The organism is Pseudoalteromonas distincta (assembly GCF_000814675.1).
In the GTDB taxonomy this organism is placed as follows: domain Bacteria; phylum Pseudomonadota; class Gammaproteobacteria; order Enterobacterales; family Alteromonadaceae; genus Pseudoalteromonas; species Pseudoalteromonas distincta.
In genome coordinates this window covers 57,672-173,014 of sequence record NZ_JWIG01000010.1, presented here as the reverse complement: position 1 = coordinate 173,014, position 115,343 = coordinate 57,672, and the positions used below count along the sequence as shown (strand labels likewise).

General features: G+C 38.5%; 103 protein-coding genes and 1 pseudogene (2 of these 104 cut by a window edge). 44 read left to right on the top strand and 60 right to left on the bottom strand.

Going from position 1 to position 115,343, the window contains the following annotated elements; translation table 11 throughout:
• The 18 genes from QT16_RS07850 to QT16_RS07765 all read right to left on the bottom strand — a co-directional run.
• On the bottom strand, positions 1-1,144 hold the 5' portion of the coding sequence (locus QT16_RS07850) for a putative bifunctional diguanylate cyclase/phosphodiesterase (protein ID WP_238719429.1). The gene continues 746 nt to the left of window position 1, outside the view; 1,144 of the gene's 1,890 nt are visible here — the first part of the coding sequence; its start codon is at positions 1,142-1,144; the stop codon falls past the left edge of the window.
• Positions 1,145-1,482: 338 nt separating this feature from the next.
• Positions 1,483-2,622 (bottom strand): aspartate-semialdehyde dehydrogenase, encoded by a 1,140-nt coding sequence (gene asd / locus QT16_RS07845; RefSeq protein ID WP_004334779.1) that lies wholly within the window; start codon positions 2,620-2,622, stop codon positions 1,483-1,485.
• A 203-nt stretch (positions 2,623-2,825) separates the two neighbouring features.
• Complete coding sequence (locus QT16_RS07840) at positions 2,826-5,522, bottom strand: TonB-dependent receptor domain-containing protein (RefSeq protein ID WP_039487746.1); 2,697 nt, start codon at positions 5,520-5,522, stop codon at positions 2,826-2,828.
• Between the two features lie 64 nt (positions 5,523-5,586).
• A complete protein-coding gene (locus tag QT16_RS07835; protein WP_039487744.1) occupies positions 5,587-9,675 on the bottom strand; it encodes a beta-helix domain-containing protein in 4,089 nt (1,362 codons plus the stop codon).
• 296 nt (positions 9,676-9,971) lie between these two features.
• Positions 9,972-11,300, bottom strand: a complete 1,329-nt coding sequence (locus QT16_RS07830; RefSeq protein ID WP_039487742.1) for a tetratricopeptide repeat protein — start codon at positions 11,298-11,300, stop codon at positions 9,972-9,974.
• A 44-nt stretch (positions 11,301-11,344) separates the two neighbouring features.
• The gene (locus tag QT16_RS07825) at positions 11,345-11,950 is read right to left on the bottom strand and encodes an energy transducer TonB (protein ID WP_200886963.1); all 606 of its coding nucleotides are present in this window, start codon (positions 11,948-11,950) and stop codon (positions 11,345-11,347) included.
• A 12-nt stretch (positions 11,951-11,962) separates the two neighbouring features.
• Positions 11,963-12,376 (bottom strand): ExbD/TolR family protein, encoded by a 414-nt coding sequence (locus tag QT16_RS07820; protein ID WP_004334764.1) that lies wholly within the window; start codon positions 12,374-12,376, stop codon positions 11,963-11,965.
• Between the two features lie 53 nt (positions 12,377-12,429).
• Entirely contained in the window at positions 12,430-12,957 is a 528-nt protein-coding gene (locus QT16_RS07815; protein WP_010552929.1) for a MotA/TolQ/ExbB proton channel family protein, read from the bottom strand.
• Between the two features lie 3 nt (positions 12,958-12,960).
• Entirely contained in the window at positions 12,961-14,328 is a 1,368-nt protein-coding gene (locus QT16_RS07810; RefSeq protein ID WP_039487736.1) for a MotA/TolQ/ExbB proton channel family protein, read from the bottom strand.
• Between the two features lie 10 nt (positions 14,329-14,338).
• On the bottom strand, positions 14,339-15,091 hold the full coding sequence (locus QT16_RS07805; RefSeq protein ID WP_004334751.1) for a DUF3450 domain-containing protein: 753 nt from the start codon (positions 15,089-15,091) through the stop codon (positions 14,339-14,341).
• 251 nt (positions 15,092-15,342) lie between these two features.
• Positions 15,343-15,957 (bottom strand): DsbA family protein, encoded by a 615-nt coding sequence (locus QT16_RS07800; protein WP_039487734.1) that lies wholly within the window; start codon positions 15,955-15,957, stop codon positions 15,343-15,345.
• A 13-nt stretch (positions 15,958-15,970) separates the two neighbouring features.
• Entirely contained in the window at positions 15,971-17,053 is a 1,083-nt protein-coding gene (locus QT16_RS07795) for a GGDEF domain-containing protein (protein WP_039487731.1), read from the bottom strand.
• 5 nt (positions 17,054-17,058) lie between these two features.
• Positions 17,059-18,948, bottom strand: a complete 1,890-nt coding sequence (locus tag QT16_RS07790) for a methyl-accepting chemotaxis protein (protein WP_039487730.1) — start codon at positions 18,946-18,948, stop codon at positions 17,059-17,061.
• A gap of 256 nt (positions 18,949-19,204) precedes the next feature.
• Positions 19,205-20,461, bottom strand: coding sequence for a sugar MFS transporter (locus tag QT16_RS07785; RefSeq protein WP_039487728.1), 1,257 nt, complete (start codon positions 20,459-20,461; stop codon positions 19,205-19,207).
• An 88-nt stretch (positions 20,462-20,549) separates the two neighbouring features.
• The gene (locus QT16_RS07780) at positions 20,550-21,440 is read right to left on the bottom strand and encodes a substrate-binding periplasmic protein (RefSeq protein WP_039487726.1); all 891 of its coding nucleotides are present in this window, start codon (positions 21,438-21,440) and stop codon (positions 20,550-20,552) included.
• 78 nt (positions 21,441-21,518) lie between these two features.
• Positions 21,519-22,031: an RNA methyltransferase gene (locus tag QT16_RS07775; protein ID WP_024595017.1), complete on the bottom strand. Its 513-nt coding sequence runs from the start codon at positions 22,029-22,031 to the stop codon at positions 21,519-21,521.
• On the bottom strand, positions 22,031-22,543 hold the full coding sequence (locus QT16_RS07770; RefSeq protein ID WP_004334734.1) for a YcgN family cysteine cluster protein: 513 nt from the start codon (positions 22,541-22,543) through the stop codon (positions 22,031-22,033). The genes QT16_RS07775 and QT16_RS07770 overlap by 1 nt, the downstream gene beginning before the upstream one ends.
• Before the next feature lie 97 nt (positions 22,544-22,640).
• On the bottom strand, positions 22,641-24,482 hold the full coding sequence (locus tag QT16_RS07765; protein WP_039487724.1) for a DUF885 domain-containing protein: 1,842 nt from the start codon (positions 24,480-24,482) through the stop codon (positions 22,641-22,643).
• 154 nt (positions 24,483-24,636) lie between these two features.
• On the opposite strand from QT16_RS07765, the gene QT16_RS07760 reads away from it, so the two are divergent.
• Both QT16_RS07760 and QT16_RS07755 read left to right on the top strand, forming a co-directional pair.
• The gene (locus tag QT16_RS07760; RefSeq protein ID WP_039487723.1) at positions 24,637-25,914 is read left to right on the top strand and encodes a Xaa-Pro dipeptidase; all 1,278 of its coding nucleotides are present in this window, start codon (positions 24,637-24,639) and stop codon (positions 25,912-25,914) included.
• Between the two features lie 218 nt (positions 25,915-26,132).
• Positions 26,133-28,553, top strand: a complete 2,421-nt coding sequence (locus QT16_RS07755) for a TonB-dependent receptor (RefSeq protein WP_039487722.1) — start codon at positions 26,133-26,135, stop codon at positions 28,551-28,553.
• A gap of 128 nt (positions 28,554-28,681) precedes the next feature.
• Here QT16_RS07755 and adhP read toward each other — a convergent pair whose 3' ends face one another.
• Positions 28,682-29,692: an alcohol dehydrogenase AdhP gene (gene adhP, locus QT16_RS07750; protein WP_039487721.1), complete on the bottom strand. Its 1,011-nt coding sequence runs from the start codon at positions 29,690-29,692 to the stop codon at positions 28,682-28,684.
• Between the two features lie 206 nt (positions 29,693-29,898).
• On the opposite strand from adhP, the gene QT16_RS07745 reads away from it, so the two are divergent.
• Positions 29,899-30,444, top strand: a complete 546-nt coding sequence (locus QT16_RS07745) for a GbsR/MarR family transcriptional regulator (RefSeq protein ID WP_024596846.1) — start codon at positions 29,899-29,901, stop codon at positions 30,442-30,444.
• Between the two features lie 40 nt (positions 30,445-30,484).
• Here QT16_RS07745 and QT16_RS07740 read toward each other — a convergent pair whose 3' ends face one another.
• Positions 30,485-31,501 carry a lytic murein transglycosylase gene (locus tag QT16_RS07740; protein ID WP_004334714.1) on the bottom strand — a complete coding sequence of 339 codons (1,017 nt, stop codon included), beginning with the start codon at positions 31,499-31,501 and terminating at the stop codon, positions 30,485-30,487.
• Positions 31,494-31,781 (bottom strand): YcgL domain-containing protein, encoded by a 288-nt coding sequence (locus QT16_RS07735; RefSeq protein WP_008134235.1) that lies wholly within the window; start codon positions 31,779-31,781, stop codon positions 31,494-31,496. Before QT16_RS07735 ends, QT16_RS07740 begins: the two co-directional genes overlap by 8 nt.
• A gap of 155 nt (positions 31,782-31,936) precedes the next feature.
• Here QT16_RS07735 and minC point away from each other — a divergent pair, with 155 nt between their 5' ends.
• From minC to minE, 3 genes are read left to right on the top strand one after another with little or no spacing between them, the layout of a single operon-like run.
• The gene (gene minC, locus QT16_RS07730) at positions 31,937-32,641 is read left to right on the top strand and encodes a septum site-determining protein MinC (RefSeq protein WP_024596847.1); all 705 of its coding nucleotides are present in this window, start codon (positions 31,937-31,939) and stop codon (positions 32,639-32,641) included.
• Positions 32,642-32,646: 5 nt separating this feature from the next.
• On the top strand, positions 32,647-33,456 hold the full coding sequence (gene minD / locus QT16_RS07725; protein WP_004334708.1) for a septum site-determining protein MinD: 810 nt from the start codon (positions 32,647-32,649) through the stop codon (positions 33,454-33,456).
• A gap of 1 nt (position 33,457) precedes the next feature.
• The gene (minE, locus tag QT16_RS07720) at positions 33,458-33,721 is read left to right on the top strand and encodes a cell division topological specificity factor MinE (protein WP_004334706.1); all 264 of its coding nucleotides are present in this window, start codon (positions 33,458-33,460) and stop codon (positions 33,719-33,721) included.
• 114 nt (positions 33,722-33,835) lie between these two features.
• Here minE and QT16_RS07715 read toward each other — a convergent pair whose 3' ends face one another.
• Positions 33,836-34,669 (bottom strand): outer membrane protein, encoded by an 834-nt coding sequence (locus tag QT16_RS07715; RefSeq protein ID WP_491416449.1) that lies wholly within the window; start codon positions 34,667-34,669, stop codon positions 33,836-33,838.
• A 33-nt stretch (positions 34,670-34,702) separates the two neighbouring features.
• On the opposite strand from QT16_RS07715, the gene QT16_RS07710 reads away from it, so the two are divergent.
• Positions 34,703-35,599, top strand: coding sequence for a LysR family transcriptional regulator (locus QT16_RS07710; protein WP_039487714.1), 897 nt, complete (start codon positions 34,703-34,705; stop codon positions 35,597-35,599).
• A gap of 5 nt (positions 35,600-35,604) precedes the next feature.
• Here QT16_RS07710 and rnd read toward each other — a convergent pair whose 3' ends face one another.
• The 3 genes from rnd to QT16_RS07695 form a co-directional block, all read right to left on the bottom strand.
• Entirely contained in the window at positions 35,605-36,735 is a 1,131-nt protein-coding gene (rnd, locus tag QT16_RS07705) for a ribonuclease D (RefSeq protein WP_039487712.1), read from the bottom strand.
• Positions 36,736-36,786: 51 nt separating this feature from the next.
• Entirely contained in the window at positions 36,787-38,439 is a 1,653-nt protein-coding gene (gene fadD / locus QT16_RS07700; protein ID WP_002960239.1) for a long-chain-fatty-acid--CoA ligase FadD, read from the bottom strand.
• 115 nt (positions 38,440-38,554) lie between these two features.
• Complete coding sequence (locus QT16_RS07695) at positions 38,555-39,406, bottom strand: alpha/beta hydrolase (RefSeq protein WP_039487710.1); 852 nt, start codon at positions 39,404-39,406, stop codon at positions 38,555-38,557.
• 411 nt (positions 39,407-39,817) lie between these two features.
• Between QT16_RS07695 and QT16_RS07690 the strand changes: the two genes are divergently transcribed.
• Entirely contained in the window at positions 39,818-41,107 is a 1,290-nt protein-coding gene (locus tag QT16_RS07690) for an alkaline phosphatase (protein ID WP_039487709.1), read from the top strand.
• Positions 41,108-41,202: 95 nt separating this feature from the next.
• Here QT16_RS07690 and QT16_RS07685 read toward each other — a convergent pair whose 3' ends face one another.
• The 3 genes from QT16_RS07685 to yoaA all read right to left on the bottom strand — a co-directional run bounded on the left by QT16_RS07685 (position 41,203) and on the right by yoaA (position 44,228).
• The gene (locus QT16_RS07685) at positions 41,203-41,532 is read right to left on the bottom strand and encodes a hypothetical protein (protein WP_039487707.1); all 330 of its coding nucleotides are present in this window, start codon (positions 41,530-41,532) and stop codon (positions 41,203-41,205) included.
• Positions 41,533-41,600: 68 nt separating this feature from the next.
• Positions 41,601-42,302: a tRNA (adenosine(37)-N6)-threonylcarbamoyltransferase complex dimerization subunit type 1 TsaB gene (gene tsaB, locus QT16_RS07680; RefSeq protein WP_039487705.1), complete on the bottom strand. Its 702-nt coding sequence runs from the start codon at positions 42,300-42,302 to the stop codon at positions 41,601-41,603.
• A 9-nt stretch (positions 42,303-42,311) separates the two neighbouring features.
• Complete coding sequence (gene yoaA, locus QT16_RS07675) at positions 42,312-44,228, bottom strand: DNA repair helicase YoaA (protein WP_002960248.1); 1,917 nt, start codon at positions 44,226-44,228, stop codon at positions 42,312-42,314.
• Between the two features lie 331 nt (positions 44,229-44,559).
• Here yoaA and QT16_RS07670 point away from each other — a divergent pair, with 331 nt between their 5' ends.
• Both QT16_RS07670 and QT16_RS07665 read left to right on the top strand, forming a co-directional pair.
• A complete protein-coding gene (locus QT16_RS07670) occupies positions 44,560-45,843 on the top strand; it encodes a cation:proton antiporter (RefSeq protein ID WP_024597348.1) in 1,284 nt (427 codons plus the stop codon).
• A gap of 283 nt (positions 45,844-46,126) precedes the next feature.
• The gene (locus QT16_RS07665) at positions 46,127-47,983 is read left to right on the top strand and encodes a cytochrome c/FTR1 family iron permease (protein WP_082007373.1); all 1,857 of its coding nucleotides are present in this window, start codon (positions 46,127-46,129) and stop codon (positions 47,981-47,983) included.
• A 75-nt stretch (positions 47,984-48,058) separates the two neighbouring features.
• Here QT16_RS07665 and QT16_RS07660 read toward each other — a convergent pair whose 3' ends face one another.
• The gene (locus tag QT16_RS07660) at positions 48,059-48,295 is read right to left on the bottom strand and encodes a hypothetical protein (RefSeq protein WP_002960256.1); all 237 of its coding nucleotides are present in this window, start codon (positions 48,293-48,295) and stop codon (positions 48,059-48,061) included.
• A 419-nt stretch (positions 48,296-48,714) separates the two neighbouring features.
• On the opposite strand from QT16_RS07660, the gene hisG reads away from it, so the two are divergent.
• From hisG to QT16_RS07610, 10 genes are all read left to right on the top strand, one after another.
• A complete protein-coding gene (gene hisG / locus QT16_RS07655) occupies positions 48,715-49,614 on the top strand; it encodes an ATP phosphoribosyltransferase (protein ID WP_039487703.1) in 900 nt (299 codons plus the stop codon).
• A 5-nt stretch (positions 49,615-49,619) separates the two neighbouring features.
• Positions 49,620-50,921: a histidinol dehydrogenase gene (gene hisD / locus QT16_RS07650; protein ID WP_024597350.1), complete on the top strand. Its 1,302-nt coding sequence runs from the start codon at positions 49,620-49,622 to the stop codon at positions 50,919-50,921.
• A complete protein-coding gene (hisC, locus tag QT16_RS07645; RefSeq protein ID WP_039487700.1) occupies positions 50,911-52,020 on the top strand; it encodes a histidinol-phosphate transaminase in 1,110 nt (369 codons plus the stop codon). The genes hisD and hisC overlap by 11 nt, the downstream gene beginning before the upstream one ends.
• Positions 52,017-53,078 (top strand): bifunctional histidinol-phosphatase/imidazoleglycerol-phosphate dehydratase HisB, encoded by a 1,062-nt coding sequence (hisB, locus tag QT16_RS07640; protein ID WP_008138596.1) that lies wholly within the window; start codon positions 52,017-52,019, stop codon positions 53,076-53,078. Before hisC ends, hisB begins: the two co-directional genes overlap by 4 nt.
• The gene (gene hisH / locus QT16_RS07635; protein ID WP_002960265.1) at positions 53,075-53,665 is read left to right on the top strand and encodes an imidazole glycerol phosphate synthase subunit HisH; all 591 of its coding nucleotides are present in this window, start codon (positions 53,075-53,077) and stop codon (positions 53,663-53,665) included. The genes hisB and hisH overlap by 4 nt, the downstream gene beginning before the upstream one ends.
• Positions 53,666-53,698: 33 nt before the next feature.
• Complete coding sequence (locus QT16_RS07630) at positions 53,699-54,433, top strand: 1-(5-phosphoribosyl)-5-[(5-phosphoribosylamino)methylideneamino] imidazole-4-carboxamide isomerase (protein WP_002960267.1); 735 nt, start codon at positions 53,699-53,701, stop codon at positions 54,431-54,433.
• Entirely contained in the window at positions 54,415-55,194 is a 780-nt protein-coding gene (hisF, locus tag QT16_RS07625; RefSeq protein WP_002960269.1) for an imidazole glycerol phosphate synthase subunit HisF, read from the top strand. Before QT16_RS07630 ends, hisF begins: the two co-directional genes overlap by 19 nt.
• Positions 55,185-55,799, top strand: coding sequence for a bifunctional phosphoribosyl-AMP cyclohydrolase/phosphoribosyl-ATP diphosphatase HisIE (gene hisIE / locus QT16_RS07620; protein WP_007376299.1), 615 nt, complete (start codon positions 55,185-55,187; stop codon positions 55,797-55,799). The genes hisF and hisIE overlap by 10 nt, the downstream gene beginning before the upstream one ends.
• A 108-nt stretch (positions 55,800-55,907) precedes the next feature.
• Positions 55,908-56,438: a hypothetical protein gene (locus QT16_RS07615; protein ID WP_039487696.1), complete on the top strand. Its 531-nt coding sequence runs from the start codon at positions 55,908-55,910 to the stop codon at positions 56,436-56,438.
• Position 56,439: 1 nt separating this feature from the next.
• The gene (locus tag QT16_RS07610; RefSeq protein WP_039487694.1) at positions 56,440-56,625 is read left to right on the top strand and encodes a DUF1289 domain-containing protein; all 186 of its coding nucleotides are present in this window, start codon (positions 56,440-56,442) and stop codon (positions 56,623-56,625) included.
• A gap of 52 nt (positions 56,626-56,677) precedes the next feature.
• On the opposite strand, the gene QT16_RS07605 is transcribed toward QT16_RS07610, so the two are convergent.
• The 3 genes from QT16_RS07605 to QT16_RS07595 all read right to left on the bottom strand — a co-directional run bounded on the left by QT16_RS07605 (position 56,678) and on the right by QT16_RS07595 (position 60,216).
• On the bottom strand, positions 56,678-58,294 hold the full coding sequence (locus QT16_RS07605; RefSeq protein WP_039487692.1) for a M56 family metallopeptidase: 1,617 nt from the start codon (positions 58,292-58,294) through the stop codon (positions 56,678-56,680).
• Positions 58,295-58,305: 11 nt separating this feature from the next.
• Positions 58,306-58,686, bottom strand: a complete 381-nt coding sequence (locus QT16_RS07600; protein WP_004586391.1) for a BlaI/MecI/CopY family transcriptional regulator — start codon at positions 58,684-58,686, stop codon at positions 58,306-58,308.
• Positions 58,687-58,944: 258 nt separating this feature from the next.
• Positions 58,945-60,216 carry an O-acetylhomoserine aminocarboxypropyltransferase/cysteine synthase family protein gene (locus QT16_RS07595; protein ID WP_039487687.1) on the bottom strand — a complete coding sequence of 424 codons (1,272 nt, stop codon included), beginning with the start codon at positions 60,214-60,216 and terminating at the stop codon, positions 58,945-58,947.
• Positions 60,217-60,554: 338 nt separating this feature from the next.
• Between QT16_RS07595 and QT16_RS07590 the strand changes: the two genes are divergently transcribed.
• From QT16_RS07590 to QT16_RS07580, 3 genes are all read left to right on the top strand, one after another.
• Complete coding sequence (locus QT16_RS07590) at positions 60,555-61,145, top strand: hypothetical protein (protein WP_039487684.1); 591 nt, start codon at positions 60,555-60,557, stop codon at positions 61,143-61,145.
• 254 nt (positions 61,146-61,399) lie between these two features.
• A complete protein-coding gene (locus QT16_RS07585) occupies positions 61,400-62,053 on the top strand; it encodes a hypothetical protein (RefSeq protein WP_039487683.1) in 654 nt (217 codons plus the stop codon).
• A 140-nt stretch (positions 62,054-62,193) separates the two neighbouring features.
• Positions 62,194-62,571, top strand: a complete 378-nt coding sequence (locus QT16_RS07580) for a hypothetical protein (protein WP_052201237.1) — start codon at positions 62,194-62,196, stop codon at positions 62,569-62,571.
• Positions 62,572-62,742: 171 nt separating this feature from the next.
• Here QT16_RS07580 and QT16_RS07575 read toward each other — a convergent pair whose 3' ends face one another.
• The 3 genes from QT16_RS07575 to QT16_RS07565 all read right to left on the bottom strand — a co-directional run bounded on the left by QT16_RS07575 (position 62,743) and on the right by QT16_RS07565 (position 69,070).
• Positions 62,743-64,914, bottom strand: a complete 2,172-nt coding sequence (locus QT16_RS07575) for a S46 family peptidase (RefSeq protein ID WP_039487681.1) — start codon at positions 64,912-64,914, stop codon at positions 62,743-62,745.
• A gap of 98 nt (positions 64,915-65,012) precedes the next feature.
• On the bottom strand, positions 65,013-67,103 hold the full coding sequence (locus QT16_RS07570; RefSeq protein ID WP_039487679.1) for a bifunctional diguanylate cyclase/phosphodiesterase: 2,091 nt from the start codon (positions 67,101-67,103) through the stop codon (positions 65,013-65,015).
• Positions 67,104-67,282: 179 nt separating this feature from the next.
• Positions 67,283-69,070: a M61 family metallopeptidase gene (locus tag QT16_RS07565; RefSeq protein ID WP_039487677.1), complete on the bottom strand. Its 1,788-nt coding sequence runs from the start codon at positions 69,068-69,070 to the stop codon at positions 67,283-67,285.
• A gap of 204 nt (positions 69,071-69,274) precedes the next feature.
• On the opposite strand from QT16_RS07565, the gene QT16_RS07560 reads away from it, so the two are divergent.
• From QT16_RS07560 to QT16_RS07535, 6 genes are all read left to right on the top strand, one after another.
• Positions 69,275-70,810 (top strand): GGDEF domain-containing protein, encoded by a 1,536-nt coding sequence (locus QT16_RS07560; RefSeq protein ID WP_039487675.1) that lies wholly within the window; start codon positions 69,275-69,277, stop codon positions 70,808-70,810.
• 62 nt (positions 70,811-70,872) lie between these two features.
• The gene (gene ppnN, locus QT16_RS07555; RefSeq protein WP_039487673.1) at positions 70,873-72,216 is read left to right on the top strand and encodes a nucleotide 5'-monophosphate nucleosidase PpnN; all 1,344 of its coding nucleotides are present in this window, start codon (positions 70,873-70,875) and stop codon (positions 72,214-72,216) included.
• A gap of 10 nt (positions 72,217-72,226) precedes the next feature.
• The gene (gene xni, locus QT16_RS07550; protein WP_039487670.1) at positions 72,227-73,000 is read left to right on the top strand and encodes a flap endonuclease Xni; all 774 of its coding nucleotides are present in this window, start codon (positions 72,227-72,229) and stop codon (positions 72,998-73,000) included.
• Between the two features lie 69 nt (positions 73,001-73,069).
• Entirely contained in the window at positions 73,070-73,453 is a 384-nt protein-coding gene (locus QT16_RS07545) for a DUF3192 domain-containing protein (RefSeq protein WP_024596929.1), read from the top strand.
• Positions 73,454-73,464: 11 nt separating this feature from the next.
• Positions 73,465-75,153, top strand: coding sequence for a hypothetical protein (locus QT16_RS07540; protein WP_039487668.1), 1,689 nt, complete (start codon positions 73,465-73,467; stop codon positions 75,151-75,153).
• Between the two features lie 206 nt (positions 75,154-75,359).
• Entirely contained in the window at positions 75,360-76,367 is a 1,008-nt protein-coding gene (locus QT16_RS07535; protein ID WP_039487666.1) for an isocitrate dehydrogenase, read from the top strand.
• 70 nt (positions 76,368-76,437) lie between these two features.
• Here QT16_RS07535 and QT16_RS07530 read toward each other — a convergent pair whose 3' ends face one another.
• A complete protein-coding gene (locus QT16_RS07530; RefSeq protein ID WP_039487664.1) occupies positions 76,438-79,452 on the bottom strand; it encodes an immune inhibitor A domain-containing protein in 3,015 nt (1,004 codons plus the stop codon).
• 489 nt (positions 79,453-79,941) lie between these two features.
• Here QT16_RS07530 and QT16_RS07525 point away from each other — a divergent pair, with 489 nt between their 5' ends.
• Together QT16_RS07525 and ilvN are read left to right on the top strand one after the other, a co-directional pair.
• Entirely contained in the window at positions 79,942-81,666 is a 1,725-nt protein-coding gene (locus tag QT16_RS07525) for an acetolactate synthase 3 large subunit (RefSeq protein ID WP_024596926.1), read from the top strand.
• Positions 81,666-82,163, top strand: a complete 498-nt coding sequence (ilvN, locus tag QT16_RS07520) for an acetolactate synthase small subunit (RefSeq protein WP_002960314.1) — start codon at positions 81,666-81,668, stop codon at positions 82,161-82,163. The genes QT16_RS07525 and ilvN overlap by 1 nt, the downstream gene beginning before the upstream one ends.
• Before the next feature lie 93 nt (positions 82,164-82,256).
• Here the strand turns inward: ilvN and QT16_RS07515 are convergent, their stop codons facing one another.
• The 15 genes from QT16_RS07515 to QT16_RS07445 form a co-directional block, all read right to left on the bottom strand.
• Positions 82,257-82,532 carry an HU family DNA-binding protein gene (locus tag QT16_RS07515; protein ID WP_002962474.1) on the bottom strand — a complete coding sequence of 92 codons (276 nt, stop codon included), beginning with the start codon at positions 82,530-82,532 and terminating at the stop codon, positions 82,257-82,259.
• Between the two features lie 210 nt (positions 82,533-82,742).
• Complete coding sequence (locus QT16_RS07510) at positions 82,743-83,282, bottom strand: DUF3833 domain-containing protein (RefSeq protein WP_039487661.1); 540 nt, start codon at positions 83,280-83,282, stop codon at positions 82,743-82,745.
• A gap of 1 nt (position 83,283) precedes the next feature.
• A complete protein-coding gene (locus QT16_RS07505) occupies positions 83,284-83,772 on the bottom strand; it encodes a chalcone isomerase family protein (RefSeq protein ID WP_002962471.1) in 489 nt (162 codons plus the stop codon).
• Between the two features lie 53 nt (positions 83,773-83,825).
• Positions 83,826-84,326 (bottom strand): DUF2878 domain-containing protein, encoded by a 501-nt coding sequence (locus QT16_RS07500; RefSeq protein ID WP_033021926.1) that lies wholly within the window; start codon positions 84,324-84,326, stop codon positions 83,826-83,828.
• Positions 84,304-85,566: an SAM-dependent methyltransferase gene (locus QT16_RS07495; protein ID WP_002962469.1), complete on the bottom strand. Its 1,263-nt coding sequence runs from the start codon at positions 85,564-85,566 to the stop codon at positions 84,304-84,306. The genes QT16_RS07500 and QT16_RS07495 overlap by 23 nt, the downstream gene beginning before the upstream one ends.
• A 37-nt stretch (positions 85,567-85,603) precedes the next feature.
• The gene (locus QT16_RS07490; RefSeq protein WP_039487657.1) at positions 85,604-86,341 is read right to left on the bottom strand and encodes a DUF1365 domain-containing protein; all 738 of its coding nucleotides are present in this window, start codon (positions 86,339-86,341) and stop codon (positions 85,604-85,606) included.
• Positions 86,334-87,590 carry an NAD(P)/FAD-dependent oxidoreductase gene (locus tag QT16_RS07485; RefSeq protein WP_002962467.1) on the bottom strand — a complete coding sequence of 419 codons (1,257 nt, stop codon included), beginning with the start codon at positions 87,588-87,590 and terminating at the stop codon, positions 86,334-86,336. The genes QT16_RS07490 and QT16_RS07485 overlap by 8 nt, the downstream gene beginning before the upstream one ends.
• Positions 87,587-88,297, bottom strand: a complete 711-nt coding sequence (locus QT16_RS07480) for an SDR family NAD(P)-dependent oxidoreductase (RefSeq protein ID WP_002962466.1) — start codon at positions 88,295-88,297, stop codon at positions 87,587-87,589. Before QT16_RS07480 ends, QT16_RS07485 begins: the two co-directional genes overlap by 4 nt.
• A 2-nt stretch (positions 88,298-88,299) precedes the next feature.
• Positions 88,300-88,728, bottom strand: coding sequence for a nuclear transport factor 2 family protein (locus tag QT16_RS07475; RefSeq protein ID WP_039487654.1), 429 nt, complete (start codon positions 88,726-88,728; stop codon positions 88,300-88,302).
• Position 88,729: 1 nt separating this feature from the next.
• Positions 88,730-90,124, bottom strand: a complete 1,395-nt coding sequence (gene phrB / locus QT16_RS07470) for a deoxyribodipyrimidine photo-lyase (protein WP_039487653.1) — start codon at positions 90,122-90,124, stop codon at positions 88,730-88,732.
• Positions 90,124-91,077: a YbgA family protein gene (locus tag QT16_RS07465; protein WP_002962461.1), complete on the bottom strand. Its 954-nt coding sequence runs from the start codon at positions 91,075-91,077 to the stop codon at positions 90,124-90,126. Before QT16_RS07465 ends, phrB begins: the two co-directional genes overlap by 1 nt.
• Before the next feature lie 8 nt (positions 91,078-91,085).
• Positions 91,086-91,766, bottom strand: coding sequence for a ChrR family anti-sigma-E factor (locus QT16_RS07460; protein ID WP_002962459.1), 681 nt, complete (start codon positions 91,764-91,766; stop codon positions 91,086-91,088).
• Entirely contained in the window at positions 91,759-92,382 is a 624-nt protein-coding gene (locus QT16_RS07455; RefSeq protein WP_002962457.1) for a sigma-70 family RNA polymerase sigma factor, read from the bottom strand. Before QT16_RS07455 ends, QT16_RS07460 begins: the two co-directional genes overlap by 8 nt.
• Positions 92,383-92,450: 68 nt before the next feature.
• Positions 92,451-93,029, bottom strand: a complete 579-nt coding sequence (locus QT16_RS07450; protein WP_039487779.1) for an LON peptidase substrate-binding domain-containing protein — start codon at positions 93,027-93,029, stop codon at positions 92,451-92,453.
• Positions 93,030-93,264: 235 nt separating this feature from the next.
• Positions 93,265-93,537 carry a hypothetical protein gene (locus tag QT16_RS07445; RefSeq protein ID WP_002962453.1) on the bottom strand — a complete coding sequence of 91 codons (273 nt, stop codon included), beginning with the start codon at positions 93,535-93,537 and terminating at the stop codon, positions 93,265-93,267.
• Between the two features lie 298 nt (positions 93,538-93,835).
• Between QT16_RS07445 and QT16_RS07440 the strand changes: the two genes are divergently transcribed.
• On the top strand, positions 93,836-95,527 hold the full coding sequence (locus tag QT16_RS07440; RefSeq protein ID WP_039487652.1) for an alkaline phosphatase D family protein: 1,692 nt from the start codon (positions 93,836-93,838) through the stop codon (positions 95,525-95,527).
• A gap of 60 nt (positions 95,528-95,587) precedes the next feature.
• Here QT16_RS07440 and QT16_RS07435 read toward each other — a convergent pair whose 3' ends face one another.
• The 3 genes and pseudogenes from QT16_RS07435 to QT16_RS07425 all read right to left on the bottom strand — a co-directional run bounded on the left by QT16_RS07435 (position 95,588) and on the right by QT16_RS07425 (position 100,256).
• On the bottom strand, positions 95,588-97,066 hold the full coding sequence (locus tag QT16_RS07435; protein WP_039487650.1) for a cellulase family glycosylhydrolase: 1,479 nt from the start codon (positions 97,064-97,066) through the stop codon (positions 95,588-95,590).
• A gap of 400 nt (positions 97,067-97,466) precedes the next feature.
• Complete coding sequence (locus QT16_RS07430) at positions 97,467-97,817, bottom strand: hypothetical protein (RefSeq protein WP_002962450.1); 351 nt, start codon at positions 97,815-97,817, stop codon at positions 97,467-97,469.
• Positions 97,818-97,905: 88 nt separating this feature from the next.
• Positions 97,906-100,256 (bottom strand): annotated as a pseudogene (locus QT16_RS07425) (TonB-dependent receptor).
• Between the two features lie 219 nt (positions 100,257-100,475).
• Here QT16_RS07425 and trhA point away from each other — a divergent pair.
• The 7 genes from trhA (at position 100,476) to QT16_RS07390 (ending at position 104,914) form a co-directional block, all read left to right on the top strand.
• Complete coding sequence (gene trhA, locus QT16_RS07420; RefSeq protein WP_039487648.1) at positions 100,476-101,105, top strand: PAQR family membrane homeostasis protein TrhA; 630 nt, start codon at positions 100,476-100,478, stop codon at positions 101,103-101,105.
• A gap of 259 nt (positions 101,106-101,364) precedes the next feature.
• Positions 101,365-101,559, top strand: coding sequence for a hypothetical protein (locus QT16_RS07415; protein ID WP_039487643.1), 195 nt, complete (start codon positions 101,365-101,367; stop codon positions 101,557-101,559).
• Positions 101,560-101,646: 87 nt separating this feature from the next.
• Positions 101,647-102,156 (top strand): zinc ribbon domain-containing protein, encoded by a 510-nt coding sequence (locus QT16_RS07410; protein ID WP_039487641.1) that lies wholly within the window; start codon positions 101,647-101,649, stop codon positions 102,154-102,156.
• Between the two features lie 184 nt (positions 102,157-102,340).
• Complete coding sequence (locus QT16_RS07405) at positions 102,341-102,796, top strand: hypothetical protein (RefSeq protein WP_039487639.1); 456 nt, start codon at positions 102,341-102,343, stop codon at positions 102,794-102,796.
• 167 nt (positions 102,797-102,963) lie between these two features.
• Positions 102,964-103,224 carry a hypothetical protein gene (locus QT16_RS07400; protein ID WP_039487637.1) on the top strand — a complete coding sequence of 87 codons (261 nt, stop codon included), beginning with the start codon at positions 102,964-102,966 and terminating at the stop codon, positions 103,222-103,224.
• 335 nt (positions 103,225-103,559) lie between these two features.
• The gene (locus QT16_RS07395) at positions 103,560-104,069 is read left to right on the top strand and encodes a hypothetical protein (protein WP_039487636.1); all 510 of its coding nucleotides are present in this window, start codon (positions 103,560-103,562) and stop codon (positions 104,067-104,069) included.
• A 266-nt stretch (positions 104,070-104,335) separates the two neighbouring features.
• Positions 104,336-104,914 carry a DJ-1/PfpI family protein gene (locus QT16_RS07390; RefSeq protein ID WP_039487634.1) on the top strand — a complete coding sequence of 193 codons (579 nt, stop codon included), beginning with the start codon at positions 104,336-104,338 and terminating at the stop codon, positions 104,912-104,914.
• A 59-nt stretch (positions 104,915-104,973) separates the two neighbouring features.
• Here the strand turns inward: QT16_RS07390 and QT16_RS07385 are convergent, their stop codons facing one another.
• A complete protein-coding gene (locus QT16_RS07385; RefSeq protein WP_039487632.1) occupies positions 104,974-105,282 on the bottom strand; it encodes an MGMT family protein in 309 nt (102 codons plus the stop codon).
• Positions 105,272-106,168, bottom strand: a complete 897-nt coding sequence (locus tag QT16_RS07380) for a LysR family transcriptional regulator (RefSeq protein ID WP_002958590.1) — start codon at positions 106,166-106,168, stop codon at positions 105,272-105,274. Before QT16_RS07380 ends, QT16_RS07385 begins: the two co-directional genes overlap by 11 nt.
• A gap of 122 nt (positions 106,169-106,290) precedes the next feature.
• Here QT16_RS07380 and QT16_RS07375 point away from each other — a divergent pair, with 122 nt between their 5' ends.
• Together QT16_RS07375 and QT16_RS07370 are read left to right on the top strand one after the other, a co-directional pair.
• Positions 106,291-107,373: an efflux RND transporter periplasmic adaptor subunit gene (locus QT16_RS07375; RefSeq protein WP_039487629.1), complete on the top strand. Its 1,083-nt coding sequence runs from the start codon at positions 106,291-106,293 to the stop codon at positions 107,371-107,373.
• A 2-nt stretch (positions 107,374-107,375) separates the two neighbouring features.
• Complete coding sequence (locus QT16_RS07370; protein ID WP_039487627.1) at positions 107,376-110,456, top strand: efflux RND transporter permease subunit; 3,081 nt, start codon at positions 107,376-107,378, stop codon at positions 110,454-110,456.
• Positions 110,457-110,565: 109 nt separating this feature from the next.
• Here QT16_RS07370 and QT16_RS07365 read toward each other — a convergent pair whose 3' ends face one another.
• Positions 110,566-110,898: a PBPRA1643 family SWIM/SEC-C metal-binding motif protein gene (locus QT16_RS07365; protein ID WP_039487625.1), complete on the bottom strand. Its 333-nt coding sequence runs from the start codon at positions 110,896-110,898 to the stop codon at positions 110,566-110,568.
• 344 nt (positions 110,899-111,242) lie between these two features.
• Here QT16_RS07365 and QT16_RS07360 point away from each other — a divergent pair, with 344 nt between their 5' ends.
• The 3 genes from QT16_RS07360 to QT16_RS07350 all read left to right on the top strand — a co-directional run bounded on the left by QT16_RS07360 (position 111,243) and on the right by QT16_RS07350 (position 112,929).
• A complete protein-coding gene (locus tag QT16_RS07360; RefSeq protein WP_039487623.1) occupies positions 111,243-111,983 on the top strand; it encodes a putative quinol monooxygenase in 741 nt (246 codons plus the stop codon).
• 92 nt (positions 111,984-112,075) lie between these two features.
• Positions 112,076-112,333: a hypothetical protein gene (locus QT16_RS07355; RefSeq protein WP_039487621.1), complete on the top strand. Its 258-nt coding sequence runs from the start codon at positions 112,076-112,078 to the stop codon at positions 112,331-112,333.
• An 11-nt stretch (positions 112,334-112,344) separates the two neighbouring features.
• On the top strand, positions 112,345-112,929 hold the full coding sequence (locus QT16_RS07350; RefSeq protein ID WP_039487619.1) for a hypothetical protein: 585 nt from the start codon (positions 112,345-112,347) through the stop codon (positions 112,927-112,929).
• A gap of 22 nt (positions 112,930-112,951) precedes the next feature.
• Here the strand turns inward: QT16_RS07350 and rluF are convergent, their stop codons facing one another.
• The 3 genes from rluF to QT16_RS07335 all read right to left on the bottom strand — a co-directional run.
• Complete coding sequence (gene rluF, locus QT16_RS07345; RefSeq protein WP_039487777.1) at positions 112,952-113,977, bottom strand: 23S rRNA pseudouridine(2604) synthase RluF; 1,026 nt, start codon at positions 113,975-113,977, stop codon at positions 112,952-112,954.
• Positions 113,978-114,063: 86 nt separating this feature from the next.
• Complete coding sequence (locus QT16_RS07340; protein ID WP_502527562.1) at positions 114,064-115,149, bottom strand: DUF418 domain-containing protein; 1,086 nt, start codon at positions 115,147-115,149, stop codon at positions 114,064-114,066.
• A 15-nt stretch (positions 115,150-115,164) separates the two neighbouring features.
• Positions 115,165-115,343 carry the 3' portion of an EAL and HDOD domain-containing protein gene (locus QT16_RS07335; RefSeq protein ID WP_039487615.1) on the bottom strand. 1,036 nt of this gene lie beyond the right edge of the window, so the window shows 179 of its 1,215 coding nt (coding positions 1,037-1,215); its start codon lies off the right edge, out of view; its stop codon occupies positions 115,165-115,167.

The following is a 115,343-nucleotide window of genomic DNA, read 5'->3' as shown; positions in this document are numbered from 1 at the left end:
CTTCTTCTCTTTTAAGCGATTCATGCATTCGCTCGTCAAATACCGATATTTCATTACGGCTTTTCTTACCTTCATACATAGCTACATCAGCGTATTTAATCGCCTCTGCAAGATTAAAGTTCTCGCGCGTAAAATACAGCCCAACCTTAAAAGAGGGATTTACTTGATAGCTGTTCATGCTTACTGTTTTCGTTAAGGTTTTAACTAATCTAAAAACACAGTCAAAAAGTTCGTCTTCGGTGTTAGTGCGAGAATAAAAAATAAACTCATCACCTCCCCATCGACAAGCAATAAAGTCGCCTTGGGTTTGTGTTTCAACTAATCGTTTACCTGTTTGAGCCAGCACAAAATCACCAAAATCGTGACCGTATTTATCGTTGATGATTTTAAAGTCATCCATATCTAAAAATAAAACAGCTTTAATATCATCATTTTGATTGGCTAAATCAAGTTCAACATTAGAAACAAAGCTCCCCCTGTTAAACAATTTAGTTAGGTTGTCTTTTTGCTCTAAAGAAATTATTTGTTCGGTACGAAGTTGCACTTCGTTTTCTAAGTTTTCAATAAATTGATCTAACTTAAGTTCGTTATTAATTGATGATTTTACATCTTTTGCACTACGTGAAGCCGTTATAAAACACAAAATAAACCATAAAACGAGCCCTAAAACACCTAGTACATTCTCATCTTCAATAGGCTGTAAAAGTAATAAAATACTAAAAGGAACCAGTAAACAGGTTATATACGACAAGGAGGAACGAATATCAGAAGCTAAAACGTTTACACCGCCACCAGCGAGGGAGCTAAAAACAACCAATGATACAAATTTTTCCTGCATTTGCATGTTTTCATAAAACAAAATAGGAAAAGCAGCCCATGTTAATGCCGTTAATAATAAACCTATAAAATACAGGTGATATTTAAAAGCATGGGTGTTGTTAACAAATACATGGCTTGCTATTCGAAGTAATGAAATAAATGATAACGTAAAAAGCCAGTAAAGCTTTTCTTGCGAGGCGCTGTGGTTAATACTGCTAAAAATAAGAAAACAAGAAACAACCGTGTTTATAGCAATTGCAGAACTAAAATAGGAGCTAACAAATGCTAATCGCTTATTGGCAAAGTTATTTGTGTGAGAGGTCATTAATGTTACTTGAATAGGCTGTTGCACAATGTAAACAGTTTACTTAAGTTCAATAATAAACAAAAGTGAACATTCATAAAAAAGTATTGTTTTAGCCTCTTAAGCGGTTTTATAAGCCATTAAACTAAAAAGGGCTGGCAAATTGCCAACCCCTTTTGTTAATACTGATTATATATTATACCAATTCGCTTAATTAAGTGATCTATTTAGAGGGAAGAAAATCGTGTCGATAACAAGGCAAAAATTTCGTTATTTAGTTGTTCTATATCAAAAATATTTAACGTAGTTAACGTCAGATTTAACCCCTCAAATTAATTAAGTATTATTGCGAATTGGTATTACTCACCATCAACAATTATGCGTAACATACGACGAAGTGGCTCTGCCGCGCCCCATAAAAGCTGATCGCCTACTGTAAATGCGCTAATGTATTTTGGTCCCATCGCTAATTTACGAATACGCCCAACAGGAATGCTTAAAGTGCCCGTTACTTTAACCGGTGTTAAATCTGTGGCACTAATTTCACGCTCGTTTGGAATTACCTTAACCCACTCATTATGAGACGCTAAAATTTCTTCAATTTTTTCTACGCTAATATCTTCACGTAATTTAATGGTCATCGCTTGTGAATGACAACGCATAGCGCCAATACGTACACATAAACCATCAATAGGTACTGGTTGCTTAGAAGAGCCTAAAATTTTATTCGCTTCTACTTGCGCTTTCCATTCTTCTTTAGACTGACCGCTTGGCATAGGTACGTCAATCCACGGGATTAAACTGCCCGCTAATGGCACACCAAATTGATCTTGTGGTAAGTCTTTAGACGCCATTGTTTCACTGACTATTTTATCAATTTCTAAAATAGCAGAGCTTGGGTTATCTAATTGCTCAGCAACACTTGCATGAATAGCGCCCATTTGTGCAATAAGCTCTTTCATATTTCGTGCACCAGCACCAGAGGCTGCTTGGTAAGTCATTGGGCTTACCCATTCAATTAGGTCTTGCTCAAATAAACCGCCTAATGCAAGTAGCATTAGCGATACTGTACAGTTACCACCAACAAACGTTTTAACGCCTTGCTCTAAGCCTTGTTCAATAACATCTTTGTTTACGGGATCTAGCACTATTATGCTGTCCTCACTCATACGCAGTGCTGAAGCTGCATCAATCCAGTAACCATCCCAACCCGACTCTCGAAGTTTTGGATATACAGCATTGGTGTAGTCACCGCCTTGGCAAGTAACAATAATATCCATTTTAGCAAGTTCGCTAATGTCACTTGCATCTAGCAATGGTTTTGCGTCGCCTGCAATATCAGGGCCGAGTTGCCCCGCTTGTGAGGTGGTGAAAAAGGTGGTGTCGATATGGGCAAAATCACTTTGCTGCTGCATACGTTCTAATAACACAGAGCCAACCATGCCACGCCAACCGACTAATCCTACTTTTTTCATTGTTTGTTCCACTGTTTGATTCATAAAAGATGCCTTAATACATTAAAAATTAAATTCATTGCGTGAGATTTAATTTTCATTAACGTCAAAATAACACCACCAGCGCGCTAAAACTAGTGAATAAAGTAGAACTTAAATATTTTTCATAGTCATAAAAAAGCCCTGTATTAAATACAGGGCTAATAGGTAATTAGGTTTTATTATATCCCCCTTCCTTGGGTAGAAAATTAAAACTCGTAGCTAAAGCTTAAACTAAACTCAGTGCCTTCTTCTTGACGCCAAAGTGTTAAGTTTTCTTGTTCAATTTCTTTTTCTTGGCCAAGTATATTTTTAACTTTAAAATTAACTTTAGTATTAAAGTTAGGGAAGTAAGAATAAACTAAATCAAGAGAATGAAATGACTTTTCTTCTGCGTCTTCGTTACCACGCGTACCTGGTACGATTATGCGCGGCCCAAACACGTTATAAACAACTGAGGTAGAATGAAAACCATCAGCAGAGTCATAACCCATTTGTAAGTTTGCTACCCATTCAGAATGACCAACTAAACGACGTTTATTATTAGTAACAATGTTAGAAACAGAGTCTGCTTCCAGCGCCTCTTTTAGTTGTTGTTCAAATAATGAATCAACCCCATCAGCATCGTTTATGCCAAGCTCAACACTTGAATCCGATAGAGTAACGTTACCTGATAAAAATATGGCAGATAAATCATTATGAATAAAACTAAAGTCAGTTAAAAAGTCTACCTCAATACCTGTTAGTTCACCCGACTGCGCATTTGCTGTTAGTAATTGCGGAGCGGCTCCACCAACACCCGCTAACTCAACCATTTCAATTGGGTTTTCAATATCTTTATAAAACAAAGCAACTGATAGATTGTTTCCTGAAGGCATGTACCACTCAAACCTAAAGTCAGCATTTTTTAGCTTAGAGCTTTGAAGTGTAGGCGAGCCTCGCACTAAAAACTCTGTTAGTGGGTCAACATAATAAGTTGAGCTTACATCACGCATATCTGGGCGAATCGTCGTTTCACTTAAGTTTAAGCGAAACTGCATTTCTTCATCCATAATATAAGTAATTGCTAAAGAAGGAAAAAAGTTATCTTCTTTTATTGCAACTTCGCTCACTTCTTCAATTGTTCCATCAAAGAAATTAGTATGAGCCTGAAAAGGCACTGATATTTGAGAAAAGTCTTCCCAACGAATACCACCGGTTATACGCCATGTGTTTTCGTAGAAAAAGTCGGCCATAAAATAATAAGCGTCTAACTTATGTGCAGCGCTGTACTTATCACCATCTGCGGTACCATCATCAAAAATACCAGAGCCTGTAATACTTGTATAAAACTCACTATTAGCTAAATTTTCGTCAGAAAAAATTTGGTCTATGTTTGAGCCAAATGTATATTCATCTGTTATACCACGGTGCGTAATACCAAATTGAATATTACTTGCATCACGTTTTTTTTCAGAAAAATCGCCACCCACCTTAAGCTCTAACTCATAGCCATCACCATAAAACGGGATGCCCATATTCCAACCATATGTATCTACGTCATCATGCAAAGTTTGATAATCACGTGTTACGTTTGTTGCAGCAACATCTTGTAACTGCTCTGATTCAAATACACCATCATTTAAGTTAGTTTGAAAAACAACATCCAATGCGCCAGGAGCATCTCTGTTGGCGCGGCTTGTACCGGCATACCAATCAAAAAATAAATTTTCTAATTCAGGAAAGTTATGCGTCCCTTTGAGCTGCGTAGAGAACATTTCACGCTCTTCATACATAACGTCAACACGGCGTAACTCAGTTACACCTTCTTCAGACTCGTTAGCATCGAAAAAGTCACGATTACGCACTCTGTCACTCATATCATGAAGCGCTATATTCGTTAGTTCAAATTTATGGTTATTATTAAATTCATAACCTAAATTTAATGTGCCACTCCAACGAACGGTTTGTTCAGTAGATATGCCATCATAAGTTTGTGCAAAACATTTATCTTCGCAGCCCAAACTACCTAAATTTGTACCGCTTTGCTCTTTAACTACTTCCCATTCATTGTCATAGGAAACCGCTGCAAGAACGCCAAAAGTACCTACTTCAGACTCAAACCTATCACCTAGTGCTACTGAAAAGTTCATGCCTGGATCAACGTCTTTCTCAGTAGGTCCAACTTGCCAATCTAGAGATTGTAGGAGCGCTTGACGCTGCTCAAGCGTAGTACTGCTGTCACCTTCAAGTCCTGCATCACTTTTGAGCGCTGTAGAAATTGATGAAGGTAAAGCACGTGTACCATCATCGCGCCCCATCCAATCATCATCACCACCACTGTAAAAATAACCGGTGTCACTGTTAGAGGTGTTATATGAAGTACCTAACTGTATTTTAAACAAAAAATCAGAAGGAATAGATTTGGTGCGTATATTTACATTACCACCACCAAAGTGCGCTGGCATATCAGGAGAAAACGATTTCTGCACACTTAAGCTTTCAATAATATCCGATGGAAATAAATCCAGTGGGACAACTGATCGAGTGGGATCTGGGCTTGGAACATACATGCTATTAAGTTGGGTACTTGAATAACGTTCACCCAAACCACGAACATAAATATATTTACCATCGACTAAGGTTAAACCTGTCACACGACGAAGCGCTGAAGCTGCATCGCCATCACCTGTGCGTGATATTTGATCAGCACCCATAATATCAGCAACAAATGCCTGATTTTGACGCTCTTGTAGTACTGCGCCTGCACTACCTTTTAGTCGCTGGCCAACAGCAACTACTTCTTCTATTTCTTGCTCTTCGGCTTCGGCTGCTATAGCTGTGTTTACTGATAGCCCCATAATTGCAGCCATAACTGCGCAATTTAGTTTACATAGAACAAGAGAAGAGGGTTTAAAAGATTTCATTTTTATACTCCGAAACAAAACAAGACATTAGCCGAGCTTTCGCTCGGCTATAATGTGGTTTGGATTAAAGGCCTACCTTAACCCAACCTGCTGTCCAGTCTGTTTGTGCATCCATTGCACCAATGTAATCTACTGAATCAAAGTAACTATCTAGGCTTGAAGAATCAAAACCATTACCTAACAGTAATGACTCAGCCGAAGGCATATATCCGTTATCTGCTAAACCAAGGTCTGTGGCTGCTTGCACAGAGTTACCTGTTTGGCCTAAGAACCAAGACTCAACATTACCAGTACCAATAGCTTGTGTACCAAAGTTATTTGCCGTTTCACATGCAACAACTGAGTGAGTAACAGTTAATGTACCATCCTCTGCGCGAGGAGCTGAATCTGAACCTACACGTAAACAATTTGAATAATCTGCCCCGCCTGTCACAACCACGTTTTTAAGCATACCCGCAGTGCCTGCACGTAGACGTATACCGTTAACCCCAACATTACCAATAATAGTAACATTAGAAATTGTAGGCATTGTGAGTGGAGTTGCACTTGAATCAAACTCAGAGTTATCCGCCTCAATTGCATTATCACCTGTTGAGTCAGCTTGCTTGATAAGTACGTATTGCGCTTTACCCGTCCAACCAAATGACCAATCTAGTGAGTCATCACCAATATTAGTTAAAACCAGGTGACTGATGTTTGCAGTACCACCGAAAAATTCAACACCATCGTCCAGATTTTCATGAACGTGAATGTAATCAAGCTCTGTTTGACTACCAACACCAGCAAGCGTAATGCCGTTTAACTCATCTCCGTTGCCAAGCGTTTTACCTGCTTGTTTAACTGCCACGTATTTTAAAGTACCTGAGTTATCTTCTGGGTCATTACCACCAAATTGACCAGCGTCACCTTCAGCAGACACACCACAGTTTGCAAGCTCATCAGCGGTAGCTTCGCCTTCTTGATCGCCACATGAGTTAGCCGGTGCATTACCTAAAAGCACTAAACCGCCCCATTGACCAATAGTCGTTTCGCCACCAGTAACATCTTCAATAGACGTCATAGTAATTGGCTGAGTTGCACTGCCCACAGCCTCTATTTTAGAACCACGGCGAACAACTAAAAAGTCATCACCCGACTCGCCAATAAGCGTAGTACCAAATTGAACATATAAAGTCGTTTCATCAGCGCGGTCATTACCTACGGCTGTACGGCCTTTTAGAATCCAATGTGCATCGTTAGTTAATGTTACGTCTGAAGTGAATACAACATCAGAAGTTAACTGATAAACTGGCTTGTCTGTGATTTCAGGAAAGCTTGCTGATACATCAGTAGCAAAACCCTGCTCTAAGGCGTTTTGAATATCATCAGGAAAACTTGGCGTTATAGCAACTGTCCAACCATCCATCCAGTTATTATCGCCATCAAACGCACCAATATAATCTGTTTTAGTAAAGAACGAATCAAGGTCTGACGAATCAACACCCGAACCTAATAATGGTGAGCTAGATTTAGGTGTAAAGCCATCGGTTGCTAAACTAAGGCCAGCAGCTGTCAGCGTTTGGTTACCTGTTTGGCCTTCAAACCAAGATTGAACGTTACCACCACCAATTGCTTCACTACCAAAGTTATTATCTTCACTACATGCCACTACTGAGTTTTCAATAGAAAGCTCTCCAGATTCTGCATTTGCTACAGAGTCAGAACCCACACGTAAACAGTTTGAGTAACCTTCAGGCCCTGTAATTACTACATTACGTAGTACGCCCGCTGTACCTGCACGTAAACGAACACCGTTAGTACCATCAGCACCCACAATTGTTACGTTAGAAATTAGTGGTTTTGTTAAAGGTGTAGCATTTGAATCAAATTCTGAGTTATCCGCTTCAATAGCGTTATCACCACCAACAGCACTTTGTTGAATATAAATATTTTGCGCACGACCTGTCCAACCAAACGACCAATCAAATGCATCATCACCAATGTCAGTAAGTACTATGTTACGAACATTTACAGTACCACCAAAAAACTCAACGCCATCATCAAGATTTTGATGAACTTGGATATATTCTACTTTTGTTGCAGAGCCTACACCCGCAAATGAAATACCATTAAGCTCATCACCGTTACCAAGAGTTTTACCTGCGTGCTTAACGACAATATAACGAAGAACACCTGAGTTATCATCGCTAATATCGCCACCAAACTGACCAGCGTCACCTTCTGCAGATACACCACAGTTAGCAAGTTCTTCAGCTGTCGTTTCGCCAGTTTGATCGCCACACGAGTTAGCAGGAGCATTACCTAAAAGTACTAAACCGCCCCATTGACCAATTGTTGTTTCAGCGCCTGTTACATCTTCAATAGATGTCATTGTAATAGGTGCAGTTGCATTACCATTTGCGTTAATTTGCGAACCACGACGAACAACTAAAAAGTCATCACCTGATTCACCAATTAATGTCGTGCCGGCTTGAACATAAAGTGTTGTAGCGTCTGCACGGTCATTACCTACTGCAGTACGGCCATTTAAAATCCAATGTGCGTCATTTGTAAGTGTTACATCCGCTGTAAACGTTGTATCTTCAGCTAAGCGATATACTGGCTTATCTGTAATTTCCGGAAATTCGCTAGAAACATCTGATGCTAAACCTTGTGATAGCGCATTATCAATATCAGTAGGGAAGCCACCATTGATACCAACAGTCCAACCTTCCATCCAATTAGTTGAGCCATCAAAAGCACCAATTTGAGTATTTGCAATAAGTGGCGAGCCAGCAAGAGGTGTATAACCGTTGTCATCTAGCATTAAATCAGCTGGGGTAAGTGTTTGGTTAGCGTCTTGGCCTTCAAACCAAGATTGTACATCGCCACCGTTAATAACTTCGCTGCCAAAGTTATTCGCTGCAGTTTGACAAGCAACTATAGAGTTTGTAATCGTAAGTGTGCCATCCTCTGCACGAGGTACTGAATCAGAGCCTACACGTAAGCAGTTTTCATAAGTAGCTGGGCCCGTTACAAATACATTTTTAAGAACCCCAGCAGTACCCGCACGTAAACGAATGCCGTTATTGCCCTCAGCACCCACAATTGTAACGTTTGAAATAGTAGGTAGTGTTAATGGTGTTGCACTTGAATCAAATTCAGAGTTATCAGCTTCGATAGCGTTATCGCCTACGTTAGCCGCTTGCTGAATATAAACGTTTGTAGCTGAGCCCGTCCAACCAAAAGACCAATCTAGCGAATCGTCGCCAATATTTGTAAGTACAACATTGCTTACATTAACTGTGCCACCAAAGAACTCGATACCATCATCAAGATTTTCATGTACTTGAATATAATCAACCGTAGTTGCAGAGCCAACACCGGCAAACGTAATACCATTTAACTCATCACCATTACCTAACGTTTTACCGGCTTGCTTTACAAGTACATACTTTAAAGTACCTGAATTATCATCACTGATATCGCCACCAAACTGACCTGCATCACCTTCAGCCGACACACCACAATTAGCAAGTTCATCAGCTGTAGCTTCACCTTCTTGGTCGCCGCAAGAATTTGCTGGCGCGTTACCTAATAATACTAAACCGCCCCACTGACCAATCGTTGTTTCTTGGGCTGTAACATCTTGAATTGAGGTCATTGTAATGGGCTGACTTACAGTCCCTACCGATTCAATTTGTGAACCGCGACGAACAACTAGGAAGTCATCTCCTGTTTCGCCAATAATCGTTGTACCTTGCTGAATATAAAGTTTGGCGTTATCTGTGCGATCATTACCAACCGCAGTACGGCCATTTAAGATCCAGTGTGCGTCGTTCGTTAACGATACATCAGTAGTAAACACAGCATCTGCAGCTAAGCGATAAACGGGCTTATCTGTAATAGATGTAAACTCACTAGAAACATCAGTCGCTAAACCCTGAGTTAGTGCATTATCAATATCAGTAGGAAAGCCAGTGGTAGCATTTTGTGAATCATCACGTGATGACGTTTCACCACTTGTATCGTCACCGCCTTCAATAACGTTAGTTACTGTATCACCTTCATTAATAGTTGTGTCGCCTTCAGATACTACTAAGTCTCCACCACAACCAGCTAAAGATACTGCAGTTGCAATCAAACTTACTTTGAATAAGTCAGATAATTTCATTGTTCACTCCGTTAAAGTATTTAATTATTTTTTAGGTGCTCAAATAAACTCAAGTCACCATAAAACACTTAAATAATGCTTTAAGGTCACTTGAGTTTAGCTGCGGTTACAATACGGGAGACTTATGACAAAGTAGTTACAGTTTAATAACCATAAGATGACAAAAGTAACTTATTTAAAATCAAACAATTGGATGCTTTTAGAGACGATAAAAACCGCCCTGAGGCGGTTTTAGTATTGCGATTATGAACTGGTTTTACACGCGTTACTTGTTAATTAGCAAAGCGCTTTAAAATTTACAGTAAAGCTGTTCTAAGTGTTTCTGCATGCACTTTTTCGCGCTTTACATATTTGATCCACTGCTGTGCTAAACGCTGAGATTTTTTATGTTTTTCTGCCTGCTCAAACGCTAAAATTGATGCATCAAAATTTTGCATGTTGTACTGCGCCATACCCAGTGCAACAAATGCATTTGATTCAAAATCAAGACCACCTTTATCAAGTGCTTTACGCGCTGCATCGGCGGCTTCTTCATATTGCTCTGTATTAACAAATACTTCGGCTAAACGTTGATCGTATTTACCGTGCTCAGATAAATCAGCAGCTTTTGCAAAGTAGGTAATAGATTTTTCATCTTCTTTAGCTTGGATCATCGCCTCTGCTACAAAAGCGTAGTTTTTTGCTGTTTTTTCAGCAATATCTTTATCAATGGCATCGCTCATCACTTTTGCAGCTTTAAACGCTAAACCATTGTATAAATACACTTGCGCTAATTGGCGTAAATCAGATTTAGAGGTTAAAAATCCTTGCTGGTAAGCGGCTTCAATTACCGCCAACTGTTGTTTTTCCCTACCTGTTTCACCATACATACCCGATAACTGCACCCAATACTCAGGCTTATTATAAAGCTTTACCATGCGCTCAAGCACTTCAACAACTTTGTCAGTTTGATTAAGCGAGTAATACATTGCACGCTGTAGTACTAACCAGTTTTCTTTAGGTGTTTCGCCTTCGCTGTCGCTTAAAGCAATCACTTGAGATATGTACTCAAGCCCTTTTTTATAATCTTTTAACTGATAGTATGTTTGAGCCCTTAGCAAGTAGTAGCCTTCTGTTTTAGGCTGGGTGTTAATACTGTCCCAGTCATCTAAAAAAGAGATAACTTTAGTGTAATCACTATTAGCCATAGCCAGTTGAGCCAAGCTAAATGTAGTGCTTAAACGAAGTGACTCAGGAATGGCTTCCTCTGCTACCACTTTTTCAAACGAGGCAATCGCTTTTGGTAAGTCGTTTTCGTTGTAATAAATAAACCCGTAAAAGTTATGCATCATTGCCACTTCGTACGAGTTCATGCTTGCAGCTCGCTCTTGAATGCTATCAAGCGCTTCAAGGCCTGCTTTAACATCACCATCGTCTGCAAGCTTTTGGGCACGAGCAAGCTGGCTATAAACCTTTTCACGCAGTGCTGGTACACGTTTCGTTTTTTGTTCTTGCTCTGCATGTGCCGTAGCTACATGTAGCCCTGGAATTAGGCTTAGAGCACTTGGTGCAACAATACTTGTACTGATCGCAGCGGTACAAAATAGTGTTAACTTTAAAAGTTTAGCTGTAGGTAGTAATTTCATAATCGCCTCGCATTTCTGTCCGTTTACTCGTGGTTAATTACTAATTAACCGCTAATTTGGAAAGATATTTTGTTCTGAACACCCGCAACTTCAACGGCTTCACCGTTTACTACGCGCGGTTTATATTTAAATTTAAGGGCTGCATCCATCGCGGCTCTATCAAAGAGTGACTCAGGCTCTGCTTTTACTACTTGTGGGTCGCGTACAGTACCTTGTTTTGTTACTGTAAATTCAACAATAACGTAGCCTTCTATGCCACGTGATAACGCACGGCGCGGATAAACAGGGGCCACCTTAACAATCGGTAAGTATTCACCATCACTTGTTTCAAGTGCTAACCCGCCGGCTAAATTTACATCCGCTTCTACATTGGCACCAAAGTCAAAGTTGTTAGCATTTGCTGTAGCATCACTATTTTGCATTTGCGGTGATTCCATTGGTGGTGGCGGCTCTTTTGGTGTTGGTGGCTTTTGTGGCTTACGCTCTTTTTTTTGTACGGTTTCTTCTTTTTTCAAGCGAACAAAATCAAGTACGTTACCCTTTACCGGATCCGTCATAGCGCCTTCACCGCCAGTGATCAGTGCCTGCATGCCTAAAAACAACATAAAGGTCACTACACCGGCTATCACTAATGCAACTAAATATCGCAACATAACTAGCCCTTAAGACGCATCTTGTGCGGCAATTGATACATCAAATGCGCCCGCCGCGCGCGAGGCATCCATCACCTTAATTAACATTTCGGTAGTGGCTTTTTTATCTGCTTGAATCACAACGCTACCTTGTGGATTTTCTGCTTTTAAACGCTCGATATTGGCTTGTACCGCGCGTACATCAATTTGACGTTTATTAATCCAAATCTCGCCTGTATCAGAAATAGCCACTAAAATATTAGCGCGCTCTTTTTTAACCGCTGTTGCTGCTTCTGGGCGGTTTACATCAATACCGGCTTCTTTAACAAAAGAGGCAGTTACAATAAAGAAAATAAGCATGATAAATACAACGTCTAGCATTGGGGTCATGTTTATTTCTTCAGCTTCGTCTTCTTGAAATAGGTTTCCTAACGGGGCTCTCATTTTTATTCTCCTAGGATGAGCGGCTTTATAAGAGCCGCTCATCAAAATTTTGCTTAATGGTCTAAAACCATGCTGTCTTGTAGTAGTTCTACTTCGCGCTTAGCTTTTCGTTGTAAGTACGTTGAGGCAAATACCCCAGATAACGCACCTACCATGCCTGCCATTGTCGGGATAGTTGCTTTAGATACCCCCGATGCCATTGAACGCGCACTCCCTGTGCCGGTAATTGCCATTACATCAAACACTTCTATCATACCCGTCACCGTGCCTAACAAACCAAGTAGTGGACACAAAGCAACCATCACGTTAATTAAAGAAAGATTGGTGTTTAAGCGCATACCAGCTCGCGATATCATCGCTTCGCGTATTTGCTCTGCATTCCAGCTATCTCGTTCTGCACGGTTAATCCAATTGGCTTTAAGAGCGTGTTTATAGCTTCTAAAACCATTAAAAAAGTAAATAAATCGCTCGAGTATCAATAACCACATCGCGAAGATTAACACCCCGATGACCAAGAGAACTTGGCCACCGGTGTCGAGAAAATCACGGATAGCATTGATTGAGTCAATCAATAGCACCATGGTTTATGCTCCCTTCTCGCTTCGCTCTGCAATAATACCGGCGCTCTGCTCTTGAATAGTTAACAAGATATTTTTAGCGCGCGTATTAAGTAAGGTGTATAAAAATACCGTTGGTATGGCGACCACTAAGCCCAATACCGTTGTTACTAGCGCTTGAGAAATACCACCCGCCATAAGCTTAGGATCCCCAGTACCAAATAAGGTGATTGCTTGGAATGTATTGATCATGCCGGTTACCGTACCTAGTAAACCTAACAGCGGCGCAACAACAGAGATGATTTTGATAAGTGTTAAATTACGCGTCACTTTTGGCATTTCACGTAAAATAGCTTCACTTAATTTAAGCTCCAGTGTGTCGTGTGAAACACTTGGAAATTGATCTTTTACTTTCATTACGCGTCCAAGCGGATTGTCATCACGTGCAACTGTATCTTTAAGCTGACGACGAATTTTACCGCCCATAATCAATAGTGAGAAAAAACGCTCAAGTGATATAAGAAGTGCAATAACACCTACGCCTAAAATCACATAACCCACTGTGCCACCTTGGTGAACACGCTCTTGGGTATCCGGTGCTTGTACTAATAAACCAAGTATAGAGCCACCTGTTGGGTCAAGTGCAAATTGCACCACGCCACTTTTAGTGCTTTGTAGCTCTTCTGCTGTTGCAGTAAAGCGCGATACAGGTTGGCGAGTTAATTCACTCAAAGAATTAGTCGAAGGATTAAACTCTAAATACTTACCGTTTGATATAAGGTTAAATGCGCCCACTCGCACAACTTCTTGCTGTGCTTTAGTACCGCCTTCAACAATAACACTTGCGTTAAAACGACTTACTTTACCTTGCTCGGTCATTTCGCGTTGTAATTCAAACCATACTTTTTCAATATCTTCTATTGAAGCAAGTTTTGAAGTTGAGCCCATCTTTTGAGCTAGGTCATCCATAAACGTACTGCGCCCAGCAATCTGAGCAGATACTATTGATGTCGCAAATTTATTACTAGAATCCCCTGCAACTTGCTGAAGAACGCCAAACAACTCTTTAAGCGAACCCATTCGTTTAGAAAGCGTGTCTGTTAAGTTAGCAAGTTTTACTTCGTTTTCTTCAAATTGCGTTTCTAGACGTTCAGATTCCACCAGCATTTGATTGCGCTTTGCTTGGGTATTTTTAAGCATTTGTACTTGCTCACTTTGGCGAGCAGCAAACTCTTGTTCACGTTGTTTATTTTGCTCGCTTTGAGCTGATTTACCATTTTCAAGCGTTTTAAGTAATGAATCTAAGTTCATTGGCTCTGCCGCTATACTTGCACCAGTAATGCTTAGGCTTGCAGCAAAAAGAGCTATTTTTGTCATTTGAGTAAACAATTTCATTTTCAACCTCTTATTCTGCTGCATGTACTGGCAGAGTTAACATATCTGGGGCAAGTTGTTTACGCGCAATGCGTAAACCTTTATTAATTTGGCTTATTGTAGAGTCTGGTAATGCTTCAAATGACTTTGTATCTGCATTCCAACTACCTGCTTTTTTGCCATCGCGTGTTAAGTAAATAAGCTCTAAACGGCCAATGCGTAAAAAATCAACTTCACGCTCTTTGTCATCCACATTTAAAAGTGCGGTATAAGCTTCAATAGTGCGCCCGTAGTCAACTTCTACTTGATACGCTTCAAGTACACGGCGGAATTTTTCACTTGAGTTAATATCAGCACGATTCATCATTTCTTTTAAAGACGTAACGCGCTTAGTGCGCTCATCAGCTAAAAATGGAATATCTAAAGATACAAACTGCTCAAGACCTTCAATCATTCTAAGCATTAGCGGCGTAATTTGACGTTCAATAATAGAAACCTGATCCATTGACAGGTTTAAAGATTCCATCTCTTCTATTTGATTATTTAATTGTTTAGTTAGCTGGGCGTTGTATACAGCTAAACCATCAATCTCTTTATTGAGGGTTTTAAATTGCTGTAAACGTCCTTGCATTGAATCTGCAATCTTGTCTATTTTTGTTTGTGATTGCGCAGCTGATTTATTAATTTCACTGCTTTTATCAATAACCTTATCTAAATCGTTTGCGTGTACTGCTGCACTTGCGGCCACAATACCAGCTAAGATTAATGGTTTAACGCCTTTCATCGCATACACCTTTACTCGTTAGTTAGCGGATTTGCTAGTTTGTTTTTTTAGGTCATAAACTTTGTTATATAAATAATTTATGACTTAATAATTCAATGAGCAGGAGTTTATAGATGAAACATGACAAGGATGTTGCGCAAAAAAGTCGCTTTTATGACAATGGTAACAATTAAGACTTACGAGGAGGTTTTAACGCGAATAAGGGTACTTGCTGGCCAAATACCCCCTATTAAGAAGATGCAAGAAGGTGGTTAATCCAAAATTGAATTAATTTGATTAAGGCAATAGTGCCAATCGGTATAATTTATTTCGATAGGGTAAGCTTTATTATCTTTAATAAGCACTAGTGAGGGAAAACCTTGAATTGGTAAAGTGCGAACAAAGGATAACTCCGCTTTGAGCTCCTCATTAAGCTCGCTTGATGTTAGCTGCTCAGAAAACTCATCTTTATTTAAGCCAATTTTTTCAGCCAAACTAATTAATGTACTTTCATCAGACGGGTTTTGTGCGTTTAGGTAATAAGCGTGTTGAATAGCAGCCACCATTTGAGCTTCTTTACCCGCTTTACGCGCTATAAGAGCGGCTCTACATGCGGGATACGTTGAACGCCTTGGCTGGCAATTGCGCCAAAAATCATAATTAAATTGCGTACCTAACTGAGCTGAAATTTTATGCCAAGTCCCCTCAAGCATCTCTTTCATATTTTGTGGCATTGGGTCTTGGCTATCGGGTGCTAGGCCACCTACTTTATATTCTATTGCCACTTTACCAGCAAGCTCTGATTTTAGCTTAAGCCAGGTTGGTGAGTAACCCCAACACCAACTACACATTGGGTCATGGACATATATTAACTTACTTTGAGACATATTAATCCTTCAACTAGTTTGAGACGACTCTATTGCGACCAGCAGCCTTTGCACTATAAAGAGCTTCATCAGCTTGCTTTAATGAATCATCATAATCATTTACTTTATTTACTTGGGAAATACCAATGCTACAGGTGATTGAAATACGCTGCTTGTCATCAGTAAATATAACATGACCTGCCACGGCTTCTCGAAATTTGTTCGCAATTACAGTGGCTGTAGAGGCAGTGAGCTGCGGTAAAATAACAACAAATTCCTCACCGCCATAACGGGCCTTTAACGCAGTTGCCAAAAACTGAGACTCAAGAAGTTTCGTAAATTCTATCAATACCGTATCACCAAAATCGTGGCCATGCGTATCGTTTAAAGATTTAAAATTATCTAAATCAATTAATAAAATTGAAAAAGGTAAGTACTGCTCTGGGCGTGTTTGAGCAAGCTTTAAAAAATGAGAGGTAATAAAACGCCTATTTGCTATGCCAGTAAGGGGGTCAGTATAAGCATCTTGTTTTTGCTCTAGCGTAATATCGGCAATAGCCATGTGGCTTTTATGCCTAAAATACTCACCAATAAATGAGAATAAAAACACCATAGAAAAGGACGCTATAAAACGTGTTTTTTCTACGTTGCCATAGCTAACTTGACCAAAGTCAGGGCCGTATAAAATAACAATACAAGAAAACAGTAAGGTACAGCCTAACCAAGCACCTAATCTAACCCCTAAAGATGCAAACGTTACGACAGGATAAAACATTAGCCAATATAGCGCGGTATTATCTTTACCGCCGGTATAAACAAGTGCAATAAACATCATGCACACAATGCTCATACTTATTAATGCCACAACTTGCAGATTACCCGTTTTTATAAAATAGATAGAACAGCTTATATTTGTAATGTTAACGATAATTAATGAAGCGGTCAGTAGTGGCGAATAAAGCTTATAATTAAAAAACACTAATACTGCGATCACCACAATTGAAATCCCAATCATGGTAAATAAAGAAAACGCTTTGCGTTGCATGTCTGAGCTATAAACACTGTCGATATTTATTAGACTGAGCCAATTTGGTTTATTCACATTTTTTTTAGTCATTAATTTTATACTTTAAACTTTTGAACCATATTTTCTAAAGCACTAAACTGTTGTTTTAGTTTGGTACATTCGTCAAGCGTGTCATTTAAGTTAGCCTTGCCTTGTATACAAAGCGAATTAATTGTTTGAATATCTGTATCTAATAACTTAACAACTTGGTTTTGTTCGTCTGTTGCAGTGGCCACAGAGTGATTTGCATCGTTAATTTGTTGAATCGCTTGTATAACATGGCTCATTAAATTACCAACAGCATCGGCTTGTTGCACGCTTTTTTCACTGCCTTCAAGGCTTGTTTTCATAAGCTCTACCGCAAGGTTTGAGCCTTTTTGCAACTGACTAACCGTGTCTTCAATCTCTTGCGTTGACTGTTGAGTGCGGTGCGCTAATTGGCGAACTTCATCTGCTACAACGGCAAAACCGCGTCCCGCCTCTCCTGCTCTAGCGGCCTCAATTGCGGCATTAAGTGCCAATAAATTAGTCTGCTCGCTTACACCTTTAATAACTTCAAGCACTTGGCCAATACTGGCTGTATGCGTATTTAAACTGTTTATAGTTTGCTGAGCTTTTTCCATATTACCCGAGAGCTGGTGGATAGTTGCAACACTGTGGCTTAATGCTTCTTGGTTTTGTGTTGAATGTTCATCTGCATTTTTAGCAAGCTGCGATGCACTCTCTGCATTACTTGAAATATCCATTGATGTGGCAGAAAACTGGTTGATAGCCGCTGCAACACTATCGGTTCGTTTACTTTGATCATCATACATAGACAGCGAAGAATGTGTTTGTGATACCAAGCTCTCAATAGCTGTATCTAATTGCTTTGTAGACTCTTTTACTTGCTCTATTGAATGCTGAATTTTTTCGATGAAAATATTAAATGAATAGCTTAAATCGCCAAATTCATCGTCGTTTTCAACGGTTAAACGCCTTGTTAAATCGCCCTCACCTTGTGCTATATCTTTAATAGCATCGTTTAAACGATTCATTGGCTGCATTAAATAGCGTAATAAAAGCTGCATCATAATTATAATAGTGATAATTCCTATCACCATAAAAACAGCTGCGGTTTGGCCAAAATTAGAGACACTGGCATACGCTTTATCTTTGTCTATAACAACACCTAGGTACCAATCTACGTTTTCAATACCACTAATTTTTGTAAACGAAATAAGCTTAGACTCTCCGTTTATCTCGTACTGGGTAAACTCACTTTGTAAAGGTGTGTTGGTTCCAAAGATGCCTGATGTATTTTTTAAGTTTAACTGAGCATTTGGATGGCTTAACACTTGCCCTTTGTTATCGAGTAAAAAACCATAACCGAGTCCTAAAAAGTCAATATCGTTGATAATTTTTGTCACGGTCTGCATATCAATATCGGCACCTGCAACGCCGCTAAACTGACCATTTTGGAGTATGGGTACTACCGCTGAAATTGTAAGCTCGTTAGTGGTTACATCAATATAAGGAGTTGTAAACGCGGTATTTGATTTGTTTTCGACTAATTTATACCAAGGGCGAGAAGTCGCATCAAAATCTGGAGGTAAAACGACTGATTGATCGTTTAATATAAACGTGCCGCTGGATTTACCTATATACGTATTTTTAAAGCTTCCAGCAAGCTCTGCTGTATTTAATTGTGAAAGGGTGAGTGCTTTAGAATCATTAGCTTTATGGGTTTTAGCAATTGATATAACAATCGCCAACTTTGCATTTAACCAACTCGCTATATTTTGTGAAACAGATTCGGAATTTTGTTGCAATACCAGGCTTAACTGCTGCTCGGTTTGCTTGCGCATCGCAATGTAGTTATTAAAAGTAAATAACCCTAGCACCAAAACCAAAATTAAGGAGGCTGCAATAGTCACTTTGGAAGTAAATTTCAACGAGTTAAGCATATACATCCTTTTTATTATTTATCGTTATTAGCCTTACTGTTTTAGCAAAAATTTAGCTAAATGTCCTAGTAAAAGAGACTTACAGTTAGGTTATTGATGAAAAATAAGAATAAAGGATTGTAAAACAAAAGGCTTTTGTGGGTAACTGGCTAATATTAAAATAATAAATGACTAGATTTATTTTTTATGGAACGTTCCCATTAAATGTAGCTTTATAAGTGACTGAATACGTATTCAGTCACTCTTGTATAGTCTGTTATTTCCACTTATTTGCTAAGCGAACAACATTTAAACCGTACCATGCAATAAATACATAACATAACATTGGAACAAAAAAGCTTTGCTGTATATTTACTGTATCAGCTATAAAGCCTTGCAGTAATGGTACAAGTGCACCACCAACAATTGCTAAACATAACCAGCCAGAACCTTTGCTCGTCAATGATCCTAGTCGCTCGATTGCAACTGAAAATATAGTCGGGAACATAATTGAGTTAAATAAACCAATTGCCAATACTGAGTATAAAGCTACGTCACCTTGAGTAAAAATAGTGATCAGTAATAGCACAATAATACTAAATGCATTAAACGCTATAGCTTTAGAAGGTGCAATCTTTTGTAATAATACAGAGCCAATAAAACGTCCTACCATTGCCCCGCCCCAGTAATAACTAATAAGTGCGGCCGCAGTATGCTCTTCAAGCCCTGCTATGTGCGCCTCACCAAAGTAGTTAACTAAAAAGCTGCCAATGGCAACTTCCCCACCTACGTAGCAAAATATAGCAAGTACACCCATAGTTAAGTGCGGTGCTTGCATTAACGAACGAGATTCAATTGCTGTATTATTTTCCTCTTTGTGGGCTTCAATTTCTGGAAGCTTTATAAAGGCAAATACAATAGCGATAAGTAATAAAGCGCCAGCAAGCATTAAATAAGGCACTTTTACAGATTCTGCAGTTGCTGCCGATGCGGCTAAACTACCTGCCGTACCGAAAAATAATAAACCACCAACATAAGGTCCAACGGTAGTACCAAGCGCATTAAGTGCTTGTGCTAAATTTAGACGAGAAGAAGCTGTTTTTTCGCTGCCAAGAGCAGCAACATAAGGGTTAGCAGAAACTTGAAGTACTGTTACGCCTGCAGCAAGTACAAATAAAGCGCCTAAAAATAGCCAATATTCATGTACTACAACAGCAGGGTAAAACAACATACACCCCATTGAAGCCACAATTAAACCAGTTAAAATCCCTTTTTTGTAACCAAATTGCTTAACTAAAAGCCCCGCAGGAATAGAAACAATAAAGTAAGCCCCAAAAAAGCAAAACTGTACTAGCATCGCTTCAAAAAAGCTTAAATCAAATACGCCTTTTAAGCGTGGTATTAGTACATCGTTTAAAACAGTAATAAAACCCCATAAAAAAAATAGGGTCGTCATTGCAGTCAGTGGAAACAGATAATTTTTATTTGGCTGTTCGTTGACCGCGAATGATTGGTTTGTATTTATTTCACTCACGTCGTTTTCACTCCATTAACAAATTGAAAACGATTTTACATGTTTAAATATAAATTAGTCAGCGCACTTATGGAACGTTCCGATATCGTTATTCACATAATGTATTGGTCGAACGAATAATTCGATCTATTTCGCCACTGTTATGAAACTGATAAAGCCCTTCGTTTATATCCTCTAATACTAAAAGCCAATTAGGTGTTCGCTTACTAATGGCAAAATATAAAGAGTTATATTGCAAAGGAATGCTTTCTTGCTCAATGGAAGAAAGCAAAGATTGTTTTTCAGGTTTAGTTAAAGAGGAGTAAGCCACAGATGATTTCAATGCTTGAGGGTCGCCTATAATCAAATCAACACGTTTAGCAGTCAGTAGCTTAACAAGCTGTAAATCATCAACAGAGGTGATAACTTCAAACTCGCCATTGTCCATCATGGCATCAAACTCTGGCGTATTTTGATACCCTCGAACAACACCAATCTTTTGCCCTTTAAGTGATTTTAAGTTTCCTGTGAAACGGTCTGTATCGCCTTTCCTTTTTAAAAAAGCAATTTCGCCACCCTTAAACGAATTAGATAAACCGAGCAATTCTCGACGTGTTTTACCATCAACATAATCGGAGGGAGCTGTATCTTCTATAAAGTATTCAGGCATTAGTATGTCAGCCCTGCCTAGTTCTACATTTCGTACCGCTCTTGCCCAAGGCAAAAATTCAATATATACGCTGTAGCCCTTACTATTTAACAAGGCAATTGAAAATTGATAAACCCAGCCTTTATTACATAAATTTTTACCAATATAGGGAGGCCAATCGAGTGTGGCTAGATGAAGTGTTTGTTTGGAGTTTTTAGCTTCATAGAGCACCCCCGATTTATGGGAATGCCCAGTTAAGGTGTGTTGAGTACCATTTTGAAAATACTCAACCGATGTTTCAGCAAAACTATTACTAGTTGTTAGCAATGATATAAAATAAAACCAGCGCATTTTAGTATCTATTTGTGATTAATAGTGTTTTTAAGTTTAGCTACTACTATCACTTTTGCACAAATAAACCTTAACTAATCAGCTTTTTTGCCACCTCATTTTATTGTTTGTATCACGAGAGCTAATAATAGTATCGTCACTACTCTCAACGCCGCCTAATTTAGCCAAGCGGTCATACAAAACTACATTACAGGTAGCCGCTAAGTTCATACAGCCAATAGTTGGAATATAAACAACCTCATCGCACCACTTTAAGACGTCTTTTGATACAGAACCATCTTCGGGGCCAAATACATAAAATGCATTTTCAGGATGTTTAAACTCAGGTAAAGGTGTTGCACCTTCAATAAGCTCAATAACCACAACCGTTGCGCCTTGTGGCTTTATTGCTTCTAAGTTATCTGTTTCGGTTAAAGGAATACGCTCCACTACATTTTTTGTATCTGTATGGAATTTTTTGGCATTTAAGTAGCGATTGCCTGTAAAAAAAACTTGTTTAGCGTCATAACAGCCAGCTGCTCGCAATACACCGCCAACATTAGTCGGGCTTTTAGGATTGATTAAACCAATTACGGCTTGTTGTTTACTCATTAATCTACGTCCTTTGTTGGCCATTCTGCAATGTACAAATCAAAGTCGTCGAGCTTTACATCGCAATCTTTTACTGTTTTGTCTTTTACAGAAATACCTAGCTCATGCATCTTTGTTTTATCACCATTATTTAATAACGGATGCCAAGAAGCCAAACCACGACCTTCATGTAAACGACGGTAACTGCAGCTTTGTGGCATAAAAAAGATGTCTTTAAGGTTTTCTTTTGTGAGTTTTACACAAGAAGGAACAAGCGTTTGGCGGTTTTCATATTCGCTACAACCACAGGTGTTGTTATCAAGATACTGACATACAATATTAGTAAATATTAATTGCTCACCTTCGCGTAACTGATCGGTGGCGGTAAATTCGTCTTCATCTTCGCTATCAATAAACGTATTTAAACAACATTTTCCGCATCCATCACAAATGGCTTCCCATTCGTTTTGACTCATGTCGCTTAAGCTTTTTTTAAGCCAAAATTGTGTATTTGCTAATTGTTGATCAAACATAGTTTACTCGTGCCCCCTAAAGAGCGCGCATTCTACCGTATTGCTGTAAATGGCGCAAAGCCAATACCCTTTCAAAGTACTGGCTTTGCGCTACAAATTAGCTTTGAGATTTTACCCAACGCTTAATTTTTTCCTCTAGAATTGGCATTGGCAATGCGCCATCAATTAATATTTGCGTGTGAAACGCTTTAATATCAAATTTATCACCCAGTTGTTTTTTAGAAAAATCACGTAATTCTTGAATTTTAAATTGCCCTAACTTGTAAGAAAGCGCTTGTCCTGGCCATGCAATATATCGCTCAACCTCTGCAATTACATCACTCTTGGCCATAGATGAATTTGCAAGCATGTAATCTATACCTTGCTGACGCGTCCACCCTTTTGCATGAAAACCGGTATCAAGCACTAAACGCATTGCGCGTAATTGCTCATCCGATAAACGTCCATACCACATATAAGGGTCGGTAAATAAGCCTAGCTCTTTGCCTAAGCTTTCTGCGTAAAGCGCCCAACCTTCTGCAAACACGGTATAACCACCAAATTTACGAAAATCAGGTAAGCCCTCAATTTCTTGCTGAAGTGCTATTTGAAAGTGATGACCCGGGGCTGCTTCGTGAATCGATAAAGTTTCGAGTAAAAATTTAGGCTGCGCTTTTAAGTTATAAGCATTGATATAAAAAATACCAGGACGAGAGCCATCAGGCGCCGGAGATGCATAGGATGCACCTGCTGCCGACTGCGCTCTGTAGGCTTCAACTGCTTTTACAACGTAAGGTGCTTTGGGTGCTATGTTAAAAAGTAGAGGCAAACGCGCATCTATTTTTTTCTTAACGTTTTCATATGCCGCAATTAACTCCTCAGGCGTGTCGTAGTAAAATTCATCTGAATCACGTAAATGATCAAAAAATTCAGATAGCTCACCTTTAAAGCCTACGGTTTCTTTTACTTTTTTCATTTCGCTTAAAATGCGCGACACTTCACTTAAACCAATGTCATGAATTTCGTCTGCAGATAAGCTAAGCGTTGTGTTTTTCTTAATTTGGTATTCGTACCACTCTTTACCGTTTGGTAAGTCACTGTAACCTACGCTTTCTCGACTATTTGCAATATACTGATTAGCTAAAAAGTCACTCATGCTTTTATAAGCTGGTACTAAGTGCTGCAAAATCAATTGACGATACTGCGCTGTAATTTTTTGCTTTTGCTGTGCGCTGAACGATTCTGGTAATTTTTTAATTGGCCCCCAAAATAGTGAATCTTCGGCATTTTTAACTACATGAGCTGCAAATTGTGGCTGTAATTTTTCAGCAAGTGGTTTTGGTAACGTAATACCTAGTTTAATGCCTTGCGCCATTGAACGCTCTACACTGGCAAGCCACTTTACAAAACCTTCGCTACGCGAGATAAAAGCGGTGTAATCTTCAACGGTATTGAACGGCTGAGCACTTTGACCTGAACCAAAACCTGCAAAGGTGTTATGCGCACCCGCCATTTGATTTATTGGTAGTAAATAATCAGGAAACTGCATGCCTTCTAATTTAAGTGCAAGGTCGCGCTCTAATATTTCAAAGCTTAAAAGCGATTGCCCTGTTAACTGTGCTTTATCTATAAAGTTTAATCGCTGTTGATATTTTTTATAAAAAGCGGCTTTTTTTGCTCTATTTTCTTCTGAAATCACAGGCGTGAATTGATCGTTAAACTCATTACGACCATTGTACGTTGCGCTGATGGGGCTATATATGAGCGATTCATCGTAATACTGTGCAACAAGTACATCGAGTTGTTGCTCTGTTGAAAGCTCTGAAACAATACCTGCTGATGCGTTAACTGTGTTTAACTGTGTACTGGTATTAGTCTGTGTACTAAGCTCAGTATTCATACAGCCACTTAAAGCAAACATAACGCCACTGGCAACTAATGCTAATTTAATTGATTTCATGATAATCCTTTTTAATATCGTTTTTTAATTATGCGCATTAAACCGTGCTTAATAAAGAAATTACGATAGATTGCATTCATCGTATTAAATTTGCACTTTTATCTGAACTTGTTACATTTCTATTAATTAAAATATGATTTAAAAGAAAAATAAAATGAAAAAACAACTACTCAGCACCTCTATTGCCTTACTTTGCTTAACCGCTTTTAATACCCATGCAGTTACATACCTATCGGCTAAAGCCATGGTTGATGTTAAAGATGGCAAGCTCATTAAATCACCCTTAATTACTATTGATGATGGCGTAATTACAAACATTGAACAAAATAAAAAACCAACGCTGACTAAAGATGATAAACACATTCAACTCCCTGATTTAACCCTTATGCCAGGTTTAATGGATATGCATGTGCATTTAACGAGTGACCCTACGGTGCCGCGCAGTGAACGTTTAGGCCAGTCAGTTCCTAGAATGGCGATTAAAGCGGCTCATTTTGCTAAAAAAACCCTAGAAGCTGGATTTACAACAGTACGTAATGTTGGTGCAGAAGGTTACAGCGTCATAGCCGTGCGTGACGGCATAAATGCGGGTGACATAGTTGGCCCTCGTATTTGGGCTGCAGGCCCATCACTCGGCATTACTGGCGGGCACTGTGATAACAACCGATTACCTCCTGAGCTTAAATATACTTCAAGTGGCGTCGCAGACGGTCCATGGGCTGCGCGTATAAAAGTACGCGAAAATATTAAATACGGGGCAAATGCTATTAAGTTTTGCGCCACAGGTGGAGTATTTTCAAAAGGGACTAAAGTAGGTGCACAGCAGTATTCTTTTGAAGAAATGAAAGCCATTGTTGATGAAGCCCATATGCGAGATTTACCAGTAGCTGCTCACGCACACGGTACAAGCGGTATAAAAACAGCCATTAAAGCAGGTGTTGATAGCGTAGAGCATGCGAGCTTTTTAGATGACGAAGCGATAGCGCTTGCCAAAGAGCATGGAACTTGGCTTTCTATGGATATTTATAACACCGAATACACACTCACTTATGGCGAGCAAAACGGCGTAGACGAAGAAAACCTTAATAAAGAGCGCCAAGTTTCTAAAAGGCAACGTGATAGCTTTAGCCGTGCTGTAAAAGCGGGTGTTAAAATGGTGTTCGGTACCGATGCAGCAATTTACCCGCACGGAGATAATGCAAAACAGTTTAGCCGCATGGTTGAATTTGGCATGACAGAACTACAAGCCATTCAAGCATCAACTATTAATAGCGCTAAGTTATTAAAAATGGATACTCAGTTAGGACAAATTAAAACCGGATTTGCAGCTGATATAATTGCGGTAAAAGCAAATCCTCTTAAAAGTATTAAAACCTTAGAGGCAGTACCTTTTGTAATGAAAGCAGGTGTTGTTTATAAAAACCAGTTGTAAATACACACTATTAAGGCTGAGTTTACTCAGCCTTAATAAAACTCTCACCTATCTTGAATATGCCATAAAAGGGACACCGTCCCCCTATTAGACTCGCTTTTGTCTATTAATTATCCGAACAGTTTTATTTAATCAAATAAAATGAACTTTCTATTCACTTTAAAAACAATAACCATTATCATTCGCGCAAACTCAATAACGCGAATAGTTATCACTCTATGAAAACGTTTAAGTACTCTCTTATTACTCTTGCTTGTTTAAATGCAAATATGGCATTTGCCCAAAATACACAAGTTGATGCTGATATTGAACGCATCAGCGTATACGAAAAGCAAAACCGCGTGGTGATGAGCTCTGGTCTTGCTACTAAATCAGACATGTCTTTAATGGAAACACCTGCACCGGTTGTAATTATTGACCGAGAACTGATTGAATCTCAAGGTGTAGATAGCTTACAAGATTTAGTTAGAAACGTAAGTGGCTTAACACAAGCAGGTAATAATTACGGTATTGGTGATAACTTAGTAATTCGTGGTTTAGATGCAAACTACACCTACGATGGTATGTATGGTGGTGCAGGCCTGGGTAATACATTTAACCCAACTCGTTCACTTACAAATGTTGAATCTGTTGAGGTTTTAAAAGGCCCTGCAACAGGTTTATATGGCATTGGTAGCGCAGGTGGCGTAATAAACCTAATTGAAAAAAAGCCAGAGTTTGAAGAAAAACACAAAGTATCGGCTGAGCTTGGCCAGTGGGATAGCTATTCATTATCGTTTGATAGCACTAACGCTATAACAGATGATTTAGCTTATCGTGTTATGGCTAAAACAGCGTCAAGTGACGGATTTCGCGATTTAAAAGAAGATCGCGACGAAATTTATACCTCGCTTAAATACGTGCTTAATGACAGACAAAACATCATGCTTTCTGCAGCCTATATAAAAGATGAAATAGCGGTTGATTCTATTGGTCACCCTATTCGTATTTACAATGCAGAAACTGCAAATGGTTTAAGCGCGGGTGAAGTAACCGGTGCCGATTTAGTAAACGATCCAACAGGAAGCGGCGTACAGTTAAGTGATGCACAACGCGACCAACTTGCTAATTCATTATCTGCATCTGAAGGCTTAACACCTTATAGCTTTGGCACAAATGGTATTATTTCACCAATGGCTGATGCTAACGAAGGTGAAGAGTTGCGTTTTAAATTAACGCATAACTATTACATTACTGACGATTTGTTTTTAAACCAGCAGCTACAGTACCGTAACTACACATCAAGTTTTGCGCGCCAAACAGGTGCATATAACTACGTCTATTCAACACGCGATGGAATAATTAATAACGACCCTCGTGCTCCATTAGTTGAAGACGGTGTACTATACCCGTATGCAGCACGCCGCCAAGAATACCGCCAAGTAGAAGCAGATGAGAAATCGTGGCAGTACTTCTTAGATTTACGTTATGACTTTATGTTAGGCGACGTAGATAACGAATTACTAGTTAACGCCAACTACGAAGATAGAGATATTCGTTTTAAACAATTCTCAATATGGGATCAAGATTACGTACTCACAAACAATGATGGTGATGTAACGTACCAAGGTTCTTTGCCGTATATTTACGATATAAGAGAACCAAATTGGCCAACCGGTAACTTTGAAGATTACGATCCGCTTAAAACAAGTGACTACAATAAAAAAGTACAAGCATGGGGCTTAGGCATTCAACATGTTGGTTACATAACTGAAGAACTTACAACGCGTATTGGTGTGGCATATAACCGAATTGAACAAACTTACGAGCACTTTGGTGTTGATGAGCGTTACAGTTCTAGCCGTGCAGAGCCAACACCTGAAGCGAGTACATCAGATTCTGGCTTAACGTATAACCTGGGGGCAACGTATCAGCCATCTGAAGATTTATCTGTATTTGTAAATCATTCAAAAGGTCGTACAGCGTATAGTGTATTAGGCTCTGTGGCAGGTAATGAAGCTGACCGAGAAGATTCAGAGTCTATAAGTAACGACCTAGGCTTTAGATTTAAAGCATTTGATGACCAACTACTCGCATCTGTTGTTATATTTGAAAGCTCTCGTACTAACTTAGAATATGCAAACCCGCTTTATGACGCTTTAACATCAAGCTCAGATGTACCTGAAAGCTATTATGATGGTAAAGAGCAAACAAAAGGTGTTGAGCTTGATTTAAATGCTTACTTGAACGATAAATGGAAAGTAAACGTAAATGGTATTTATCAAGATGCACGTGACAAAAGTAATCCTAACAGCAGTAGTTACGACACACGCCAAAAAGGTGTGCCTTACGTAACAGCAAGTACGTGGGTAACCTACTACGCAGATATGTTTAATTTACCTGAAGCTGTAAATATAAGTGGTGGTATTACATTTGTAGATAACAGAAGTACTAATTCAAGTTCATTCTCGATTCCTGATGGTTATGTACCAAGTTATACGACTTACGATACAGCTGTATCGTATACAACTGATAAATGGCATATGCAGTTAAACTTAAATAACTTGTTCAACAAAAAGTATTATTCAAAAGCGATGTTTTTAGGTGGTATGCCAGGGGAAGAGCGTAATGCAAAACTAAGTTTTAGTTACACTCTTTAACTTGTTAACCTGAACTTTGGATAATAAATCTATCTCAAGCAGAGCTCAGGTTAGTTAAATACTTAAAAAGCACGGTTTTCTAATTTAGAAGCCGTGCTTTTTTGTGTTTTATAAACGCTTAATCTAAATTAAATAGTAACCACTATGCGACCGTTAATTTCACCTTTGAGCATATCATCAAAAATTTCGTTAATGTCCTCTAAACGCTTTTCTTCAATAATTGCTTTTACTTTACCTTGAGCGGCAAATTCCAAGCATTCTTGCAAATCTTTACGTGTACCAACAATAGAGCCAACTACTGACACACCATTAAGGACAGTATCAAAAATAGGAAGTGGCATATCCTCTGCAGGTAATCCCACTAATACGCATTTACCGCCACGGCGTACACTTTTATAGGCTTGTTCAAACCCCGCTTTAGACACCGCAGTACACACAACACCATGCGCGCCACCTACTTGTTCAAAAATAGCTTCGCTTGGAACCACCTCTTTAAAATCGAGTGTTATATCTGCGCCTAGCTCTTTAGCAAGCGCGAGTTTTTCTTTACCTGTATCAACAGCTATTACATTAAAACCCATTGCTTTAGCGTACTGTACTGCTAAATGACCAAGCCCGCCCACACCAACAATAGCAACCCACTGCCCTGGTTTAGCACCGGATACTTTTAATGCTTTATAGGTTGTAACACCTGCACAAAATAATGGAGCAGCCTCAGAAAAGCCTAATCCCTCAGGTATTTTTACAACGTAGTCGCCATGCGCTAAACAATATTCTGCATAACTACCGTCAATAGAATAGCCAGTATTGTGCTGCGATAAACACAGTGTTTCTTTGCCATCTAGGCAAAACTCACAGTGCCCACATGCACTATAGAGCCAAGGAATACCCACTCTATCGCCAACTTCTAAGTGTTTTATATTGCTTCCGACTTTTTCGATAACACCGACACCTTCATGCCCTGGTACTAATGGCATTTTTGGTTTTACTGGCCAATCCCCATGACAGGCATGTAAATCTGTATGGCAAACACCACAGGCCGCTATTTTTACTAAAACATCGTTTATTCCCACCTCAGGAATTGGTAGGTCTGTTATTTCTAATTTACCTTTGTATTGAGTATTAATTGCAGCTTTCATAGTCATTCCATCGTATGTGAAAAAAAATTAAAAATAAGGATTTATTTACGTATTGTTGTGTACAACATATCCCAATATAGATGTATAAATATTAATCTAAATCATATTTTAGTCATTTAAATTAACCTATAAGCCTGCTAAGAACTTGCTATCCATAATGAGCGTGCTAGCATTTACTTTCTGAAATTACTGAAAGTTACTAAGCTATGAGTTTATCCGAAAAGAATTTTGCCTTTGTAATGCATTGTGGTGAGATGGGCAGCCGCTGGGGATTCAATCGTACGATCGGACAAATGTGTGGTTTGCTGATTATTACTAAAAACCCAATGACAGCTAATGAGATTGCAGATGCGCTTAGTATTTCTCGCGGTAATGTAAGTATGGGCATTAAAGAGCTGCAATCGTGGCAGTTAATTAAAGTACAGCATATTCCTGGCGATCGTAAAGAGTACTACGCCCCTGCTGGCGATATTTGGGATATGGCAAATCGCGTATTTGAAGAACGTAAAAAACGCGAAATTGAGCCCACCTTAACGCTACTACGCGATAACTTATTAGACGAAGCCAGTAACGACGATGAACTTTACGCACAAAAACAAATGGGTGAGATTCACAACCTACTTGAAACCGTCACTAAATGGTCATCAGAACTACAGCGTTTAACGCCAGAGCAACTTAATAAGCTAATGAAACTAGGTTCTGGAATTGGTAAAGTTATTGACCTAAAAGAAAAGATATTCAAAAAAGAATAAAGCCGCAATTGCGGCTTTATTTATAGGTATATTTTAAAAATTAGATTTTTGGGTAACCAATTCTATCCGACAAATAACCTACACTAGTAGCAAAGTAATACGAGCGATTCCAATGCATAAACACTTTGTAGTTATCGTACGCTAAGTACATACGGCCATTTATATCATCAGGCATAACCAGCGCAGCACGTACGTCTACATTAGGTAAATCAGAACCATCAGCTTTACGAACACCCAGTGCTTGCCAATCAGCTAATGAGCGCTCTGAGTCATTCCAATATTCTAACCACTGCTTGCGAGTTTTTGTACCACGCACTAACACGTATTTACTATCAAAGTTTTCAGGTAACTGAACTTGGCGACCCCACGTAAGAGAGTCGTTCCAGCCTTCCTGCTTTAGATAATTAGCAATTGAGGCAAAAGCATCTTCTTTTGTAGTCCAAATATCTTTACGACCATCGTTATTGTAATCAACCGCATAAGCATTAAAAGAGGTAGGCATAAATTGCGTTTGCCCCATTGCGCCTGCCCAAGAGCCTTTAAATTTATCAAGCGTTATGTGGCCCGACTTTAAAATATCCAGTGCAGCCCAAAGTTGGCGCTTATAAAGTGCTTCTCGGCGTCCATCAAAAGCAAGTGTCACTAATGATGAAATAACGTTATGACCGCCTTGAATTGTACCAAAGTTACTTTCAAGTCCCCAAAGCGCGACTATAAAGCGTGCTTGTACGCCAAACTCTTTCGCTACTTTTTCAAGTACCTCTTTGTTTTCTGCGTAAAGCTTACGTGCGCGGTCAATTTTCCATTGTGGTACACGTTTTGGTAAATATGTTTCAAGGGTTTCTTTTACTTCTGGCTGGTTTTTGTCAGCCGAAACCACTTTTTCTTTATACGTTGCTGTTGCAAACGCATCGTCAATAAGTTTGGCTTCGTAACCTTTTGCGATAGCTTCTTGCTTTAAATTCGCTAAATAATCTTGAAATTCAGCCTGAGTTTTTGCCATAACAGGTGAGCTTAAGCATACACCACATAATATAACGATAAGTTTTTTAATCACTATCAACTCCATTGTCTTTTCGTAATTGGCTTAGCAAATTTTGCTCAGGTGGTGGAATTTGTAAGTAGTAGCCTTTATCAGGGTTTGATAACGCTGCCTTTACAGTTTCTAAATCTGCCCCACCTAAATGCTCACGTTTTGCTAAATTGATGATCATCACATAAACAGGTTGACCAAACATGGTCATCAAAGGTTCCGGAACTTTACTAAAATCATCTCTTTTTTCAACAAATAAGAACGTATCCGCTTTTTTCTTACTTTTATATACTGCAGTGAGCATTATGGCCCTATAAATTCTTGCTTAACAATGCCGCACACTATAACATGAGAGTAATAATAAGTTAGAAAAATTAGATTAGAAATTTCAATAAAGGCCCTATTCAGCCTACGTTTATCTAAAATTAATTTCTAATCAGACAAATCAATTGAGCGTGTATGTCGGACCAAATTTTTGAGTTAAAAGGGAATCTTTTTACGTTATCAGTTTTGCATCTTTATAGTACTGATATAAACCTTTTAGCAGAACAACTGTATGTAAAAATAGCCCAGGCCCCTAAGTTTTTTGAGGGTGCGCCTATTGTCGTTAATTTAATAGAAATTAAAAACAGTTCACTTGATTTTGTTCACTTAAAATCATTAATCGAGCGAATGAGTTTTAATGCGGTTGGTGTGTGTAATGGCTCAGATGAGCAACATACTCAAGCAAAGGCCGCTGGCTTATCTGTTTTAAATTATTCACAAGACGTTAAGAGCGAACCTGTTAAACAAGAGCCCAATACATCGATTGTAGAAAAAACGGTGCATTTACCAGCGCAAATTATCAGCGGTACAGTTCGCTCTGGACAACAAGTTTATGCAAAAGATAGAGATTTGATAGTACTTGGCGCAGTTAGTCATGGTGCGGAAGTCATTGCCGATGGGAATGTGCATATTTATGGCACGCTACGCGGTCGCGCTATTGCAGGCGCAAAAGGTTTTAAAGAAGCACACATTTTTTGCCAAAAACTTGAAGCCGAGCTGGTTTCAATAGATGGTAACTACTGGATCAGTGATTCGCTACAAGGTGAACATTGGGGAAATGCAGTGCAAATACAACAAAAAGACGAATCATTAGAAATTTCAGCTTTGGTTAAAGGATAAATCTCATGGCAAAAGTAATTGTCGTTACCTCAGGTAAAGGCGGTGTTGGTAAAACAACATCAAGTGCTGCAATTGGCACAGGCTTAGCGTTAAAAGGCTATAAAACAGTTATTATCGACTTTGATATTGGTTTACGTAACTTAGATTTAATTATGGGTTGTGAACGCCGCGTTGTTTATGACTTTGTAAATGTAATTAATGGTGAGGCAAACCTTAACCAAGCGCTTATTAAAGATAAACGTGTAGATAAATTATTTTTACTACCTGCTTCACAAACACGTGATAAAGATGCTTTAACACGTGAAGGTGTTGAACGCGTACTAAATGAACTAAAAGAAGACTTTGATTACATAGTATGTGATTCACCAGCAGGTATCGAAGCTGGCGCTATGATGGCAATGTACTTTGCTGATGAAGCAATTGTTACAACAAACCCAGAAGTGTCGTCAGTTCGAGATTCAGATCGTATTTTAGGTATTTTACACAGCAAATCAAAACGTGCTGAAGAAGGCCTAGAAAATATTAAAGAACACTTACTATTAACACGCTATAACCCTGGTCGTGTTGAAAAAGGTGAAATGCTATCGGTAGAAGATGTGCAAGATATTCTGTCAATCCCATTATTAGGGGTTATTCCTGAATCGCAAGCGGTATTAAGTGCTTCAAACTCAGGCCAACCTGTTATATTGGATACAGAATCTGATGCAGGCCAAGCTTATTCTGATGCAATTAACCGCTTACTAGGTGAAACCGTCGATTTTCGCTTCTTAGACGTTGAGAAAAAAGGCTTATTTAAACGGATTTTTGGAGGTTAACGTGTCTTTACTTGACTACTTCCGCTCAGAAAAGAAAAACAGTGCGTCACTAGCAAAAGAGCGATTGCAGATCATTGTCGCGCACGAGCGTTCTCAACGAGGAACGCCGGATTACTTACCACAATTAAAACAAGATATTTTAGATGTGATCCGTAAATACGTGAACGTAAGTACCGATGCAGTTCAGGTTCAGTTTGATCAAAACGAAGACGATTTAGCCGTACTTGAGCTAAACGTTACACTACCTGATGAAGAAAAGAAGTAATTGAAGAAAGGGCGCTTTATAAGCGCCCTCTTTATTTTCCAAATCTCTTCTTTTAACCAAAGCAGCTGTTTATAAAGTATAAGTAAGCTTGTTTATAAAAATAATTTTTATAAATTATAGTTTTACTTTCACACCCAGCATAAACTCATGACTTGCTGCACTATCTATTTTAAAACCATCGGTAAAATCATCTTGCCCTGTTTTAACGTCACCAAACTCAATATATTGGTATTCAGTATAAACAGATACTGTTTTGTTAATTTCATAGTTAACACCAGCACCCACGTTCCATGTAAAATCTGTAGAGTTATCATCTGCGTAATTATCATAATAACCATCTACTGCACCATCAAAAGCATCGAAACCTGCAATACCAGCGCCACCAAGTTTAGCGGAATAACTATTATCAGCTAACCCTAAGCCTAATTTTATATAAGGAGTGAATGCTGTTGTATTAGTAAAGTCATAAAAGCCTTCTATCGTATAAGTCGTGCTTTGTAAGTCGCCATTTAATGAGTACTGCTCACCATCTCGAGCGCCAGATCCTATTTTTGATTCATTAAAATCACTATCGTGGTAACCAATGCGAGCCTCTAATCTAAATTGTTGATTAAATTTATAACCTAAACCAATAATTGCAACACTCCCGTTTCCTGCATCAAACTCTGAAGGAAAGTCTTCATCTACTGCTATATTATTACCGATTGCCTTTGAATCATTTGCCTGTGTGCTGTAACCAAGTTGTGCCGTACCATAAAAACCTTCAGCCTGTGCTAATAAAGGAGTTACAGAGGTAATTGCAAGTGCTAAAAAGATGCTTTTGTTAATTTTTTTCATTGTAGTTCCTGAAGTATTAATACTGCCAATTACGACTTTGTTAATGGCAAATTGAGTGTTGATTAATTCGGAAGTAATATAACTTTTAGTTATTATGATGAATATATACAATAAACATACTTAACAGTTTAAATAAACAGAACAATGATAAATCATTTACGCCATATGGCCGTTTTTACAAAAGTTGTTGATTTAGGATCTTTTAGATTAACGGCGAAAGAATTAGGACTTGCTCCCTCTCGTGTAAGCCAGACTATTTCTGATCTAGAAAGTTTTTTAGGAGTAACTCTACTTCATAGAACGACCCGAAAGCTTTCACTCACAAAAGAGGGCAACACATTTTATAAACATGTTTGTCAGATATCTAAAAGTGCAGAAGCTGGCCTTAACGATATAAGTTCATTGGCAGCAGAGCCTAAGGGGACTTTAAAAATATCTCTTCCAGCTTTTTTGGCTTCTTCTCATATGTCTTCTGCCATTGCAGAGTTTGCGAAGAAATTTCCTAAAATAACCCTGAACTTAATTTATTCAGATCATATTATGAATATCATGGATGAAGGGTTGGATTTGAGCATCCGTGTAGGTTGGCTAGAAGATAGCTCTATGGTTGCAAGAAAAATTAGCGAAAGTAGTAGGTTATTAGTTGCTGGAAAAGAGTTTATAAATAGATATAAAACACCTGTTCACCCTCATGACTTGAAAAATTGGGACTGGATACATTTTAGCATGCGGTCAAATACAATTGAGTTTACTTCCGCGACAAACGAAACTGTTAGCATTATAGAGAACTCACGTATTAACGTTAACAGCGCCTGGGCAATGAGCTATTTTGCTACAAAAAACCTTGGCCTTGCTATTTTGCCCGAGCATCTGGCACTGGAGCATATTGCAACCGGTAAACTCGTGCATGTATTACCTAATTGGACTTTAAAACCTCTTGGGTATTATGCAGTTTGGCCAAATAACTCGCGAAGAGAAAACCTAACTTTAATGTTAGTTAGGTTTTTAGCTGAACGAGGATTGTCATCTGACACCTTTTAAAGGGTTTAGTTATCCCACTCTTTTAAAGCGTCTTTAACGTAGGTATAGCGCCAAGAGCTTAATAAATCAGGCTTAATATGGCTTTGTTTTTGCTCATTAGTTAACTTCCAATTCCAACTAATCAATTGATTAATTTGCTTTTTAGAGGCCATAACGTCTTCTGGTATATTGTGCTCTTTAGCGACTTTAGTGATCTTTTGTTTAATATCTTTGGCTACTTTTTTATAGGTAGGAAAATCAATTAAGCGCTTAAGTACATCAGGATGCTCAGCATCTGGTATTGCTTTGGCAACTTCAATACACTTGATTATATCTACACCAGAGCGATTAACTTCAATAGCTTCAACTCCTGGAGTTTGACGTAGAGCATTTAAACTTGAAGGACCACGTTTGGCAATTTCAGTCATGTTATGTTCTTTTAACACAAAATTTAGCGCTAAATTTTTCTTAATGGCTTTGTTTCTGCGCCATACAGCAAGTTCTTTTAAAACCGCGAGTTCGTGCGGTTTGAGTTGCCATGCATTCTTAATATCTTTATATAAAAGCTCGTCTGGTGTTTGAAATGCACGTTTTTTAGCTATCAGCTCACTCTCGTTTATTACAATGTCAAAGAACCCAGCGGCATTAATACGCTCTATAATCAGCTCGAAACACGGCAATAAGTAAAAAGTATCTGCAGCAGCATAATCTAACTGTTTTTTAGTTAACGGACGTTGCAGCCAGTTAGTACGTGACTCACTTTTATCTATTTCAATACCTTGCAACTCTTTTACCATAAGGGCAAAGCCCATACAGTTACCTTCCCCAAGTAACTGCAACGCAAATTGTGTATCAAAAAGTGGGGATGGAACAAAGCCTGCGTATTTTTGAAAAACCTCAATATCTTCTGAAGGAGAATGCAGTACTTTTAAAACACTAGGATCTTTTAGTATTTCCCAAAAATCGAATAATGAGAGCTCAGCTAACGGATCGATAAGCGCTAAATGCTCACCATCAAAAACTTGGATAAGTGCAACTTCTGGATACAAAGTGCGACGACGCATAAACTCAGTATCAATAGCTAAAATAGGCTTATTTTTTATTTGTTCAACAAAAGTGTTCAGTTGATTTTGGGTTTCGATCAATTGGTATTGCACTTAATCTCCTACAATAAAAAAGCCGACATATGTCGGCTTTTTTATAGGTTGCTAATCTTTCAAGGCTCTTCGGAGTATTTTACCTACGTTAGTTTTAGGTAACTCATCCCTAAACTCTACCAGTTTTGGGACCTTGTAATTAGTTAAATTATCACGACAGTGACTTATTATATCTTTTTCAGTTAAAGAAGGGTCTTTTTTAACAACAAAAACTTTAACTTGTTCACCACTTACATCGTGAGGAATACCAATAGCAGCAACTTCAAGCACACCTTCGTGCATAGCCACTACCTCTTCTATCTCATTAGGGAAAACATTAAAGCCAGATACAATGATCATGTCTTTTTTGCGATCTACAATAAAGAAGAAACCTTCATCGTCATAAGTTGCAATATCACCTGTTGCAAACCAGCCATCTTTTAAACATTCAGCTGTTGCATCTGGTCGCTTGTAATAGCCCACCATAACCTGCGGGCCTTTCACACACATTTCACCCGGTTCACCTTTAGCGGCTTCTTCACCGTTATCAAGTATTAGCTTAATCTCAGTATTAGGCGCAGGCAAACCAATTGAGCCGTTATATGCTTCTAAATCATAAGGACTAATAGTAACTAATGGAGAACATTCTGTAAGGCCATAGCCTTCCATTAATTTTGAGCCAGTCACTTTTTGCCATTTTTCAGCAACAGGACGTTGCACGGCCATACCGCCACCAAGTGACATTTTTAAATGACTGAAATCAAGCTCAGCAAAACCTGGTGTGTTTAATAAACCATTGAATAACGTATTAACACCAGTAATAGCTGTAAATTTATGCTGACCTAGCTCTTTAACAAACCCAGGCATATCTCGTGGATTTGTGATTAATATATTTAAACCACCGTACTTCATAAACGTCAGGCAGTTAGCTGTTAAAGCAAATATATGATAAAGCGGTAAAGCAGTAACAACAACTTCTGTACCACGATTTAACACTTTGTCTAAACAGCCTGAAACTTGCTCAAGGTTACCAACCATATTGCCATGGCTCAGCATTGCCCCTTTTGATACACCTGTTGTACCACCTGTGTACTGTAAAAAAGCAAGATCGGACAAGCTCATTTCAGGACGTGTATATTTAGTTTCGTCTGCAGCTAAAACGTCTGAAAAGTTAATTGTGTTTGGTAAGTTGAACTTTGGCACCATTTTTTTAATGTGCTTCACAACAAAGTTAACTATGTGCTTTTTAAGCCCACCAACCATGTCGCCTACTTGCGTTACTACAATGTGTTTAACATCAGTGTGTGCAAGTGACTTTTCAAGTGTGTCAGCAAAGTTTGCTAAAATGAAAATAGCGGTAGTGTCAGAATCCTTTAGCTGATGCTCTAACTCACGCACAGTGTAAAGTGGGTTAACATTTACAACCACACAACCTGCACGTAAAATACCTAAAATGGTGACTGGTGTTTGTAGTAAGTTAGGCATCATTACGGCAACTTTGTCGCCTTTTTTAAGACCTAAATCATTTTGAATGTAGGAAGCAACTTTTTTTGTTGCTGTATCTATTTCGCTATAAGACAGCGTTTTACCCATATTAGTAAATGCAGGTAAATCGGTGTAGTCAGTAAAACTTTTTTCGAACACTTCGAGTAACGAGTTGTAATGCTCAGGATCGATTGTTTCAGGCATACCCTCTGGGTAGCGCTTAAGCCAGATTTTTTCCACTCTTAGCCCCTGTTTATAATTATATTTTTATTAACCTTAATCTAAGTAAGGCGCTTTAACAATTGAGCAAATACTCTAATGGAGGAATAATCCCACATTTTACGTAAACTTACAATTAACATGCACCATTTTGCAGCATAAAGTCTTGAATATGCTTAAAACAGTGTTCACTACTTTGCATATGACAGTGGTGCCCACCATCTACATTAATTACCTTTAAGCTATTGTAATAACTAATATACTTTGCCAGATTTTGTTTTACAAACGAATAACCTTCGTTACCTAAAATTAATTGACACGGTGCAACTAAATCTTTTATTGCACCAATACATTGCGCCTCATCAAACCTAAAACCTGAGTGATTTTTAAGCTTTGGATCAGTTGTTAATGTATAACCATCTAAAACCGATTTTATATTTCGCTGCATTAAAAGAGCAATAAGCTCATTATTCAAATCGGTTGTTTGAGCACGTGCTTCATAAATAAGCTCTTTCGATTTATAAACTCTCTGCTTCTTATTTTTTAAACGCGCTCTATTTAATACTGCACTTTTTAGCTGTTCACATACGCCTTCGCTAGGAGTTGTAACACACCCAATCCCCTCAATAAAGGTAACAGATTTTACATAATCACCAAAGCAACTAGCAAAAAGCCCTGCAACCATGGCTCCCATCGAATGTCCCACTAAATGAACTTTTTTAACACCAAGCGCATTAATAAGTTGGTACACATCATCAATATAATCAACAAAATAATAATGTGCATCATCACTTCGCCAAGATGATAAACCATGCCCCACAAAATCAATACAGTACCAAGAGTGCTTTGGCTTATCTTTACTTAACATTGGTATAAAACTGTGGCAGTTATCTAACCAACCATGCAACGCTATTACTATTTCATCCCCAGTACCTACTTTTAAGCCATGAATATTCAAGTTATTGGTTTCAATATTAAATGGCTGCACGGCAAGTCCTTTATTAATTTAGAGCATCATTATTTATAGCATACAAGCTGTCAGACCACTAACCGAGAAAATGGTGTAAAATTCGCTATTTAATTATCTTGATGATCTAAAGAAAGCAAAAAATATAAAATAAAATTTAAACAATATCATAAGTTTAATTACAAAAAAAATAAGCTGATCTTTTTAAATATGTTTGCTTTGTATACCTTTTAAACAATTAAAACGTGATAGCATTATATGTAGTTAAGCTATAACCAGTATAATTTAAATAAATAGAACTAACAGCGTTAACTACAATTCTATTCATATAACCCTAAATTATAAATATCTTAGATATTCATTTATTTATCATACTATCTGTATACAATATCAGCGGCTATTAAATAAGGTACACTCATAAGGTACACAACCATGAAAAAACAGATCAGCTTATTAGCGCTTTTATGCACCGCTTCTGGTGCTTACGCAGAATCAGCACCTAAAAATGTAATTTATATGATTGGTGACGGCATGGGTCCGGCTTACACCACGGCTTATCGCTATTTTAAAGACGACCCTGCAACAAAAGAAGTAGAAGGCACGGTTTTTGACACTATTTTAAAGGGTATGGCTCGTACCTACCCTGATGACCATACTTATGTGACAGACAGCGCAGCAGGTGCTACAGCACTCAGTAGCGGTCATAAAAGTTACAATGGCGCAATTGCAGTAGATACAGACAAAAAATCAGTTAAAACCATGCTTGAAATAGCAAAAGAGCGCGGTATGACAACAGCGCTTGTAGCAACTTCACAAATTAACCACGCAACTCCAGCAAGTTTTGCGGCGCATAATGAATCACGTAATAATTATAATGACATTGCCAATGATTACATCGACAACAAAATTGCGGGTAAATTACCGGTTGATTTAATGCTTGGTGGCGGTACTAAATACTTCATTCGTGATGACCGTAATTTAGTTGATGAATTTAAAGCCGCTGGTTATCAATATGGCGACGACATTAAAAACCTAGGGCAAATTACACAAATACCTGCAATTGGTTTATACGCATCTAAAGGCTTACCTTTTGCATTAGATGAAAACCCAACTCGTCTTACTCAGTTAACGTCTAAAGCACTTGGTTTATTAGATAATCAAAACAAAGAAGGCTTTTTTGTGATGATTGAGGGCAGCCAAATTGATTGGTGTGGTCACTCTAACGATATAGCCTGTGCAATGGCTGAGATGGATGATTTTGCTAAATCAATCGAAAAAGCAAAAGCCTATGTTGATAAAAATAAAGATACTATATTAGTCATAACGGCCGATCATTCAACAGGCGGGTTAACCCTTGGCGCACATGGTCAATACAAATGGGAAACTGATGTAGTAAAAGGTGTTAAAGCAACTGCTGGTAAATTAACTCAACTTTTACTGGATTCTGATGATTTAGAATCAGTATGGACTGCTAACACCAATATTGAATTTACAACTGAAAACCAAATAAAACTTGAGCAAGCTAAAAAAATGGGTGAAAAAGCGCTTAATTTAGCTGTTAAGAGTATTATTAGCGATGCAAGCTTTACTGGCTGGACAACAGGCGGACATACTGCTGTAGACGTGCAGGTATTTGCCTATGGTAAAGGCAGTGAACAATTTATTGGTTCACAAAATAATACTGATATAGCAGATAAGCTGATTGGCTTTATTAAGCAGTAAGCTTTACGTACTTTTGAACACAAAAAGCCCGAACAAATGTTCGGGCTTTTTATTAAATTTTATAGCTGTATTTATCTAAAGCGCTTAAATAAGCGTTAAGCGTATATATCAACGCCTATTAAATTTTGTACTTCTGCTCTGCGTTCTAAATTAGCAAATTCAGTATAAGTAGAAATCGCTTTGCTTACTTGAGCTGTCGGTTGGTCGTAAATTGTTTGGCTGTATTCATTGCTTTTAGCACTGCTTTTAAACAGCTGATTAGCCAGTTCAACACCCTCAACACTGTTTTTTACGTAATCGGTATTTGTTTTTTTAGCAGCCGGTTGGTCTAATAAACTCTGTGGTTTATTAGTAACAACTTGAGTAGAGCTAACCCTACCCGGAATATCTCCGGTAAAAAAACCTGAACCAATAGGCAGCGTCATTACGCGTCTCCAACCTTAATAATGCATAAAATTATGATTTAAAAACAACCAATTTGCAAATAATATGATTACTCACGTCCTGGTAGCTTTTTCCACGTTACCGTATCGCGCACATATTTAGGTTGAGCGTCACTCGCTTTTACAACGTCACCCGCTAAAAACGCGGCTTCAACATGCGCTAACATATAACGTGCATCAGGCAATGTAATATCAGTATTAATTGTCACGTTTTCAAAGTCATTAATCGCATCAGGATAGGTTTTAAAACCTGTGCCCACTGCTACAGATGGCTCAGTGGTTGCTATATACTCATTGTTTAGTAAATCAGGTTTTATAACGCATTCTTGGTTAACTAAAAGCATTAGATTATTTTGCGCTTGGTAATGTGCAAAGTATATCTCCCCCATACGCGCATCTATACTTGGATAAACACTCAGGCTGCCGTGTTGTTCAAATGTTTGTTGAGCCATAGTAGCCAGTGTAGACACACCAACAAGCGGCAAATTAGTTGAATACGCTAAACCTTGCGCTATAGCAACACTAATACGTACACCGGTGAAACTACCTGGCCCCTGGCCAAAACCAATTACGTCTAAATCTTTTAATTTACAGTTTGCTTTAGTTAACAGTTCATCCACAAGTGGAAGTATTTTTTGGCTGTGCTGCTGCGGACACTCTTCAAAATGATGAAACGTTTGGCCCTGGTAATGTAAAACAATTGAAAGTGCTTCAGTTGAAGCATCAAGGGCAAGGATATTACTTTTGATCATTTTAGTACTCTAATTAATTTGTTTTAAAAATGTATTGGCATCTTCTAAGCTTCGCGTGCGGCGCATCGGTGGTAAGCTTTTCAAAAATACTTGGCCATATTGGCGTGTAACTAAGCGATTATCGCATATTACAAGTACGCCTTTGTCTTTACTATCTCGAATTAAACGCCCTACACCTTGTTTTAGCGCAATAACAGCCTGCGGTAATTGTATGTGTGAAAAAGGGTCTTTTCCCTGCATTTGGCAATCTTGCATTTTAGCTTGTAGCAATGGATCGTCAGGGGCTGCAAATGGCAATTTGTCTATAATAACACAGCTTAGTGTACTGCCGCGTACATCAACGCCTTCCCAAAAAGAAGCCGTGCCGAGTAATACCGCATTACCATGGCGGGTAAATTTCTCTAAAATAATACGCTTAGACATTTGCCCTTGCATATAAACTGGGTAGTCTATTTGTGTAGTTAGTCCTTCGGCCACTAAGTGCATCATTCGATAGCTAGTAAATAGCACAAAACAACGCCCTTGTGCTGATTTTATAAGCTCAAGCGTTAGTTTTACGATTGCATGGGGCATATTATCAGCGTGCGATTCGGGTAAGTAACGAGGTAAACACAGCAGCGCCTGATTAGGGTAGTCAAACGGGCTATCTACCATCATGCTTTGTTTTGGCTTTAAACCTAGGCTTGCATTAAAATGCTCTAGTTTGTTATCAACCGAAAGTGTTGCAGAAGTGAATACAAATCCTGCGCCCGTGTCTTGCATCATTTGAGCAAACTTAGCTGATACATTCAATGGCGTTATATTAATTGTTAAATAACGGCGCGTTGTTTCATACCAATAACTAAAACCGGTTTGGGCTGTATCAAAAACCCGCTCTAACTGACCTTTAAACGCAAGTGCACGTTCAAATGGATGCTCAATTTTGTCGCTTCTATCTAGGCAAAGTTTAAGTACTTGGTAAACAAAATCTAAATCACTAATCACACGATGGAGCGCCGCGCAAATTTGTTTATCGCTTAGTTTTTCTCGCCAATCGCCACGGCTGCCATCAACACCAAATTGTAATCGTAAATCAGCAACGCTTGTCTCAAGCTTGTTTAAGCTTTTACCAAGTTGCAGCATATCGGGAATTTCAGCTCTATAAATAGCACGTAAATCATTAATTAAATCTACCAACTTTTTAGTGCTTACACTTTCACCAAAGTAATCACTAGCAATTTCGCTTAACTGATGGGCTTCATCAAATATATAAGCATCAGCTTTTGGCATGAGTTCAGCAAAGCCACTTTCTTTTACAGCCATATCAGCAAAAAACAAATGGTGATTAATCACAACCACATCGGCATCGGCCGCAGTTAAACGTGCTTTGCGTATATAACAGCTTTGAAAATCTGGACACTCTTTACCTAAACAATTATCGGCTGTTGAATTTACATAAGGCAGTACTTTGGCATCATCTTCTATACCTATACAATCGGCCAAATCGCCCGATTGTGTTTCGCTTGCAAACTTAGCTACCATAGCTAGTTGATGCATTACGTCAGAGTCGTCAGTAGGTACATGTGCAACATGTTGATTAAGTCGGTAGGTGCATAGGTAATTGGCGCGCCCTTTTAATAAGGCAGTTTTTTTTGAAGCACTTAAAGCTTTAACTAGTTGCGGTAAATCTCGGTGATAAAGCTGCTCTTGTAGAGCTTTAGAACCTGTTGATATTATCGTGCGCCCTTTTGACTTAAGTGCAGGGGCTAAATATGCAAATGTTTTACCCGTACCCGTGCCTGCTTCAACAACTAATTGCGAACTGTTTTTTAATGCATCCGCAACAGCTACTGCCATATCAATTTGTGGTTGGCGAGGCGTATACCCATCTAAAGATAACGCTAAAGGCCCGGTTGCACTAAACAGCTGTTTGATAATACCAATCACTTTAAAATAAATAATAGCGGGATTTTACGTAAGCAAAGCATTAAGGGCAAGTAATTACAAAACCCACTTTTACTTTACGAATTAATACGCACTTTAATAGTGAGATTAATCATTCGATTTTACAATACACTGTGTATTTATAACGTGCATTTAATTTAATAATGACAATATTTACAAAGCCTAATTTTCTATTAACTCTTACTAAAAATAATCCGTATTAAAAGCTATATTTAGGCATAAAAACTGTGACTCTGAAATATTACAGGAGTACCATACGCGGGTTTATAATCCTCTTTTTCGTGTGTCGTTAAAAAAATAGTAAGGTTAGCCAATGAATGCTTGGTATCTCATTTGTTTTCTCTCTGCCATTGCAATTTTTATTGCTTTTGCAAACCAATATATCCTCAAAATGCAAACTACAATTGCCATTACTACAGGCTCAGTTGTTATTTCTTTATTATTGATTATTGCCGTTAAATTATTAGGCGATCAAAATGCGTTAGCCATGACCCAAATTGTTTCCAGTATTAACTTTAACGAGTTATTACTCAAAGGTATGCTCGGATTTTTACTTTATGCTGGCGCATTGGAAATTAACCTTATGGCGCTTCGTAAACAGCGCTGGGAAATAACCGCACTAGTGCTATTTTCTACTATTGCTTCCACTTTTATAGTCGGTTATTTAAGTTTTTATCTATTTGCCTTATTTGGCTTTGATGTACCGTTTATATACTGTTTATTATTTGGCGCGCTTATTAGCCCAACCGACCCTATTGCTGTACTTGCTATTATTAAACAAATGCGAGCGCCAGAAGGAATCTCAGTTCAAGTAGAAGGTGAGTCGCTATTTAACGACGGTATTGGTTTAGTAATATTTACGACCATTTTTTCGGTTGCTTTTTATGGCACCGATGCACAATTTGGCGATATAGCAGAACTCTTTTTTGTAGACGCCCTAGGCGGCATTGCGTTTGGTTTGGTTATCGCTTTGGTTGGCCACTTTTTAATTATTAACAGCCGCGATGTAAACATTCGCTTATTGATAACCTTAACTATTCCTACCGCAGGTTTTGCTGCTGCAAATATTTGGGAAATATCAGGCGCACTTGCCATGGTTACGAGTGGCATATTGATGGGTAACATTACTCGTACTAAAGCAACTGAGCGCACGGGGCCTGAAGACACTCGTTACGTAAAAGATTTTTGGCATGCAACCGATAGCTTTTTAAATGCCCTACTGTTTTTAATAATAGGTATGCTAATAGTGACGATGCCAATCACGCTTGGTGAAATTGGCTTAGGCTTACTAATGGTACCTGCAGTATTACTAGCACGCTTTATTAGCGTAGGCGCACCCTTTGTTATCTTTAAACGCTTTAGAAGTTACGATAAACACAGCGTTAAAATTTTAACCTGGGGTGGGCTACGCGGTGGTCTTGCACTGGCAATGGCGGCAGCAATTCCACGCGAGCAAGTTTTTGTAGGCGGCTCTGACCTACACAACCTTATTGTTATTGTTACTTACGTTGTAGTTATATTTTCTATTATTGTACAAGGCTTAACTATTTCGCCGCTTATTCAAAGCAGCATTAAGTCAGCTGAGCAAGCAAAGTAATAAATGCTTTGTGAGCAATCAACTCAGTAACCAAGTTATTATACAAATCACTTGGTTACTGTTACTCACGTGTTACAAAAACACTTTAAAGTTCTATAAATTGTTATCCTTTTTATTTATCTTCTTTGTTTAAATTAATCCGCTTGAAATGCAAATGAAAACAATTATAATTTTGGCTTTTCCTCTGTAGGGCTTTTCAATGTCCAAAAATAATTCTCACGTGTTTTTTAATTTGGTATCTCTGGGCAAACGACAATTTCATTGTTTTTTTGTGCTTTTTATAATGGCTATGGCAAGCTTTAATGTGTCGGCCTCACCTAATGAGCAAACAAAAATAAAACAAATTGCACAGCTTGCAGAGTATGTAGGTGTAGATTACGTGGCAGCTGTTGGAAATGGTGAAATACTAGACCCCGACGAATATCAAGAAATGACTGAATTTTCGCACGTTATTATTGAGCAAGCTGGACAGCTATCAAGCCAAACCAATGAGTTTGATACAGTAAAGGCACAAGCTAAAGCACTGCATACAGCGATTGCTAATAAAGCGAGTGTTGCCGATGTACGTGCAGCAAGCTCAGCGCTTCGTGAGTCGCTGCTTACCTTTATGCCACAACTATCATTACCTACATCGCTGCTTCCGGTTGAGCAAACTAAAGCGCTTTTTGCTACTAACTGCTCAATGTGTCACGGCCCTAGTGGTCAAGGCGACGGTCCGCTTGCAAAAAATTTATCGCCAGAGCCTACCAACTTTACCGATGAAGAACGCGCAACTAACCGCTCATTAATGGGGTTATTTGACGCTGTAAGTAACGGCATTGACGACACGCCTATGGTTGCTTTTACCCAATTTAATGAACAACAACGATGGTCTTTAGCTTTTTATGTAGGTAGCTTGGCATTTAAAGATGTTCAAAAACCACAAAATGTAGAACAAAACATTACCGCTTCACAGATTGTAAACCTAAACCCTGCACAATTATCGGCAGGTCAAAGTGAAGCACAAGCACATTACGTTAAATGGCTTCGTGGTAATCCAGAGCAATTATTTAGCGCTAACAAAAATCCGATAACAGTTACTCGCACGCAATTACTTGCAGCGCAAGCCGCGCATGCTAAAGGCAATTACTCACAAGCAAGTGATTTATCAATTAGCGCATACTTAGATGGCTTTGAGCTTGTTGAAAACAACTTAAATGCCTACGACGAAACACTGCGTAAAAACATCGAAGTACAACTGATGAACCTGCGCCAAACATTCAAAAACGAAAAAGATACAGCCGTCGTTGCCGAAAAAGTAAGTGCAGCACTAACACAACTCGCTAAAGCAGATAGCATGCTAAACGAAACCAAGCTAACTGATGGCGCCCTACTTTCAGCGAGTTTAATAATATTACTGCGAGAAGGCTTAGAGGCACTCTTAGTTATAATTGCCCTTATGACTGTGCTTATTAAAACGAAACGTCAAGATGCGCTTAAATACGTACATATTGGCTGGGTAACAGCACTTATTGCCGGTGGCTTAACATGGGCTGCTGCGCAAACATTAATAGAAATAAGTGGTGCAAGTCGCGAAGTTATGGAAGGTGCTGGGGCATTGTTTGCCGCTGTAATTTTACTGTATGTTGGCGTATGGATGCACAGTAAAACAAGTGCGCAACAATGGCAAAAATATATAAAAGACAATATAGATAAGCGTCTTGAGTCGGGAACACTTTGGGGATTAGCGGGGCTTTCTTTTATTGCCGTATACCGTGAAGTATTCGAAACCGTATTGTTTTATCAGTCTTTATTAACGCAAAGCTCGCCTGCTCAATATTCATCTATTGCATCGGGTTTTGCGATAGCTGTAGCAATACTGGCTATTATTACGTGGGTATTAATTAAGTACTCAATTAAATTACCGGTTGCTAAGTTTTTTGCAATTACCACTTACCTATTATTTGCACTCTCGTTTGTGCTTATGGGCAAAGCCATTATTGCATTACAAGAGGCCGATATAATAGGTATTGCGCCGCTACCAATGAGCTTTGATATAGCATGGCTTGGTATTAAGTCGACATGGCAAGGTATTGTGGCTCAGGTATGTGTGTTCGCTATATTTAGCTTTTATATATTAAAAAGTAAAAGTCAGAACTAATTAGTTCAACAGAAAAAGGGAAGTCTATTTATAGGCTTCCCTTTTATAATTCTAGCAATATACAGTAACTGTAACCTATGCCCATGTATCTAAATGGGGGTTTTCGTCATCGTCTACGTTAGACTTTTTTTTACTATTTTGGTCGTCAAGCATATTGAGCTTTTTCTTTTTTTGTAGCTCACGCCTTTTTTTATTCTCTAGCTCAACTTTTTCAGCGGCCGATCCACTTTGCACACCCGCAATATGAAAAGCACTTTTTGACTCAACTTCTAGTCTGGTTATTCTTCCTAAATAAGGAATCATGATATCCATACACACTTCCTTAGTTTACTGTTAAATTATCTAAACGCTTGGTTTGGCTAATAAACAAACAAATATATGCAAAAATTGCACTTTCCTTCTTAATATTATCGACAGTTATAAGATATGCTTTAATTAAGCTAAAAAAAACTTGCCATAATATGGCTGTTTATGTTTTTATGAATGCGAAATTTATTTAAACAGATAACAACTGAACGTTACTATAACAACGAGCAGTTAAATAGGATAAAAAATGCGCTTAAACCTGACAACAGTACATCATCACCACCATTCACCGGAATAACCTGTCAGGTCTTTCGCTGAGAGGTTATTCCTAAAAGGAACCTCTGGCGATTCAAAAAACATTGATTCATTTTCGCCCTGAGGTTCCCCTCGGGGTTTTTAGTTTTTAAATTAAAGGAAAATGAATAATGAGTAACTCAAATCGTCTACGTATCGCCATCCAAAAAGGCGGCCGCCTATCTAAAGATTGTCAAGATCTGTTAAAACAGTTAGGTGTTAAACTTAACCTTCGTGAACAACGCTTAATTGCACACTCAACTAATATGCCAATTGACGTACTACGTGTGCGCGATGACGATATTCCTGGTTTAGTAATGGACGGTGTATGTGATTTAGGTATTGTTGGCGAAAACGTACTAGTAGAAGTTCAAGCAGAACGTGAACGCCAAGGTGTTCCAAGCGAAGTAAACAAACTTTCAAAACTAGATTTTGGTTACTGTCGTCTTGCACTTGCATGGCCACAAGAGCTAGGCGCTCGCGATAAGAGCTGGTTTGAAGGCAAACGTATTGCAACTACCTACCCAGAAATTTTAACTCAGTGGTTAAAGCGCGAAGGCATCAACGCAAGTACAGTAATGCTTACTGGCTCTGTTGAAGTAGCACCACGTGCAGGTTTATCTGATGCAATTTGTGATTTAGTATCTACTGGCGCAACACTTGAAGCTAACGGCTTAATTCAAGGTGATACAATTTTAGAATCAAACGCATGTTTAATTCAAAATAAAGATCTGCAAGACGCTGACAAACTAGCACTAATCAATAAGCTTATGCCGCGCCTACGTGGTGTTAGACAAGCTAAAGAAAGCAAATACATCATGCTACACGCACCAAAAAACAAACTTGATGAAATTTGTGAAATTTTACCTGGTTCTGGTCAACCGACTCTACTTGCCCTTGCGGGTAATGAAGAATACGTAGCACTGCACATGGTAAGCAGCGAAACATTATTTTGGGAAACAATGGAGCAGTTAAAAGCCCTAGGCGCTAACTCTATTTTAGTTATGCCAATTGAAAAAATGATGGAGTAAGTACCATGCTTCGTTGGAATGAGGAATCTTCACAAGTACAAGCAGCGGCGCTAATGCGCCCTGCAGTTTCTGTAAGCGCAAAGGTTGAAGCAATATGCAAAACTATTTTAGCTAATGTAAAAGAGCAAGGCGATGAGGCCTTACTTAGCATGGCCAAAGAGTTTGATAATAGAGCTAACCCACGTTTGCGCGTACCGCTAGATGAAATTAACGCATCTGAGCAAGCACTAAGTGCTGAGCTTAAATACGCAATTGACACCGCTTATGCAAATGTTAAACGTTTTCACGAAGCGCAGTTGCCAAAAGATATTAAATTATCAACCCAACCAGGCGTTGTATGTGAACTGAAATATCAAGCCATCGAAGCAGTCGGTATTTATGTACCCGGTGGCAGTGCACCACTGCCATCGTCGGTTATTATGCAAGGTGTATTAGCACAGTTAAGCGGCGCTAAAACCGTTGTACTAGCTACGCCGGTACAAGGTGATAAAGCAATTAACCCTGCTATTTTATATGCAGCTAAGTTATGTGGCATTACTACTTTGATAGAAAGTGGTGGCGCAGGCGCAATTGCAGCAATGGCTTATGGCACCGAATCGGTTCCTAAAGTAAACAAAATTTTTGGCCCAGGTAATAGCTTCGTAACAATGGCTAAACAGCTCGTTGCTCAAACTATCCCAGGTATGGCAATTGACATGCCAGCAGGTCCTTCTGAAGTATTAGTTATTGCAGATGAACGTGCAAACCCAGAATTTATAGCCGCCGATTTACTCTCACAAGCAGAGCACGGCGCAGACTCGCAAGTTATTTTATTATGTAACAGCGAAAGTATTATAGAACAAACTCAGCAGGCACTTACACGCCAGTTAGCTAATTTGAGCCGTAAAGAAACAGCCGAGCAAGCGCTCGCTAATTCTTCACTTATTTTGGTTGATTCAGTTGAGCAAGCATTTGATGTATCGGCGCAATACGGCCCAGAGCACTTAATTTTACAGCTAGGCGATGCAACACCTTACCTAGATAAAGTTAAAAATGCAGGCTCAGTATTTGTAGGTGACTACACACCAGAATCTGCAGGCGATTACGCATCGGGTACTAACCACGTGTTACCAACATATGGTTACAGTGCAACTTACTCGAGTTTAAACTTGCTTGATTTTTTCCGTACATACACAGTGCAAACAATTACTAAAAGTGGTTTAACGCAGCTTTCAAAAGCAATTTTACCACTTGCAGATGCAGAAGGCCTTGATGCCCACGCTAATGCGGTTTCAATTCGTTTAGAGGCAATTAAAAATGAGCAATGAGAGCGCACAAGCGTCTAGCTTATTACCTAAGAATATTGCAGCCCTTGCTGCATACAGCTCTGCAAAAAGTGAAAAGCTAACCGGTACTACGTGGCTAAATGCTAACGAAAGCCCGTATGCTAAAAATCTTGAACTGAGTATTGAGGATTTAAATCGCTACCCTGATCCACAACCGCAACTGGTTATTGACCGTTACGCCGCTTATACAGAGCTTGAAAGCGAAAATGTATTAATGACGCGCGGCGCAGATGAAGGCATTGAGCTTTTAGTGCGCACATACTGTGAGCCAGCTAAAGATAGTATTGCGCTATTTTTACCAACCTACGGTATGTACAAAGTTACCGCCGATACACACAATGTTAGTATTAACGCGCTTACCCAAGAATTATTATTAAATGGCAGTGCTGACGAAATAGTTGCAGCTGTTGGCAGCTCAAAACTGGTATTTATTTGTAACCCAAATAATCCAACGGGCAGCCTAACACCACTTGATAAAGTAAAAGCGATTGCAACAGCACTTATGGGTAAAGCACTGGTTATTGTTGACGAAGCCTATATAGAGTTTTGCCCAGAGCAAAGCGCCACAAAACTTATTAATGAGTTTAGTAATGTAGTGGTTCTGCGCACGCTTTCTAAAGCCTTTGCGCTAGCAGGGCTCAGAACGGGCTTTACGCTTGCACAAGTGAGCGTACTAGCGCCAATTCGTAAAGTCATTGCGCCATATCCGGTATCAGGTGTTGTAGCAAGTATTGCAGCGCAAGCAATTGCACCCGATGCAATTACATCAATGCGCCGCCAAGTTACTATTTTAAATAGCTTAAAAGCTAAGTTGGTAGATTGGCTAAACGCCTCCCCTGCTGCATTAAAAATTCTCACTGGTGAAGGTAACTTTGTTACTTTAAAATTAGCCGATAAAAACTACTTTAAAATTGCACTTGAGCAAGGTTTGGTTATGCGCGCTTTTACACTATACGGTGAAGACGACTGGCTACGAATTTCAATTGGCAGTGAACAAGAACTTGAACAAGTAAAAATTTGGTTAGATGGCTTACAAACGCCGGCTACCGCAGCATCTTTAGCAGGAAACGAAGTATCATGAGTAACCCCTATTTATTTATAGACCGCGACGGCACTATTATTGAAGAGCCAATTACCGACAAACAGGTGGATAGCCTTGAAAAGCTAGCATTTTTACCTGGTGTTATTCCTGCGTTATTACAATTACAAGCCGCAGGTTACCGTTTAGTAATGGTGTCTAACCAAGATGGTTTAGGCACAGATAGCTTTCCTACTGCTGATTTTGATATAGCACAAGACAAAATGATGGACATAATGCAAAGCCAAGGCATTAGCTTTGACGAAGTATTAATTTGCCCACACTTTGATGAGCAAAACTGTGATTGCCGTAAACCTAAAACGGGCTTACTTACCGAGCTTATGCGCTCAGGCAAAGTAGACTTAGCGCGCTCTTTTGTTATTGGCGATCGCCAGACCGATATTGGCCTTGCTCAAAACTTATGTTGTGAAGGTATTTTATACGACGGCGATTGGAGTGCGATAGTGACAAAATTGACTACCGCAAACCGCGAAGGTCGTGTTACACGCAACACTAAAGAAACCCAAATTGATGTAGCCATAAACTTAGATCAAACTAAAAATGGCAGCATAGACACCGGCCTTGGCTTTTTTGATCACATGCTTGATCAAATTCGCACCCACGCAAACATTGGCTTAAACATTAAAGCCAAAGGCGATTTACACATAGATGAGCACCACCTTGTTGAAGACATTGGTATTGCTCTTGGTGTCGCACTTAAACAAGCGCTTGGCACTAAATCGCAAATTGCACGCTATGGTTTTGCGCTTCCTATGGACGAGTGTAAAGCTGAAGCACAAATTGATTTATCGGGCCGTGCATCATTTGTATTAAACGCTAACTTTAGCCGCGAAAAAGCCGGTGATTTAGATGTACAAATGGTTGAGCACTTTTTCAAAAGCTTAAGTGATAACGCCGCTATTAGCCTTATTTTATCGGTAAGCGACGGTAACTGTCATCACCAAGTAGAAGGCTTATTTAAAGCGTTTTCACGTGCTCTTCGTATGGCTGTAGCACAAGACACGACCCAACAAACAGCCAGCTCTAAGGGATGTTTATGATTGCCATAATTAATACCGGTTGTGCCAATATAAATTCAGTGCGCTTTGCGTTTGAACGCTTAGGCCAAACGCCAACAGTTATTACTTCACCAGAGCAATTAGCGGGTTTTGAGCGCGCTATATTGCCAGGTGTAGGTCACGCGTCGGTTGCTATGAAACGCCTAGTAGATAACGGCTGGCAACAAGCTATAAATGAATACCAGCGCCCGCTTATGGGCATTTGTTTAGGTATGCAGTTACTGTGCGAAAGCACCGAAGAAGGTAACGTACAGTGCCTAGGTAAAATACCAGGGCAAGTAAAAGCGCTTGATGTAGGCAATTTAACGTCGCCGCATATGGGTTGGAATAACTTAAGCGTTAACAAAGAGCATGCATTAACTAAAGGGCTAACGCTTGATGAGCAAGTGTATTTTGTTCATAGCTTTGCGCACACCGTAAACGACGCCACATTAGTGAGCGGCGAATATGGTCAAACCTTTTCAGCCATTGTTGCTAAAGACAATTACGCAGGCATGCAATTTCACCCAGAGCGCAGCGCAAAAGTTGGCGCACGTTTATTACAAAATTTTGTTGATTGGCAGTTGTAAGCTGCCCATTAACTAACAAAAAAGAGATTATTTGTGATTATTCCAGCATTAGACGTATTACAAAATCAAATTGTGCGCTTGTACCAAGGTAAATACGACACAGCACAGTTTTACCCTTTCGAACTTGGCGCGCGTTTAAAAGAATACGCCGACAGCGGCGCAGGTAAACTACACCTTGTTGATTTAGAAGGTGCACGCGATCCAAGTAAAAAGCAGTGGAAACATATCCAAGCTGCGACCAAAGCACTTAACGTACCGTATCAAGTGGGCGGCGGTATTCGCTCAGAGCAAGATGTAAGTGATTGGCTTAAAGCCGGTGCAAACCAAGTAGTTATTGGTTCAATGGCAGTAGAAAAACGCGAACAAGTAAAAGCCTGGATTGAGCAATTTGGCGCAGAGCATTTTGTAATTGCTCTTGATGTAAATAAAACAGCCACGGGCTGGGCACCTGCTACGCACGGTTGGTTAAGTGAATCTGAATTTGGTTTACTTGAGCTGGTAGATTTTTATGTGAGCTTAGGTGTTATTGATTTTTTATGCACGGACATCAGTAAAGATGGCACCATGACGGGCCCATCGTTTGAATTATATGAAGATTTAACTCGCCACAACAGCACAATTAAAGTGCAAGCCTCAGGTGGCGTAAGCTCACTAGATGACATTAAAAAGCTTAAAGAACTTGGTGTGGGCGGCGTTATTTTAGGTAAGTCATTGCTTGATGGCGCATTTAGCGTTGAGGAGGCACTGGCATGTTATCAAAACGCATAATCCCGTGTTTAGACGTTAAAGACGGCCAAGTAGTTAAAGGCGTTAAGTTTAAAGGCCATGAAATAGTTGGCGATATTTTAACAATGGCTAAAGCCTACAGCGAAGCTGGCGCCGATGAACTGGTTTTTTACGAAATCAGTGCAAGCGTTGAAAAACGCCTACTCGACGTGAATTGGGTAGAGAGCATTGCACGTAATATCGATATTCCATTTTGTGTAGCGGGCGGTATTAAATCAGTGGCTGATGCAGCGCGTGTACTTGAGCGCGGCGCAGACAAAATAAGTATTAACAGCCCTGCTATTGCGCGTCCTGAACTTATTAAAGAATTACACGATGAGTTTGGTAAGCAATGTGTTGTAGTCGGCATTGACAGCTTTTTTGATGAAATTACCGGCGAGTATTTAGTGTATCAATTAACCGGCGATCCTAACGCATCAAGCCGTACGCGCTATAAAACACAAGAATGGGTTAAACGCGTACAAGACCTAGGCGCAGGCGAAATTGTATTAAACTGTATGAACCAAGATGGCGTTCGTAACGGTTACGACAACGAGCAACTAAGTAAAATTCGCGAGCTGTGTGACATTCCTTTAATCGCCTCTGGCGGTGCGGGTAGTATGCAAGATTTTGTTGATGTATTTAAACAAAGCAAAGTAGATGGTGCATTAGCCGCCAGCGTTTTTCATAAAAATGTGATTAACATTGGCGAACTAAAACAATTTTTAACAGATAACCAAGTGGCAGCAAGATTATGCAAGTAACACAACAAAACCAAGCTCAGGTCGATTTCGCTAAAAGTGACATGATCCCTGCTATTATTCAAGATGCCCGCTCTGGTGTTATTTTAATGCAAGGCTTTATGAACAGCGAAGCACTCGCTGTCACGCTTGATACCAATAAGGTAACGTTTTACTCACGTTCAAAATCGCGTTTATGGACTAAAGGCGAGTCATCAGAAAACTACTTAAACGTAGTATCTGTACATACCGATTGTGACTACGATTCAATTTTAGTACTTGCCAACCCAGAAGGCCCAACGTGCCACTTAGGCACACAAAGCTGTTTTGGTGATGAAGCAAAACCAAGTTTAAGCTTTTTAGCACAGTTAGAAGATGTGATTGTTGCGCGTAAAAACGACGACCCTGAAAAAAGCTACACAGCGTCATTATTTGCAAAAGACTTAAGCCGTAGTTGTCAAAAAGTAGGTGAAGAAGGCGTTGAAGTTGCCCTTGCCGCTATGAAACACGATAACGATGAGCTAACAAACGAATCTGCTGATTTAATTTATCACCTTACAGTATTGCTACAACGCCAAGGCTTAGCCCTTGAAGATGTAGTTAAATGCTTGCAAGGTCGCCATAAATAGCATTAGTTGTGACTAACAAAGAGGCTCATATTTATATGGGCCTTTTTATTTTTACAGTAAATCACGTGTGATATAGTGCGTGGCTAAATTAATCGGTTACTGTGAACTATGAAAAACTATATTATTCCTTCTATTGTCGCATTTATTTTAGCAGGCTGTACCAGCAAAACTAATCAGACTACAACAACCACTACTACAAAGAATCAGTCTGTAAAAACCACAGTAACACCCGATGAATGCAGCACCATAAATAACCTTATAAGCAGTTATGATTCTGGTTTTAATTCAATCAAAACAGATAAAGTAAATAACCAGTTTACTAATCAATGGCGTACTAATACTCATATAATTGGAGCAAACTGTACGGTTACTTTAAATAAGTCAGAGCAAGCAAGCTACCAATGCCAAACACCTGTTAAAACACAAACGCAAACAATAAAGTCTCATCAAAAACTGGCTAAGCAATTACGCCAATGCTTAACCAAAACAGGTTGGTTGGAAAGCCAAAAAGAAACAGCAAGTTCAATTTACAGCACCTTTGTCCTTGATACTAAAACCCCAGTCATTACACTTGCTACTAATCAAGAAGGTATTGGGTTTTCTACTCGCTTTGAAATTGCACCACCGTTAGGACTTTAATATGCGCCAATTAAATCAAAACAAAAAACAATCTAAATTTAAAACTGATTGCCTAGGAATATGCGAAAGGCGCAGCGGTTACTGCACCGGTTGTGGGCGTACTAACGAAGAAATTTTTGATTGGATAATATTATCTGAAGATGAAAAAAAAGCGATTTTAGAAACACCACGAGCAGATTTAAAGTAGTAACTAATTGTTAAATAGAGGCTCAAAAACTGAGCCTCATTACAGCGTGTATTTATAGCAATCTCAACAATTGCGAACCAGGTAGGCCGCTTTGTGGTAATAACGCGGGGGTAACTGCAAATGCTTCTGGTATTTTACTTTTAATTTCATCCATCTTTTTACGGTTATTTTGTTTATCATAAACATAATATTTAAGGATATTTCCGTATACATCGTCTTTTGCATCAACCTGCTCTAGGGTTTTCAACGCTTTATCGTAATCATCAAGGTAAATGTATGCCAGTGCTAAGTTATCAGCAGAGCCAACATGTAGCTTACCTTCAAGCTGTTTTGATAAATCTTCAAGCTCTGCAACAGCAAGCTCATAACGCCCTAACTGTATATAGGCCGTTGCTAGTGAATTTTTTAAAAAGTAAGGTGGGTTACTGCCCGGCTCGTACCATTTTTCGTAAGCACTCAATATGTCTTCATATTGCTCAAGTTTAGAGTAAACGTGATTTAGCAACCTAAAGCTTTGTAGCTTGATTTCAGCTTCTTCAAACCCCGTAAGTTTGTCTCTATTCAAGTGCCAATCTTGAATGCCTTGCGCAGCTTGGTTTAACAGTTCAGGGGTATCACTTTTTGCCCCAGCAGCACTTTTTAGAAGCTGTGCAAGTTGTTGTTTATATTCTTCACTTTTAACAGGAGCCTGAGACGTATTATTACTTGGCTGCTTGTTATCTGAACTACCATCTACAATTTGCGCTGCAGCTAAAGCACTAAAAGACATTGCCGCCGCAACCATAACCAAATATTTACTTTTCATTGTTTTTTCCTTGTTTAACATTTTGATCCTCTGAATATTAAAACTCTTAGAATGAGCAATATTCAAAAGTGGGGGGGTAAAAAAGTTAGGCGAGCTTTTAGCACTTTGCTCTTGTAGCAATAAACTGGCTAAATCCAATTGGTATTTACCTTTTAGCTTCTGCATACACAACTCATCACAGCTAAGTTCGAGTTGCTCTTTTGCTAAACCTGTTAACTTTAAGCAAATAGGATTCCACCAAAAAACGCTTTCTATAAAACAAATAAGCCACGTCCAATAAATATCACCTTGTTGTAAATGAGTTACCTCGTGTTGAATGACTGAATCTAATTCTTCACGATTTACCATCGTCGACTCTAGCCAAATAACAGGCTTTATTAACCCGGTAGCAAAAGCAGGCTCTGTATGGGTTGTTAGTCTAATTGGATACTGATTGTTAATGTGTTTAAGTTCAGGACTTGGCTTTGAGTTAATGTATAAGTTTTTTATAAGCTTTACATAAAGGCTCATGCGTAATGAAAACAATCCAAAACCAGCTAAAACTAAAACCATAAAAACATTACTAAGTGATGGCAATAAGTCCCATATACCAATATCGCTTTGTAATTCGTCCTTAGTTGCTACTTGTTCAGCATTTGGTATTAATGCTTTAACATCGGGAATCAATTGCGCCACGTTGAATGTGTAACGATTTGCCCCTTCAAATAAGGATAACTGGGAAAAATATTGCCAAGGGACAAACCAACATGCCAAGGCAGTCATTAAAATGTAAAAGTTTAATCGTGCTGGGGCATTTTTTAGCCCTTTTACTGTAAGCAAAATACATAAGCTAATAAGTGTGCAAGTTAGTAAATAATCCGTCATTACCCTCTCCTTTAATCTAACTTTTTATTTTTTAAAAGCGTTTGTAAATATTCTATATCTTCATCATTTAGCTTTTCTTCTTTGATAAAGTGGGCGATTAAACTACGAGAATTACCTTTAAAAAATCGTTGCATAAAACTAGGCATAGCTTGCCCCGATAATGTGTCTTGAGTCACGATTGTTCTAAAAACAATAGCTCGCCCTTCATGTCCACAGCGCTCAATCGCCCCTTTGTGTTCTAACCTATCTACAATAGTTTTAACTGTTGTATAGGCTACTTTTTTATCTTTTTGCTTATCAGCTAAAAGCACTTTATGTAGTTGACTCGCGGTACAGGGTTCTTCCTGCCAGAGCAGCTGCATAATATCCATTTCAAAATCACTAAGTTTCATTGTCGCTCCTATTACTACACTTGTAGTGGTACTGTTACAAATGTAGTAGTAAGTAATCTTAGTGTCAATACAAAATTGACATTTGAATGAAAAACAAACGATAGAAATATAAAATTCTTAGGGAGGTTTTATAAAAAATGTATATAAAATAAGGGTGTATAGTTGTTAATTGGTTTTAGAAAAGCATAAAAAACGATAGTTTATTTTCAACTAACGCTTTTTTATGCTTTAAAGTTTTTATGAAAGGTAGTGAGGTAACTATGCTTTATCGAGCGCTTGGCTTACATCGGCAATTATGTCAGCAATGTTTTCAATACCAACCGATAAACGGATTAAATCGCGACTTACACCCGCATTAGCAAGCTCTTCATCATTTAATTGGCGGTGTGTGGTTGACGCAGGATGGCACGCAAGCGACTTGGCATCGCCAATATTAACTAAGCGTAAAATCATGTTTAGCGCATCAATAAAACGAGTACCCGCTTCTAGGCCACCAGCAATACCAAAACTTAAAATACCCGATGCTTTACCACTGGTAATTTTTTGACTCATTTCGTTATACGGGCTTGATTTAAGCCCTGCGTAATTAACCCAAAGCACTTTTGGATGATTTTCTAAATACTCAGCTAGCTGCTGTGCATTTTCGCAGTGGCGATCCATTCTTAAGCCTAAGGTTTCAAGGCCGATTAAAATGTCAGATGCGTTTTTAGGCGCAAGCGCTGCGCCAGTATTTCTAAGTGGCACTACTCTACAACGTCCAATAAATGCAGCTTCAGCAAAAGCTTCGGTATAAACCACGTTGTGATACGACGGATCGGGCTCGTTCATCATTGCAAAACGTGTAGCATTCGCTTTCCAATCAAATTTTCCTGAGTCGACAATCATGCCGCCAATGGCAGTACCGTGCCCGTTTATATACTTTGTAAGTGAGTGAACCACTATGTCGGCGCCCAGCTCAAATGGGCGGCATAAATACGGCGTAGCCACGGTATTATCAACAATAAGCGGCACACCTTTGCTGTGTGCAATACGTGCTAAACGTTCAATATCAACAATATTACCTGCCGGGTTACCAATAGATTCACAAAAAACAGCGCGAGTGTTGTCGTCAATTGCATTCTCGAACGCGGTAAAGTCATCGGCTTTAATCATGCGCGCTTCAATACCTTGCCTAGGTAGTGTATGAGCAAATAAGTTATACGTCCCACCATATACTTGGCTGGTGCTTACAATATTAGTACCGACTTCACACAAACATTGAATAGCATACGTAATAGCGGCCATTCCAGAGGCAACAGCAAGCCCACCAATGCCCCCTTCCATCGCGGCAATACGTTGTTCAAGTACGGCATTAGTTGGGTTCATTATGCGGGTGTAAATATTTCCAGGTACTTTTAAATCGAATAAATCAGCACCATGCTGCGTGTTATCAAATGTATAAGAAGAAGTGTGATAAATAGGCACGGCTGCCGATTTGGTCGTAGCCTCAGATTCGTAACCGTGGTGCAGTGTTAATGACTCTAATTTCATAATTATTTCCTTCAATTAATTTACCACTAAGCTAGCACTTCTTGGTTATAAAATGCACATGAAATATATTAAAAGATGTTGAGGTGATTTGATTTAAGTTAAAGGCGGATAAGAGCGAAAACCGGTCGTTCAAGTGAATCGTCATTAACTTAGTCAGAATAAGAGGAAACTTTCTCCTTTTTCACATAGTAAAATAACCTTTCCTAAGCTTAATATTTATAGATGGCAATAACTTACACTATTTGCTATTAATAGAAACTCATACAATAAGGATGTTTTCGCGCTAAAATAGGTAAAGTGTCCTCTGATAAAGCTGTTAAATTGCAATAGGAGTTCATATGTTATCAAATCTCATGAGAGACAAGGTCACTGTCCTTAAACAGAACGGTGGAAAATACGAAGATATTCAAGCTAGTGTTCAATCAAAAAAAACGGTTATCCAGCGTAGTGATATTCTGATTGAAACTGGTGATCTCATTCAACGTAAAATGTCGAATGGTGGCATTGAAACGTATGAAGTTATAGATCCTGGCTTCCATGAAGGAGGCTCAGTTATTCCTGCAGGTTACTATATTAAGCATAAAAATCTTGGGTTACCTGAAGCTGAGAAAGCAGTTCAAAGTATCACTTACAATTTGAATGGTCCTAACTCTCGTGTAAACAACCATTCAACTGATAACTCAACAAATGTAGTTAACGAAAATTCAGCTGTTGCTGAACATATCGAATTACTACGCTCCGAGATTAATCGCTTAGTGCAGTCCACTCAGGAAAAGCAGGATGCTCTGGAGGTGGTTGACACTATCGAGGAACAGTTTTCATCAAGTAAACCAAGTAAAGCTGTTGTAAATACGCTCATTTCATCCTTACCACATGCAGGTAGCATTGCGTCTATTGGATCTTTTTTAGTATCAGCTTTGGGTAGCTAGCAATTTAACGAACGTTTAAAGCGCGATTCGTAAATACGTACCATTTTCGCTTCACAACAATTTTTTGCACACATTCATTCACGCCTTAAGCGTACGTTGAGACTGTAATTACTCTTTTTTAAGAAAAATATCCTGTTTTATGGGTTCCAAATGCATTACCCAATGCTTTGAAAACGCTTAGCGTTAATTGCAGGATTTCGTTTTTTTATTAATTTTGGTTGTTGAAGTTATTCTACAGCCTCGCTAGAGCAACTATGAAAAAATCTAAAGGTTTAACTGAAAAAATTTGGTCTTCCATTGATGAAGATAAAAAAATTAAATGGAGGTTCTTTTCTGTAGTGACAGCTGTAATTGGAGTTCTATTAATAGAGAAATCTGGAAACGAATACTTTGATTGGTTCTTAAAGTTACTAACCACGATTTTTTTATTCGCGGTAATTCATACTCAACGTAGCTACAGTAAGATAACTCCAAAGCTTCGTAAATTTAACACAAAAGTAGCAATCATTTTGGGGACTTGGGCAATAGTAGTGTTTGGCTTAGCGATATACTTGCAGGTAATTATTGTGGTATCCGCACAGGTATTTTTACACGAAACTGAAAATATGATGAATCAAGGTCTTTCACAATATTATCAAATCACGTTGTTAATTGTTTTTTTAGTAGTCATACCTATTGCTACCATAAATACTTATAAATCGCTAAAAATAAATGATTTAATATTTCATTTACCAAAAGCTGGTTTATTTAAACTTTTAGCGCGTCGAGAACCCAAAGCTTCAACATTTATTGAATTTGCATATTTAGAGTTGGCAGCAATAATTTTATGTTTAATATATTTTTCCTCTATTGCAGTCGTGGCTCGCTCTTTTATAGATTTAATCATATTGTTAATGTCGCTGTTCTAACAAGAGGCTATTGTGCCACCGTCTGATTGTGGCACTTTTGAAAAGTAAGCGACTAAACTTTACATAGCAGTGTTCTAAAACGAACAAAGATGCGCCAGCATATAAGTTCTGTGATAAATAATAGGTTATGGAGAAATTAATTGATTAAATACTCATGTATATTACTAGGGATTATTTTTATTGTAGGGTGCAAAAGCACTGGTGTAGTACCTCTAGGGCAAAATAGTTATTACGTTGGTAAAAAAGACGGTTCGCCTGGTCTTGGAGTTTCCCTTGAAAATAAAGCTGCTGTTTATAAAGAGGCTAGACAGTTTTGCGCTGAACAAAATTTAGAAATCAAAGTTTTAAAAGAGACTGTCACTCCTGCTGCACCAGCTAAGCTTGGTTCCACTGAACTAGAGTTTTCTTGCATTCCGTTAGGCACTCTTGCAACACCAACAGAGCAGAACCTAACCGAATCATTGAAAAGCGGGAAATATAATATAAAGAACAACATACGCATTAAAATGGACGTTTAAAGCTTGGCTGGCGACTTCTCTTCCTGATTTTAGCCAAGCATTTTGACCTCATTAGCGAGGCGTTACTAATATCCGATCATGGCACTTAGCAGTCATAAATAAGCGAATCAAATACCAACAAAAAAGGCGCTTCCTTTACAGTAAGCGCCCTTCTGTTATCTCACTAATTACTTATTTTACGATTGTCATTTCGTCTAACAAGTTTTGTGCATTATCTACTTTATCCATTACCCACAGCATGTAGCGCGAATCAACGTGGATTGAGCGATTGAGCTCAGGGTTGTAATCCCAGTCACCAATAATACTTTCGTAAACACCGTCAAACAGTAAACCAACAAGCTCTGCTTTACCGTTAAGTGTTGGCGAACCTGAATTACCACCGGTAGTGTCTACATTTGATAAAAAGTTAACGGGTACTGTATTCATGCCACCCGTGTAATCACCGTAAAGCTTGGCTTTAATTTGCTCTTGTAACTTTTTAGGTGCATTAAATGGTTCAACATCGGTGTTTTTAGCGAGTAACCCTTCAAGCGAGGTAAAAGGTGTTGCTACCAAGCCATCTTGAGGTGAGTAGCCACCTACGGTGCCATAGGTTACTCGTAATGTGCTGTTGGCATCGGCGTATACAGGTTTGTTTTTAGCTTTGTTAAACGCAATTATTGCGCTCATTAGCTCAGGGCGAGCTGCTTGTAATTTACCTGCAAGTGCTTTTGATTTATCTTCCTGTGCTTTCATTACTTTAAATATTGCTTTAGCGTATTGCACAAATGGGTCTTGGCTTTGATTTAGCTGGCTAAACGATTGTTCAAATAATGAATTGCGAACAGTGGCATTATCGAGTCTTGACTGCTCATACATGCTATCAAGTAACGCGCTTTGGGTTGCTTTATCAAACCCATTTTGTACTTTAAATACGTTATCAACCTCGCTGAAACGCTCTTCTTTTGGAAGTGCTGCATACAGCTCTAAAAAGTGCAGTAAAATAGCTTTATCTACTTTGCTATCATAACGGCGCGTCATGCGCTCAAGCCCTGCTTTAATGCGAGGTAAGTCACGTTCTTGATAACCAGATTCACGTTCGCTATTTGGCTTTTGTTTTTCGTAAGCTAGGCGGTATAAACGTCGTGCTGTGCTGATCATCTGTGAGCGATGTACATAACCTAACATTCGGTCGCGTTCACTGTGCTCTTGTGATTGTGCAATTAGCTCAGATAGCTCACCTAATACGCTTCCGTATTGCTCTTTACGCTCACCATCACTATTGATCCATTGTGTTAACTCTTGCTCAAACTGTTTTTTGCGCTCAAGCATAGTGCCTTTTTTGAAGCTTTCGATCATCGAACCATAGTTTTTAATATAGTTGTTATAACCTGCAATGGTGCTTTCGTAAGCAATACGCGCTTTACTGCCGTCTTCTGAGTTTTCTTCAATAAGCGACACGTATTTTGAGTTATGAACACGTGCTTTAGGGTAGCTGTCGTTAAATACGTTATCTACCTCTGTTGCTATACGGTAGCGATTAGTACGCCCTGGGTAGCCTGTAACCATTACAAAGTCGCCTTCTTGCACGCCTTTAGCACTTACTTTTAGGTAAGAGTCAGGTACGTAAGGTACGTTGTCTTCGCTGTATTCTGCTGGTTTTCCATCTTTGCCTACATAAGCGCGGTAAAAACCAAAGTCGCCTGTGTGGCGCGGCCACATCCAGTTATCTATATCGCCACCGTATTTACCTACGCCCATAGCTGGTGCGTAAGATAAACGTACGTCTTTAATTTCAAGTGACTTAATTAGGTAAAACTCTAAACCACCATGAAACGAATACACGTTACAACGGTAGCTTTCGTCGGCTTCACACTGGGCTACTAGCGCTTTTTCGTTTTTTACTATTGCGTCGTAGCGTGCTTTACCGCTTAGTTCTTCAATACCTTTACTAACTTTGTCAGTCACATTAGTAACTGTTTCTGTGACGTATACGCGTGAACCCGGCGCTGCTGGTAAGTCCTCAGCAGGGCTTTTAGCTAAAAAGCCATTTTCTAAAATGTTGTTTTCAGGTGTTGAATTGTATTGCACCGAGCCATAAACACAGTGATGGTTTGACACAACTAAACCCTTAGGCGATACAAACGATGCTGTACAGCCACCTAGGCTAATTACCGCATTCATTGGGAATTCGGTTAATTTAGAAATAGATTCAACATCAATTTCAAGCCCTTTGGCTTTTAAAATTGATTCTAACTCTGGAAGTTGGTGTGGTTGCCACATGCCTTCGTCGGCTATGGCACTACTTGCAAGTGATAAAGAAAATGTGGCTGCTAATGTAGCTACAAGAGGTTTTAAACGCATTATAGAATCCTTTTTATTTGTTTCTATAACAGGTTACTCGTCAGTAGCTAATGAGGTCAATAGCCGTGCAATGAATTGTTACAATCAAGTGTTTAATCTTACTTATTATCAAAATTCATCGAAAAATCAAGAAACTGTTTTGCTGGTATGGGTTTACTAAAATAGAAGCCTTGCATAAAATCACAGCCTAATTCGTTCAATAAAGTAAGCTGCTCTTTTGTTTCTACGCCTTCGGCTACCACTGTCAGCCCTAAACTGTGCGACATGGCAATAATTGCCTTTACGAGATTACAATCTTCATTGTTTAGTACAATACCGTCAATAAAACTTCTATCTATTTTGAGTACATTAAAAGGGTATTCTCTCAAATAACTTAACGATGAATAACCTGTACCAAAGTCATCCATTGATAAGTTAATGCCTAATGCTGTTATTTCAGTCAGTATATCAACAACATTAGTGTGGCAACTCATCAGCACTCCCTCAGTTATTTCAAGCTCTAAATTTTCGGGATTTACGTTTGCTTCACTCAATGAGTTTTGAATAAAACTGAGCAGCCCTACGTCCCTAAATTGGCGAGGAGATAAGTTAACAGCCATGGTGTATTGCTGTGTGCGTTTACAAGTACTTTGCCATGTGTTTAAAAAATCTAATGCTTGGCTAATTACAAACTTGCCAATGGGTACAATTAATCCTGTATTTTCGGCAATAGGTATAAACTCATCGGGAGTTACATTACCTAGCACAGGGTTATGCCAGCGTAATAACGCTTCTGCACCAATGATGTGTTTATTTTTGGCGTCAAATTGGGGCTGGTAGAATAACTCGAATTCATTACGTTCAAGGGCGCCACGCATCTGCTCTTCTATTACGAGTCGGCGCTGAATAATTACATTCATCTTTTTAGTAAAAAATGAATAAGTATTACGACCATATGATTTTGCTTGATACATTGCAGTGTCAGCATTTCGTAATAAATCAGCAACGGTTGTACCATTTTCTGGGTATATGGCTACACCAATACTCGCTGTTAGTATGTGTTCCCGGCCCTCTATTTTAAAAGGGGCTCTAAAGTTATTGACCAGTTTTTCAGTAATTTTTAGCGCTGCATGGTGATCAGTTATACCTCGCAGTAATACGATAAACTCATCTCCACCTAGGCGCCCTACCGTGTCGTCTTTACGCAATGCCTCTTGCAGCCTTTGCGCTGATTCAATTAAAAGTTTGTCTCCTGTTTCATGGCCTAAGGAATCATTTATTTTTTTAAAGTCATCTAAATCCAAAAACAGTACCGCTGCTTTTTCGTTATTTCTTTGTGCTTCAATAAGTAATTGCGACAAACGATCAAGTGCTAAAAAACGATTTGGAAGTAAAGTTAGACTATCGTAATACGCTTGATGTCTAATTAGTTCATCTGATTTATGCTGTTCGGTAATATCTCGAATAATAACCATTAACTGGTTATGTTCTGTTATTTTATTTATTCTTGCTTCAAAAAAAACGAGCCCATGGGGCAAAGCTAGCTCGTATTTAAAGCTCATCATCTGCTCTTTTTCTAATACAAGGCTGATATAGGTTTCAAATTTTTCGGCTACATCGCGCGGGAGTACATCTCCCATTTTTTTACCAATAAATTGCTTGGGCTTGGTATAGAGATCTGTTTCATTACTGGCATGATACTCAATAATAGTTCCATCATTTTCCATCAAGAAAAATAAGTCAGGAATTGCCTCAAAAATAGTTTTTAGCATATCCTCATTAAATGATGCATCTGCTTGTGCCTTTTTAACCTCAGATAAGTCAATATCAATGCAATACATTTGTTTTGTATTATATTGATTTGTAAGCATAACATGGCTAGAAAAAACAGATACACTTTCGCCATCTTTACCTTTTAGGGTAATTTCGGATGCTGGAATTTCTATGTCTTTTTCTACCCAATCACTGTGTGCGTCAATTACAAATTCACACATCGGCTCTGGAATTATAAGGTCTTCTATTTTTTGCCCTATGGCTTCTTCTTTTGTGTATCCGTAAAGTCGCTCACTGCCTTCATTCCAATAAATAACACGACGTTCATTGTCATAACCTTGAACAGAAATTACATTTACCGCATCAAATAACTGATGCAAATAGTCGTTAATTACAAATTGGTTGGTTAAGTCTGAAGCAACGTCGTCTAATTTCATTTTGAGGCTATATCCATAAGTAATTTTATTTAGTAATAAAAAACACCAAATAATAATTAAATTTAATTTTAATATTAAATTTCCATGTACATTATATACGCCATTATACAAAACAAAAAAAGAGCCGAAGCTCTTTTTTAATAATTGTTAACTGTATTTAAACGCTATAAAAACTAAATTTATTTTTTTGTCACATCATTTGGATGTTCCACGCCAATCCATGCTTTGAAAAGCGCTTTTTGCTGTGGCGTTGCCTCTTTATCAGCAACTACTTTTTTAGGCTTATCAAAATCTTCTGATAATACTAATGTTAAGCTTTCAAGTGCATCGCGACGAAGATAGTCAACGGTTACTTTGTCGCCTGCCTTAAACGTTTCTAGGCTGGTTTTTAAATCTTTACCTACGTGATGTTTGTTTATAGCGACAATTTTATCATCGGTAGTTAAACCCGCTTTCCACGCACTGCCACCACGGCGTACATAACTTAACGTCAGTAATTCACCCGTGTTTTTAGCGGTAGCATCAATACTTGCAAGTGCTTTTGCTTTTTCAGGACGCTCAAACTTTAAACCTACTTTAGTAAGTAAATCGTCAAAGTTAATACTTGCAGGCGACTCTACATTTTCTTGCCACCAGCTTGAATAATCACGTCCTGTTAAATCTTTTAAGATATTAAGTACATCTGTATCTGTAAATCCAGCGGGCATTTTATGATTGTTATAAAGTGCTTTGTGTACGTCTCGGTAGCTTATTTTACCTTGGCTTTTTTCTAGTAAGTCGATATCTAAAGCAAGTGAAAGTAACGAACCTTCTGAATAAATATTGGTGCTGTAGTTACGTGCATGATCGCCACCTTGATTAATCCATTTATCAAAGCTTGTTTCGCTTGCGCTTTGCACTTCACGGCCCGGTGTTTGTAAATGACGATTAATGGTTTTACTCATCACTTTAAAAAATTCATCCGTTGTTTGAATGCCTGAGCGCACTAATAAATGATCTTCAAAGTAACTTGTTGAACCTTCTGCAATCCACAGCAGTTTAGAGTAATTCATATTAGTGTAATCGTATGGCACTAAACCTTGAGGGCGGTATGCTTTAACATTCCATGTATGAACAAACTCATGCGCAGCGGTGCTAATAAAACCTAGGTAATCTTCGCGGCTACCAAATCTATCGCGTGGACGTTGAATAATTGTTGAGTTTAAATGCTCTGTTGCACCACCCGCACCTGATGTTGCATGCACCATAAATACATAACGCTCATACGGATAGCCATCCCAAATTACATTACCCGTGGCAACTAATTTTTTAAGATCGGTAAGCATTAGATCTACATCGTAGTTACCATCGCCCCATATAACTAACTCGTATTCACGCCCTTCTACTTCAAATGTGTGTAGTTGGTTAATACCCGTTTCGATTGGTGAATCAACAAGTACATCGTAATCGGCTGCTTTAAATGAATTTTTGCCTTTTAAATTATTCATACCCGATACAGAACGCCACTTTTTAGGCACGTCTAAATTAACGGTTACAGGCTCTTGGCGAAACGAGTCACTAAACATAAAAAAGCCTGACGCATCTATAAATGCATGGCTGTCGTCAATGTGGCGAGCACGCTTACCAAGCTCATTTGCATACACCTGGTAGTCAACATTTACTTCTGTAGGTTCATTAAGATGTACACGCCATGTACTGTGATCTATTTTTTCCCATTTTAGTTCTTTGCCATCTTCATCTTTGGCTTTGAAGTAGCGAATGCCATTTGCAAGGTTTAACATTTCGTAGCGACCCGTGCGCCACGCAGGAAGTTTTATATCAAGGTGTGCTTGCGCTGTTTTTGGAAATTCAACACTTACATCACCTAAATGATGCTGTGGTTGCGAGATTTCTAAAGAATAATTTACATCGGCAAATACAGGCGCTGAACATGCAGCTAAAATTGAAAGGGCTAATAACTTTTTCATAGAGACTCTTAGTGGAAACTTAATTGCTTACAAGACTAACAAGCCCCTATTTAAAAGTGAATTAAATACGATAAATGACCCTATATACGAGTTTATAAGTAGTAGCTTATTAAAATTTCTAAGTTTTTTACTAGATTACTACACATAATAAAAATTTGTTGTAAACTGAAGATAATGAAATTAATTTGATGGCGGTATGCTTAGGTGTCACAAAGATCTAACGCAACAGATAAAAAGCTAAAACAAGCAATTGATGCGCGTATGGCTGTTGAGAGTGCTCGTAAACATCAAGTAGATGTTCTATGTGACTTTACAGCTAAACTATCGTTGAGCTGTAAAGGACTAGATATCGAGTTAGATAATCGCCTCGCCAAATTTAGAAGTGCGCTTAATAAAGGCATGAGTTTTGAAAACCTTGCTCCCCTTATTAGTGAAACTTTAGTCCTACTTAAAAAGCAAGAATCGATTCAACAAGCTCAGCAACGTAATTTATACAACAGTGTGCAAAGTGCCGGTAAACAATTACAAAAAACCAAAGGTTTACCTGACGATACTCGTAGGACTCTAAGAAATTTACTCGATCACGAGATTAATAACGTTCATTCAACTCATGGTTACATTCCGCTACTTGATCAACTTATTAGCTTTTATCATGAAGCGTTGCTTACCAAGCAAGACCCTCAAGTTGATCAGCAGCGCCCTGTAAAACAGGCGCGTGCAAAAAAACTGCTTGAGCTCGCAAATGAACTTATACTTGAAGAAGAAGCTACGCTACAAATTAATAATATAAAAAATAATATTACAGAAAGTGACTCAATCGATTCATTACTCGATGTTGCAATTAGTATTATTGATGTAGTGGTAAAAAATATAAGTAAAGAGCGTAAATCCGCGCAAAGCTTTTTAGTTTCATTAAATCAAACCCTCGAAGATCTTCATAACTCTATCGTCTCAACTAGCAAGCACTCTGAGTCTATGGAAGTTGAGTTTGACTCACTTAATAAAAGCATTGAACTAAAAATAAAAAATCTTAATGAGCAAACGCAAAAAGCTACATCAATCTCATCTTTAAAAGAACTCGTAGATAACGAATTAAAATCAATAAGCGAAGATTTTATAGCAAAAGAAAAGTTAGAACGAAAAGACAGAGAAATGCTTAGCGCAAGCTTTGGTCAAATAAATAATCGGATTGGTACTTTAGAAGGTAAGTTAACAACTTATAAAAAACGCTTAAATGAACAGCGCTTTAAAAGCTTACTAGATGGGCTTACAAAACTGCCTAACCGAGCTGCATTTGATGAACGTTACAGTCACGAAATGCATTTGTTTAATGTGCAGCCATCAGATGTTACGCTTGCAGTTATTGATGTTGACCACTTTAAATCTATCAATGATAGATTTGGCCACACCGCAGGTGATATTACCTTACAAGTTATATCAAAAGCGTTGCAAAAATCGGTAAGAAAGTCTGATTTTATAGCGCGTTATGGCGGTGAAGAATTTGTGCTATTAATGCCAGGTGTGTCGCTAGAAAACGCAACATTACCCCTGGATAAAGTAAGAAAGGTAATTAAAAATATACCTTTTAAATTTAGAGAAAAACAAATTGAGATCACTATTTCGGTAGGTGCAACTCAATTTAAAAAAGGCGATACCCTATTAAAGGCATTTGATAGAGCTGATGATGCACTTTACGAAGCCAAAAATTCAGGGCGAGATAGACTTTGTACCAGTAAATAATGTCATAGCTATTATAACTTTTATGACAAGTAGTTTTACGATTTAGTAGTAGGAGCACGTCTATGTTAATACAGTTAAACCCAACTGGTGTTTTAGATTTACTGTCGCAATTAGAAGTTGATTTATTAGAGCAATCGTCTGCTAGTGAGCGTTATAAATTATTTAGAAACTGCGTACTTGCAGTCCTCAATGTAGGTAGCCATACCGACGACAGTAACGATATATACGACAAATACAAAGATTTTGATATTCGTTTAGTAAGCCGCGAGCGAGGTATTAAAATTGAGCTTGAAAACCCACCCGAAACCGCATTTGTTGATGGCGAAATAATTACCGGTATTCACGAACATATATTTTCTGTTATTCGTGATATTTTATTTATTTGTCAAAAATACGAAAAAGATTTAAAAGAGCAAAAAGCCATAACCCATATGGTGTTCGATATGCTCAGAAATGCAGGTGCGCTGCGTGTTAAAAGCGAGCCTAACATGGTTGTTTGCTGGGGCGGACATTCAATAAACGAGGTTGAATATAAGTACACAAAACAAGTAGGTTACGAACTTGGTTTACGTGGATTAAATATTTGTACCGGTTGTGGTCCTGGTGCTATGAAAGGCCCAATGAAAGGCGCAACTATTGGCCACGCAAAGCAACGTAACACCGATAATCGCTACTTAGGTTTAACAGAGCCAAGCATTATTGCTGCCGAGCCACCAAATCCTATTGTAAACGAACTCGTTATTTTACCTGATATTGAAAAACGCCTTGAAGCTTTTATTAGAACAGCTCACGCAATTATCATTTTTCCTGGTGGCGCAGGTACTGCTGAAGAGTTGTTATATTTATTAGGCATATTGTTGCACCCAGATAATACTAAACAATGTTTACCTGTTATTTTAACTGGCCCCAAACAAAGCGAGGCGTACTTTAAAGAGCTATGCGAGTTCGTTGAAATGACCCTTGGTAAGGAAGCGTTGGATAAGTTTGAAGTAATTATTGATAATTCTGAATTAGTCGGTCAAAAACTAAAGTCATCGATGGCTAATGTTCGTGATTACCGTAAAAGTGAAGGTGATGCCTACTACTTTAACTGGACATTAAAAATAGATAACGACTTTCAACAACCTTTTGCACCAACACATGAAAATATGGCAAGTCTAGATTTACACCTTGATCAGCCTAAACAGCTACTCGCGGCTAATTTGCGTAGAGCTTTCTCTGGTATTGTTGCTGGTAATGTAAAAGACGAAGGCGTTAAAGCCATTAAACAAAACGGTCCATACATTTTAAGTGGCGAACCTGCCCTTATGACAAATATGGATAAATTATTACAGGCATTTGTTCTTCAAGGTCGCATGAAGCTCCCTGGTAGTAAATATGTTCCATGTTACAAAATAAAAGCATGAGTTTTATAGTTTGAAACCCCATTTACTTCTTATTGATGCGCTTAATTTAATTAGGCGCATTTACGCCGTTGACGCGAATCAAAAACATCATAGCGACGAGCAAATGATACAAACGTGCTGTGCACGTGTAGCCCACGCCTGTAAAAAGCTTTTAGATACAAGTAATGCAACCCATGCTATTGCTGTGTTCGATGGTGACAAAAGCTGGCGTTATCATTTTTATAAAGACTACAAACACTCACGCGCGCCAATGCCCCAAGTATTAAAAGATGCTCTATTGCATTTTAAAGCCGCAATTGAAGAAACAGGTATTGTAGTATTTGAGCCTATTAACGATGAAGCTGATGATATTATTGCAACGCTTGCCTTTAAGGCATCAAATAATCAAATAACGAGCACTGTTGTTTCTACTGATAAAGGCTTTTTACCTTATATTGGCCCTTACATTACAGTTTACGATTACTTTAAAAAGCTCTATCTAGATGAGACAAGTATAAAAGAGCGTTTTGGTGTTGAGCAAAATAAACTCGTTGATTTTTGGGCATTAGCGGGCGATAAAACAAATGATATTCCGGGAGTTAAAGGAATAGGTACTAAGTCTGCGCAGCAAATAGTTAATAACTATAATTCAATTGAACAAGCAGCCGTAGATGAGTCTCTAAGCTCGAGTATTAAAGCAAAGTTAGCCGCTAATATGGATATGTACGTAATTTCAAAGCACTTGGTTAGTTTACGCACCGATATAAATTTAGGTTTTAGTTTAAAGCAGTTAAGACTTAATTAGTCGCAAGTTAATAGCCTCTAAACATTACAAAACGTATACTGATATTAGTTACCGGAGTCAGAGTAAGCCATATTGAAAAAATTTATCCGATATTTAATTTTAGGTTTAGGGCTATATGCACTGATAGCTGCATTGGTGATTACCTTTTATAAAGACGATCCTCAAGCTATGATTTGGCAAGACCGAGAGGCTTTCAATAAACGTTACATTGAAAAACTATCACTTGAACAACCAACAACACTAAATAGTGTTCTTGATTACTTAGGCAGTCCCGATCTTACTTATGCCAAACGAGATGGTGAACAAGTATTTCAGATAGTTTTTTATCGTACACAACATAAAACATCTGACGGTATTACCACTATGGATGAATGTACTGGCCTATTATTTAAAAATGGGCAGCTGTTTTTATGGGGCCCGAGTGCATACAATAAATACCAAGAACAAAATTAGGTGAAGGTTTAATGGATGAAGCTGTTTCAACTACCTTAGAGCAGCTGCTTAATAATACGCAGCTGTTTTTAAGCTATTATAACAATAAACAAAAATGGACAGCTCTATATCCAATGGCAAGTAAGCTAGCTGAGCAATATAGAGTGCTCTACAGCAAACAGCCATTCGCATTACAATCCCGATTGACGCTTTATAACCCAAGTTATTCTTATGCAACAAATTTAGTTGTTAGTCAGAGCGTCATAACTGCTGCCCTGTGTAAATCTCAAAATTATAATAGTGCCTTAAGTGAGCTATACATAGCCGCTACTCTCATTGAGCATTTATGTGTTGGAGCGCAATTAAACAAGCTTTGCGAGCAAACACCTTTTCAAGATTCTGATAAAAAAATTTGGAAAATGCGTCATCAGTTAGCAGCAAAAGTAATGTTAGCTAGTGGTGATTCAGCCAAACCTGTTACGCAGTTACTAGCTAAATTAAATAAGTATAAACAAGCATTGGTAAGTGCTCCTAAAATAATGCTTTACGATGGAGGCATAACGCTAATTGCTTTAGCAAATATTATTAGCATGAACATTACGAGCAACACGGCTAATAAACATATTAGCTTATATAAAGCACTTACCGATTTGTACATTCGCACACCTAACTTGTTCGCACTGCAATTAATTAAATCACTAATAGCGCATTTAGGGCCATTATTACCGGGAAGCCGCGTTTTATACGCTGAGCAAACCATGATTTATTTAGCAACTGATGCACAACAACGGCATGTTTTAATTAGTACAGCAAATCCAAATAAATTAACTTGGTACAGAGTAAAAGCAACGCTTAACGATAATCCAAAACAATGGCATTGCACTGATAAAACCATTAGCTTTAAAGTATTTAACAGTGAACATGTAAAACCACAAAGTGAGCTTGAGGTTGATAAGGCACAATCTTTACTTGAGCTAATAAGTAATATTAAGTTACAGCACGAATACAGCTATAAAGGATTAAGCCTGCTGATGGTGCCTCACCCTCTCGTAATTGCTAATTTATGTGAGGCTGTAAAACCATATAATAAAGAACATCAGCCCGCAAAAGACTTAAAACATAGTTTATCGATGGTCGGTTATTATAATGCACCTGCAATAATTCAACGGGTTGTTTTTGAACAATTAGTTAATGTTACCCCACATCCATTGCAAGCCTACGTGACTAACAGATTAAATGGATTAGTAAAAATAATGGCTTTATTGGTTAGCAAAAATGATCACGACCAGTTTGAGCACATTACTTTACCTTTATACGCTTACGCCCATTTTTTATTAACGCAATGCAGTACACAACTTTCTCGTAAAACACTGATTGACGACACACCAAATAAAACATTGAGTGCCCCTATCTGCTCCTATTTTGGGGTAAATTCAATTAACACTGAACAACTAACACAACAGCTTACTCATTTATTGAGTGACAACCCATGGACTGCAGCACTCTTAGAGGCAGAGCAAACACCTAAAAAGCACTTAACTGAGGCCCATAAACTTTGGATCACACTTAAGATTGTTGCTCAAAATGTGTTTAAACCTGAACTTTCGCTAACTCCGTGGCAGCAGCAAACGTTAAATGAACAGCTTAAAATACTCAAGTGGCATAACCAAGCTGATTTTTATCAACAATTAGAATCTCTTGAGTTGTTTAATAGTATTTAGTTTATTAGAAGCTATTTTATGTCTTTATACCCATTATAACTTTCGTGTATACCCAGTATTTTTTGTATAAACTAGCAAAATGGGTGATAAATTGGTATAAATGCGCCCTTAAATTTTCAAGCACGTTCACATAAATGTTCTAACAAGCGGTTACTCTCTCAGAGTAATAATTTATGTGCAAATCAAACTCTTTAAAGGAAAAGTCAATGGCCAAACAAACCATCACAGTGATCAAAGGCGACGGCATCGGTCCGAGCATTATCGACTCAGCACTTGAAATATTAAAAGCCGCAGGTTGCGACTTTGATTATGAATTTGTTGATGCTGGCCTAGCTGCACTTGAAAAAACAGGTGAGTTATTACCGCAAGAAACAGTTGATACAATTGCTAAAAACAAAATCACTCTTAAAGGCCCATTAACTACGCCTGTAGGTGAAGGTTTTACATCTATTAACGTAACACTTCGTAAGCAATTTGGTTTATATGCTAACGTACGTCCAGTTAAATCATTTGTTGGTACTAAAGCGCGTTACGACGATATTGATATCATTACTATTCGTGAAAATACACAAGGTATGTACTCAGGTGCTGGCCAAGTAGTAAGTGAAGACGGTAATGAAGCAGAAGCAAAATCGATAATTACGCGTGAAGGCGCAGAAAAAATCGTAACTTTTGCATACGAGCTAGCGGTACGCGAAGGTCGTAAAAAAGTAACTGCAGTTCATAAAGCTAACATTTTAAAATCAACATCTGGTTTGTTTTTAAAAGTAGCACGTGAAGTAGCTGAGCGTTACCCACAAATTGAATCAAATGAAATGATTGTTGATGCAACATGTATGAAACTGGTAATGACACCTGAAGAGTTTGACGTAATTGTTACGACTAACTTATTTGGTGATATTTTATCTGACCTTTGTGCTGGTTTAGTTGGCGGTTTAGGTATGGCACCTGGTGCTAACATTGGTGAAGACGCAGCAATTTTTGAAGCTGTACACGGTAGTGCACCAGATATTGCTGGCAAAAACCTTGCTAACCCAACATCTGTAATTTTAGCGTCTATTCAAATGCTTGAGCATTTAAATATGGGCGATACTGCAGAGCGTATTCGTAGTGCTGTTGCTGATGTAATTAAATCAGGCGACCGTACAACTCGCGATTTAGGTGGCAGCCACGGTACAACTGATTTCACTCAATCAGTAATTGACCGTTTATAATTAATATTTGTTATTAATTTAAATAGCCCGCTAATTTAGCGGGCTTTTTTGTGTTTGCTAACTGCGTTTACTACCTAATGTATTTATGCAGGTTAGTATTAAACCTAAATAAACTTAACAGTAGTAATCCTAATAACCCCGCCAGTGATCCGCCACTTGAACCCGAACTACTTTGTTGTTTTTGTACAGTAGCAGATAACTCTTGAGTAAAAGTATCATTGGTTTGAGTATCAGTAACATTCAACGTTACGTTATAAGTCCCGTCAGCTTGATAAGTATGCCTTGGGTTTTGTAAATTTGATAACGCACTGCCATCACCAAAATCCCAACTATAAGTGTAACTATTAAAGCCGCCGGTTACTTGGGCATTAAATTGTGCGCTTAAATCACTAACTATAGCGTTTGCGTTTATGTTAAGCGGAACATTAGCAGTTACATCAATCGCTTTTGATTGCTCAGTGCCTTCGTTATCTGTCACTGTAAGCGTTACTTGGTAATCACCAGAGTACAAATAATTATAAGTAAGCGATTGAGTCGCTAAAGTACTTCCATCCCCTAGCTGCCAATTATAAGTATACGGAGCTACTCCACCTGTAAGCGATGCCTCAGCGGTTAAAGTTCCTTGGTTTATCTCATATTCAATTTCATTTAGAGTTAATGGTTCAACTAATGTAACTTGTGCTACAGCTACTTGCTGTGAAGTGCCATTATCTGCCATAAACTCAACGTTATAAGTGCCATAGTCTTGGTATTCATGAGTAGGCGTTAACTCTGTGCTGGAGCTCCCGTCGTCAAAACTCCACGTAAATTTGTCCGCAGGAGTAAGTGCAAAACCTTCTACATTAAAATTAACGGTTAAACCGTTTTTAGTAAAATTAATTCCCTTAGTAACATCGTAAGCAAGCTCTACTTCTATATCTTCACTGTCTGCTGACTGGCTTATAATACTAAACCCAAAACCAACCTGTGGAAGCACAACACCCGATGGTTTTTGCGCTGCAAAGCTATAATCGGTTTTATCAGTAAACCCGGTGATAGCTGATAAATCATCATCACCTAACCCTGCCCTTTGTTGATATAGGCTAAAAGCAGCATCACGTATTTGAATTGCTGAAGCAGCCGGAGTTTGCGTACTGCCTTTATTTATCGAGCGCTGATCAGCATCTACCACTAATGCAAAACCACTGCCTGGATGCTCGGTAGTGTTATTATCTGCTTGAGATTCATTGCTGTACCACAATAATAACCCCGGTGAGTACTGCTCTGCTTGCAAACTACTGTCAACGCCTGTGTATGAACGCAGTTGTAAATAGTAATGTGATGGCGATGCATATGTGTAACTACCTACTTTTTCAAAGCCATTAAACTCAGTGTTAACTTGATCTTGTGCATTATTTTGCCAAATTAAAGTATCACTTTGCTCAATGCGCATATCATCAACAACAAAACCATAATAATGTGTGTTCGCATCTGTTATGTATTCAATTTTTAAATCAATTGTTTGCCCAGCATAAGCTGATAAATCAAACTTATGGGTCAAATAGCCGTTAGGTTGCTTAGCATCACTATTAAGAAATGAATCACCTGAGATATACGGACCAATATCACCGTAGTATGGATTAAGCGCTTGCGTATAATTACTCGCGATTGGCTCGCCATCTACTTTTACTTGAACTAAATCGTAATCGCGCTCAATACTGTAATAAGCAATAAAGCTTAAAGTAAGTGTCTCAGTTGTGCTTGGTAGCGCTATTGTATTAGCTAAGCTGTTGCTAATATTGTCGCCCGTATTTGAATAGTATTGAAAATCACCTTCTACTGGAGCCCTAAATTTTTCGAGCCTTGGTGGTAGTGATATTTTTATTTGATTTTGCTGTTGTGAAGTACTCGCAGTATTAATTAATGTTTGCTGTGAGTTAGCCTCTATCTCATCCATATCAAGCGTAAGCTGGTTAACCCAGTTACCCTGGTACCGCTTTTGTAAATATTCAAGCGCATAAGGGCTAAACATAACTGGCTCTGAGCCTCTTGGCGAACCAGCCCAACTTCCTGTCGACATAACTGACCAAGACGCGACAGGCTCACCTACCGTGTTAGATTGTAAGTCGTATTCATCTAATAATCCTAAATCATGCCCAAACTCATGCACAACCACACCAATCCCGGCATCAATAGGGTTAATGGTATAACCAAATAGCTTAATGTTACTGCCTGCAATCTCGCTCGGCCCGCTATTTTCATCAAATACATAGTAGCGGTGCGACCAAATAGCATCGGTGCTTAGGTAACCGCCACCCGCTTCTTCGCCAATACTTGAATGAAATACCATTACATGGTCAATAATGCCATTAGGTTCATTAAGGATGCCGTCGCCATCAATATCATCTAAATCAGTTAAATCGTAATCCGCTAAATTAATATTAAACTTTGCAACCGCCTTCTCCACTGCCTCTTTAATTAAAGCAGGTGCATTTATATCCCGTGTACTGCCTTGGCGCTCACCATATATTTTTGCATTGCTATTAGCGGTTACCCAGCCATATACCTGCCCGCTAAAGTTTAAGCTGTTCCCCGAAGCCGCTTTATAATAATCAGCAGCCGTTTTTAAGCTTTGTCCATCAGGGCCTGTATAACCTTGAGTATTAAAAAGCATTTGCTGATAGTGCTCAGTTGAATAATCAGCATAAAACATGTCGGTGTCTTGCTCTACAAGTTGATTGTCGTCATGTTTAAGATCAGGAAAATCAATTAAGATAGCTAACACTTTTACATCATTAACGCTTTGATCTGGCACTAGCGACGTTGAAAAAGCGACCTGTTTTTTATTTGTGTTTGAAAAAACGTTGGAAGAGGATTTAAATTGCCTAAAACCATTTTTAATTGAGTGATTGGCAACGTCTTTGTTACTCATATATGACTTAAATGAACTATCTAACTCACTTGAAGGTATTTGGTCTCTTTTTTTAAGCCAATATAAAATACGCTCTTCGTTAGTTATACCAATATCATGCGGACTTAAGTTATTAGCCGCCACTATAGGGCTTAATAGCGTAGTTAAAAGCGCAATTAACGTCACTTTTTTCACTGTGTTTTCCTCAAACATAATTATGTAGCAATAATACCTAATAATAGAAATTTAAACATGCGATAAAAACATATAGTTAACATATGCAATTAAAGCTAATGGTCTCTCACACTCTTTTATATCTAAAATCGAACTTACAACCTAAAATGCATAATTTCTGCCAGTAAACTCAATTAAACATAGTTTTTCTGCAGGTTTAAATTAAAAAAAGCCACAAAACGAATTTAAAATGCAAAAAACAGCTTTCAAGGTTGACATGAAGGCTCAAAACCCTTAAAAATAAACCTATACAAAATCTTTAATTTAAAAGCAGTGTTTTGCTAAGTAGAGTAAAAACTATGAACACACACATTAATCTTTTAGTCGTACTCGTACTGGTCTTAGTTATAAGCCCAGCGGGGATGTATTAAAAGGTGATACTGCTTTTTAAAAACCCTCGCACTACGCGGGGGTTTTTTTATGCATAAAAAAGCGCACAGAGGAATGAGGATGAGCAAACAAGAATATAATGGTTCTGAACTAGTAGTTCAGGCATTAAAAGAGTTAAAGGTAAAATACATATTTGGCTATCCCGGTGGTTCGGTTTTAGACTTATATGATGCACTTTTTCAGCAAGATGACATTGAACATATATTAGTACGTCACGAACAAGCTGCAACACATATGGCTGACGGCTATGCCCGCGCTACTGGAGACGTTGGTGTTGTACTTGCAACCTCAGGCCCTGGCGCTACAAACTGTATTACAGGTATTGCAACGGCCTACATGGATTCAATTCCTATGGTTGTGTTATCAGGCCAAGTGCCTACAAATTTGATTGGCGACGATGCATTCCAAGAAACCGATATTGTGGGTTGTTCTCGCCCTGTAGTTAAACACAGTTTTAACTGTAGAAGTGCTAAAGACATCCCTACAATCTTAGCTAAAGCTTTTTATATTGCTAGCACTGGTCGCCCAGGTCCTGTCGTTGTTGAGCTTCCAAAAGATATGCTTAACCCTGCTATTAAGTTTGAATACGAATTTCCTAAAACCACCGAGCTGAGAACGTACAGCCCTAATACTAAAGGGCACTCAAAACAAATTCGCAAAGCCGTAACAGCTATTTTAGAGGCCAAAAAACTGGTTATCTACTCTGGTGGTGGTATTGTTATTTCAAATACATCAGAGCAATTAACGCATTTAGTTGAATCATTAAATGCCCCCATTACAAATACACTAATGGGATTGGGTGGTATTTCAGGTGTGCATCCAAACTTTGTAGGTATGTTAGGCATGCACGGCACGCTTGAGGCAAACAAAGCAATGGCTAACGCCGATGTAATTTTAGCGCTTGGTGCCCGATTTGATGACAGGGTAACTAATAATGTTCAAAAGTTTTGCCCTAATGCCACTATTGTTCATGTTGATGTTGACCCTACTTCAATTTCTAAAACAATTAAAGCACACATACCAGTTGTAGGTTGTTTAGCAACCGTACTTGAACAACTACAAGCGGGTATTGATAAAAGCCCAATTAAAATAGACCGCAGCGCGCAAGAAGATTGGTGGCGACAAATTATCAGCTGGCGCGAACAAAAGTGCTTAAGCTACAACACTGATGGCGACAAAATTAAGCCACAAGCTGTAATTGAAGCGGTGTATAAAGCCACTAATGGCGATGCTTACGTAAGTTCAGACGTTGGTCAGCATCAAATGTTTGCAGCGCAATATTATCCATTTAAGCATCCTCGTCAATGGATCAACTCAGGCGGCCTAGGCACCATGGGCTTTGGTTTACCTGCTGCAATGGGCGTAAAGCTAGCTTTTCCTGATAAAGAGTCTGTGTGTATTACGGGTGATGGCTCTATTCAAATGAATATTCAAGAACTATCAACCTGTTTACAGTACAACCTAGCGGTAAAGGTTGTATCACTTAATAACCGCTCTTTAGGTATGGTACGCCAATGGCAAGACATGGTTTACGGTGGACGTCATTCATCATCTTATATGGATTCACTACCTGATTTTGTTAAGTTAGTTGAAAGCTACGGCCATGTAGGCATACAAGTAAACACACTAGATGAGTTACAACCTGCTATCGATAAAGCAATGTCAATTAACGACCGATTAGTCTTTTTAGATATAAACGTTGATGAAAAAGAACATGTATACCCAATGCAAATTAAGTTAGGCGGCATTGATGAGATGTGGTTACGTAAAGGAGTAAAAGCATAATGCGTCGTATTTTATCTATTTTATTAGAAAACGAACCAGGTGCCCTATCACGTATTGTTGGGCTTTTTTCACAACGTGCATATAACATCGACAGCCTAACTGTGGGCACAACTGACGATCAATCACTATCGCGTATTACTATTACCACAATGGGTGATGACAGAGTTGTAGAGCAAATTACAAAGCAGGTTAACAAATTAGTCGACGTGCTTAAAATTATCGATTTAACAGAAATGAGTCACATTGAACGTGAGCTATTGCTTGTTAAGGTATTTGCTCAAGACGAGACGACTCGTGCAGCGGTTACGCGAGTAGTTGATGTGTTCCAAGGTGCTATTTTAGATATGGGCCGACAAAGCTATAGTCTACAACTAGTGAGCAGTACAGACAAAATAGAGTCGTTTTTAGACACACTTCGTCATGAAACCGATATTATCGAAGTTGTACGTTCTGGCGCTGTTGGCATTGGTCGAGGCGATAAAGCCTTAAAAGCGTAAATTTATAATATAAAGGCATCAATTGATGTCTTTATTAAACATAAAAAAAAAAGAGCTAAATAGCTCTTTTTTTAATTTAATTCGTTAAACCTATTAAGGGTTTACTTGGTCTTTAAGACCTTTACCTGCTTTAAAGCTTGGGATAGTTGCCGCTGCGATTTGGATCTCAGCACCCGTTTGTGGGTTACGGCCAGTGCGAGCTGCACGTTCTTTTACTGAGAAAGTACCAAAACCAACTAATGCTACTGAATCACCTTCTTTTAAAGAAGAAGTTACAGCGCCTGTAAACGCGTCAAGAGCACGAGTAGCAGCGGCTTTAGAGATTTCTGCATCAGTAGCAATTTTTTCAACTAATTGAGCTTTATTCATTGTTAGATTCCTATTCGTTATTATTTTGCCTTCGCAAAACCTATCTTTATGCATTTTTAAAGAGTTAGCAACAGCAAATTGCATTTTTTGCTTAAATTCTTAAAAAATGAGTAAAATTTAAATAATTCTCTGTAAAATACAGCGTGTTGGGTTAACAAAGACTTAATTTGAGTACAATTTTGGCGCAAGTTAAGCAACTGGGTAAATAAGCTATATTTTTTCGATCACTAAGGTCACTTCCCCGACCTCGACTCCAAACTTAACAATAGATGTGCGGTTTATCAAGCGCGATTGTGTAACCAGGTACATCCAATCATCAAAATTCACTTTTAAAGTACTGCCATCGTATGGAAGCTCTACATCGTAATTCCAATGAAATACGCTGCCATCACTTCTACCTTTTGCTGTACCTATAACATCATCTGCCACACCCGTTAAACTATTGTCTTCATTTAACGTTATTTTCCAAATACGCTTTTGAGTTTCGCCATCGTCATAAACAAAGTCTTCTTCAATAACGCCCTGGTTACCTTCCCAGCTCGCATTCATATCTACGACAAGCTTGCGGGTCAATTCACCCTTAAAGTCTTGTACAACACCGTAGGCTTTCAAATTTCCACTAAAAAATGTTTTAAAGTCAAAGTTTGGCGATGTATTTTTATAATGCTCTACATTTGGTGCCGAACAGCTTATCAGCAACAAAGCAGATAAGCTTACAAGAGCTGTTTTAAACGCGTTAAATACATTCATATTAATTCCCTAATAGTTGCTTTCGTAGTTTCGGCTCAGACGTTTTTTCATCCAGCCAAATGGCTAAAAAATCACTCGAAAATTGAGGTTCATTTATTTCGCCAATTTTTTCATCATTATGATAAAAAGTACTCATACCCTGCTCATTTGTGACTAACGTTAGCGAATCACCTTGTCTAATATCAGGCCAAATAGACAATAATTTACTGTCGTATTTGTCTGCTAGCTCTTTTTTTCCAATATGCTCCCACTGCTCATTTGTTGCTTTTACGATTTCTTTAGCTTCAAAGTCACGTAAATAGGTAAGTTTAAATTTAATAGGATGCGTTCCTGCGCTGTAATTACCTGAAGGGGTAAATAAAACCGCGTCATATACATCCCAAAATAAATACTCCATTCGTGCTTCGCCTACTTTATTAAATTGTGTGTCAGCTAAAACAATTGAAGTTGTAAGCAAATAAAAAGTAACTGCCTTTAGTAAAAATTTCAAAATAAGCTCCCTCGAGTCAATGGGTAATGTTACGAAATGGGAATTGTGGGCGATCAGCGATTGATGAATAACTTGATTTTTTGGTTTATAAAAAGAATAACAGTAAACACTGTAGACCAAAGCGCACCGTAAACGAGCCAAAACTGCCATAAAGGTAAGCCTAAGCTTATTACTTCAAAGCGCGCCCCAGCCCAATAACTTGCTGGCGCAAAAGCCATGCATACTAAAAAGGCCTGCCAAAGCTTTAATTTACTCAAAAAAACCATAGAAGTATTTAAAGAAAGTAATAACGCAGCCCATAAAAAGACGAGCCATAGAGGGAAGGGATAAACTTTAAATTCTAACAAGCCTGACTTTACTGCTATGAATTCTAACAATAGTGCTAAAGGTAGGGCTTTAATTAGAAGTAAGGTGTCTTGTTTTTTTTGTTTTGACAACCAAAACATTAAAACAATAATCAATCCGCTAAAAAGTAGCGAATCAGCTTCAAGCAGCAATGATAAAAACCACACTGCTTGAAATAAAACAAAATTAGTAACCGAGCGCAATATCATCGTTATCGCTAACAAAACGTGGTTTACGCGCCATTAAATGCACCGTACTTGTTGCTCTAGCTCTAAACGCGCCTTCGCAGTAAGCAAAATAAAACAACCATAAACGATAAAAACGTTCATCAAATTTTGAGCGGTCCAAATCAGGCCAGCTTTTTATAAAACGGCTTCGCCAGTCTGCTAATGTTCTTGCGTAGTGAGCACCAATATCATTAACAGTATGAATTACCATGTCGGTATTATTTTTAATCTGCTCACTCATCTCATTAAGTGATGGCAAACACCCGCCTGGAAAAATATACTGCTGGATAAAGTCAGAGTTTTTTAAGTAGTGCTTATAACGCTGATCGCCAATAGTTATAGCTTGTATGAGCATTGCACCGTCGTCTTTTAACAATTCACCACATTGGGTAAAAAAGCTAGGTAAGTACTCATGGCCCACCGCTTCTATCATTTCGATAGAAACAAGCTTGTCGTACTTTCCTTTCAATTGTCTGTAATCAAGCTTAAGTAATGTAATTTTACTTTCAAGACCAAGCTCTGAAATTTTATTAGCGACATAATCATGTTGCTCATCAGATATGGTTGTTGTTGTTACATGGCAATCGTAATGTGTGGCTGCATATATAGCAAAAGCCCCCCACCCTGTACCAATTTCAATTACTGAATCATTTTTTTGAAGCTCAACTTGCTCACAAATGCGTTTAAGCTTGTATTGTTGAGCCTCTTCAAGTGTGGCTTCTTTTGTAGGATATACAGCACTTGAATAAAGCATTTCTTTACTCAAAAATGATTCGTACAAATCATTACCTAAGTCGTAATGAGCAACGATATTTTTCTTAGAGCCCGATTCAGAATTTTTGTTTTTTATGTGATTAAACCGGTGCGCGATATTACTAAAAAATGCGAATTTCTTCTCAAACTCATCAAGTTGCTTCTCATTTATAGCAAATATCTCAATGAAAGAAGTTAAGTTGTCACAAGACCAATGCCCCAAAATATAGGCTTCACCAGCGCCAACGCTCCCAGATAATGCAAATGCCTTATACATAGCTTTATCGTTTACTATAATCGTTGCTTTTAGCACTGAAGATGGGTCACCAAAAACTGTACGCTCGTTTGCATCTACTAAAACAACTTGGCCTGTTTCAATTGACGAAAAGGCTTTAGTCACTAATTTTTTATATATGTTAGTTAACCAGTTTGTGCTTTGTTCGCAATTTAAGCTCGACACTTTATCCATTGAAATACCTATTAATTGTCCTGACTATCTATGTGCTTTATGGCTTGCCTGAGTGACCTAAAAAAGGAACTCGTTTTATAAACAACTTTAACGCTTGATAATAAATACCTTTGAAAATAGACCATGTCATGGCCGGAAAACGTTTAAATAACTTATTAACTTCTTCTTTAGTAAGCTCTTTACGTTTTAAGCGAAGTGTAGCATCAAATAATAGCTCTTCATTTCGCTTATTTTCAATGTGTATCAATGTTTTATCAAGCGATTGCTTAACTTGCCAATGATAGTTCATATCTAGATTCATAAAAGGTGATACGGAAAAAACCTTTTTAAAGTTCACTTTTTTTTCTAAAGGTACTAAATAATAATGACGTTCGTTCCACGGTGTATTACTTACTTCAGCAATCATGTATTTAAAACGGTTGTCGTTATGACCAAAAAAGTAAAAATTAACAGGACTAAAATACACACCAAAACAACGAAGTTGCCCAAGCATGTAAATATGAGAAAAGGTTTCAGTAATACCTAAATTGGCAAGTTGTTCGTGTGCACGCTCAATAAGAGGACGTTTAGCAAGCTGTGAGGTGCCTGTAAGATAATCAGCTTCATTAAACTTTAACGCCTTTAAGCCTGACGTACCTATGTGTTTATGCACACCATTTAGTTGTTGAGGATTATTTAAATCTACCCACATCATATATAAAGGGTAACTAAAGCGATGTTCTTTAACAGCAAAACGGCGATGTTTAACATCGCCTAAATACACTGCACTAGTCAAATTCGACCCCAAGTTGCTTGGCTACATCTACACCACTGTGTACGCCATCTTCATGAAAACCATTGTACCAATAAGCACCGCAAAAATAACTATTGTTGTGTCCATCAATACTGTGTTTAAGTTTTTGAGCTGCAATAGACTCTTGGTTAAATACAGGGTGGTGATAAGTAAACTCGCGCAAAATTTTACTTTGGCTTATTCCTTCAAGATGGTTAAGCGTTACACAAAACTGTGTATCTGATTGTATACCTTGCAAAATATTCATTTGGTAAGTAACAACAGCGGCTTTATCCGTGTTGTTGTTAAGTAAGTAGTTCCAGCTTGCCCATGCCGCTTTTCTATCTGGTAAAAGGTTTGTATCGGTGTGCAGCACCACTGAGTTCTCAGTGTAAGCTATTGCACCCAATACTGACTTTTCTTGCTCAGTAGCATCACCCAGTAGTGCAAGCGCCTGATCTGAATGACAAGCAAATATTACTTTATCAAATTTACTTTGCTCACCATTGGCAAACTCTATTGTTACTTCATCATTTTGACGCGTAACTGATTTAATATTTGTATTGAGGTTAATTTTGTCGGCAAAACCTCTGATCAGCGGCTTAATATACTGACGAGAGCCCCCTGGTACTACATACCACTGTGGTCTATTGGTTACATCTAAAAGCCCATGATTAAAGAAAAACTTAACAAAAAACTCAACGCCTACGTTTTCCATTTCTTTAATACTGGTAGACCAAATAGCTGCGCCCATAGGAAGAATATAATGGTATTTAAAAAAGTCATTAAACTGGTTATCGTTAAGCAATTGCCCTAATGATTGATCAGATTGGTAATCACCTTTTTCATGCATTGCTTTGCACAGTTTGTTAAACCTAACAATGTCGTACAATAATCGCCAAAACTTAGGTCTAAAAATATTACGACGCTGTGCAAATAAGCTTGTAAACGTATGTCCATTGTATTCAAAACCAGTGGCTTCGTTGTGCACACTAAAGCTCATCTGGGTTGTTTGTTTATCAATACCAATGCGCGAAAGTAGCTTTTCAAAATATGGGTAAGTTCGGTCATTAAATACAATAAAGCCAGTGTCTATTGCGTATTTGATGCCACACACATCAACATCAACCGTTGCTGTGTGTCCACCTATGTAATCATTTTTTTCAAATACGGTTACATCGTAATGTTTGTGAAGCAAATGCCCACATGTTAAACCAGATACACCAGTTCCTATTATTGCTATTTTTTTCAACGGGCTAATCCTTTTGCGATTTTAAGCCAAATCGGCAGTGGTAAAATGCGTAAAGCTTTTAATATAAGTGTAAAACGATAAGGGAAATGAACGTCTTTGCGGCGTTTTTGAATACCCTTAATCATGTAGTCAGCTGCTTTTTCAGCAGTAACGGCCATAGGCATCGGGAAATCATTTTTATTAGTAAGTGGCGTTTTTACAAAGCCAGGGTGAACTAAAGTCACATCAACATCATTTAAATCAACCGCTAAGCTTTTTGCTAAGTAACTTACACCCGCTTTTGATGCGCCATAAGCTTCTGAACGAGGTAGCGCAAGGTAAGTAACACTTGAGCTGACCAAAACAAGTTGGCCGCCTGGATTTATTTTAGGAAGTAATGCCTCAAGGCAATACCCCATAGAAAGTAGGTTAACGTTTATTACACGCTCAAACAACGCGCTATCAAAGTTGCGCGCATCATCTATATATTCACAATTACCAGCGTTTAAAATAACACGGTCAAAATGAGGAAAGCCAATAGTAGACTCTTTTATATCTTGCAGGTTAGTTGCATCAAACTTACATGCTTGGATATTGTCGTATTTAGCAAGCTCGGCGAGCTTATCACTATTACGGCCGCAAGCTATAACAGTGTCTCCTAGCTGTGCATATTTAATTGCTAGCTGCTCGCCAATACCTGATGTAGCACCCGTTATAAGTGTGATCATAATTAACCTGCCCTTTTATCAATTAGCTTTATAACGCTACCAAGTAAAGGAATGTGTTTGTATAACAACTCGCCCACATTAAAGTAGTCTCTGTGCTTAATAATTTTGCCATCTTTAAAAATAAGCTTGCTATGACCGTCTACCGAGATAGTTTTACCTGATGAGAGCTTTGGATGTGCATAATGCATAGTCCAATAAATAAAAGCATTGTTACCGCTATTAAACGAATCACTAATATCAAACTGGCAATGCTTAACATTGCTGTATAAGTTAGCAAAGTACCTGCGCAATTCTACAATGCCGTTAATTTCATGCATCGGGTCTATAAACTGTATGTTGTCACAGTAAATATCACTCAATAAATCAAGATTAGTACTATCAAGCTGTTGGTATATTTCAACAAATTTATCTACTGGTAACTGGTTATTCATATCACACCTTAAATGCAGCAAGTGCACGTTCTCGTGCCGCTTTATGATCAACTATTGCTGGCCAGTAACATTCCTTATCTTTGCCTGTTGCGGCTAAATAAGTGTGTGGAAAATGAATGTGTTTATCTGGCACGTTTTCAAGCTCTGGCAAATACTTACGGATAAACTTGCCCGTTGGATCAAAGCGCTCGCTTTGTCTGATTGGATTAAAAACTCTAAAATAAGGCTGAGCATCACAGCCCGTACTTGCAGCCCACTGCCAACCACCATTATTTGAGGCTAAATCGCCATCAATTAAGTGCTGCATAAAAAAGCGTTCACCTTCACGCCAGTCTATTAATAAATGCTTAGTTAAAAAGCTTGCAACAACCATTCGTAAACGATTATGCATCCAACCGGTTTGCTTAAGTTGTAGCATTGCTGCATCCACTAATGGGTAACCTGTACGCCCTTCGCACCATGCTTTAAAATCGCTTTCGCTTTTACGCCACACTACAGCATTATACTTTTCGTTAAAGTTATCGCCGCGCGAAAGCTTCGGAAATTCAGCAATTAAATGTCTGTAAAATTCGCGCCAAACAAGCTCGTTAATCCACGTAAACGTTTTACTTTTTGATGTAGTTAAAATATCAGGATAACGCTGCTGAATATTAATAAGCAGTTGCTTTGTGCTTACAATACCTAGTGCTAAATACGGGCTTAAACCCGATGTGCCTTTTACACTGGGAATATCACGCTGGTCGTCGTAACTTGTCAGTTTGTCGCATATAAAATTATCAACTACGGTAGAGAGTGTTTCGTCGTCAACCGGCCACTTATCTGAGCACCCATCACTTTTTAGTAAATCACTCTCGTCAAACTCAATAGGGTCAGAAGTTAAAGGCCATTGTGGCAAACTGAAGTGTGTATCTTGATACTGCTTTAACCATGCACGTTTAAATGGAGTAAACACTTTATACATTTCATTACTTTGATTTTTAACCGTTCCAACAGGTGCAATTAAATCACCTTCGTACAAAGTAAAAGTAATAGAAAGCTCATCGCATTCGTGCAAAATTGCTTTATCGCGGTTTACTTCATTAAGCTCATATTCTGTATTAGCAATTACGTGTTTTACATCGTTTGCTTTACAAAAGTTAATAAGCTCGCGCGTACAATCACAAAAGCTAGGCGCTTCAATAATATGTAAAGTAATACCGTAATCAGCAAGTTGTGATTGAAGATAAGTAACTCGGCGCTTGAGTAAGTCAATCTGAATAGGCGCAGCTTGGTGTTGTTGCCACTGCTTTTCAGACACAAAAAAAATGGCGTGTTTAGCGCCATTATTTAGCGCTTGAATTAACGCTTCGTTAGAAAAAAGGCGCAAATCGCGCCTAAACCAAAATAATGTATCCATTAAATACCAAATCGTAGTTTTAAATCGTGAGGGTATGGGTTAAAAAACACTTGTTTTTCAAGATACTCATTCGGATGAACTTTCAAATGGTGTTTTAACAAGGTAAGTGGTACATACAATGGCACCAATCCTTCGCGGTATTCATCTATCGCATCACGAAGTTCTTGTTTTTCAACCTTCGATAAATCATTTTTAAAGTAGCCTTGTAAATGCATTAGGGTGTTGCAATTATTTCTTCGAGAAGCAGGCTTTTTCAGACCTGTCATCAAACCTAAAATATATTCATCCGCAACTGCATTTATGTCGTCACCTACGAACGTTCCAAGCAGATTACCCAAATCTCGATAAGCTTGGTAATTGTGAGCCATCAACAAGTACTTATACTGAGAATGAAATTGAGTAAGCTTATGAACCGTTAGTGGTTCTTGTACTAACTTTTGCCAATTTTTAAATACGTAAATTCTCATTACAAAGTTTTCACGTAAATGCATGTCGTTTAAGCGACCGTTTTCTTCACATGGCAATAATGGGTTGTGCTTCATTATTTGCTCAGCAAAAAAACCAATGCCTTCAGAGGTATTACCCGTGCCTGCTTCGTTGTATATTTTAATGCGCTCCATGCCGCAGCTTGGACTTTTTGCGCAAAATACAAACCCGCTCAACTCTTTAGCTTGTTCTGTTGCAACTTTTTTACCATACTCGGTAAGTTGTTGACCTACGTCTCCAGTACCATCTGGGCGACATACTTTAATGGTATCTCCCACTTTAACTTGGCGAATAGTTGGTCGAGGTATTGGTAAACCTACCGCTACCTCCGGACAAAACCGTGTATATTCAACGTGTTTACCTAACTCATCCATACAGAAATTTGACTTTTTATGACCTGTGTCAAATCTAACTTTTTCGCCCGCTAAGCAGGCGCTTATACCTATTTTTATTATATCTGTGTGCATAAATTCTCTTAGTAAATCAAATTACCTATTGGATTTAGTAACTTGCTGAAGCCCTTATTAAAATGTAGCGCACTACTGACAACTGTAAAGCACAAACAACCATCTTTTGTTAAAGGAGTATGTTGGTGGCTACCATCTTGCCATATAAAGTCACCTGGGACATATTTTCCTTCTTCATCACTAAACTCGCCATCTAGGAGTAAAGTAACTTCAAAGCCGGTGTGCGTGTGTTCTGGTATTTCACCACCAGCATCAATATGTAACAAGCTAGAGCGTAACGGACCATCATCAAGTGCAATACGCGATCTCGCAAGCTTACCCACTTGGGTAAATTTACTGTGAGAAATACGCGTTAGCGCACGTGGAAGCTGATAGTTATGCTCATTAACTTTAATAGAAACAGGCTCTACTTCATAAACTTCGTCAATAGAATCATCAGACGTGATCATATCAAGCACATTCAATTCAAATTCTTCAAGTAACTCAGGTTGCTCAGCTTGAGGTTTCTCATATTGCGCTGGCTCTTCGCTAAATAATGCGTTTGCATTGCTTGCCTCAATTTTAGCTACTTTCGCTTGGCACACAGGGCACATATCTACATGTATAGAAACGGCTAAACTCAATGATGTAGCAAGTGATGCATCGCAATACTGTGTCAGTAAAGTTTCACTCGGGTGATGTTTAATCATGCTGATCTCCCATTTCATTACGTAATTTTTGCAAGGCCAAACGTAATCGTGATTTTACCGTGCCTACTGGAATATTAAGTTGATGTGCAAGTTGCTCTTGCGACATGTCTTGAAAATAAACGCCCCTTACCACTTCGCGTTGAGCAATAGGTAATTTATCTAAATAACGTTTAATTTGTTTATCTTCTAAATGATCACTGTATTCGTGATGTGTATCTTGTGATTCGTTTAATAACGGCCAAATATCTTCGCTTATATTTTCTTCTTTATTGCTTTTCATTTTACGAAGCATATCGAATGAAGCGTTACGCATAACGGTATAAACCCACGTAGTAGCCGCACCTTTATCACTGTGATACAAATGTGCTTTACGCCAAACAGATGTTAACGTCTCTTGCACAAGCTCCATTGCTTGAGCTTCAACACCAAATTGCTTAATTCCAAAGCGTTTAATTTTTGGCGCAAAGTATTCAAATAAATAGGAAAATGCTTTTTTATCGCGTGACTGTGCAACATCTATAAGCGCTTGCATGAGTTCTTTACTCGGCGTTTCTGGCATGGCAGTGTACTTACCTGTATTAGGTTCACAACGTGGTGATTGTTGTTGACTTACCATAATAATTTATCCCGTTATTGCTTTTGTATTAAGTAATACGGGCAATAATTAATTTAGGATCATAAAATTTAGGCAAATTCGTTATTAATCACAGTATGGAGGAAATTCAGTAAGTTATCAAAGTTCGTTTCAAACGCAAGTTGCTGTTTTTTCTCAATAGAAATAGGTAGGAGCTCAAGCCAACGAGCTGCAATCCAAGGAAGTTTGTCAAAGTGAGTTTTTTTGTACAGTAAATTAAGTTCCGGATTACTTTTAAACACGTTTAAAAGCGCATCATGCAATAAGTCATGTTCGCCAACTGAGTTGTTAGAATCCTTATACCAATATGGCGTATTACAAGGAGATACCAAACCATGTCGCAGTTCGTCCTCGTCTTGATAAACATCATTTATTTGAACACTTTGAGAAGCAAACACATCGATTAATAATACATCGTTGTCGTCTTGGTCAAAATCAATAATATCAACAAGGCAACCTTGCGCGCTTATATTAAATGGCGTGTCGTGCTCAAATGTACAAAGCACAAACCCTGTATTGTTTTTTAATGCGGTTTTAACCATATTTAAATAGCGAGGCTCAAATATGCGTAATCGCGTATAGCCTTCTGGTAACATAAAAATGGGTAATGGAAAAATCGCACGTTTCATAAAGTCTACTTCTTTCAAACACTCTGCCTTTATTTACGTGCGCTTTTGCTAAGTCGATCAGCTTTGTATGAATCGAATTAATTACCAGCTATATAATTGGCTAAAGATTAAACCAACCTCCCATAGCTTTAAACACTTGAACCGAGTAATAAGCGCTAATCATACTGACTACGGGTGCTAACATTAATGCAAATAATCCAAGTTCACTGCTCATCGTTTTAATCCTTTAAATAATTTATTTTGCGTTTTTAATACTAGTGTCAGTATTTTTAGGCGTTGTGCTATGTGTTAAAACGGGCTCATCTAATAAACCCTCTAAAACAGTTTTAGCATCAAAATAAAGCGTTTCCTTTAGTGATTTTTCAAGCTCGATTGTGGTTTGCTTTACGTAGCTTGCTACACTTTGAGTTAATATATCAGTTACATCTAGGTCCACTTCTGTTGCGTGTACTTGCGCAGAACCTAATACTAATAAACTTGCCATAGCGATTTTAATTGAATGTTTCATAATGGTATTCCTTGTTTGTGTATTGTTTAGACGTAGTTACATACTCAAGGGTTGTGCCAACATAAAAATAAATCGTAAGAAACTGTTATTAAAGAGCTTTACACGAGCCGCTTTAATTTAAAAAATTCATACCTTGTTAATTTAACCATTTAATTTAATTTTTTGACTACTTTTTAGTTAATAAATAAAAGGGTTTAAATGTATTAATACCGTCACACTAAATACATTTAGCGTTTATAAAAACGTCATATCTACCCGCTAAAGTGCACACCACTATAAATAATTCAAAAAGTGCAGTATGACCCTTTCATCACGTCGAAATTTTTTAAAAACCTCAGCAGCAAGCATATTTACCGTCGCAGTATCGAGTGCCATTACAGGTTGTGCTCAAACATTAACAAACAAACCACTATCGGCTATTGAATTTAAACACGGTGTAGCCAGTGGCGATCCGCTCAGTAATGCTTTAATAATTTGGACACGTGCAACTACTTCTCAATCAAATTTTGAAGTTACTGTTGCTTGGGAACTGGCAAGTGACTCTCAATTTAAAAACATCATTCGAAGCGGGCGCGAACAAACAGATAAAAGCAGAGATTTTACAATAAAAATAGATGTGCAAGAACTTGCTCCAAACACAGAGTACTTTTATCGATTTGTGGGTTTAAATACACAAAGCCCAATTGGCCGGGCTAAAACACTACCAATAAACAATGTTGAACAAATAAAAATGGCTGTTGTGTCGTGCTCAAACTACCCTGCTGGGTACTTTAATGCCTACACCGATGCCGCTAAACAAAAAGATTTAGATGTAGTACTGCATTTGGGTGATTACATTTACGAATACCCAATGGGAGGATACGCTACCGAAAATGCTGAAAACATTGGCCGCCAATTAGCAGCCGATAACAGCGGTGAAATTATTACCCTTAGCGACTATCGTAAGCGCTATGCCATTTACAGAACAGACCAAGGCTTACAAGCACTTCACGCTGCAGCGCCATTTATCGCAATATGGGATGATCACGAAGTTACCAACGATACCTATAAAAGTGGTGCTGAAAATCATACTCCTGATGAAGGTGACTTTTTTAAGCGCCGTGCAGCAGCTATTCAAGCCTATTACGAATGGCTGCCAATTAGGCCGCCTATGGGCGAACAAAGCCCGCAAATATACCGCACCTTCGATTTTGGTAATTTAATAAGCTTGCACATGCTAGATACACGCGTAATAGCACGCGATAAACAACTTGCTTACAGCGACTACAAAAATCTAGAGACCAAACAAATGGATGTTGCGCGCTTTGCCAGTGATTTAAATAATCCAAATAGGCAGTTACTAGGTAACACACAACTAAACTGGCTCACCAGTGCAATAACTAAATCAAATGCAAAATGGCAAGTATTGGGCCAGCAAGTATTGATGACTAAAATGTGGCTACCTACTGAAATATTCTCGCAATCCGATCGCACTAAAATACCGCAGGTGTTAAAAGAGCTTGTTACCATTAAAAAAGCCGTGTTAGCTAATAAAGCGGTAACACCTGAGCAACTCGCACGCGTAAATACTTTAATGCCTTATAATTTAGATGCGTGGGATGGTTACCCAAGCGAGCGCGAAGCATTATACAAAAGCGTTAACGCATTAAATAAAAAGTTAGTCGTGGTTGCAGGTGATACGCACAATGCGTGGCATGGCACATTAAAAAATGCAAAAGGCGAAAGCGTAGGAGTAGAATTTGCAACGCCTGGTGTTACATCCCCGGGGATGGAGCATTATTTAGCGCTTAATACAGCACAAGCAAAGCAAATGGCTGACTCGCTTTCATTGTTAATAAACGACTTAAACTATTGTGACTTATCACACCGTGGATATATGTTACTGACTATTACTAAAGAGCAAATCACAACCGATTGGCGCTATATAGATAACATAAACTCCCCTAGCTACAACATCACTGATCAACACCAAAGTGTTTATAAAGGCTAATACTTTTAAAAAGAAGGTAAATGTATTATTTACCTTCTTCACATATTTTATTTAACGCGCTTAACTACAGCTATAAATAAGCGTCCACGAAGCATCACTTCCTGGAATGCTGTTTGTATACCAATTTGCGCTGTATGCATTACCTTGATATTGCATTTTATCGTCGGTGTTATTGTGAGTAAACGGACCACCTGAGTAATCTTTTTTTACCCAATTAGGATATGCATTAATACCATTACAATCTGTTGAACTTACAACACTGCATCCGTTTGTATCAACACTTGTACCAGCGGGTGTATCTGGGCACTGATCAATATCATCATTCACTCCATCGTTATCCGCATCGCTTTGTGGTTCAACTACTTCAACAACGCAACCTACATTATTCACAGTTTCACCTGCAGGTGTATTAGGGCATTGATCAACACTATCGCTAATACCATCGGCATCGCTGTCAGTTACCTCACAACCAATACTATCAACCGTTGTACCAGCGGGTGTATCTGGGCACTGGTCAAGGCTGTCACTTATACCATCACCATCAGAGTCTAAAGCAACCGTACTACCACCCCAACCTTGAATGATCTCTTTAACTTTAGAGCCTGAAGCGGTTAATGAATTCCAACTACCGCCTGGAGTAAATAACGATGCACCTTCGTTTTTATCGTTTAAAGCCCAGTTAGCGTGGCTAATATTGTTTGTTTTAAAAAATGCCATCCATGCATCAGTTTCATTAATATTAACACCACCATTGCCATCAGCATTAACTGTTCCCCACTCTGTAGCAAATAGTGCAATGCCGTTATCGAGTGCTATTTGTGCTTTATTTCGATACGATTGACCATGCGTGCCAGCATAAAAATGCAGAGTGTAAGCAATATTGGCGCGATCTATCGGGTTTTGTGATGCCACATCAACATCTTGCGACCACGTAGGCGTACCAACCACAATTAAGTTATCAGGATCGATTGCTCTAATTTTATCAATAACTGTTTCTGCGTAAGGCTTAATATCGTTAGCCCATGAAATTTGTAACGGCTCGTTATAAATTTCATAAATAACATTGTCGTACTGCCCATATTTGGTAGCTACGTCTTCAAAAAAGCGAACTGCAGTCGCCTGATCGGTATGTGCTTCATGGCTATGAAAATCAATAATAACGTACATATCTTCGCTAATAGCTGCGTTTACAACAGTATCAAGACGGCTCATATTGCCCTCCCAATCAAAGTTCAAACTACCACCAGTACTCGTACCATGACCAATAGCTGCACGAATTAATGTTGCATTAAATTCAGTTTTTGCCTTTGCTACTGTTTGTGCTGTATAAAACTTTTCAGCGCCCCAACCGGTGTTACTCCAAAATAGGCTAGGTCCTGCAAAGCTTGTGTTTTCTCCACCTGCAAGAATTTGATTCCCACTCACCGTTAACTTTTCAACAGCGGCATTGGCCATAGTTGAGCATCCTAATAATAAAGCTAACGATAAGCTCGCCACTTTAAAATCCTTTCTTTTGTGATTATTTGAACTGTTATTCATCGTATTTCCTTAAATTGAAATTATCAGTCGTCATCGTTTGACGTAATAAATTGACACCAAACCAATACTTAATAGTTAAACAAAGTTAATTTGGCGAGCAGAAAGTATCATTTATTTATTAACATTAAATGAATAAAAAGGTACAAGGAGAAGGATTTTAATTAACTAAATATCAACAAGTGAGCGATTTAACGAGGTTTGAGGATTTTACTGGGTATATACAGGAATTTACACGATGTTTACATGGTGCAGGCGAAAATCTCGGTTACAAAAAATATGTATAAAAATGGAAAAAGCGGTAATAATAATTATTACCGCCATCAATAATAGCTAAATATCAGGGATAAATATGCGGGAAGAAAATTAATAAGCCAACCAAACCGAGTTCTGATTAACTGGCTTATTTTTTAGTGGGCAGCGCTTTTCTGCCCAAACGATATGCATCGGCTATGCTCAGCACCCAAATTATAATCATTAAAGGTACGTACTTATATTCAGCGAGCTGAGCGCAGGCGTTAGATGGTTGTTGCGCGGCTTTTAAAATGGCCGTAACCGACATGGGGATTTTTCCGTTTACAATTTCATTTGCAGTACACTGTGCAATCGCAAATATATCTTGAAAGGTTAAAATTAAAAGAACAGAGAATACACCCGCAAAAATAGCGCCTATAAGGTGTTTTTTTAAAGAAAAATGCCCCGCTCCAGGATAAACAATAGCGGTAAGTAAAGCAGCTTTTAGATCTTGTTTCATTTTTGCCTAATATAAATTCACTTTAACGTGATCACATAAAAAAGCCACTTTGCAGTGGCTCAATTAAAATATCAAGTAGTTAAATGTATTATTGTCCGCCAAACCCGAGAGTTAACTCAATACCAACAAAACGAGGTGCCCCTGCAACAAATGTTGGATTGCCAAATCCTCCTCCAGTATTACCTGCATCAACTAAATACTCTTTATCTAATAAGTTACTAGCAAATACACTAACAGCCCAGTCATCACCATTTGCGATACCTAAGCGCGCACTGACTAATCCAAGCCCAGGTTGGCTAATATCTAAGCCTGATATTGGCGCATTTGCTGGCTCAAAATACACTTCAGAGCGGTAGCTATATATTAAAGAGCTCGTTAAATTAAGTGAGTTCGACAATTCTGTTGAATAAAACAGCCCCGTACTAAACGTCCACTTTGGTTGTAATCTAAATTTATTGCCTGCGAGGTTACCGTTATTACTATCATCATCTATTTCAGCATCAAGGTAAGCCGCATTGGCAAATACCTCAAACTCATTATTAATTAACGCCCTTACTTCAGCCTCTGCGCCAACATTAGTGGCAGATCCCGCATCAGCAGAAAACGCAACGCCTTCATCATCCTGTAACGTAACCTGAAAGTTAGAGTAATCTTGATAAAATACAGCGACAGAGTAATCTAAACGTCCGTCAAGCGCTTTGCCTTTAATACCGGTTTCGTAGTTCCAAATAATTTCCGCTGGAACTTCTGATATAGAAGCTTCGACACTCCCTTGTTCATCGTTAGCCGAACTTACTTCAAGTACTTCCGAACGACGCCCTTTTGAAACAGTCGCATACATATTTGTAGTAGGGTTTATTATATAAAGCGCATTAAAACGTGGCAGCCAATCATCATAATCAGCATCGCCATAGAATGTTTCACCATTAGTATCAACCGTAAACAATGGCGCTTGTGTTAAAACACTATTGGGTGCAGCAGAGCTATAACCACTGCGCTTTTCTTCTTTAATATAACGAAGACCCGCTGTTAACTCCAGTGCCTCAGTTGCAGCATAAGTTACATCAGCAAACGCTGAGTACGCTTTGTTTTCACCATAGTTTGTAAACTCTAATGAATATGGCAACTCGTTTATTGCACCACCTGTTAATGCTGGCGTTAAAATATTAACGCTACCATCATTATTAATACAAGGAACACCTGAGCCCAATACGCCTAAGCAATTTAAGAATATAGACTCCTCTGTACTAAATGGGACACGCTGGCTACCATCTTCTTCAAAGTAACTCACACCAAAAATACTAGTAAACTTATTCTGCGTATAAACAGCGCGTAATTCTTGGCTAAATTGATCGCCCTCAGCAGCTTCTGCAAATTCTAAAAACCATGCCTGCGTACCATCAGCATCAAACACTTCTAAAGAATCAAAGTTACGCCCTGCAGTAATTGAGGTGATTGTTAAATCGTTACTTACATCCCAATTTACTGTCAAATTTAAATCGTTAACTGTGCGCTCTACACCTAAGTCTTTTTTTCAAACACAGACTCTGCATACGGACTACCTGGCATTTCAACAAAGCTATATGGACTTGTATCACCACCGGTTGGTGCATAAAGCCCATTTTTAAAAGATGTACCCGAGTCATCATTTTTTTCATACGTATACACCAAATCAATCGTTACATCGTCACTAGGTGTAATACGTAAAGACGGACGATAAGAAAAACGCTCAATAGCATGCATATCATCTTGCTTAAACCCAGCCGGATTTTGGGAGTTACTATTTCCTGCAATATTTTTTATAAACCCATCACGTTCACGATAAGTAAAAGCAACACGGCCTTGCATTAAATCATTACCACCCGTTACAAAACCACTAACACCTTTGGCCGAGTAATTACCAACGGATGCTTTTAATTGAGCCGAAAAATCTTTTTCTGGTTTACGTGTTGCTACACTAATAGCCCCCACAGAAGCTGCTGTTCCAAACAGTGTTGCTTGTGGTCCCTTAACAACTTCAATCCCTTCTACATCAAAAAGCTCAAAGTATGAACCACGAGAGCGTGATACATCTGCCCCGTTATAATAAATAGACACACGAGGGGATGATTGAGACGACCCACTATCAGACGTAATACCACGAATTACAAAGCCTGGGTTGTTAGGACTTTGCTCTTGAATAACAAGCCCAGGTGTTATTTCAGATAAAGTGTCGAGTTCACCAATACCTAAGCTCTCTAAAAAGTCGCCATCGTAGGCACTTATTGTTACAGGCACATCTTGTATTGATTGCGCACGCTTTTGAGCAACAACCACTATTTCATCAAGTTCTTTATTTATGGTTTGATCTGCAAAACTATTTGTTGATGTAACGCAAATCATCGTAACAGACAATTTAGTAAGTTTAAGAAATGGCCGTGTTTTTAATTTATTTTTCATGTTTTTCACTGTTCGTCCGGTTAATTGTTTTTAGGAATTACCAGTAATCTAACGAACTATTACGACTTTTTTACGTCTTATTAATTACGCATTGGTTAAATTGATGTTTCAACTTTATGAAAAATAATAAATTATTGTATTCATATAAAAATTATAGCATTGAAAAACTCAGCGTACACTTGTACACTAAAATTCATTCAAATAGTGGTAGGATCTGTCATGTCGTTAGAAGCGCCCTATTCTAAAAAAGAAGAACAACTAAACGTAATTAGCCATGCACTTGGTATTGTATTTGCCGTATTTGTTATGTGGGATTTATTTAGCCAAGCCACCAGCGCTAAGGCGTATGTTAGTACTGCAATTTATGGCAGCAGCCTATTTGTGCTGTTTTTGTCGTCCACTTTGTACCACGCCAGTATTCAACCGCGCTTAAGAGCCTTTTATAAAAAGTGCGATCACTGCGCCATATACTTATTAATTGCCGGCACCTACACCCCCTTTTTATTAATCTCATTAACCGATGCTTGGTCATGGGCAACACTTACATTTATATGGGCGGTGGCCCTGGCGGGCGTTGCGTACAAAGTATTTGTAAAAAACGGTAATAAAAAAATATCACTCGCCACCTACTTACTCATGGGTTGGTTTGCACTGGCTATAGTTTATCCGCTTTATTCAAGTGTTGATGTAAAAGCACTTTACTGGCTACTTGCCGGCGGTATTTTTTATAGTTTAGGCACTTTTTTTTACAGTGCTAAAAGCACCCAATTTAGCCACGCAATTTGGCACTTATTTGTTATTGCAGGGTGTGTTTGTCATTATATTTCAATTAGTAATTATGTTTATTAGGCAGGTAAAGCCAATTAGAGTGGTCTGGTTTGAGCGATAACCGGACATTCAGGTGAGTTATCATTAACTTAATAAGAGTCAGGGATACTTTCCTCTTTTTTACATGTTTATATAAGCTACATAAAGCATAATATTTATAGTTGGCAATAATTTACACTATTTGCTATTAGTATACGTTCATAAAATAAGGACGTTTTCACGCTAAAATAGGGAAGTGTCCTCTGATAAAGATGTTAGCAGTCTAAAGGAGTATCAAGTTATGGAGTCACTATTTAAATCTATTGCCGTCGGAGTTTTTGTTGGTGTAGCAGGTGCTTTATTTCTATATATATTTTCAGAGTACATATCAGAACAAAATGAAGCACTAGTATTCGGTGTTTTTGCAGGTGTAGCTTTTCTCCTTATTGACATTATTACTAAAAAACTAAAGTCAAATAGCCGAATAGACAGCTAACAAAAACATCATGGTGGGAATTTTACTCGCTGAAAAGGCGCTCCTAAAGTCTCCATATGTTAAGCGTTAGAGTGTTAATGGAGAACTATGGCAACTTGTAAAGCGTGTCATGAAGAAATACGTGATGATGCTACTGTGTGTAAACATTGTGGTCATAAAGAAAAGGTGGATGCCAATAGCGTCGGAATATACATTGGTGTTATTTTGTCTGTTATTTCCTTAGCTACAATTGCTTTTTCTACAGCGGTTAAATTATTTGAAAGTAAAAATGCAGATATTGTGGGCCAAGTCTTAAGTTTTGAAAACGATAAACTAGATTTATCACTTTCTAACAGGGGTAAAAGCTCTGCGGTTATTTGGGATTTGACAATTACCTACCCTGAGGCAGGTAGATGTAATCAAAAGGATTATGAAGTCACAACAAGGATGGAGCTCAAGAAATCAGTTATAGAGCCCAATAAAACTATAATCGTACCTTCAAAAACCAAGGATGAAAGTTCTCTTCATATAGCGGATATGTCTCCTGAAACTAGGGCTGATGAAGAGTTTAAAGATTTACTTAAATCAATTAGTTTTTATACTGCTAAAGTTATTTAGATTTCGATAATGAATTCAAAAATAAAGAAATAGCTTTTACTTGTGCGCCATTATCTGAGTGTATAGAACACTCTAACAAGTCGTTAAAGCAGGACAAATAACAGTTGGCTTTGCTCCTGCGTCGCTTATTTTAGCCAACAATTATTTGTCTCTGATTGAGGCGTTAGCTATCAAAGAGAGAGTTGTGAAATTATCACGTATATTGTTATTGACCTTTTTATTTAGTTTCCAATCAAATGCCGAAGTGTTTGATGCAAAATCCTTCTTTGAGTCATCAATTGATAATACAACAGCGAAAGCTCATGAATGTGTTGATTTATATTTAACTCAAAAAAACTTTAAAAAAGCGCATGAATTTTTATGCTCTGATATTGCGGAAAGAACTCCTTTATCAAGTTTGGAGGCTGTTTATGAGCAACTAAACAAGTTTGCTGACCTAAGTAAATTCAAGAACCCTGAAATTATTGATGCAAATGTTCAATTACATAAAACTGAGCCATACGGTTTAGTTAATTATGTTGTGGTACTAAAAGACAAAGATAATCAAAAGTTAACAGGTTATGTGAGTTTTAGAGCTAATAATGCTTGTATGTGGGGCTGGCGCTTTCAACCAATGATTACAAAGTCATTTAATAGCTAACAAGCTGTTAAAGCAGGACAAAATTCAAAATTGTGCATATTTTCTGGCAATTACTTTTCGCTAGATAAGGTATTTACCTGAATTAAAGATTTGTCAGTTATGTGAATTTCTATTAGCTACGGAATTTACTTAACTTCGGAAGAACTTAAATACAGAGGGTTGATGGAGTGTCTCAAGAACAAGATGCATGGGAAAAGTTTTTAAGTTCATGCCAAAAAGGCTTCATCAGTTGTACGTTTTCCGATGAACTTACTGAAGTCTGTGGTGGAGATGCTAATGTTGCTTCAGTGGTTTATTACCACAACAAAGACAATGCATTGAAATGGATGCGGTCAAAAGTGCCTGCACTTAAAGATAAAACTCCAGCATTTTGCGCAAGGTCAGATATGCCCTTACTAAAAACTGTACTAATGTCATTTCCGTGTTAATTTATCAGAAAGAAACATTTTATAAGGCCAACCACCCAAGCTCCGGTGAGTGATGGCGCGTTAAGTGCTAGAGGGTGAATTTGAAAATCTAACAAGTTAAACAAAAAATAGATTTACTGGAGCACTTAGGGTTAAAACTCGATTTGATAATAATTCACTCAGTAAGTTTGTTAAGTTTGTTAAGTTTTACGCACTCAAAAAGACAAGTGGTCAAATCATGACTTCATACATTACAACTACTGACCGTCTTCGTATGGCACATAAATGCCCTTGGAATTGAGCTTGAAACTGTTTCTAAATATTTGAACTAACAAGCAGTTTATTTGAGTTGAAAAATGACAAAATTTACATATTATAAAAATTTATCTCTATCAGTTATTTCCATCGCATTAGGCCTAGCCACCGGGTTTGTAAATCTAAATCAGGTTAATAGTGGCTTTCCTTTTAAAAGTGACCTTATAGAAAAAAGTGGTCTTGTTAATTGGGTTCAAGCACATGATTATGGAATACGCTTCGGGTTTGTTAGTGATCCAATGAATTTTAATTACCCGTCAAAATCAAATGGGCAAGGCATTGTTGAAGAGTCTCTTTTGAAATCAAAAGATCAGCTTGTTACTATTTTATTTGAGGCTTCTGATACGCATTCGCCAATCTACTCTTCGAAGATATATCATAATTTTTTTGAGTTAAAAGTGAATGGACTGCTTGTTCGTTCTTATGAAGAATCTGAACAAGCTTGGAAGTCAGACAACAAGTTGACACCTTTAATTGTTGCTCTATTTTTGTTTGGAGGAACATATATTTGGCGCAAAACAAAAAAAGAGTACAAATATACTCGATATTGAAACACAGCTAACTCTCACATCATCAGGCCAGAGGATACAAATTTAGACTTTACATATCATGATTCATCAATATCTGCTCATAACACTGTGCGACACACGCATATTGTTACATTTAGCTTTACCAAAGATAATAGAAAACTTAGTAATAGTAATATTTTAGGGAATTTGTTAAAACTATATAAAGCAGAAAAATGAGCGTGGCAACAGCAGAAGTATTCGTGATTAGCGCATTTTAAGATTGTTATGTGTAATGGAGTATACAGAGTATGAATATCGGAATATACATATACGATGATGCAGAAGTTCTTGATTTCTCTGGACCATTTGAAGTTTTAAGTACTGCAAATCGTTTAGGCAATAAAAATTGGAATGTATTTTTAGTTTCTGAAAAACCTGATGTTGTACAAGCTCGTGGTGGTTTTCCAGTGCACGGACATTTCTCATTTGAGACTCATCCGAATATTGATGTGCTTATAGTTGTTGGAGGTATACATATAGAGGAAGTTAAAAAGCCTGCTGTAATATCTTGGATTTCGAATGTTGCTAGTACATCAAAAAGAGTCGCATCTGTCTGTACAGGATCGTTCATTTTAGCTGAAGCTAATTTACTAAATGGTTTAACAGTTACAACGCATTGGGAAGATATAGCCGATCTCAGTGCGACCTACCCGAAATTAAATGTTGTGAGTGATCATCGTTGGGTCTCTCAAGGTAAATATATAACTTCTGGTGGCATATCAGCTGGAATTGATATGAGTTTACACTTAGTGTCAGAACTATCGACATTAAATTTAGCTGAGCAAACAGCTAAGCAAATGGAGTATCACTGGCAAAAATGCACATAACAGCAGGCTAAGTCGTCGTAGTCAGCTATGGCACTTACCTGCCCATAATAGTCATATCACTACCACCGGCACTCGCGCATATTTACTTTGTCGCTTTTAAACAGTACGCCTTCTGATAATAGCTTTTCGCGCTGTTCTTGGTATTTTTTGCTACCTTCAGGGAATGATATTTTACCTTGGCTATTCACTACCCTGTGCCAAGGTATAACTGAGTCGTTTGGCATCATTTTTAATAAGCGCCCCACTAATCGTGAGTTTTGCGGATAACCCGCAAGAGCTGCAACTTGCCCGTAACTTGCTACTTTGCCTATTGGTATACCTGCGATAACAGTATAAATAAGTGTTTCTTTATCAATATCAGCGTTCATTTAAATACGCCTCACTAAGTACTTTAAATTGCTCCCAAATAGTACGCGCTACAGGGCCGTGGTGCACTGCATGTTGTCTAAAGGCTCTAATTTGTGCGCTAAATTTATGCTCTCGGTCAGTTATGTGTATTTCTTGAAGTAAGCCTGCTTTTATTTCAGGAGCGCAGTGTTCTAGACTCATCATTGCCCAACCTGCACCTGAGAGTAAAAACGATTTTAAGGTCGATACATCATCAATTTTCATCATGGCGGAGCCTTTTGAGTACGATAGTCTGTCACTGTCGATACTCAAATCACTTTCAAACATGGCTAAACACGGATACGTTTGTAGTTCACTATAGGTTAGCTTTTGAGGAAGTACGCCTTTAGCGCTGACAATGCCAATATCGAGCCTGCCTATAGGTACGCTTTCTAAATCACCTGTCGCATGAAATAAATCAAACCACGGACCAATGCCTAATTCGGCTTGCCCACTATTTACTTGCTCTAACGAAATAAAGCGCTTCCCGCTTGTTAAGCTAAATTCGGTGCTGGTAAACAATCTAAAAGTATTACTTATGATCTCGTTGTAACTCTGCGTATGGCAAAGTTGTTCGTAACAAATTCTAAATTGGGGTTCATTACCGAGTGCCAATTCTTTAGCAAGCTGCGCTAGCTCGTCGTTGGCATGCAGAAGTTGCTGCGCCTCGCGGTGGAAAATACGCCCTTTTTCAGTAAGCTGTAATCGGTACTTACTTCTGTCTAGCAACTCAAACCCTATTTTTTCTTCTAGATTTTTAATAGCAAGTGTAAGCGCTGGCTGCGTTTTATGTAGTTTTAGTGCTGCCCCGCTTAAGCTTGCGCTTTGCACTATGGCATCTAAAATTATTAATTGATTCAGCTTCATATAGCACTCTGCAACATTATAAGTAAAACTTATTGAGTTTCTAAAATTTAATGATTTTTATTTTATATGTTTGCAGCGTATGCTGCACTTAATTATTTTGCCATCATTGCAACGGAGAAGACATGAAACTCTTTCGTCTATGTTTTTTAACTACGACTTTACTAAGCTTAATAGCCTGTTCTGAGCCAGAACAACAAGTTAAAGAAGAGCCCATTCGCCCTGTTAAATTATTCAACATAGGTCATGATTCTCAAACCAACATTCGCAGCTTTCCTGCTGAGGTTGTTGCAAACCAAGGCTCTTACTTGGCGTTTAGAGTAAATGGTGAGCTTGTTGAGTTTCCGGTTTTAGCAGGTGAAGAAGTTAAAAAAGGTCAGCTACTGGCAAAGCTCGACCCAGAAGACTTTCAATTACAATACGATGATAGAAAAGCCCGCTTTGAGCTTGCTAAGTCGCAACTTGGTCGTATTGAGCAATTACTTGAAAAAAGAATCGCAAGCCAATCTGAATACGATGAAGCATTAGCCAATATGCAGGTGGCAGAGTCTGCCTTTAAAATTGCCGAAACAAACCTAGAATACAGTGAATTACGCGCACCATTTGCAGGCACTGTGGCTAAAGTATTTGTTAAAAACTTTGAAAACATTCAAGCCAAGCAAAACATTTTACGCTTAGAAACACGCGACTTAATGGATGTAGAAATCCAAGTTCCTGAAAAAATAATAGCGCGCATTAAAAAAGGTACCGATTACCACCCTACCGTTGTGTTTGATGGCTTTGCAAAAAAAGAATACACCCTTGATTTAAAAGAGTGGGATACACAGGCTGATCCAACCACCCTGACCTACCAAGTTGTTTTTTCGCTGCCAGTACCTGATGACTTTAATTTACTTGCCGGTATGACTGGGCGTGTATTTATTGATTTATCTAAAGTTACTAGCTCGCAAGTAGCGTATACAATTTTACCTGTTGAGTCGGTTTTTTCAGAAGCAAAAGAAAGCGTGTCTGATAACGCGTATGTGTGGTTATACAACCCAGAAACAGGTGTTGTTAATAAGCAGGCTGTAAAAGTAGGGCAAGTTCACCGTGATGGTATTGAAGTACTTAGCGGCATAAAAGAAGGCCAAATGGTTGTATCTGCCGGTGTACATTCATTAGATGAAGGCATGAAAGTACGTCCATGGAATAAAGAGCGAGGCTTATAATTATGAGCTTTGCGCAACTCTCCATAGAGAAAAAAGTAATTAGTTGGATGTTTGCGCTGCTGCTGTTAATTGGCGGTAGTGTGTCGTATTTTGACCTAGGCCAACTAGAAGACCCTGAGTTTACTCTTAAAACTGCCATGGTTATTACCATGTACCCGGGTGCATCGCCGCAGCAAGTCGAGGAGGAAGTCACCTTCCCTATTGAAAATGCGATTCAGCAACTCCCTTATGTTGATTATGTGACCTCTATTTCATCAAATGGTAAGTCGCAAATTTCGGTGGAAATGAAAAGCACTTATCGAAAAGAGCAGCTGCGCCAAATTTGGGATGAAATGCGTCGTAAAATTAATGACCTTTCTCCTTCGCTGCCAAGCGGCGTTTACCCAAGCACTATTTTAGATGACTTTGGCGATGTATACGGCGTTTTATATTCGGTTACTGGCGACGGCTACTCATATGACGAGCTTAAAGACTACGTAGACTTTTTAAAGCGCGAGCTAGTCTTGGTTAAAGGTGTAAGTAAAGTAACTATTGCTGGTGAGCAACAACCACAAGTTATGGTTGAAGTATCTACACGTAAATTGGCTCAACTAGGTATAGCCCCAAGCCATATTTTTGGCTTGCTGCAATCGCAAAATACGGTGTCTAATGCGGGCAAAATACGTGTTGGCGATGAGTCTATTCGCTTTCACCCAACCGGGGAATTTAAAGATGTAAGTGAGCTTGAAACTCTGCTTATTTCAAAACCTGGTGCAAGTGAGCTTATTTATTTAGGCGATGTAGCAAAAGTATTTAGAGAATACGCCGAAGTACCTACTAATGTTATTCGTTACAACTCAGAGCAAGCACTGTTAATTGGTGTGTCGTTTATGAACGGGGTTAACGTAGTAGATGTAGGTAAACGTATTGACGAGCACTTAGCAGAGCTTGAGTACCAGCGCCCACATGGCATACATGTAGAATCGGTGTATAACCAACCTAAAGAAGTAGAAAAATCGGTAGATGGCTTTATTGTCAGCCTAGTAGAGGCGATTGCCATTGTAATCGTGGTACTGCTTATATTTATGGGTTTAAAAAGCGGTATTTTAATTGGCGGTATTTTATTACTGACCGTTTTAGGCACTTTTATATTTATGAAGTTGTTTGCCATAGACCTGCAACGTATTTCTCTGGGAGCACTTATTATTGCCCTAGGTATGCTGGTAGATAACGCCATAGTAGTAACCGAAGGCATATTAATAAATTTAAAACGTGGCCAAACTAAGTTAAAAGCGGCAGTTAATATTGTTGAGCAAACTAAATGGCCACTACTAGGCGCGACAGTTATTGGTATTACTGCATTTGCTCCCATTGGATTAAGCTCTGATGCCACGGGTGAATTTGCTGGCAGCTTATTTTGGGTGTTATTTATATCGCTTTTATTAAGCTGGATCACCGCCATCACCCTTACGCCATTTTTTGCAAACTTAATGTTTAAACAAGATGAGTTTAAAAAAGGTAAGAATGCTGAGGGCGAAGAGGAAGACGACGACCCGTACAAAGGCTTTATTTTTACAGGCTATAAAGCACTTTTAGATGTGTCTATGCATTATCGTAAAACAACTCTTGTTCTTATGGTTGTATTACTTTGCTCTGCAGTAATTGGCTTTGGTGCGGTTAAGCAGTCGTTTTTCCCTGCGTCTAACACGCCAATGTTTTATGTAGATTACTGGCAGCAGCAAGGCTCAGATATACGTGCAACCCTTGATGGCATTAAAAAGCTAGAAAACTACTTACAAAATGAAGAGCTCGTTGAGGAAATAACAAGTACAACAGGCCAAGGTGCGCCGCGCTTTATGCTTACTTATGCTCCTCAAAAATCGTACTCTTCTTATGGGCAGCTTATTATTAGAGTAAAAAACCGCGAGGCGGTTGCTATAGTAATGCAAAAGGTGCGTGAATACTCACAAAGTACGCCACTTTCAGCCGAGCTTAAAATTAAGCCGATGGAAATTGGCCCCTCTACCGATGCTAAAATTGAAGCACGCTTTACAGGCCCAGACCCAGTAGTTCTTAGAAAACTTGCAGCTAAAGCAGAAGACGTTATAGCAAAGGATGAAGGGGCTTATAATATTCGTGATGACTGGCGTGCGCGTACTAAAATGATTCGCCCGCAGTTTAACGAACAAAAAGCGCGCCGTTTAGGTATTAGTAAATCTGACCTTGATGATGTGCTGCTTACTAGCCTCTCTGGTAAACAAGTAGGCGTATACAGAGATGGTACGCAACTGTTACCTATTATTGCCCGCTCTCCTGCTAATGAACGTTTAAATGTAGAAAGCGTTCACGATTTACAAATATACAGCCCAGTACTGGGTGTATTTGTGCCAGTAACTCAAGTGGTTGACGAATTTGTGGTTGAATGGGAAGACAGCCTAATTATGCGCCGCGACCGTAAACGTACAATAACGGTAATGGCCGATCAAAACGTTTTAGGTGACGAAACCGCTGCTAAATTATTTGCCCGCATACGAGGGCCTGTAGAAGCAATAGAGCTACCGCGTGGTTATAAATTAGAATGGGGCGGCGAATATGAATCGTCATCTGATGCGCAATCGGCTATTTTTGGCTCATTGCCATTAGGCTATTTAGCTATGTTTGCGGTAACCGTACTGTTATTCAACTCGCTTAAACAACCTTTAGTTATTTGGGCTACAGTGCCACTTGCCATTATTGGTGTAAGTGCGGGTATGTTGATAATGAATGCGCCGTTTAGCTTTATGGCATTGCTTGGCTTATTAAGCTTAAGCGGCATGTTAATCAAAAACGGCATTGTGTTGGTCGACCAAATTAACCTTGAGCTTCGCGATGGTAAATCGCCTTATCAAGCTGTGTTTGAGTCTGGTGTTAGCCGTGTGCGCCCTGTAGCAATGGCAGCAATAACCACTATTTTAGGTATGATACCGCTGTTATTTGACGTGTTCTTCCAGTCAATGGCGGTAACGATTATGTTTGGTTTAGGCTTTGCTACAATTTTGACTCTAATTGTAGTGCCAGTACTTTACACGGTTATATTTAGAATTGATTACGAACCGCGTAAGTAGTTAAGCATATAATCGGTTAACATTAAAAAATGCCACTGGCTCAAGGTCAGTGGCATTTTTGTTTAATACCGATGAAAAAAGAAAGGCTACATATTTAGTTGTTAAGAAACTAACCGCAACACTTCTTATATTTTTTGCCGCTACCACATACACAAGGTGCGTTACGCTCTGGTAATTTATCAAATACTTGTGGTGTGGATTTACTAAGCGCAAAGTCTAGTTCGCGAATATCTTCTGGTACGTCTGCTTTAACTTCAATTGAAGCAAACAGCGAATGCTCTTCTAGTATTGCTTCTATTTCTGATTGTCGTTCAGCTGAGTTTACAATTAGCGTTAACGGGTGTAACTCTGTGCCTGGCTTGGCAGTACGTTTTGGTGCAAATCCATTACTGTTATTTTTACCCATTATATCGGGCTTACCCATAAAGAAAAATTTGGACATGTTACTTCTATAACCTTTCTACATTATTAAGACGGCGCATCTTAACAGCTTACCCTTCATATAACTAAGTGTACTTGTAAATAGCTTAACAACACGTCTATAAAGCAATTTTAACTTAAAAATTTAAATGGCCTGCAAAATAGGCTAACCACTATTATATACATTTACTATAAACTGATTAAATAAATGCGATTATTATCAATATTTAAATACTCTGTACACTTAGCTTCGTTATCTAAGCACTTACCAATTAAGCGATAGGTATGCTAACTAGGGCGATAGAAATTGCCTTTAACTTTTTAGCCTCACTTATACAGAGGCAATTTATTTAAGTAGAGAAAGTCATGTTTAAAAATTTTGGATGGATAGTAGAAGCTAAACTTAATGCTGGTGAACTTGAAAACTTTAAAGCGGTGATGAATTCACAAGTTAATCGCGCACTTAATGAAGTTGGCACTAAAAATTATCAATACTATATGTCTGATGCTGGCGATGTTTTTGTTTACGAACGCTTTGTTGATGCAGACTCTTCACACGAACATATTGAAAATTGGGACGACCATTCAGCACGTTGGATGGCAGCTGCTGCACCTACACGCATGGTGCATTTAGGTGAATTACCTGACGATGTTCGTGAGCGTCATGCGGCCTTAAGCCCTCTTTGGCTAAAACCATTTGGTGGCTTTTCTCGCGAAGAAGAACAAACGAGTCAAATTAACAAAAACGGTGATACGACATTTGATAATTTTGGCTGGATTGTTGAGGCCAAGCTAAACCCAGGCCAATTAGATGCCTTTCGTGAAGTAATGAACTCACAAGTAGAACGTGCAAAAATAGAGCCTGGTACACTAAATTACCAATATTACATGTCTGACGATGGCGATATTATGGTTTATGAGCGCTTTAGAGATTTAGAAGCATCGCACATACACATCCAAAACTGGGATGATCATGCAGAGCGTTGGATTGCTGCAGCAACACCAACACGCATGGTTCATTTGGGTGATTTACCTAAAGAACTAACCGATAAACATGCTGCACTGTCACCACTTCTATTAAAGCCTCTAGGTGGTTTTGCAAAGTAAATATGGATAAATACTAAATTCGTAATATAGTTAAGTGCCACTGACTAAACTCAGTGGCATTTTAGTATCTAACTAAATATCATGGAAAAACCTTGGAAAATTTTAAAACCGCGATACTAATAGCGGGCAGCGTTTTTATACTTTTTGGTTATTTACGCTTTATAACTGACGAGAATGGTAACGTGAACTTAAACAACTACCGTTTTACAGGTGGTTTACTGCTTGTGATTTCAGGCATGGTTGATGGCACACGCGACCTTGTTAAGCGCCTGCGCTCTAAAAACTCGTTATCGGCGATTGCAGTTTATTTAGGTATACTCTTATTTTATATTGGCTTTAGCATTTTATAAGTGAATACCCTTTGACCTTTAAGCAACTCTTCAACAGCGCCCTATTACTTTTAGCAACGGCTCCTCCACTGGTTCTACTTGCATGGGATGAACAAGCCGATCCCGCATTTATTCCCAACGGTATATATAACACCTTAACATTTACGTTATTTCCAATAACGGCGATAGTGTTGTCGATTGTTTTATTAAGGCACCTATACAAAAAATACAATAATAACTTTGAATTTAAACATACAGTTAAAAATTATATTGCTGAGCATGGGAAGTTCCGCAGCGCATTTATACCACTGTTTTTGCCTATTTTAATTTACTTATGGTTATGGACGTCAGTATGTATTTCTGTGAAATTATGGGCCAATAAACACAGCAATAATATATGGCAGCAAGAGCATCAATTACTTGAAGTAGGTAGTTGCCCAACTGATTATGAGTACAGTTGTGCAACGCTAACTGTGCTTAGTTTACAGAACTACAGAAAATACACTTTTAGATGGTATTTAGATAAGAATAAATTGGTGACTTTGCAAAATAACAATATAAATTTAGTGGGCGTTACAAGCCCACTTGGTAATATAGTACAAGAAATACAGTGGTAGTAGAATACCACTTAGCTGCAGATTATTTTTTTAAGCTAAGGGTACGCCCCGAGCTAGGTTTAGACTGTGACGACTTGTTCTCTTTAATACTTTTTGGCTTACCAACATACGTGGTAGAACGCTTTTGATAAGGTGCTTTACTACGCTCATTTTTGCGCTCGCCATTAGCATTACTGCGATCAGAGTTGCGACTTAAATTTCGCTCAGTACTTCGCTCGCCACTTTGTTCGCCTTTATTAAAACGGCGAGGATTTTCACCCTGAAAATCACGCTTTTTAGGAACCGACGGCGTATTATTTTCTGATTGTTTATTAGCATCAAGCGAATGTTCTTGAGTTTTACCTGAGTCAGAAATCGAGTCGTTTATTTGCGCCATTTCAGTATCAGATAAATGACGCCACTGCCCTACCTTTAAACCTTTTAATGTTACGTTCATTATGCGCGTACGCTTTAACGTCACCACTTCGTAACCTAAATATTCACACATACGGCGTATTTGGCGGTTTAAACCTTGGGTAAGTACTATTTTAAATTCTTTAGGGGCAGTTTGTGTCACTTTACACTTTTTAGTTACGGTATCTAAAATAGGCACGCCATTGGCCATTTTTGTAACAAACTGACGATTAAGCGGTTTATCAACCGTAACAACATATTCTTTTTCGTGGTTATTACCCGCACGCAAAATTTTATTAACGATATCGCCTTCGTTAGTTAAAAATATAAGCCCTTCAGACGGTCTATCTAAACGCCCTATTGGAAATATACGCGTAGGATAATTTACCGCGCGAATAATATTACTTTGAATTTTACTTTCGGTAGTACACGTAATACCAACGGGTTTATTGTAAGCAATATAAACGCGCTTTGGTGTGGCTTTAAGTGGCTTGCCATCAACCAATACAACATCGGTAGCAGCAACTTTTACGCCCATTTCAGGCGAGTAGCCATTAACGCTGACACGACCTTGCTCAATATATTTATCGGCTTCGCGGCGTGAACAAAATCCTGTTTCACTAATAAATTTATTTAAACGTTTTAATTCGGTCATGGCACTTATAGCGTAGTAATTTTTAAGGCGAGTAGTGTAAACCACCCACACTATTTTTTCGCCCCTAATTTAAAATTTATAGGTGTTTAAGCATTAATTTTTGCTTTCGTTAATTTACGCCATACAAATTCAAGCGGGCCTTGGTTGAAATAGCGGCTGTATATAAAGGTAAATATAAGCTGCAGTGCAACTAATGCCGTTGCAACTAACCAGTAGTCAATACGATCAAAATTGAGCACCCAGTGCGTAAATAGCACTTTATATAACAATAATTGTATGAGTGTTTGGCTAATATATAAAGTAAATGCTAAGCGCCCCGCTTGTTGAATAAGCGTGCCAACGTGTGCGCTGTTATTGCAAAATTTAACAATTAAATGAATATACAGCGTAGCCATACCTAGCGCCGCAAAAATATTTACAAATTCTTGCACCCCATATCCTAAGCTGCCATTAAGCTGTGATGCATAAAGCCTGATTCCACAAAAAACAAGGGTCATTGCACCGCAAACTATTAATTGCTGAGTCGTTAAGCCTTTACTAAAAACGTCTTGTTTATATAAATAAATGCCAATAAGCATAAGGCCCACGCACATCCACATTGTCATTATTGGCACCATAACAAGCATTAACGTGTTCATAGCAAGGTTACTAATAAAGTAATCAATATAGTGTGGGTTATATAATTCAATAAACTGTGCTGTATCGCGGTAAATTATTTCATCGGGTACGCTAGATATAACAAGTAAGGTAACTACACCCGACAACAAGGTAAATGCAAGCCCTCTTTTTAAAAGTACATTGCTATCACTTTCTAAATATTTAATAACAAACCAGCCAGATACACCGTAAACAAATAAAATATCACCGGCCCAAAGTAAAAAACCATGCGCTAAACCAAAGAGGATTAACCAATAGAGCCTGCTTTTTATTTGCACTTCAGACTTGTAACGTTGCCACTGAATGTAAAGCCCAGCACCAAAAAGCAAACTAAACAGCGTTCTAAAACGCCCGTCTACAAACACGCTGCTAAGGGTGTGAATAATTGAGTCGCTAACAGGAGGGTTAGTTAAGGAGGAATACCCATATTCAAAAATGCCGAAGGCGTAAGCATTCATGTAAACGAGGCCAAGCACGGCAACGCCGCGAATAAAGTCCATATTATAATTGCGCATTAAAGCTATTATCCGTTAAATATTATTCTTATAACTGTCAGCCCAATCGACTGACTGCTGGTAAAGTGGAGGTAGTATAGCACTGTCAATATTCAACAAAAGTACAGCTTGTTCAAGTGCCCACCAGCTTCCTGTTTCATATGCTTTAACAACGTTTAAAATATAATAAAGTGTGTTTTTGTCCCCTAATAATG

Excerpts from the sequence above, each read along its gene's own strand:
- QT16_RS07805 (WP_004334751.1), bottom strand. The coding sequence starts at position 15,091 with ATGAAAGGCGTTAAACCATTAATCTTAGCTGGTATTGTGGCCGCAAGT.
- QT16_RS07670 (WP_024597348.1), top strand. The coding sequence starts at position 44,560 with ATGAATGCTTGGTATCTCATTTGTTTTCTCTCTGCCATTGCAATTTTT.
- QT16_RS07380 (WP_002958590.1), bottom strand. The coding sequence starts at position 106,168 with ATGAAGCTGAATCAATTAATAATTTTAGATGCCATAGTGCAAAGCGCA.
- asd (WP_004334779.1), bottom strand. The coding sequence starts at position 2,622 with ATGAATCAAACAGTGGAACAAACAATGAAAAAAGTAGGATTAGTCGGT.
- QT16_RS07775 (WP_024595017.1), bottom strand. The coding sequence starts at position 22,031 with ATGAGTAAACAACAAGCCGTAATTGGTTTAATCAATCCTAAAAGCCCG.
- phrB (WP_039487653.1), bottom strand. The coding sequence starts at position 90,124 with ATGGATACATTATTTTGGTTTAGGCGCGATTTGCGCCTTTTTTCTAAC.
- QT16_RS07500 (WP_033021926.1), bottom strand. The coding sequence starts at position 84,326 with ATGATATTGCGCTCGGTTACTAATTTTGTTTTATTTCAAGCAGTGTGG.
- QT16_RS07710 (WP_039487714.1), top strand. The coding sequence starts at position 34,703 with ATGATAAATCATTTACGCCATATGGCCGTTTTTACAAAAGTTGTTGAT.
- QT16_RS07515 (WP_002962474.1), bottom strand. The coding sequence starts at position 82,532 with ATGAATAAAGCTCAATTAGTTGAAAAAATTGCTACTGATGCAGAAATC.
- QT16_RS07465 (WP_002962461.1), bottom strand. The coding sequence starts at position 91,077 with ATGCACACAGATATAATAAAAATAGGTATAAGCGCCTGCTTAGCGGGC.
- trhA (WP_039487648.1), top strand. The coding sequence starts at position 100,476 with ATGTCGTTAGAAGCGCCCTATTCTAAAAAAGAAGAACAACTAAACGTA.
- QT16_RS07510 (WP_039487661.1), bottom strand. The coding sequence starts at position 83,282 with ATGAATGTATTTAACGCGTTTAAAACAGCTCTTGTAAGCTTATCTGCT.
- QT16_RS07575 (WP_039487681.1), bottom strand. The coding sequence starts at position 64,914 with ATGCGTTTAAAACCTCTTGTAGCTACATTAGCAGCCACATTTTCTTTA.
- QT16_RS07690 (WP_039487709.1), top strand. The coding sequence starts at position 39,818 with ATGAAAAAACAGATCAGCTTATTAGCGCTTTTATGCACCGCTTCTGGT.
- QT16_RS07340 (WP_502527562.1), bottom strand. The coding sequence starts at position 115,149 with ATGCGCAATTATAATATGGACTTTATTCGCGGCGTTGCCGTGCTTGGC.
- QT16_RS07610 (WP_039487694.1), top strand. The coding sequence starts at position 56,440 with ATGCGCCAATTAAATCAAAACAAAAAACAATCTAAATTTAAAACTGAT.
- hisD (WP_024597350.1), top strand. The coding sequence starts at position 49,620 with ATGCTTCGTTGGAATGAGGAATCTTCACAAGTACAAGCAGCGGCGCTA.
- QT16_RS07770 (WP_004334734.1), bottom strand. The coding sequence starts at position 22,543 with ATGTTTGATCAACAATTAGCAAATACACAATTTTGGCTTAAAAAAAGC.
- QT16_RS07800 (WP_039487734.1), bottom strand. The coding sequence starts at position 15,957 with ATGTCTCAAAGTAAGTTAATATATGTCCATGACCCAATGTGTAGTTGG.
- QT16_RS07765 (WP_039487724.1), bottom strand. The coding sequence starts at position 24,482 with ATGAAATCAATTAAATTAGCATTAGTTGCCAGTGGCGTTATGTTTGCT.
- QT16_RS07665 (WP_082007373.1), top strand. The coding sequence starts at position 46,127 with ATGGCTATGGCAAGCTTTAATGTGTCGGCCTCACCTAATGAGCAAACA.
- QT16_RS07615 (WP_039487696.1), top strand. The coding sequence starts at position 55,908 with ATGAAAAACTATATTATTCCTTCTATTGTCGCATTTATTTTAGCAGGC.
- hisH (WP_002960265.1), top strand. The coding sequence starts at position 53,075 with ATGATTGCCATAATTAATACCGGTTGTGCCAATATAAATTCAGTGCGC.
- ilvN (WP_002960314.1), top strand. The coding sequence starts at position 81,666 with ATGCGTCGTATTTTATCTATTTTATTAGAAAACGAACCAGGTGCCCTA.
- QT16_RS07430 (WP_002962450.1), bottom strand. The coding sequence starts at position 97,817 with ATGAAACAAGATCTAAAAGCTGCTTTACTTACCGCTATTGTTTATCCT.
- QT16_RS07780 (WP_039487726.1), bottom strand. The coding sequence starts at position 21,440 with ATGCGCTGGTTTTATTTTATATCATTGCTAACAACTAGTAATAGTTTT.
- QT16_RS07480 (WP_002962466.1), bottom strand. The coding sequence starts at position 88,297 with ATGATCACACTTATAACGGGTGCTACATCAGGTATTGGCGAGCAGCTA.
- adhP (WP_039487721.1), bottom strand. The coding sequence starts at position 29,692 with ATGAAAGCTGCAATTAATACTCAATACAAAGGTAAATTAGAAATAACA.
- QT16_RS07565 (WP_039487677.1), bottom strand. The coding sequence starts at position 69,070 with ATGAAAAAGTTATTAGCCCTTTCAATTTTAGCTGCATGTTCAGCGCCT.
- ppnN (WP_039487673.1), top strand. The coding sequence starts at position 70,873 with ATGTTAATACAGTTAAACCCAACTGGTGTTTTAGATTTACTGTCGCAA.
- minD (WP_004334708.1), top strand. The coding sequence starts at position 32,647 with ATGGCAAAAGTAATTGTCGTTACCTCAGGTAAAGGCGGTGTTGGTAAA.
- hisB (WP_008138596.1), top strand. The coding sequence starts at position 52,017 with ATGAGTAACCCCTATTTATTTATAGACCGCGACGGCACTATTATTGAA.
- QT16_RS07450 (WP_039487779.1), bottom strand. The coding sequence starts at position 93,029 with ATGAAACGTGCGATTTTTCCATTACCCATTTTTATGTTACCAGAAGGC.
- QT16_RS07760 (WP_039487723.1), top strand. The coding sequence starts at position 24,637 with ATGAAAAAACAACTACTCAGCACCTCTATTGCCTTACTTTGCTTAACC.
- QT16_RS07440 (WP_039487652.1), top strand. The coding sequence starts at position 93,836 with ATGACCCTTTCATCACGTCGAAATTTTTTAAAAACCTCAGCAGCAAGC.
- QT16_RS07525 (WP_024596926.1), top strand. The coding sequence starts at position 79,942 with ATGAGCAAACAAGAATATAATGGTTCTGAACTAGTAGTTCAGGCATTA.
- QT16_RS07375 (WP_039487629.1), top strand. The coding sequence starts at position 106,291 with ATGAAACTCTTTCGTCTATGTTTTTTAACTACGACTTTACTAAGCTTA.
- QT16_RS07660 (WP_002960256.1), bottom strand. The coding sequence starts at position 48,295 with ATGGATATCATGATTCCTTATTTAGGAAGAATAACCAGACTAGAAGTT.
- QT16_RS07795 (WP_039487731.1), bottom strand. The coding sequence starts at position 17,053 with ATGACTAAAAAAAATGTGAATAAACCAAATTGGCTCAGTCTAATAAAT.
- QT16_RS07415 (WP_039487643.1), top strand. The coding sequence starts at position 101,365 with ATGGAGTCACTATTTAAATCTATTGCCGTCGGAGTTTTTGTTGGTGTA.
- QT16_RS07810 (WP_039487736.1), bottom strand. The coding sequence starts at position 14,328 with ATGAAATTGTTTACTCAAATGACAAAAATAGCTCTTTTTGCTGCAAGC.
- QT16_RS07820 (WP_004334764.1), bottom strand. The coding sequence starts at position 12,376 with ATGAGAGCCCCGTTAGGAAACCTATTTCAAGAAGACGAAGCTGAAGAA.
- QT16_RS07585 (WP_039487683.1), top strand. The coding sequence starts at position 61,400 with ATGAAAAAATCTAAAGGTTTAACTGAAAAAATTTGGTCTTCCATTGAT.
- QT16_RS07685 (WP_039487707.1), bottom strand. The coding sequence starts at position 41,532 with ATGACGCTGCCTATTGGTTCAGGTTTTTTTACCGGAGATATTCCGGGT.
- QT16_RS07540 (WP_039487668.1), top strand. The coding sequence starts at position 73,465 with ATGGATGAAGCTGTTTCAACTACCTTAGAGCAGCTGCTTAATAATACG.
- QT16_RS07755 (WP_039487722.1), top strand. The coding sequence starts at position 26,133 with ATGAAAACGTTTAAGTACTCTCTTATTACTCTTGCTTGTTTAAATGCA.
- QT16_RS07735 (WP_008134235.1), bottom strand. The coding sequence starts at position 31,781 with ATGCTCACTGCAGTATATAAAAGTAAGAAAAAAGCGGATACGTTCTTA.
- QT16_RS07455 (WP_002962457.1), bottom strand. The coding sequence starts at position 92,382 with ATGGTAAGTCAACAACAATCACCACGTTGTGAACCTAATACAGGTAAG.
- QT16_RS07830 (WP_039487742.1), bottom strand. The coding sequence starts at position 11,300 with ATGAAATTACTACCTACAGCTAAACTTTTAAAGTTAACACTATTTTGT.
- QT16_RS07360 (WP_039487623.1), top strand. The coding sequence starts at position 111,243 with ATGTTTAAAAATTTTGGATGGATAGTAGAAGCTAAACTTAATGCTGGT.
- QT16_RS07595 (WP_039487687.1), bottom strand. The coding sequence starts at position 60,216 with ATGAAATTAGAGTCATTAACACTGCACCACGGTTACGAATCTGAGGCT.
- QT16_RS07570 (WP_039487679.1), bottom strand. The coding sequence starts at position 67,103 with ATGAAATTAGACGACGTTGCTTCAGACTTAACCAACCAATTTGTAATT.
- QT16_RS07605 (WP_039487692.1), bottom strand. The coding sequence starts at position 58,294 with ATGACGGATTATTTACTAACTTGCACACTTATTAGCTTATGTATTTTG.
- tsaB (WP_039487705.1), bottom strand. The coding sequence starts at position 42,302 with ATGATCAAAAGTAATATCCTTGCCCTTGATGCTTCAACTGAAGCACTT.
- QT16_RS07835 (WP_039487744.1), bottom strand. The coding sequence starts at position 9,675 with ATGAAATTATCTGACTTATTCAAAGTAAGTTTGATTGCAACTGCAGTA.
- QT16_RS07410 (WP_039487641.1), top strand. The coding sequence starts at position 101,647 with ATGGCAACTTGTAAAGCGTGTCATGAAGAAATACGTGATGATGCTACT.
- QT16_RS07535 (WP_039487666.1), top strand. The coding sequence starts at position 75,360 with ATGGCCAAACAAACCATCACAGTGATCAAAGGCGACGGCATCGGTCCG.
- QT16_RS07590 (WP_039487684.1), top strand. The coding sequence starts at position 60,555 with ATGTTATCAAATCTCATGAGAGACAAGGTCACTGTCCTTAAACAGAAC.
- QT16_RS07600 (WP_004586391.1), bottom strand. The coding sequence starts at position 58,686 with ATGAAACTTAGTGATTTTGAAATGGATATTATGCAGCTGCTCTGGCAG.
- QT16_RS07385 (WP_039487632.1), bottom strand. The coding sequence starts at position 105,282 with ATGAACGCTGATATTGATAAAGAAACACTTATTTATACTGTTATCGCA.
- hisIE (WP_007376299.1), top strand. The coding sequence starts at position 55,185 with ATGCAAGTAACACAACAAAACCAAGCTCAGGTCGATTTCGCTAAAAGT.
- QT16_RS07365 (WP_039487625.1), bottom strand. The coding sequence starts at position 110,898 with ATGTCCAAATTTTTCTTTATGGGTAAGCCCGATATAATGGGTAAAAAT.
- QT16_RS07745 (WP_024596846.1), top strand. The coding sequence starts at position 29,899 with ATGAGTTTATCCGAAAAGAATTTTGCCTTTGTAATGCATTGTGGTGAG.
- QT16_RS07495 (WP_002962469.1), bottom strand. The coding sequence starts at position 85,566 with ATGGATAAAGTGTCGAGCTTAAATTGCGAACAAAGCACAAACTGGTTA.
- QT16_RS07840 (WP_039487746.1), bottom strand. The coding sequence starts at position 5,522 with ATGAAATCTTTTAAACCCTCTTCTCTTGTTCTATGTAAACTAAATTGC.
- QT16_RS07460 (WP_002962459.1), bottom strand. The coding sequence starts at position 91,766 with ATGATTAAACATCACCCGAGTGAAACTTTACTGACACAGTATTGCGAT.
- rluF (WP_039487777.1), bottom strand. The coding sequence starts at position 113,977 with ATGACCGAATTAAAACGTTTAAATAAATTTATTAGTGAAACAGGATTT.
- hisC (WP_039487700.1), top strand. The coding sequence starts at position 50,911 with ATGAGCAATGAGAGCGCACAAGCGTCTAGCTTATTACCTAAGAATATT.
- QT16_RS07435 (WP_039487650.1), bottom strand. The coding sequence starts at position 97,066 with ATGAATAACAGTTCAAATAATCACAAAAGAAAGGATTTTAAAGTGGCG.
- QT16_RS07475 (WP_039487654.1), bottom strand. The coding sequence starts at position 88,728 with ATGAATAACCAGTTACCAGTAGATAAATTTGTTGAAATATACCAACAG.
- QT16_RS07370 (WP_039487627.1), top strand. The coding sequence starts at position 107,376 with ATGAGCTTTGCGCAACTCTCCATAGAGAAAAAAGTAATTAGTTGGATG.
- QT16_RS07790 (WP_039487730.1), bottom strand. The coding sequence starts at position 18,948 with ATGCTTAACTCGTTGAAATTTACTTCCAAAGTGACTATTGCAGCCTCC.
- minC (WP_024596847.1), top strand. The coding sequence starts at position 31,937 with ATGTCGGACCAAATTTTTGAGTTAAAAGGGAATCTTTTTACGTTATCA.
- QT16_RS07815 (WP_010552929.1), bottom strand. The coding sequence starts at position 12,957 with ATGGTGCTATTGATTGACTCAATCAATGCTATCCGTGATTTTCTCGAC.
- QT16_RS07390 (WP_039487634.1), top strand. The coding sequence starts at position 104,336 with ATGAATATCGGAATATACATATACGATGATGCAGAAGTTCTTGATTTC.
- hisG (WP_039487703.1), top strand. The coding sequence starts at position 48,715 with ATGAGTAACTCAAATCGTCTACGTATCGCCATCCAAAAAGGCGGCCGC.
- QT16_RS07395 (WP_039487636.1), top strand. The coding sequence starts at position 103,560 with ATGACAAAATTTACATATTATAAAAATTTATCTCTATCAGTTATTTCC.
- hisF (WP_002960269.1), top strand. The coding sequence starts at position 54,415 with ATGTTATCAAAACGCATAATCCCGTGTTTAGACGTTAAAGACGGCCAA.
- QT16_RS07445 (WP_002962453.1), bottom strand. The coding sequence starts at position 93,537 with ATGAAACATTCAATTAAAATCGCTATGGCAAGTTTATTAGTATTAGGT.